The sequence below is a fragment of the Thalassorhabdomicrobium marinisediminis genome (assembly GCF_003072065.1).
Classification (GTDB): domain Bacteria; phylum Pseudomonadota; class Alphaproteobacteria; order Rhodobacterales; family Rhodobacteraceae; genus Octadecabacter; species Octadecabacter marinisediminis.
The window spans coordinates 224,043-313,407 of record NZ_QCYG01000006.1 but is presented as its reverse complement, the minus strand read 5'-3'; the positions used below and the strand labels follow the sequence as shown (position 1 = coordinate 313,407).

Here is an 89,365-nt window from a genome sequence, read left to right as displayed (position 1 = left end):
GTGCAGGAAATGTGCGCCGAAATGGTCCGAGAAGACCTCAAATCCGCCCGCCGCTCCGCCCTCCTCGCCGAACACGGGCTCAGCGTGCCCGTGGCGCTGGAGGGGTGAAACAGGCCGATAGAGACCAATTTGACCATAGGAATATATCAGCGCGCTATTTCGCACGGTAGGGAAACGAGGTAGAGAGCACGATGTTCCACTGTAAAACCTATATTTATGAAGGTTAAGGCGATGTGCGGACGAGACGTGTTAAAACAAGAGATTGGAAGTGAGCATGTGTGGATTTCTATTTGCATTGCAAAGAAAGCCCATCGTCACAAACGAGGCATTCGAAGCGGCGCTGGACTCGCAATCCTGGCGCGGTCCAGATTCAAAACGGACAATTGAATATAACGACGACGGCGTTCTGATCGGCCACAACAGGCTTTCAATTGTCGATCCGTTTGCGCGGTCAAACCAGCCTATGCAGACACAATGCGGTCGCTATACAATCGCCTATAATGGTGAAATCTACAATCAAAATGAAATCCGCAAACAGCTGCAACTTCCATGTCAGACCACGTCCGATACTGAAGTAATCTTGTTGGGATATCAAAAATTAGGGGCAAAGATCACCGAACTGCTCCAGGGCATGTTCGCGTTCGTCATCTATGATAAGTTCAAGAAGGAGTGGTTCGCCGCACGCGATCGGTTCGGAATCAAGCCGCTTTATATATTCGAAACCGACGACTGTACGGTGATGGGTTCTGAACCTGGAGTAATTGCCAGGCTTTTGAAGCTCGACATCGATCAAGAATCTATTGCCGAGTGGCAAATCGCGAGAAGACCGATGCCGGGCTTTAGCTTTTTTAAAGGTCTAAAAGAATTTCCGATTGCGCACTTTCACCAGGGGTCACAAAGAAATCCAGAAAGGTATTACCAATTAACACAAAGTGAGAGCACCTATTGCCAAGAAGAGTTCGAAGAGCTTCTGAAACAAAGTATCGTCGCCCACGAAATGAGCGATGTTTCAAACGTATCGCTACTGAGCGGTGGCATGGACAGTGCCGTTGTCGCCCAACTCTCTTCAGTGCATCGTGCCTACACAATTGGCAGTCGCGAAAATAATGAATTTGCAGGCGCTCAGGACAGTGCGGCCGTCGCTGATATTGATTTGCGACAAATTATTGCAGATAGCGACGGCGTGGAGGACACTTGGCGTCACCTTATCAAACTTCGGGGGGAACCATTGTCGGTTCCGAATGAGGGTCTGATATATAATGTGTGTAAAGCGATGGAGCCCAAAGAAAAAGTTGTTCTCACCGGCGAGGGTGCGGACGAGCTCCTCTTCGGCTATGATGGAATTTTCAGATGGAGCCTCGCTGATCAATGGCAAGGCGCCGCGAGTTTCCTGCGCCGCTATGGCTACTCCGAAGACGTGGCTCCAACAGAACGCTTTATAGAGTATATCGTGCGACTGAAGGCCGGCAAAACAACGAATGAGTTTGTTGAGGACTTCTTCTGGGATTTCCACTTACCTGGACTTCTCCGGCGGATGGATTTTGCATCCATGGCGGCTTCGAAAGAAGCGCGTGTCCCATTCGTTTATAGTTCACTCGCAGATTATCTATACCGACGCCCCGCAGCACTGAAAATATCTGCAACCGAATCAAAAATACCCCTTCGCAAGTATTGCGAAAGACTCGGCCTGCACGGAGCTATTGAGCGGAAGAAAATTGGATTCAGCGCGACATTTGGGGGTGTGAACAAGATAAACGAGTATAAATACTTTCAAAAATTGAACTTAGAGGTACTAGAATGGTAATTGGGTATACAACAGGAGTTTTTGATCTCTTTCATGTCGGACATGTCAGGCTGCTCCGGAACGCGAAGGCAATGTGTGACAAACTTATCGTTGGTGTCTCCACCGACGAGCTCGTTTGGTATAAGAACAAACAGCCTGTCATCACCTTTGAAGATCGAAAAGAAGTTGTTGCGAACTGTAAACACGTAGATCTGGTTGTTCCACAAGAGACAATGGACAAGCTTGACGCGCATGATCGCTACAAGTTCGACATAATGTTTGTAGGTGATGATTGGTACAAAACCGATAAGTGGGACTCGGTCGAGACGCAACTGGCGGATCGGCATGTCAAGGTGATCTATTTCCCATACACAAACAAAACTTCCTCAACGCTGATCAACAAGACGCTTGAAAACTTGAGAACGGAATGAGGTTTTGAGAGACTCAAAATCCAATGACACTCTGAATGTAATAATCATTCAAACGCAGAAATTTTTTGTATTTCCTGCAGCCATCTTGATCTGCGTAAACTTGATTTCTATATCGGACTTTGGGAAATTGTCCCTTGGACTTATTCTGGCTCAGTTTACCCTGATCGCCTCAGAGTTTGGGATAAACCAGAAAATCATCATTGCGAGTTACGGAGCTCGGCCACCGAAGAACCTCGTCATGACGCTCTTGCGCATTAAGATACTTGCTACCATAGGCACTAGTCTGTTGGTGATGGGCGTCATACTACTTTTCTATCCCGAATCCACCTTTGTATTCAGCGTTCTTTGCCTAAGTGCAATAGCGCAGTCATTTTTCCTGTTTATAGCATCTTATTACCGATCCTTCCGAAACTACAAAGTAGAATCTTATGGCGTAACCATCGGCAATGCTTCTCTTCTCCTACTGATAGCCTCGCTATACGCAATTGACCGAGCCAATATAAACACGCTCTCAACTGCGATACTCGTCGCCCGCCTATTTAGCCTATCTTATTCGACTCTATATTTCTTGATGGATAATGGCGTCGGGGATCAAACCGGGCAGCCGGTTGAGCAATTCAGGAGAACTATGCTCGATCTTATCCCAATTTCCGGCGTCACAATTTTTTCCTTTGCCTATCTATATATCGACCTATTTCTTATTCAAATTTACTTGGGCTATGGTGATGTTGGAGAGTATCAGCTTGCATTCCGTATCGTATTACTAACGATGATCGCACCTGAGATATTCAATCATTTAATGCTTCCTCGCATGTCACAACAGTATAAACAGGATCGCACAGGCTATTTGCAAACGTTCCGAAATTCGATGGTCGTTATGCTGTGCCTATCCTTGATATTCGCCGGGATGACATACTTGCTGAGTGGATTCGTTATTGACGTGTTGTTTTCGGGAGACCACACAAACTCAAAGCAGTATGTCGTTCTCCTGTTGCCCTTAATTGTCTTGAGATTCATTGGGGCGCCTATCGGCATTCGCATTCTTCTTGAAGGATTTTTCTTCAAACGTCTCGCTGCGATGGGTGCGGCAATCGTAGTTGGAGTCACAATGAACCTGATTCTTATCCCTCACAAAGGCGTGTATGGCGTTATTTATTCCACGATAACGGTACACATTCTCCTAAATGTCCTCTATTTCGCGATCGCTACGCGAACTAAACCGGTAGGCACCTCACTATGAAATTTACAGAACAACAAGTCTCGCGGTGTTTTCACGGGAACGAACCGTGGTTCAATATCTTCGTGTTGAAGTATGTGACCATCCCGACTACACGATTCGTCGCTAATCATACCAACCTCACACCAAACCACCTAACCATTCTGTCACTGTTCGCCGGCCTTATGTCTGCATGGTCCTATGCAGTTGGTTACATCGTCTTGGGCGCATTGCTTTATTTAATTAGCTATACGCTTGACGCGATTGATGGAAAGCTGGCACGGCTGAAGGGGCTTCGATCAGAATACGGCGCGTGGTTGGATATTGCGGTTGATCGAATAGTGTTCAGTAGCGTTGCGGTCGCATTATGTTATTCACAGCTCAGCAGCGATATCGCAATCTTTGCCGCCTCATTGCTCGTATTTTTATTTCTCTTTGGCTTCGAGAGCCGATATAATATCCAAGTTCATGAAATACAAAATTTTGCAAAGAGCGGCGACATTGAATCGATTCGCAGATGGCACCCTGTACGAGCCACAGATCCTGGTCCAGAGGAAGGCAACCGCTATCAGCAGTGGAGAGCAAGGTATGGCGTCGTTAGCTCACCCGTAACACTCGTTGAGATTCTAATTATATTATTTGTCATCTCTCCCGTACTTGGATTCTTCGCTTACACGGCCGCATTCGCTGTTGTCATGTTGCTCGCCCGTATTGCAATGCAACAACGTTACTGGCTCTCAACGCGATGAAGCTACACGCCCAAGGAATCCTACTTCTTGCATTCTTGATCTCAAGCTCGCTCGTAGGCATGATCTTCCTCTCGTCCAACAATATCTTTATCGTGGACAATTACTCAAAAAGAGTCGGATTTCTTTTCGTTGGCGCCGTCGTCCTTCTCCTTATTGTTTACCGGATCCCAATACGAACATCTGACATCGCGAGGGTCGCGCCCTTCGGTTTCCTCTGTGTTCTACTGTTTCTTTTAGCAATTGTTAACGGCAATAGCGCATCGTTCATTCTTACGGAGGCGATGCAGGCTTTCTTCATTCTACTGGTCTTCATCACTCGACCTCGGCCCGATAGAAGCTCTGAGGTAGTCACGTCATGGCTGTGGCCTGTCGCGATCATTTCAGCAATTACCGTGGCAATCGGTGTTAAGTTACAATTTTCATATGCTGGATTTCTGCTTCTTTTTTTACTTATGTCAGGAGCGATAAGCCGTCGTACTATTGAGAAATCCGCTCTCTATCTCCTGGCAGGGGCGGCGGTGTTTTCGTCGCTTTATGGGAAGAGCGTTTTTCTTTCAGTCATGTTTATTCTGCTCTTCACCCTTAGAATGTCCTTTTTAAGGAAACGTAGTTTTTGGAAGTTCTCTGCACTCACTGCCGCTATTGGCTTGACTGTTTTTCTGTTCGCGCCAGACTTAATTTTTGAAACTGGCTTGTACAGGAAGCTAAACCTATTTTTCTCGCAGTTGAATTGGCAGAGTCGAACATTCGATATGTCGTCCGCTCAACGTATTTTTGAAGCCAATCAAGTCTTGGATCAGATTCGGGAGGGAGGAGTCATATCTGCTCTGTTCGGGTTCGGTTTCGGGGCATCGATCGATATGACATCTTCACTCGACGTTGCAATTTTAAGTACTCATCAATCACTTTCTACGGTACGCTACATTCACTTTTTGTTCTTCTACCTGTTACTTAAAGGAGGGATTCTATTGACCGGGCTCTTTTATCTCGCAGTCATTCGTTACTTGATCATGACTTACCGTTACTTGAGTTCCTATTTTCGTAATGAAGTTCGTGGCTCCGTCGCGATGAATACCTTGATCATGTATAGCTTATTTATTATTTCGGATGCTCAAGTATCGGCGAGCCACATGCTTTCAAATCCTCTTTTCTTTGCAGCGGCATTTACAGTAACAGACTACATTAAATACCAGCGAAGAAATGGCAATTTGTAACTTGTATCGCTACTTCATTTCCCCTCCAGCCTTAGCGCGTCGCGTCAGTGAATGATATATTGCCCGCAAGTATATCGTTTGCGATTTGATTTACTTCTTGCTGCCGCGCTGTACTAACAAATACGCTCTCCATTCCATTCTTGCTGCCGTGTCAGATTGGAATGAAGTGTAGCTTTTGAAATATGCTGGTGGTGGGTTCTCTGTGAGCGCTATCTCGCCCTACGTTGCTGACCTTGGATGCGGACGCGACAGTGAATTTCGTCGCGGAGCAACCTGGCATTCTGTCGAATCAACTCTCGGCCGGGCGTCGAGAGGCCAAGCAAAGCAAACTTGCGCTACTGGCAGCCGCAGTTGACTGACCTGTCTTTGCGCCTCTGGTCGTCTTCAAGTTGCCGAGGAGGGAGCGCAATCGGAGGTCGCATCGCAGGCGGCCCTCTTCCGGATCGTGCGGGGATCTGTCGTGATCGAACGTGCGCATGACATCCCCGTCGCGCGAATGGGGGAGATCGCCTACGCGCTGGAGGCGTTGCTATGCCGATGCCATCGCAGGGCGTGCGTGTCTTGGTGATGACGAAGCCTATCGACTTCCTGAAGGGCTATGATGGTCTCACGGCTCTGGTTTCACTCCGCGCTGGTCAAGGATTCACTCTTCTTACTCCAGGTGGGTATCATCGAACGACCCACGTTAATCGACCCACTCTCGAACGTCGTAGCCCTCTTCGGTGAGCCGTTCCTTTAATATTCGGCGTATCATTTCTGGCCGCGACCAGTCCTTACCAGCTTTGGCAATCATATCGTCCAACCCGTTCAGCGTGTTGGCATGCAGTCGCACCAGGACACCGGTGGTATCTCGTTTGGGGGGCGCCATCTTCATCTTCCTCCGAGCATCAAGCTTCACATGCGTAGCACCCGTCTCTCCCCTTCGCATCCGCATCCAGAAGAAAAATGCACTGCCTTGCAAAATAATGATTGCGATATCGATATCGATATCGCAACAGTGCGGATGGGACGTGAGCGGCAACTCACACCCCACCCTAACCACAGCGATCTATGAAGGAGATCCCTATGACTACCGGTTCCAATATCACGGTGTTGCCGACGGCTCAAACGCGTTCGGCCCGATACGCCAAATCCCTCCCCGGCCAGCGCGACGCCGTTCTGTGCATGATCGAAGCCGCCATCGCCGATCCTTCGTTTCGGGCCTGGCCTCAGCTTCGGGAAACGCTTGACGGGTTCCACCAGACCGCCTTGGCGCAGCATCACTTTTTCGGTGAGCTGGCCTATGCGCTGTATCAGCTGCTCAAGACGGATGAGGCGCAACGGGACCACCATCAGTCCGTCGCCGACACCATGCTGGATATGGCGAGCTGGAGCACGCCCCGGTTTCCTGATTTCTACGAATGGGACCCACGTGCAGAGCAATTCGGCCGGACCGCTGAGCTGATGTATCTGCTTCTCGGCGACACCGCGCGGTTCAGCCCCGCCGGATTCGCGGTCGCGGCAGCCGCGCGGTCGCACTGACCGCGCGAGCGAGCCTGCGCTCCTGCTCTCAGTCGCGGGTTGGCTCCATTGAGTTGCCCGCGGCCCCAGACCCCCCGCATTCCCTCATTGTCCTCGGAGGTCGTCATGACCCATTCCCCCGCGCCTGCGCGCGCCACCGCCTTTGCCCATGTTCTCACCGCACTGGATCTTGCCCTTCAGGCGCAAACGCCTTTGTTCTATCTGACACCGCCTGATGCGCCGCCCGTCTTGTCGGACGAAAGCCTGCTCATCTGGATGCTCGCGGAGCAGCAGGCGTCTCGCTTTGCCCAATCTCATGGAGGTCAGTCTGCTGAGAAACCGGCAGATCCCCGCGCCCAGATGGCGCAGCTGATCTTCACGGTGCTCGATTGGGAGACCTGCACGGTCGACACCATGCTTGAGGTGTTTCGCTTCGCCTGCCGCACGGCTTACGCAGTGCCCGACGGCACGCTGTGCCGCAGCCAGATGATGGAGGCCCTCACCCTGCTCGACACCTTGCTCGAGATCCAGGCCCACCGCTTCGGGGTGCCGCCCGCCAAACCGCTTCACTGACCTGCCCTCGTGACCGGCGGTGTCGGTCACCCCCTTCCTTCCCACAATCTTCCAAAGGAACAGACCATGTCTTCATCCCCTCGCAGCCGCGGGCCCAAGAGTCCTGCCCTCCCCTTACCTTTCCGTAGCCTCCGTCGGGGGGACGCGCCCTGCCCCAAACGGCGCAGTCGCCGTGCCGCGGATCGGGCACCACGCCCTGCGCAAGAGACGTCGCGAGACGACTCCATCCTGCCGCATTGGCACAGGATCGCAAAGCAAAAGGGCTATCGGCTGTTGGGCCGGGGGGCGCGCATCTATCTCTTCCGGATCGAACTGGTGGATCGGCCCGTGCTCAAGCTGGGCCACAGCTCCGATCCCGAGCGGCGGCTGCTCCAGCAGTTGGGGCCCGCCGCGCGCGACACCGGCGAGGTCTTGCGGGCCATCGACATGAAGACCGGGCATGCCGCCTTGGTGGCCGAGAAGCGCGCGCACCGCACCATGCGGACAGAGCACCCGGAGTGGGTCGTGCCACCCGAGGAGTTCGCGGGCCAGATCAATACCAAGTCGGAAATCTACGAGATCGAGGCCCTGGAGTTCCTTCTGTCTCTCATGGACGAGATCGAAGCCGAGGCCAGAAAGGATACGACATCAGATCCTGAAGAACCGGACCTCGAGCCGGACTGATGGCGTCGGCCCCCATCACCTTCACCACACCCTTGCACTGGATGAATGCCCATGACGCCTTCGAACCACTGGTCCCCATCCACCACCTCTGATGATTTCGCCGCAGACGTCCTGCAGCGTGTGATCGCCCGGGCCATCCCGGGTGGGGTCTGCCCCGCGCCGAGGGAGCCGGATCCTCGGCCCCTGCCACCTCCCGACACGGGCAAATCTCCGACGGCAGATATGTCGGTGCCCGCCAATAGGGTGGGTGGCATGCCTGCTGCCACCATTCCAGCAGCAAAAGGCACGTTTCCGAGCTACCTGCCCCTCCCCTCGCTGTTGACAGCGATCGAGCTGTTGCAGGTCTTCACTTCCCCCGACGCCGTCGCGCGCCTCACCGCACCCGGGGCGGTCCATGTCTTAATCATCCCGGAGCCACAGCGGTTGGAGCGGGTCTCGGAGACGTTCATCGATCTGACCGAGGCGCTGCACGCCCTCCCCGCGCTTGCAGGGGTGGGCGTTGACGACCTGCGGGTGATCAGTTCCTCTCCGCCCAGAGGTCGCAGCCGATCTGCTGCCGAGCTGAAGCGCAGCTTCGAGACTGAGGTCAGTCAAGCCATCGCGGACGGAGACAGCGCGCTGCTGCTTTGCGACAGCGCCCAGGCGATCCCGGACATCGCGCGCGCGGTGTTGACAGGTTCGTTTACGCTGTCGCAACTGACCACTGCGATGGTTCTTGATCTCGTGGCATTGACCCACGGCGCAACCGGGCCGGCGGACCGTGACGAGATCGCCCTCCTTCTGCCGCCCGAGGCCGCACTGCGAGCGCTGCCCGAAAGCCTGATCTGCCACGCCTTCCGCGCGGCAAAGCCGCAGGCCGTGGCGCATCGATTGGCGCAACATACAGCGACCTTCGCTACCTCCGATCCGCCCCTGACACTCGATGACGTGAAGGGCCTGCCCGATATCTGCGGGCGTCTGCAGCATATCATCGCAGACCTGTCCGACTGGAAGGCGGGCCGCGTCCGCTGGGAGGACGTCAGCGCCAGCGTCCTGCTGCATGGCCCACCGGGCACGGGCAAGACCATGCTGGCCGAAGCGCTCGCCGGATCGGCGGGGGCGCACTTCATCGCCACGTCCTACACCGACCTGCAAGCGGCAGGCCACCTCGGCGACTACCTGAAGGCGATGGCCGCCGTGGTGGCCGAGGCCGTGACGCGCGCACCTTCGGTGATCTTCTTCGACGAGCTCGACAGCTTCGGCACGCGAACCCGCGATCCGGGTTCGAAGTTGAGCCGCTATATGACAGCGGTGATTAATGACCTTCTGCAAGAGCTCACCCGGCTGAACGCGGCCGAGGGCGTTATTGTCGTGGCCGCAACGAACCACCTGGACCACATCGACCCGGCGATCCTGCGGGAGGGGCGCTTCGATCAGACACTCGCCGTGCCGCTGCCGGACAAGTCCGGTGTCCGAGATATCCTGGCGCATCACCTCGGCCCGGAGTTCGCCATCGAGGCTTCCGCGATCAACGGCCTTCTTGACAAGTCCGGCGCGGACCTCGCCCACATCGCCCGCGACGCAAAGGCCCGCGCGCGACGGGCGCGCACATCCGTGACCGCGGATCACCTGCACCAGACCGTTGCAGACCACGCCCTGCCGGTCTGCGCAAAGCATCTCCGCCGGATCGCTGCCCATGAGGCCGGGCACATCGTGGCCGCCGCTGTCCTCGATATTCCCCTGCCCGTTCGGGCTCGCATCACCCCCACCGGCGGCGAGGTCTTGCGCCCTGCCCAACCGAGCTACACCGCCGATATCATCAAAGCAGAACTCGTCTGCCTCATGGCGGGCCGCGCCGCAGAACTGCTCCTGATCGGCGATATCTCCTCCGGGTCTGGCTCCGGCCAGCAAAGCGACCTGGAACGCGCAACAGCGCTACTGATCGCGCAGGAATATCAGTGGGGACTTGGGGAGAGCAGCCTGATCTACACGCCGATGGCGACGTCCCAATGGCATAGCTTGAGCGAAACGCGGCGGCAGGTGATCAATCATCGTTTGAAGGCGGCGGAAGCACAGGCGCGGAAGTTGCTGGCCGAACACAAAGGCATGTTGGTGCGTCTTTCGGAAGCCTTGCTGGTAAAGCGAGAATTGAACATGATGAGAATCGATGAACTGCTGAACTCGCCTGGCTCACTTCTGGCCTACGAGCAATCCGGCAAATAAATCCAAATGGTACCCCAAAAGGTACCTTGCCGCAGCGAGAGAGAAAACCCTATGACACATCAATCACTTACGGAGAGAAAATGGCGGACCGAGGAGGATTCGAACCCCCGACCCCCTGATTCGTAGTCAGGTACTCTATCCAGCTGAGCTATCGGTCCACTGCGGGCGGATTTATCTGCAGTGCTGCGGCAATGCAAGGGGCAAACTACGAGTTTTGTGAGGAAAGTGTCAGGTCATGTTTCGGCAGGGAAATGCAGAACCGTGTTCCGTCCTCTCCGGTGTGGTCCAGCTCGAGCCGCCCCCCGTGGCCGCGCACCAGTTCTGCGGCGATGGCCAGCCCCAGCCCCGAGCCGCCGCGCGTCGTGCCCCCCTGAAACGCCTCGAACAGATGCTCACGCGCCTTGGCGGGCAGACCCGGACCGGTGTCGGCCACGGCGATGGTCCAGACGCTGTCGTCCTCACTTGCGGAGATCGAAACCTCCCCCCCCTTGCCTGTGGCTGATATCGCCTGCCGCGCGTTGCGCACCAGATTGCCCAGCACGCGGTAAAGCTGCTCTCCGTCCGCACGCAGGGTCATACCGGTGGGGATATCGACGGTCAGGCTGATATCCTCATCCCCGATGGACAGACGCTCTCCGGCGACCACATCGTCAACCACGTCCGACAACAGGATTCGGCTGAGGACCGGCGCAGGCTCATCGACGCGGCCGAAGGCCAGCGTGCTTTCGCACAGGTTCACCGCCCGCGTGATCGAATTCACCAGTTTCGGCGCGAGCCGTCGCACGGCCGGGTCTTTCGAGGTCTCAATCCGGTCGGTGAACAGCACCGCCGAAGTCAGGATATTGCGCAGGTCGTGGCTGATCTTGCTCACGCCGCTGCCGAGCTGGGCCAAGCGCTCTTTCTGTCGGAGCGCCGAGGTGAGCTGCGTCTGCATGCTGGCCAGTGCCTGCTCCGCCTCGCGCAATTCAGTGACGCCTGCGTTGGGGGTGATGATCCGGCGGGCATCCTCGGGGGCCTGTGCATAGGCGCGCATGTGCTCGACGACGCCCTTGATGGGTTTGACGATGACCCGCCGCACCGCAAGAAACAGCAGCAGCGCGGTAATCACCGAGATGACGGCGGACAGCAGAAGAATGCGGATGCCGTAGTCGATCAGGGCCGTGCGCAGGGGTTGGGTGTCCAGCGTGATCTCGATCAGCAAGCCGCCGTCCTGCACCGGATTGCCGATCACCCGGATCACCCGCTGCTCGCGGTCGACCAGCCGCAATAGCGCGTCGCGGATCAGCCTCCAGGCTGAAGGGTCGCGCATGTCGAAGGTCTTGTGGATCGGAGACGGGATCGGCGAGGAAAGGACCAGCTGGCGCACCTCGTCCCGGCGCAGCACGACGTTGAAGACGCCCGCGTTCCAAAGCAACTCCTGCTCAAGCTCAGGCGTGATCATGTCGTCGGCCAGCAGGGTGAGCGATGCGATCTGCGCGCGTTCCAGGCGGTCGAGGAAATAATCCTCTCGAAAGCGCGCGACCGAGGGCACGAAGATCAGCAGCTCCGCGATCAGCACGAAGATCGTGGTGAGCATCAGGAAGCGCCCAGAGAGGGAGTTGATCATTCCGGTCTTTCCTTCAGGGGATCACCCGCTGGACAAAGCCAACCACCCGTTTCACAAGGCTGCTTTCGAACAGCCGTGGGCTAAAATACGCCCCCGCCGCGCGTTTGTTAATCTCAGAAACGGTCGGATAGGGCAAAACCGTGTTGGCGATGGCCGACATTTTCATCTCATTGGCGATGGCCATGGCCCACATCCCGATCAGTTCACCCGCCATGGCGCCAACGATGGACGCGCCGACTGGCTTGCCGCGCACCACCATGACCTTGATGAAGCCTGTCGTCTTGCCTTCGGCGATGGCGCGGTCATTCTCGTCGTAGTGGAATCGCACCACTTCGAGCTTGTCGCCGTGTGTCTCGCGGGCCTGCGCCTCGGTCAGGCCGACCTGGGCGAGTTCGGGATCGGTATAGGTGACCCAGGGGATATGGTCGGTGCGCTGCTTGCTGGGCAGGCCGAACAGGATCGAGCGGATCACGACGCCCGCGTGATAGCCCGCAACATGGGTAAACTGCAGCCCGCCCGCCGCATCGCCCACCGCATAGACGCGGCGATTGCTGACCGAGCGCAGGTCGCGCCCCACCTCAACGCCCTGTTTGCTCCACTTCACATTGGCCTTGTCGAGGGCGAGGTCGCCCACGTTCACGCGGCGCCCCACAGCCATCAGCAGATGCGAGCCAGTGACATCCCCCTTGGCCGTGTGAACCGTGATCCGGTCGCCCTCTCCGCTTATCCGCTCCGCCTCGGCCTGCTCAAGAATCTCGATGCCTTCGGACTTCAATTGCGCCAGAACCACCGCGGTGAGGTCCGGATCGTCCTTGTTCAACGGCGTGCTGCCTTCGATCACCGTGACCTTGCAGCCCAGCCGCACATGCGCCTGCGCCATCTCCATCCCGATGGGACCACCGCCGATGATGATAAGGTGCTCGGGCCGCTCGCGCAGATCGAAGATCGTCTCGTTCGTGTGAACGGTCACGCCGTCGATACCATCGATGGGCGGCACCAGAGGGCTGGAGCCCGAGGCCACGACGAAGCGCCGCGCCTCGATCACCGTGTCGCCGGCCTGCACTTCGGTTGGGCTGATGAAGGTCCCGAAGGCGCGGATCACTTTGACGCCGAGGCTTTCGAAACGCTCTTGACTGTCGACGGGGGCGATGGTGGCGATGACGCGGTCGACGTGATCCTTGGCGGCGGCAAAGTCGACATCCGGATCGACCGGCGCGATGCCAAGGTCGCCCGTGTGCGCCATGGCATGGGCTCGTTTGCCCGCCGCGATCAGCGACTTCGACGGGACGCAGCCGTAATTCAGGCAATCGCCCCCCATCTTGTGCCCTTCGAGCAGCACAACATCGGCCCCCATCTGGGCGGCCCCTGCGGCGACGGACAGCCCGCCCGAGCCGGCGCCGATGATGCAGATATCCGTCTTGATCCGGGACATGAGTTAAAGACCTTTCTTGCCGCGTAAAGTTTTGAGCAGAACAGGTAGGGCAGCCAACAGACAAAGCCCGAGAATCGGCAGCAGAATATGCGGTTCGAAGATCACGCCAAGATCCGGGGTCTCGCCTGCGGCGAAGACCTCGCCCAGCCCTGCCCCCACCGACGTATAGACCACGGCACCGGGAATGATGCCCAGAAAGGTCGAGACCGCGAAGCGGAACAGCGACACGCCCACGACCGACGGGATGAGATTGGCCAGAAAGAACGGCACCGCCGGCACCAGACGGATCAGGAACAGCATCGACCACTGATTCTCGTCGATGCCGTCCTTGATCTTGCGCACCAGCCCGTCCGAGCCTTCAAGCCGTCGGGCCATCTGCGCGCCGAAACCCCAGCGCGCCGCCAGAAAGATCGCAACCGCGCCAAGGGTGGCCGCAACGACGTTGAACAGCGCACCGGGAAAGAGCGAGAACAAGAAGCCCCCGGTCAGGGTCATGATCGTGGCCCCGGGCAGGCTGAAGGCCACGATAACTGCATAAAGCGCCACGAAGCCCAGCGCGGCCAAGAAGTAATGGCTGTCGCGAAAGGCAAGCAATGCCTCGCGATTCTGCGCCAGCGCGTCGAAGCTGAGCGAATCGCGAAAGAAAAACGCGCCCAACACCGCGACGACGCCGATCAGGATGATGGGCAGACGTCTGAGGATTTGGCTGGCATGGGTCGTATCGGTCATCGGGTGCGCCTTTGGCTTTTTGGTGGCTTTGCCAGATGGACGTTGCAGACGCCCGCACGGAACCGTAAATGCGCCAAGCTCACGCTGCATTGATCCGGGGTGAGCGTTTCACGTCAATTGTTGCAGCCCTGCGCGGGCTCTGGCAGGACACAGCGCGGGAAAACCGCCCCCGGGCCGGATTTTCCGCGCCAGTTGCGTTGACAGGCTGGCCCGCCCCCCCTATGAGACGGGCTTCGAGATACAACAAGGCTCGAATCCGTATCGGGTTCGCCATCACAACCGGAGAGACGCCATGAAGCGCACATTCCAGCCATCCAACCGCGTTCGCAAGAACCGTCACGGTTTCCGCGCCCGTATGGCCACCAAAGCCGGCCGCAACATCATCAACGCACGTCGCGCCAAGGGCCGCAAGTCGCTGAGCGCCTGAGCGCGGCGCGGGGTCGCATGACTTCGCACGTTGACAAAGCCGAAACCGCCGGAGCATCGCTCGCGGCGGTTTTTCCGCGTCTTGAGGTGATGCGCAAGCGGGGGGACTTCGTCGCCGCGTCGAAGGCCCGCTATCAGACCGCGCCCGGCCTGATCGTGCAGATGCGCGACCGGGGCGACGGCGATCCGCGTGTGCGCGTGGGCTTCACCTGCTCCAAAAAGGTCGGCAACGCGGTGGCCCGCAACCGTGCCAAACGCCGCCTGCGTGAGGTTGCGCGCCTTGACCTGCCTGCGCTTGCCAAGCCCGGCCATGATTATGTGCTGATCGGTAAGAAAGACGTCACCGCCACGCGCGACTTCGATGCTTTGCGCGCGGATTTTGCCAAGGCGCTTGGCAAGATGCGATGAGCGGGCGCATGACCCCCCTCGCCTTTCTGGCCTCATTGCCGATCCGGTTCTACAGATTGGTGTTCTCGCCCTGGGTCGGCCACGGATGCCGCTTCCATCCGACCTGTTCCGCCTACGCGATGGAAGCTTTGCGCAAACATGGCGGCGTCAAGGGCACGGCGCTGACCGTCCGGCGGGTGCTGCGGTGCAATCCATGGGGCGGCTCGGGCATCGACAACGTGCCCGACTAGCGCTCACCCCCCTCGCCCATCCGGCCGCGCCGGACCGCCGAGCGCCACGAGATCAAGCGCGTGCCCATGTAGCACAGCACCGCCCAGAACGCGCCGCCGAGCCAGCCTGCGGCCACGTCCGTGGGCCAATGCACCCCCAGATAGACGCGGCTGATCCCCACCAATAGCGTCATCAGGATCGCCACGGTCATCACATAGAACCGCATCCGGGCCGAGGGCTGCGCCCGCGCCAGCAAGACGCCCAGCGTCAGGTAACAAACCGCCGCCATCATCGAATGGCCGGACGGAAAACTCGAGGTGTGGACAAGCGAGCCATGGGGCACGAGGTCGGGGCGCGCGCGGTCGAAGAAATTCTTGGCGAAACTCGAAAGAAGGATCCCGCCGCCGACAGCGACCCACAGATAAAGTGCCTGCGCGAAACGCATCCGCAGCGCGAAATAAACGCCGACCACGACCGTCAGAAGGGTCAGCACCGCCACACCACCCAACGCGGTAAGGTCGCGGCCCATCTCTTCCAGCCACCACGGGCCGATCGGGTCGGACAGGTCGCCCGCATTGCGCAACAGCAGCAAGATATCGCGGTCCAGCGCCGTGGTGCTGCCCTCGACCACCTCTTCGACGAGTTCGGCCAGCAGCCAGAACAGGCTGATCGCCAGGCCAAGGATCACGAGCGACGCAATCTCGATATGCGCTCGGATATAGGTCCACAAATCGTGCAGTCGCTGCATCCCGTCCCCCGCGGTTTTCTTCCCCACGACACCTAATGCAACGGGCGCGGGCGGCAAGCGCTTCGGGTCTTGTCCGGTCGCCTGCAGGACTGTATTGCCGCGCCCATGCGAGATGACGCCGACGATATCCACCCGCTGTTCCACGGCGCCCCGAAGACCACCGAGTTCAAGAAACTCCGCAAACGCATCGTGCAAAACACGCGCGAGGCGATTGCGGCCTACGGCATGGTCAACGACGGCCCGCGGCAAAAGTGGCTGGTGTGCCTGTCTGGCGGCAAGGACAGCTACACGCTGCTGGCCGTCCTGCACGAGCTTCAGTGGCGCGGCCTTCTGCCCGTCGATCTGCTGGCCTGCAACCTCGATCAGGGGCAGCCGAACTTCCCGGCGACGGTGCTGCCCGCCTTTCTTGAAGAGATGGGCGTGCCGCATCGAATCGAGTATCAGGACACCTACTCCATCGTCATGGACAAGGTGCCCGCCGGCCGCACCATGTGCGCGCTGTGTTCGCGTCTGCGGCGGGGGAACCTCTACCGTATCGCGCGCGAGGAAGGTTGCTCGGCGGTCGTTCTTGGCCACCACCGTGACGACATCCTCGAAACCTTCATGATGAACCTGTTCCACGGCGCACGGCTTGCGACAATGCCGCCGAAACTGGTCAACGAAGAGGGGGATCTGTTCGTGTATCGCCCGCTGGCCCATGTTGCGGAGGCGGACTGCGAATCTTTTGCGACGGCAATGGGTTACCCGATCATCCCCTGCGACCTTTGCGGTTCTCAGGACGGATTGCAGCGGCAGCAGGTCAAGGCGATCCTGGACGGCTGGGAACGCAACACGCCGGGGCGGCGCAACATCATGTTCCGCGCGCTCATGAATGCCCGGCCCTCGCACCTTTTGGACCCGAAGCTGTTCGATTTCGCAGGCCTGTCCCTGCGCGACACCGACGGGTCCGACGACGCCGCCTGATTGCCCGCCCCGATATCGCCGGGGGCGGACCGCCGCCAGCGCCACGGCGCTGCCGCGCGCGACACTTGTGCAAAACAAGGGAAAACCGCTTGACCTTTGGGGTCGCGACCTATTGAACCAGCCTGATATTTCAATGGCAGTTTCAGGCGGCTCTCAATGGACGACCAGAACAAGAATCTCATCCTCGCAACAGCGCTCAGCTTCCTGGTGATCCTGGCATGGTTCGTTCTGTTCCCGCCGCCCCCGGTTGAGGATGCGGTCGAACCCGACGTCGTGGTCGCTGCCGATGGCACCGTGCTCGAGGTTGAGGCGGACGCCCCCGACGATGTGCCGAACCCGTCGCTTCTGGCCCCCGAAGCCGTCGAGGACGCCATCGGCCAGACCGAGCGCGTCGCCATCGACAGCCCCAGCCTGACCGGTTCTCTTTCGCTCATGGGTGGACGCATCGACGATCTGAGCCTCAAGGGCTACCGCGAAACCCTTGAGCCCGACGCGGACCTTGTCCGCCTGCTGGCCCCTGTCGGCACGGCGGCGCCCTATTACGCGCTGCACGGCTGGGTCCCCTCGGTCGGCGCCACGCGCGAGCAGGTGCCCGGCCCCTCTACGCAATGGACCGTGGAATCCGGTGAGAGCCTGTCGCCCGGCTCGGACGTCACGCTGGCTTGGGACAATGGCGCGGGTCTGACCTTCCGCAAGACCTTCTCGGTCGATGACGAGTTCCTGTTCACGGTCACACAATCGGTCGAGAACACCACCGGCAGCGAAGTCGCCCTGCGCCCCTACGGCATCGTCGCCCGCCACGGAGAGCCGGATCAGATCGGCTTCTTCATCCAGCACGAAGGTGTCGTGCGGATGTCCGATGGCTCGATGGAAGAAATCGACTACGACGACATGCCAGACCTGACCACCGAGGAAGGCCGCGTCGAAGTCGCCGAGAACGGCTGGATCGGCTTTTCCGACCAGTATTGGATGACCGCGCTGATCCCCACCCCGGGGCGCGAGTTCCGCTCGACCGCGAAGTCGGTCAATGACATCTACCAGATCGAGACCGTCTATCCGATGATGACGGTTCCCGCCGGTGAGACGCTGGCCGCAAGCTCGGCGTTCTTCGCCGGTGCGCAGGAATGGGAAGTGATCCGCAGCTACCAGAACGATCTGGGCATCGACCGTTTCCTCGACAGCATCGACTGGGGCTGGTTCTTCTTCCTGACCAAGCCGATCTTCGCCGTTCTGCACTGGCTCAACGGGCTGATCGGCAACATGGGCTGGTCGATCATCGCGCTGACCTTCCTGATCAAAGCGCTGCTGTTGCCGCTGGCCTACAAATCCTACGTCTCGATGGCCAAGATGCGTGAGCTTCAGCCCGAGATGCAAAAGCTCAAGGAAAGCGCCGGTGACGACCGCGAGAAGCTGCAAAAGGGCATGATGGCGCTTTACAAGGACAACAAGGTCAACCCGGCCTCGGGCTGTCTGCCGATCCTGATGCAGATTCCGATCTTCTTCTCGCTCTACAAGGTGATCTTCGTCACCATCGAGTTGCGCCACGCGCCCTGGATCGGCTGGATCAACGACCTGAGCGCACCGGACCCGTCGTCGCTGTTCAACCTGTTCGGGCTGCTGCCCTGGGATGCGCCTGCGCCCGAAAGCTTCCTGTCGCTGGTCTTCATCGGGGTGATGCCGATTGTGCTCGGGGTCTCCATGTGGCTGCAGCAAAAGCTGAACCCGGCCCCCACGGACCCGACGCAGAAGATGATCTTTGCCTGGATGCCATGGGTGTTCATGTTCATGCTGGGCAGCTTCGCCAGCGGGCTTGTGCTCTACTGGATCGCGAACAACACGATCACCTTCATGCAGCAGTACGCAATCATGCGGTCGCAGGGGTTCAAACCGGACCTGTTCGGCAACATCACCGGACGCCGGAAGCCGGACGCCGAGTGATGGGGACCGTCGCGCAGATCTGGCGACACCCGATCAAAAGCCACGGGCGCGAAGCGATTGACGCGACCCATCTCGCGGCGGGCAAGTGCCTGCCGTGGGACCGGCATTGGGCGGTGGTGCACGAGCGCACGAAGTTCGACGGTGAAAACTGGGCCATGTGCCGGAACTTCATGATCGGCACGCTGACGCCCACGCTGGCGGGCATCTGGGCCGAACTGGACGAAGCCACCGGCCGGCTGACCCTGCGGCACCAAGACATCGGGTCGGTGACTTTCGATCCCGACACCGAAGAACACCTGTTCCTTGACTGGGTGACGCCGCTTTGCCCGCCCGAGCGCGACATGCCTGCCGCCATCGTCAAGGCCGAGGGGCGCGGTATGACCGACAGCGCTTTCCCTTCGATCTCGCTCATGAACCGCACCAGTCACGCCGCCGTGGAGCAGGCCCATGGCGCGCCGCTTGAACAGGAACGCTGGCGCGGCAACATCTGGCTGGACGGGCTTGCCCCCTGGGCAGAAGAGCAGTGGATCGGCAAGACGATCCGCATCGGCGGTGCCACGCTTGAAGTGCGCGAACCGATCCGGCGCTGTCTGCACACGGCGGCCAACCCGGCGTCCGGCGATCGCGACGTTGACACCATCAGCGTGTTGAAAACCGGCTTCGGACATCAGAATTTCGGTGTATATGCGGTGGTGACACAGGACGGCCCCGTGGCCGTCGGCGATGCAGCAGAGGTGCTTTGAATGCAACTTCCCTTCCCTGAGGCCGCAGCGCCTGATGACGAGATGCGCGAAGCGGGGCGCAAGATGTTCGCCGGCGAGACCGAGTTCGTCAAAGGCGTCGTCGCCATGGACGGCCTGCCCGACCCCGACCGCCCCGAGGTCTGCTTTGCCGGACGGTCCAACGTGGGCAAATCCAGCCTGATCAATGCCCTGACAGGCCGCAAAGGGCTGGCGCGCGCGTCGAACACGCCGGGGCGCACGCAGGAAATCAACTATTTCACCGTGGGTGAGAGCCACTACCTCGTCGATCTGCCGGGCTACGGCTATGCCAATGCGCCGCTTGCGGTGGTGGAGAAATGGCAACGGCTGCTCAAGAACTACCTGCGCGGGCGCGTCACCCTGCGCCGCGCCTTCGTGCTGGTCGACGCCCGCCACGGGATCAAGCCCGTCGACGAAGAGATCATGTCGCTGCTGGCTTCGGCTGCGGTGACGTTCCAGTGTGTCATGACCAAGACCGACAAGCTGAAGAAAGGCGAGTTGGACAAGGTCCTCGAACAGGTGCGCGGCAAGCTGCAACAGTTCCCCTCGGCCTATCCCGAGCTGGTCCTGACATCCTCGGAAAAGGGCGACGGCATCGAGACGTTGCGCGCGATCATCGCGGGGATAGACTAGCCCCTTCGCCGCCCCCGGAATCAGGCATGAGAGAGCAAGACATGAACCGCGACTGGATCGCCACCGCCGCCACGCTCAGCGCGGCCCTGCCCTATCTTCAGCGCTACAACGACGCGATTGTTGTCATCAAGTTGGGCGGTCACGCCATGTCTTCCGACGCCGCGATGGAGAATTTCGCCCGTGACGTGGTGCTGATGCAGCAGGTTGGCGTGAACCCCGTCATCGTTCACGGCGGCGGGCCGATGATCAATGAGATGCTTGAGAAGCTGGAGATCACCTCGGACTTCGTGAACGGCAAACGGGTGACGGACGAGGCGACCGTCGAAGTAGTAGAAATGGTGCTGTCGGGTCGCGTCAACAAATGGATCGTCAACGCGATCAACCGTCAGGGCGGCCGCGCCGTGGGGCTGTCGGGCAAGGATGCGAGCCTGATGACCTGCGTTCAGGACGCGCCCGAACTGGGTCTGGTGGGCACGCCGGCCGAGGTCGACACCAGCGTTCTGCGCACCTTGTTCGACGCCAACGCCATCCCGGTCATCGCGCCCCTTGGCGCGGGCCGGAACGGCGAGACCCTGAACGTCAACGGCGACACGGCCGCGGGCGCGATTGCGGCGGCGCTGACGGCGGACCGTTTGCTGTTGCTGACCGATGTGCCCGGTGTGATGGACGCCGAGAAGACGGTGCTCACAGATCTGACAAGCGATCAGGTGATCGAACTGACGGCGGCAGGGGTGATTGCGGGGGGGATGATCCCGAAGACGCAGACCTGTCTGGAGGCCCTGCGCGGCGGCGTCCGTGCGGCGGTCATTCTCGATGGTCGCGCGCCCAATGCCTGCCTGCTTGAGCTGTTCACCGACCACGGCGCGGGCACGATCATCCGCGCGGCAAAGTGACACTGGCCGAGGTTGCGACGGCCGCCGCCGCCGTCCACCTGACGCCGCTGGGCGGGCTTCATGACGAAGGCGGCACGACGATTCTTCTTGGCCCGCTAGAGCCCGGGTTCTGGGGTTTCGTGACCCGCCAGCCAGCTTTTTACGGCCCCGATCCGCTCGACCATTGGTCCGACGTGACGATCACCGCCCTTGCCGACGAATTGGACGCGCAGGCATGTTTTCCATTTGGCGGTCCGCCCTACCATCCCTTCATCACTTGGGCCCTGCGCAGTGGTGAGGCCTGGCAAAGCCCCGTGGGTCTGCTCGTGCACAAGGACGCAGGGTTGCTGGTGTCCTATCGCGGCGCGCTTCGTTTTGAGCGCAGGCTGGACCTGCCCGCCGCTTCCGCGCGCCCCTGTGACACCTGTGCGGGGCAGCCCTGCCGCACCGCTTGCCCGGTCGGCGCCCTTGGACCCGGCGGCTATGATGTGCCACTGTGCAAGACACATATCGGCACCGATCCCGTCTGCCGGGCTGCCTGCCGTGTGCGCATGGCCTGCCCCGTCAGTCAGCGCTATGGTCGGGATCAGGCGCAGACCGCGTATCATATGGAGGTTTTCCACCCGTCATGCCCAAACGACTGATTCTGATGCGTCATGCCAAAGCCGGCTGGGACGGACCGCACCTCTCCGATATCGAACGGCCTCTGAACGCGCGCGGGCGCGCCGATGCGGCGCGAATTGGCGCGTGGCTGCGGCAAGAGGGGTATTTGCCCGACGCGGTGCTGTGCTCTGCGGCCACCCGCACGCGCGAAACCCTGTCGCGGCTGGGGGTTGAGGCCGAGACGGAGTTCCTGCAGTCGCTCTATCTTGCGCCAGAGCAAGTGATGCTCAAGGCGTTGAAGGCCGCGCGGGCTGATACGGTTCTGATGTTGGGGCACAATCCCGGCATCGGCCTGTTCGCGCAGGATGTGGTCGCCGAAGCCCCGTCGCATCCGAAATTCCGACGTTACCCGACGGCGGCGACACTGGTCTGCGACCTGCCCGTAAACGATTGGGCCGACGCGGTTCCCCGGTCGGCCCAAGTGGTTGATTTCATCGTCCCGAGGGACCTGCCCTAGTGGCCGAGGATCTGGCTCAGGAACAGCTTCGTCCGCTCTGACTGCGGGTTGTTGAAGAACTCTTCGGGCTCGTTCTGCTCAACGATCTGACCCGCATCCATAAAGATCACGCGGTTGGCCACCTGACGGGCGAAGCCCATTTCGTGGGTGACGCAGATCATCGTCATCCCCTCTTCCGCAAGCTCGATCATCGTGTCGAGAACCTCCTTGATCATCTCGGGGTCAAGCGCCGACGTCGGCTCATCGAACAACATGATCCGTGGCCGCATGCAGAGTGACCGCGCGATGGCGACCCGCTGTTGCTGACCGCCGGAAAGCTGACCGGGGTATTTGTCGGCCTGCTCGGGGATCTTCACCTTCTCGAGGAAATGCATCGCGGTTTCTTCAGCTTCACGCTTGGGCGTCTTGCGCACCCAGATCGGGGCCAGCGTGCAGTTCTCGAGGATCGTCAGGTGTGGGAACAGGTTGAAGTGCTGGAAGCACATGCCAACCTCGGAGCGGATCTTGTCGATGTTCTTGAGGTCCGAGGACAATTCTGTCCCGTCCACCACGATCGAGCCTGCCTGATGCTCTTCCAGGCGGTTGATGCAGCGGATCAAGGTCGATTTGCCGGACCCGGACGGCCCGCAGACTACGATCCGTTCCCCGCGGTTCACGGTCAGGTTGATGTCGCGCAGAACGTGGAACGTGCCGTACCACTTGTTCATATCGGTGATCTGGATCGCGACCTCGTCAGAGACCGTCATGGCGTCGCGATTGATCACGCGGTTGGTTGCAGTGTCAGACATTTAACGTCTCCTTAACGGTGTTCGCGCTGGAGTTTTTTCTCCAGATAAAGTGAATAGCGGCCCATGCTGTAGCAGGCGATGAAGAACATCAGACCGATGAAGACGAACAGCTCCCAATAGATGCCGTTCCATTCGGTCGAGGCGCGGATCGCGCCGGCGATGCCCAACGGATCGAAAAGGCCGATGAAGACCACCAACGTGGTGTCCTTGAACAGGCCGATGAAGGTGTTCACGATCCCGGGGATCGAGATCTTCAACGCCTGCGGCAGGATGATCAGCCGCATGGACTGCCAGTAATCCAGACCGAGTGAATCCGCGCCCTCATACTGGCCCTTCGGCAGCGCGGCGAGGCCCCCGCGCACCACCTCGGCGATATAGGCCGAGGAGAAGAGCGTCACCATGATGATCACGCGCAACGTCAGATCGAAGTTGGTGCCGCGCGGCAGGAAGTAGTTCAACAGCAGTTGCGCGGTGAACAGCCAGACGATCAGCGGCACGCCGCGGATCACCTCGATAAAGACAACGGCCGAAGTCTTGATGATGAACAGGTTCGACTGCCGTGCGAGCGCCAGCAGGATGCCCAGTGGCAGCGACAGGATGATCGCCGAAAGGCCGATCACCACTGACAACATGAACCCGCCGAAGGCCCGGCTCTGAACCTCTTCGATGCGCAGGGGGATCACATCCGCCATCGCGGCGGCCAAAGGTCCGGCGAGAAAGATCCAATAGAGGATCGGCAAGACGATCGCCGCGATGATCCCCGCCAGCGGGCTCAGCGCCTTGCCGACAAGGACCATGGCCAGATAGCCCAGCACGAAGCCCAGCGCGATCATCACCGGAAACCAGACCGATCCACCCCAGAGCAGCCAGAAGCAGACAAAGGGCACCGCCGCCGAGACCAGCAACATCTGCCGCGGCAGGTTGGCGAAGAGCACGGGCGCGATGCCCACAAGGAACAGCGCCAGTGCGAGGATCGGCCGCCAGTAGAGTTCGGACGGGTAATAGCCGAAGACAAGCTGGTGCCAGCGCGCGGTGAGGACCGCCCCGCAGGCGCCGTCATGGCTCGACAGCCCTTGCGCCGCAAGGATTTCGCGGCATTCGGTCAGCGACTCCGCGTCCCAGACCGAATTGAGGAGCCACGGAATGATGGCCGACAGGACCACGAAGATGATGTAGAGCGAGACGATGGTGAGGATCGCGTTGATCCAGCTTGAGAACAGGTTCTCGCGCATCCACTTGATGACGCCCGTCTCGGCCAGGGGCGGCTCGCGCTCGGGCAGCATCGTCTCGCGGACGTAGCGAACGGTTTGTGCATGGGTATCCGACATCCTATCGCTCCATCAGCTTTGTGCGGTTGTTGTAGTAGTTCATCACCGCAGAGATGATCAGCGACAGACTGAGGTAGAACCCGCCCAGCAGCAGCATGCCCTCAAGCTCGCGCCCGGTCTGGTTGATGGTGATCCCGCCCAGCGTGGCGCGCACGTCCATGTAACCCACGGCAATCGCCAGCGACGAGTTCTTCGTCAGGTTGAGATATTGCGAGATCAGCGGCGGCACGATGACACGCATCGCCTGCGGCAGGATCACGAGGTTCATGGTCCGGTTCGGACGCAGCCCCAGCGCAAAAGCGGCCTCGGACTGGCCCTTGCTGACGGCGAGGATACCGGCGCGGACGATCTCTGCGATGAAGGCGCCGGTATAAAGCGACAGGGCCAGCCAGAGCGCGATGAGAGAGTTCCGCAGGAAAATCCCTTCGGTGAAGTTGAACCCGCGCAGATACGGCTGCGAGATGGTCGCCCCCAGCAGCAGCAGAACAATGCCCAACGGCACGAAGAAGATCGCGACGTTGGGCCAGAGCGTGTTCGGACGCTCACCGGTGGCCTGCTGGATGCGGTTGGCGCGGGCGGAGACGTAGCGCATGGCGATGATCGAGGCGATGACGACGCCGATGATCACCAGCCAGTCGACCAAGCCGGAGGCCAGCGGAGGCATCCCCTCTTGCGGGGCGACGGCTTCGTTGCCGCTCAGGCTGTTGGTGAAGCCCACGCGCGGGATATAGGTGCCGCGTCCGGTGATCGCCACGCTGTCGAAGACGGACATCGAAGCTGCGGGATCCTCACCCCGGAAGTCGCGCGGTTGTGGCAATCCTTCCGACAGGAACGCGAAGATCAAAACGATCCAGAGCAGCAGCGGGATGTTGCGGAAGCCTTCGACATAGACCGCCATCAGACGGCTGATCACCCAGTTCTTGGACAGACGCAGCACCCCGACGAAGACGCCGATGATGGTCGCGGCCACGCAGCCCAGAAAGGCCACCAGCAAGGTGTTCAGGATGCCGACCAGCGCCGCGCGTCCGTGGCTCATCTGGTTGTCGTATTCGATCAACATCTGGTTGATGTCGTAGCCGGCGGGCTGGCCCAGGAAGGCAAAGCTGAAGGTCTTGCCGGATTCTTCGAGGTTCTCGACCGTGTTGTTCACCAGCCAGGTGAGCGCCGCAACGATCAGGACCAGGGCAACGACCTGGATCGTGATCGAGCGATAGCGTGTGTCGTAGATAAGTTGACTGAACCGAAAGCGATCTTTCGGTGGATCGGTGAGCGTTGTCATCCGCATACTCCCTCGCCCTTGTCGGGCTACTGTAAGACATCTTCGGGTCGGTTGATCCGGCCGCTCGTGTCTTTACGATATTATTTTCTTACGTCTTTAGGGCGAAAGGGCGCGATCTTGGATCGCGCCCCTTGCAGTGATATTTAGCGGAACGGCGGTGCGTAAATCAGGCCACCGTCCGTCCACTGGGCGTTCAGACCCCGTGCAAGACCGATCGGCGTGCTTTCACCGATGTTCTTTTCGAACAGCTCACCGTAGTTGCCGCCCGCCATGATGGCGCGCTTGGCCCAGTCCGAATCGAGCCCGATCATCGCGCCAAGCTCACCTTCGGTGCCCAGCAGGCGGTTGATCTCGGGGTTGTCGGTGCCGGCGGACAGCTCTTCGATATTGGCTGAGGTGATGCCGAGCTCTTCGGCGGCGATCAGCGCGTTGAGCGTCCAGCGGGCGATATCACCCCATTCGTTGTCACCGTGACGGACCAGCGGGCCCAGCGGCTCTTTCGAGATGATCTCGGGCAGCAGAACGTGATCGCCGGGGTTCTCGAAGGTCGCACGGGTCGCGGCGAGGCCCGAGGCGTCGGTGGTGTAGACGTCACAGGCACCGGCCAGATACTGCTGCTGGGCTTCTGCGTTCGTTTCGATCGGCACAGGCTCATACGAGATGTTGTTGGACCGGAAGAAATCCGCAAGGTTCAGCTCGGTCGTGGTGCCGGTCTGGATGCAGACCGTCGCGCCGTCGAGGTCCTTGGCCGAGGAGACGCCCAGTTCACGCGGGGCCATGAAGCCCTGACCGTCGTAGTAGTTCACGCCGACGAATTCGAACTTAAGGTCGTTGTCGCGCGAGAAGGTCCAGGTGGTGTTCCGGGCCAGCAGGTCGATCTCACCCGAGGCGAGGGCCGTGAAACGGGTCTGGCCGGTCGTCGGCACGAATTCCACCGCCATCGGATCGTCGAGAACCGCAGCCGCAACCGCGCGGCACACGGCCACGTCGAAGCCCTGCCATTCGCCGTTCGCGTCGGGGGTCGAGAACCCGGCGAGACCAGTCGAAACGCCGCAGTTCAGGGTGCCACGCGCTTTGACGTCGTCGAGTGTGCCGGCAGCAGCCGCACCGGCAGCAAGACCTGCAACGGTCAGCGCGCCGAGGAATACTGATTTTTTCATTAAGATACCTTCCTGAGTTCACCCGCGTATGTCGCGGGTATATTATTGTCCGACCCGTCAGGGTCGGGGCGATGAACGCAAGTCTCCTTGCGCAACGGCTATGAGTGTGAGGATTAACAGGCCTACGTCAAGAGGCCGAACCCTTGAAACGCCATAAAAAAGCAGGCCAAAAGGCCCGCTTTCCAGCTCGTACCAGGCATTTGGCCCGCGCGCGTCAGTCGGCAATCATCCCGTGCAGGGCGGCCGCATGATGAAAGGCCCTTTGTTTTACTTCGGCCATCTGCGCTGCGGTCTCATCCTCGCCCCATTGTTCGATCTGCCAATCCTCATCCACGCGCGAGAGGTCCCACGCCTCGGCGGCGGTCAGACGACGTTGCGTCACGGCCAGAGCCAGAACGAGAGAGCCGGACAGAGCCACCAGATCGTGCAACGCGGTTAGCTCGAAAGCATCGGCGGCATAGAGCGGTGCTGCGAGGTTTTTCACTGCCTGCGGGGATTGCTCCACCGGCATGACGCCCGTGGTGATCTGCAGGCGCGCGTCATAGGTGTCAGAAGCCCAGTCGAGCAGCGGGTCCCATTGCGCGGCCTGCCGGGCGACCAGCGCCTCGGGGCTTTCGGCGCGGTAGCACAGAAGGTCGCTTTCGCCGTAGGCCGCGAGCATCGCCGCCACCTCGTCGAACTGCGGCGTCACCTTGTCATGAGCCGAATTCGCCGCGCGGGTGAACGGCATCACCTCGGGGTTGATCGCCCCCTCCACTGCGCGCCATTCCTCGGCCACGGCATCGGCAACGCGCCGGTTGGGCAGCACCAGCAACGTCTTGGCCGGCGTCTTGACCGGACGCCCGTCCAGATGGACCGCAAAGCCGCCATCGACCGGTTCGACGGAAACCTCGGTCCAGAATCGTTTGGCGGCCCATTCACTCATAGCAGTCCCTCAAACGGGCTGTCCGGCGCGTGGCTTTCCTTCCAGCCGAAGAAGTCCCACGAATGCTGCATATGCGGCGGCAGCGCGGCCTTGATCCACAGCTCCTTGCCGGTTTCGGGATGTTCGATCCGCAGCGACCGCGCATGCAGGTGCAGCTTGCGGCCGATCTCCTCGCCCATGCCAGCGCCCCATCCGTCGCCCAGGTTTTCCTGTGCGACCGAACCATATTTGGCATCCCCGACAATCGGATGGCCGATCTCGGCCATATGGGCGCGCAGCTGGTGGGTCCGTCCGGTCACCGGCGTCAGCGCAACCCATGCGGTGCGGTCAGCCAGCGAGGTCAGCACCGTGTAATCGGTATGGGCGCGTTTGGCCCCTTCGACCTTGTCGACGTCGCGCGGATGCAGACACTGCATCTTTTCGTTGTCACCGCGTTTGCCCGCGCCGCCCTGTTTGACCAGCGCGTATTTCACCGAGCCAAGCTTGGGGATCGGCACGCCCGCGACCAGCGCCCAGTAGATCTTTTCGGTGTTGCGATGGCGGAACGCCTCGGTCAGGGCCTTTGCCGCCATGCGCGTGCGGGCAAGGATCAGCACCCCCGAGGTGTCCTTGTCCAGCCGGTGGACCAAGCGCGGCTTCTCGTCATAGTCGAACTTCAACGCCTCGGCGAAGCCGTCCACGTGGCGGGTCTGCTTGCTGCCGCCCTGCGTCGGCAATCCGGCGGGCTTGTTCAGCGCGATGACGTGGTCGTCCTTGTAGATCACGCAGCCCTGGATCAGCTTGATGTCGGCGGCGGACATGTCGCGCGGGCGGTTGTCCACCTCGTTCGGATCGGGCAGTGGCGGGATCCGCACCTGCTGGCCCACTTCGACCCGCGTGCTGGACTTCACCCGCCCGCCGTCGACGCGGATTTCCCCCTTGCGGCACATCTTTTCGATCCGCCCCTGCTGCAGGTGCGGAAAGCGCCGTTTGATCCAGCGATCAAGGCGCTGGTCGCCCTCATCAGGGCCGACGTGAAGGGTTTGAACGCGGCTCATGCCAGCACTCCTCGCATGATGAAAGCTCCCGCGACAAGCGCGGCGATGGACAGAACGACGGACAACACGACATACAGCGCGGCCTGCCCGACCGCGCCCCGTTCGAACAGCATAAACGCCTCAAGCGAGAATGCCGAGAAGGTCGTGAACCCGCCCAGAACCCCCGCGATCAGGAAGGGGTGAAACTGCGTCAGGAGCTTTTCCCCCAGATAGACCGTAATCAGCCCCATCAGGAAAGACCCGGCGATGTTCACCGCGAGCACGCCCAGTGGAAAGGCCCCTGCGGGACGCGTCAATGCCAGGCCCACGCCGTAGCGGGCCGCAGCACCAAGGGCGCCGCCAAGGGCCACATGAAAAACAGTCGGTATCATAGGCGCGTCATATGCCGCTGGCCTGTGGAGTCAACCGTTGCGCTTGTCGCGCAGCTTGGCGAAATAGGCGACGCGCTTCTTCAGCTCCCGTTCGAACCCGCGGTCGACCGGATTGTAAAAGACGCTGCGCTTCATGCCGTCGGGGAAATAATTCGCCCCGCTGAAGGCGTCCTCGGCGTCGTGGTCATAGGCGTAGCCCTCGCCGTAGCCGATGTCCTTCATCAGCGCGGTCGGCGCGTTGAGTATGTGTTTCGGGGGCGGCTCACTGCCGGTTTTGCGCGCCGCCGCCATGGCGTTCTTGTAAGCCGCATAGACCGCGTTGGATTTCGGCGCGAGCGCGAGGTAGGCCACCGCGTTGGCCAGCGCCAGCTCGCCCTCGGGGCTGCCGAGCCGTTCGTAGGTCTGCCAGGCCTGCAGGCAGATGTTCTGGGCCTGCGGGTCCGCCAGCCCGATATCCTCGACCGCCATGCGAGTCAGGCGACGCGCCAAAAAGCGCGGGTCTTCCCCGCCGCTGAGCATCCGCGCGAACCAATAGAGCGCCGCATCGGGATCCGAACCGCGGATCGACTTATGCAAAGCACTAATCAGGTTGTAATGCTCGTCACCGCTCTTGTCGTAGTTCACCGCCCGCCGCATCAGCCGCGTCGCAAGCGCGTCGGTGTCGAGCTTGCCGTCAACCTTCCAGGCGGCGACTTGTTCGATGAGGTTGAGCACCGCGCGCCCGTCGCCGTCGGCCATCTCGAGCAGCGCTTCCCGCGCAGGGCCTGTAAGTGGCAGTTTGCGACCCAACTCGCGCTCGGCCCGCTGGGTCAATCGTTCCAGATCGGCCAACGAAAGACGTTCCAACACAAGCACTTGCGAGCGTGACAGCACAGCGGCGTTCAGCTCAAAGCTCGGGTTTTCTGTGGTGGCGCCCACCAGCAGGATGGTGCCGTCCTCCATATGGGGTAGAAAGCCGTCCTGTTGCGCCTTGTTGAACCGGTGGATCTCGTCCACGAAAAGCAAGGTGCCGCGCCCGTTCTGTCGCCGCATCTTCGCAGCATCGAACACTTTGCGCAGGTCCGGCACACCGGTGAAAATGGCGCTGATCTGGACGAAATGCAGGTCCGTCTCATCAGCAAGCAGCCGCGCGATGGTGGTTTTGCCCACGCCCGGCGGCCCCCAGAAAATCAACGATGACAGCGAGCCTGAGGCCAGCATGGTGCCCAATGGCGCGTCGGGCCCAAGGATATGTTGCTGGCCGATCACCTCGGCCAGCGACGTCGGGCGCAACCGGTCCGCGAGCGGACGCGGGCCGGAGCCTTTGGGCGTATCTTGCGCTGCTGCGCCGGTGTCGAAGAGGTCAGCCATAGAGCGCGAAACTACCCCCGACGCGGCACGAAGGCTAGTGCAACTGGCTGCCGAAATCGATCCAGACGGCCTGATAATCAATGCCGCCCATGTTCATGTTGCGCCCTGCCGCGTCCATGTCCAACTTGCAGCGCGCGGCCCAGCGGTGCCAGTTGGACGGCAAGAGCGCGATCATCCGGCCGATCCCCTCAACGCGCGAGGTGCGCAGCATCTCCATCACCAGACGCATCCGCACCTTCTGGCGCAGGGCGGCGGGCAGATCGGCGACGATGAACCCGCGCGTCACTTCCCACGTGGCTTCATCCACCGGCGCGGGCGCATAAAGCAGGTCCTGCGGGATCGAATCGAGATACCCGTTCTGCGCGTCGCGGATCATGTAGCTGTAGATGCCGCAACGGGCGGTCGTGGGGGTCAGGCGCACCCCGGCATAGACCCGCCCCGCATCATGTACGGCCAGCCAACGGGACTGCGGCGTGTCGTATTGATCGTACTCCATGCCCATGGTTTCCGGCAGTTCCCAGCGATTATTGAGAATAAAAGCCTCACGGCGGGCGCGAAGTATGTTGGCAAATAGCTCGCCATGGTTGTGGAGATTGGCGAAAGAAAGGGCAGCAGACTTCATGGGTCCTCCAGGTATTGTGACCAGATGGTCGTGAGAGAAAGGAGGTCAGATGAGCCGGTATTCTTTCGCCCGCTGGACAGCCTCGGCAGTGGTGCGCGCAAGAAGCGTGGCCCGCGCAGAAGCGAGCCGTGCCTTGAACGCACTTTCCGAGATGTTCAGCTTGGCGGCAGCGGCAGCATACCGATCTCCGTTGGCAACGGATGTCAAAGCCTCAGCCTGAGCACGGGTGAGGGATGTGGGTGGTTCTGTATTGTTGTGAAGGTCGTTCACCAAAGCGGCGAAGGCGGTAATTTCGGGGCCGGTGAACTCTCGGTCGTGGCGAGCGGCCGAGGCGATCGTGCGCGATTGCATCGGCCCCACCGACACCGCCAGCCCGTAGTTCATGCCGTAAGCCCGCGCCTGTGGCAGGATGTCGAGCGGATCGAGCAGCGTGATCTCGCTCCAGCGGGTGGTTCCCGTCTGGCTGAAGCCCCAGGCGATGATCGGATCGCGCAAGGCATAGGCCTGCGACGTATAGGTCTCGATCCAGCCTTTAGGATAGCTTTGGTAATGCAGCAGCGGCAAAGCAAACCGGATATGAAGGGCGTAAAAGAACCCCTCGGGTGCCAGCCTAGTCATTCGCGCGGTTTGCAGGTCGATACGTTGACGGACTGACATAAGGTCTTATTTTTTCCACATTTTCGCCTTAATCATTCCGTGGGTCTTTTGATTCTACAATACCTTTAAAACGCAAAAAGGCCCGCCGGTTCCGGCGGGCCTTTTGCAGTCAATAAAATAAGGGGTGCTTATTCGGCAGCATCCTCAGCGGCGAGGCGTTCTTTGTCTGCCTTGCCCTTGGCATCGACGTCGCGGTCGACAAATTCGATGATCGCCATGGGCGCCATGTCGCCGTAGCGGAAGCCAGCGCGCAGGACGCGGACGTAGCCGCCCTGACGGTCCTTGTAGCGGGGGCCGAGCACGTCGAAGAGCTTCGCGACATACTGATCCTGCTTGAGCTGCGACGCAGCCTGACGGCGGGCGTGCAGATCGCCGCGTTTCGCCAGCGTGATCATCTTCTCGATGATCGGGCGCAGTTCTTTTGCCTTGGGCAGAGTCGTCTTGATCTGCTCATGTTCGATGAGCGAGCCGGCCATGTTCGCCCAGAGTGCCTTGCGGTGCTCGTGGGTGCGGTTCAGGCGGCGGTAACCTCGTGCGTGACGCATGTGATAGTCTCCATTTTGTTTTAGGGTGGGCCGTTGCGATGCGTGTCGCAGGCTCCGTTTGTGGGGCGGAATTGCCCGGGGTCGAACGCGGGGGGCCACATGGCCCCCCAGCGGGGATTAGAACGAGTCTTCGAATTTCTTCGCAAGATCCTCGATGTTGTCTGGTGGCCAGTCCTCGACGTCCATGCCAAGGTGCAGACCCATGCCCGACAGCACTTCCTTGATCTCATTGAGCGACTTGCGGCCGAAGTTCGGCGTGCGCAGCATCTCGGCTTCGGTTTTCTGGATCAGATCCCCGATGTAGACGATGTTGTCGTTCTTGAGGCAGTTGGCGGAGCGGACGGAGAGCTCGAGCTCGTCAACCTTCTTCAGCAGAAGCGGGTTGAATTCCAGACCGTCGTCGTCGGACGATGCCTGCGCGGACTCGGGCTCGTCGAAGTTGACGAAGATGGACAGCTGGTCCTGCAGGATACGCGCGGCGAAGGCCACGGCGTCATCCGGCGTGATGGAGCCGTCTGTTTCCACTTTCATGGTCAGCTTGTCATAATCCAGAACCTGCCCTTCACGGGTTGGCTGCACGTCGTAGGACACGCGCTTGACCGGCGAATAGATCGCGTCGATCGCCATCATGCCGATGGGCGCATCTTCGGGCTTGTTCTTGTCCGCGGCGACATAGCCCTTTCCGGTGTTGACGGTCAGTTCCATGTAGAGATCGGCACCCTCGTCGAGGTGGCAGATCACGTGGTCCTTGTTGAGGATCTCGATGCCAGCGGATTCCGAGATGTCACCGGCGGTGACGATGCCGGGGCCCTTGGCCTGAACCTGCAAACGCTTGGGGCCTTCGACTTCCATGCGGATGGCGACGCCCTTGAGGTTGAGAACAACATCGGTGACGTCTTCGCGCACGCCGGAGATGCTGGAGAATTCGTGCAGAACGTTGTCGATCTGAACGGCGGTGATCGCCGCGCCTTGCAGCGACGACATCAAAACGCGGCGCAGGGCGTTGCCCAGCGTCAGGCCGAAGCCCCGCTCAAGCGGTTCGGCAACCACGGTTGCCTGACGCAGCGGGTCATTGCCCGGCTTCACGTCCAGTTGCGTCGGCTTGATCAGTTCAGCCCAGTTCTTGTGGATCATGTGTCCCTCCATTCCAGTTTGCCGTTCATGTCCAAATGGCAAACGCCCGAGGTTAAAATGACGGATTGGGGCCGCAGACGGACTGCGGGCCCCAAGGCGTTTTGGATAATTTAGACGCGGCGACGCTTAGGAGGGCGAACACCGTTATGGGCCATTGGCGTCACGTCACGGATCGACGTGATGTTGAAGCCGACGGCAGCCAAAGCGCGCAGCGCGGATTCACGACCGGAACCGGGGCCCTGCACTTCGACTTCCAGCGTTTTCACGCCGTGGTCCTGGGCCTTCTTGCCGGCATCTTCCGCAGCCATCTGGGCGGCGTAAGGTGTCGACTTGCGGGAGCCCTTGAAGCCCATGGTGCCAGCAGACGACCACGAGATCGCGTTGCCCTGCACGTCGGAGATCAGGATTTTCGTGTTGTTAAACGAAGAATTCACGTGAGCAACGCCAGCGGCGATGTTCTTGGAGACCTTCTTCTTGGTGCGTTTAGGATCGCGTGCCATTGATCAAGCCCCCCTTATTTCTTCTTACCGGCAATGGCCTTTGCGGGGCCTTTGCGGGTGCGTGCGTTGGTGGATGTGCGCTGACCGCGAACGGGCAGGTTGCGGCGGTGACGCAGGCCACGGTAGGAGCCGAGGTCCATCATGCGCTTGACGTTCATCTGAACTTCACGACGCAGGTCGCCTTCAACGGTGTAGTTCTCGTCGATGTGCTCGCGAATTTTCAGGACTTCGGCGTCGGACAGCTCATTCACGCGACGGGTCTGATCGATGCCAACGGCTTCGCAGATGTCCTTGGCGGAGGTGTTACCGATTCCGGTGATGTAGGTGAGGGCGATTGGAACCCGCTTTGCAGTCGGGATGTTTACGCCGGCAATACGTGCCACGTTATATCTTCCTTTTCGTTGCGGGTCCGTAGCGCCAGACCCTTTTTTCACAACGTAAGCGCGGACCATCAGGGTGCCGCGCCTAAGTCATATCGAGGTGGTCGAACCGAGACCGACTCGGTGCTGTTCCGGTCAGGAACGGCGCTGTTTAGGAGGGATCGACGCAGCCGTCAACCCCCTGCCCCGTCCCGCGGGCCTAGTCCAGAATTCCGGCGATTTCAGCGGCGACTTCGTCCATCGTGCCCAAGGCATTGATCGCGGTCAGATCGCCCTTGCAGTAGTAGTAGCCGATCAGCGGCGAAGTCTGTTTGTAATAGGCCAGCAGCCGGGTCTTCAACGCCTCTTCGGTGTCGTCGGCGCGCCGGGTCTGTTCGGTGCTGCCGCAGTTGGCGCATTTGCCGTCCGCGGGCCAGGGCTTGGTCTGGTCGTTGTAAACCTCACCACAGTTGCCACAGGTCGAGCGCGCGGTGATCCGGGCGACAAGCGCCTCATCGTCGACCGCCATTTCGATCACGTGATCAAGGCTTTGCCCCATGTCCGCCAGCAATTCCCCCAGCGCATCGGCCTGCGCCAGTGTGCGTGGGAAGCCGTCGAAGATGAACCCGCCCGCGTGGCTGGTGTCTTCCAGCTGTTCGCGGATCAGACCGATAACGATCTCGTCCGTGACCAACTGCCCCGCGTCCATCACAGCCGCGACCTTCTTGCCCATTTCGGTGCCCGAGGTGCGGGCGGCGCGCAGCATGTCCCCGGTGCTCAACTGCACCATATCACGCTCATCAACGAGTTTGCGGGCCTGTGTGCCTTTGCCGGCTCCGGGCGGTCCGAGAAGGATAATATTGGTCATCGGCGGGAAGGACTCCGTTTCTTGCCGCCACGCTTGCCGCGCAGCTGGGATTTCTCGATCAGCCCCTCATACTGATGGGCCAGCAGGTGGGACTGGATTTGCTGGATCGTGTCCATGCCGACGCTCACGATGATCAACACCGAGGTGCCGCCGAAATAGAACGGGATCGCAAGCTGGCTGCGCAGAATCTCCGGCAGCAGGACGACAAGCGCAAGATAGGCGGAGCCGAGAACCAGAATGCGGGTCACGACGTAATCCAGATATTCCTGCGTGCGCTTGCCGGGGCGGATGCCGGGCACGAAGCCGTTCTGGTTCTTCAGGTTGTCGGCGACCTCATCGGTCTTGAAGGCCACTTCCTTGGTGTAGAAGAAGGTGAAGAACACCACCATCGCGGTCATGAACAGCAGGTAGAGCGGCTGACCGGGGCCGAAATAGGCGAGGATCGTGGACATCACCGGCCCGGTCTGCGTGCTGCCCGAGAAGGTGGCCAGCGTGGTCGGCAGAAGCAACAACGCCGACGCGAAGATCGCCGGGATCACGCCCGCAGGGTTGACCTTGATCGGCAGGTGGCTGGAGCCCCCATCATAGACCTTCATGCCGACCTGACGGCGTGGATACTGGATGTGGATCTTGCGCAGGGACCGCTCCATGAAGACCACGAAGGCAAAGACCGCGATCACCATAGCAAAGACGCCAAGCACGAGGCCCCAGTTATTCGTCTCACGCCCCTGGGCCAGGAACCCGGCGAGGGCCGCGGGAACTTCGGCGATGATGCCCACGAAAATGATAAGCGAGATGCCGTTGCCGATGCCGCGGGCGGTGATCTGTTCGCCCAGCCACATCAGGAACATGGTGCCGCCGACCAGCGTGATGACCGCTGCCGCCTTAAACGTCAGTCCGGGATCAGTGACCAGACCGCCCGCCTCAAGCCCTGCGGCCATGCCGTAAGCCTGGAAGGTGGCCAGAACCACGGTGCCGTAGCGGGTGTATTGATTGAGCTTCTTGCGCCCCTGCTCACCCTCTTTCTTGAGCTGCTTCAAAGGCTCCCACATGGCGCCCAGAAGCTGCACGATGATCGAGGCGGAAATGTAGGGCATGATGCCCAGGGCGAAGATGCCCATGCGGCCCAACGCGCCGCCGGTGAACATCGACAGGATGCCGCCGATGCCGCTGGCCGCTTCCTCCATAAAGGCGCGAAGCTGATCCGCGTCGATGCCCGGCACGGGAATGTAGGTGCCGACGCGATAGACGATCAACAGGCCGAGGGTGAAAAAGATCCGCTGCCGGAGTTCCTTGGCCTGGCCAAACGCGCTCCAACTGGTGTTCGCGGCCATTTGCTCTGCTGCTGATGCCATGGGGTGGGTGCCTATCTATGATCGGTTCTTATGTGCAAACGCCGCCAGCCTTGGGGGTCCAAAGCGGCGGCGTCTTTGTCCGTGTAACGATGTAAGGGGCATATCCACCCCTCACAAGGTCTTATTCAGCCGCTGGAGCGTCTTGCGCCGGAGCCGTGACCGTCAGCGTGCCGCCTGCCTTTTCGACAGCTTCGATGGCACCCTTGGACGCGCCCGTCACTTCGATCGTGGCCTTGGCGGTCAGTTCGCCCTTGCCCAGCACGCGGATGCCGTCAAGCTTGCGCCGCACGAGGCCGGAAGACACCAGCGTGTCTTCGTTGATCTTGCCGGCATCCAGCTTCTTGTCGTCGATGAACTTCTGGATCAGGCCGAGGTTCACAACGGCGTATTTCTTGGCGTTCGGCTTGTTGAAGCCGCGCTTTGGCAAGCGCTGGTAGAGCGGCATCTGGCCGCCTTCGAAGCCCTTGATCGCCACGCCGGAACGGGATTTCTGACCCTTGATCCCGCGACCACCCATTTTACCCATGCCCGAACCGGGGCCACGGCCCACGCGCTTCTTGGGCTTGTTCGCACCGGGATTGTCACGAAGTTCGTTCAGTTTAACCATGTCGCTGTCTCCTTGCCGGAAGACCTGACCCAGCGAAGATCAGGCACGCGGCGTTTGTTTGATTCGTATTCATCTCGCGGCCGGGAAGAAGGCCACCGGCGGCGTATAGGACAACGTCGCGCATGGGGCAAGAGCCAGATATAGCTTGGGTCTAACGTGAACGCTGTTGATACCCGAACGTGTCGAAGTCCGGCTTATACAAACGGTTGATGATTTCAATGGAAAGCGGATCAAGTTCGACGTTTGCTGCGGTCTTGTTAACGTTTTTTCGTGGAAGCTGGATGGGTCCCAAGCCGAGGTCTTCGCAAAGTTGCGCGAAATCGTCGTTTAACGTTTCAAGTCTTAGAACGCGGTCGGCAGCCAATCGGCCGTCTAAAGTGAGGAAGTCAAACTGGGACGGTATCGTGGCAAAACGTAGATTTTTGTTTTCTATCCAAGAGATTGGTTTTGCTGATTTTTCCCTCCACGCGAGGAACTGCGCTAGGGTCATGTTTAGCGTTTGGTCCGCGTAGCGTCGGTTCCGATTTCGCGTACGCATGTGCCGAAAATGCGAGACGGCGTGGTCATACGGGTTTCGGACGACGGCAAATGTGAACATATTGACCCCCGAGGCCACGGTGTGAACGGTTTGCAGATCATCGTGTCTGCGGAAACGGGCCTCTTGCCATGGCAGACGCCTGCCTAATATCCGGGCGGCACGGCTTTTGAGTGTTTTGGGTTCTCTTGTATCCAGATGTTCAAGGCTGCTTCTGACAGATGTGCCGCCTGTTTTGGGGATGTGGATGAACAAAAAGGTGTCATTGATGATCATCGCCGCGCGCGCCTTCGCGTTGTTTATGGTCGTTTAGAGTGTGCGGCTTAGAACGTAAACGCAAGGCGTGGTCCTTCGCTATTTGCGCCGTCAAACTCCGCTATCTGATCGCACGCTAAAGCCCTGACTTCTTAGCGCCCCGACAATCATCTCCACATGCCCCAAGTCCCGCGCTTCGATCACGACGTCGAGTTCCGCCTGTTTCAGGCTCACCGATTGCATCATCCGTTGGTGGATGACCTCCACCACGTTTGCACCCGCTTCCCCGATGATCCGTGAAATATCAGCGAGTTGCCCCGGCGTGTCACTGATCTCGAACGTAAGCCGCGTGATGCGGCCATCGCGGACGAGGCCGCGCAGGATCAGGGTCGAGAGCAGGCGGCTGTCGATGTTGCCGCCGCAGACCACCAGCCCGACCTTCTTGCCCGCATAGGCTGCGAGATTGTTCTTGATCACCGCGAGCCCTGCCCCGGGCGCGCCTTCGGCCACGAGTTTCTCCGCCGAGAGCAGGTCGAAGACCGCGTCCTCGATTTCCGCCTCGGTCGCGCTGTCGATCCGGGTGACGTGTTGTTTGATCACGGCGAGGTTGGCCGCCGAGGGTTCCTTGACCGCGATCCCCTCTGCCAGCGTCGCGCCGTCGAAATTCGTGGGCGCCCCGTCGAACTGTGCCTTGGCGGCGTCAAAAAGCTGCGCCTGTGCGCCGATGAATTCGATTTCGGGCTTGATCGCTTTGGCGGCCACGGCCATGCCGGCGATCAACCCGCCGCCGCCGATGGGCACGACGATGCAATCGAGGTCCGGGGCCTGTTCCAACATCTCCAGCGCGACCGTCCCCTGCCCCGCCGCGATCACCGGATCGTCGAAGGGATGCAGGAAGGTCAGCCCGTCCCGCGCCGCCAGATCCAGCGTAAACTGCACGGAACTGTCGAAGCCCGTGCCATGCAAGATCACGGTCGCGCCGAAATCCTCGGTCCGTTTGACTTTGTTGAAGGGCGTCCCCTCGGGCATGACGATGGTGCTGGCGATACCCAGACGGGTCGCGTGATAGGCCACGCCTTGCGCGTGATTGCCCGCGCTGCAGGCGATCACTCCGGCCCGTTTCTGCGCCTCCGTAAGCGTCAGCAGCTTCGCCAGCGCGCCGCGCGCTTTGAAGGCATTGGTATGCTGCAGGTTTTCCAGCTTCAGGTGCAGGTCGATGCCAAGATGCAGGGACAGGCGGGTGGCCGGCACCAGCGGTGTGCGGATCGTAGCGTCACGGATCGCGTCATAGGTGTTGCGGATCAGGTCGGGGGTCAGATGTGTCATGACAGGCACCGTGGCAAGGAGAGGAAGGGGCTGCAACGAAAAACGCCCCGCAGCGGACTGCGGGGCGTTGATCGGGTTGAAGGGCGCAGCGCTTAGTCGCGCTCTTCGATGATCTCGACCATGTGCGGGATCTTGGCGATCATGCCGCGCACCGAAGGCGTGTCTTCCAGCTCACGGGTCTTGTGCATCTTGTTGAGGCCCAGACCGATCAGCGTGGCACGCTGTTCCTGTGGGCGACGGATCGGCGAACCGATCTGCTTGATGACGATTGTCTTGGCCATGGGTCAGGCTCCTTTAGGCGTCAGCGGCGGCAGAGGCGACGGGCGCGTTATGCGCGACGTCCGACTGCTCGTCGATGGGGTTGGTTTTCGGCAGAATGTCGGCCACCTTCTTGCCGCGACGCTGGGCCACGGAGCGGGGGCTCGATTCTTTCTGCAGGCCGTCCAGAGTGGCGCGGATCATGTTGTAGGGGTTCTGCGACCCAATGGACTTGGCCACCACGTCCTGAACGCCAAGCATCTCGAACACGGCACGCATCGGACCACCGGCGATGATACCGGTACCCTGTGGCGCGGTGCGCATGACGACCTTGCCGGCACCCCAACGACCGTTCATGTCGTGGTGCAGCGTGCGACCTTCGCGCAGCGGCACGCGGATCATCTGACGCTTGGCCTGCTCGGTGGCCTTGCGGATCGCCTCGGGGACTTCCTTGGCTTTCCCCTTGCCAAAGCCGACGCGGCCCTTCTGGTCGCCCACGACGACGAGGGCGGCGAAGCCGAAGCGCTTACCACCCTTGACGGTCTTGGACACACGGTTGATCGCGACAAGGCGATCGGCGAATTCTGGTGTTTCTTCACGACGGTTACCGCCGCGCTGGTTATCACGAGCCATGTGGCCCTCCTTAAGAATGGTGCGCATCTGCGCTTTGTCTCAATCCTGGTGGGCGTCCTGCGGACCCCCCGGATCATCGGAAGGGCCCCGGCGGGGCCCTTCACAGTGTCTTAGATCTTCAGACCGCCTTCACGGGCAGCTTCGGCCAGAGCCTTCACCTTGCCGTGGAAGAGGAAACCGCCACGGTCGAAATAGGCTTCGGTCACACCGGCCTTTTTCGCACGTTCCGCGATGGCCGCACCGACCTTGGAGGCGGCTTCGACGTTGTTCTTGCCGACCACGCCGAGATCCTTCTCGAGCGAGGAGGCAGAGGCGACGGTCACGCCGTTCACATCGTCGATCAGCTGAACGCTGATGTTCTTGTTGGAGCGGTGCACGGACAGACGCGGACGGCCTGCGTTCACTTTGCGGAGCTTGTTCCGAACGCGCAGACGGCGTTTGATGAACAATTGACGCTTGGAGTTTGCCATCGTTCTTACCTCTTGCCTTCTTTGCGGAAGATATACTCGTCCTTGTACTTGATACCCTTGCCTTTGTAGGGCTCGGGCTTGCGCCACTCACGGATGTTCGCCGCGACCTGACCAACCTGCTGCTGGTCCTGGCCTTCGACGATCACGATGGTCGGCTTGGGGGCGGTGACGGTGACGCCTTCCGGAACCTCAAAGTCGACATCGTGCGAGTAACCGAGGTTCAGCTTCAGGGTGTTGCCCTGCATCTGAGCACGGTAACCAACGCCGTTGATCTCAAGCTCTTTCGTGAAGCCGGTGGTGACACCGGTGACGAGGTTTTGCACCTGCGTGCGGGTCATGCCCCACTGCTGGCGGGCCCGCTTGGACTTGCCACGGGGTTCCACCTTGACGGCGTCGTCCGCGACAGTCAGCGTGACATCGTCGGTTGCGGTAAAGCTGCGGGTGCCTTTCGGCCCCTTCACTTCAACGGTCTGGCCGGACACGTTGGCGGTAACGCCATCGGGCAGGCTGACCGGTTTCTTACCAATACGAGACATCGTTTTCTCCTTAGAATACGGTGCAGAGCACTTCGCCGCCAACGTTCTGGCTGCGGGCGTTTGCATCCGACATCACACCCTTGGGGGTGGAGACAATCGACACGCCAAGGCCCTGACGGACCGCAGGAATGTCATTCACGCTTGCATAGACGCGACGACCGGGCTTGGAGACCCGCTTGACTTCGCGAATGACGGGCGTGCCTTCGTAGTACTTGAGGCTGATCTCGAACGCGGGGTGGCCGCGCTCGTCCTTGCTCTCTTCGTAGCCGCGAATGTAGCCTTCGTCTGCCAGCACATCGAGAACCCAACCGCGCAGTTTGGAAGCCGGCGTCGCCACTGTGGACTTGCCGCGCATCTGGCCGTTGCGGATACGGGTCAGCATATCACCGATAGGATCGTTCATCATCGTCTCTCCTTACCAGCTGGACTTCGTGAGGCCGGGGATCTCGCCGTTGGACCCGAGGTCCCGCAGCGCAATACGGCTCATTTTCAGCTTGCGGTAGTACGCGTGCGGACGACCGGTCAGCTGGCAACGGTTGTGCAGACGAACGGGTGCCGAGTTGCGTGGCAGCTTCGCAAGCTTCAGGCGCGCTTTGAAACGCTCTTCCATGGGCTTGCTTTCGTCGTTTGCGATTTCTTTGAGTTCGGCGCGTTTGGCTGCGTACTTTTCGACGAGCTTCTGACGCTTCACTTCGCGGGCGATCATGGATTTTTTAGCCATATCAATCTTCCCCTTAGCTGTTGAACGGCATGTTGAAATGCTTCAACAGCGCTTTTGCTTCTGCATCGTTGTCTGCAGTCGTGCAGATGACGATATCCATACCCCAGGCAACGTCGATCTTGTCGAAGTTGATTTCGGGGAAGACGAGGTGTTCCTTGATGCCCATGGCATAGTTGCCACGCCCATCGAATGCCTTGCCCGAGACGCCGCGGAAGTCGCGGATACGGGGCATTGCGATGTTGATCAGACGGTCAAGGAATTCAAACATGCGGTCGCCACGCAGGGTGACTTTGGCGCCCAGAGGCATGTCTTCACGCACCCGGAAACCCGCGATGGATTTCTTGGCTTTCGTGATGACGGCCATCTGACCGGCAATCGCAGAGAGATCTTCCTGAGCCGACTTGGCTTTCTTGGAATCGTTCACAGCTTCAGAGCCGCAGCCAATATTCAGAACGATTTTTTCCAGACCGGGGATCTGCATGTCGTTCTTGTAGCCGAACTCTTCTTTCATCGCCGGTTTGATCGTCGATGCGTAGACGTCCTTCAGACGCGGGGTGTAGTTTGCGGTATCAAGCATCAGATCACATCCCCTGTTGTCTTGGCGAAGCGGACTTTCTTGTCGCCGTCCATCTTGAAGCCAACGCGCGTCGCTTTGCCGTTCTTGTCCACAATCGCGAGATTGGAGAGGTCGATGGGCATCGCCTTGGGTGTGCGACCACCCTGCGTTGTCTGGGACTGTTTCACGTGGCGGATGGCGATGTTGATGCCATCCACGACAGCTTTGCCGGCCTTGGGGTCGACGGACGAGATTTCGCCGGTTTTGCCCTTGTCCTTGCCAGCCAGCACGATGACCTTGTCACCTTTGCGAAGTTTAGCAGCCATTGTTACAGCACCTCCGGAGCAAGCGAGATGATCTTCATGAAGTTCTTCGCGCGCAGTTCGCGAACCACGGGCCCGAAGATCCGGGTGCCCACAGGCTCGTTGCTGTTGTTGAGGATCACGGCCGCGTTGCGGTCGAAGCGAATGGCCGTGCCGTCTTCACGACGAACTTCCTTGGCGGTGCGCACGACGACGGCCTTGCGGACGTCACCCTTTTTCACGCGACCACGTGGGATGGCCTCTTTCACCGATACGACGATGATATCGCCGACCGATGCGTAACGACGGTGGGAACCGCCGAGCACCTTGATGCACTGAACACGGCGTGCGCCGCTGTTGTCAGCCACATCTAGGTTGGTCTGCATCTGGATCATTTAGATTACTCCCGACCTATAGGGTCAGTCCCGATTCTGACCGGGCCCCTAGGGTTTCGTTAATCTGGTCCGTGATCGCGCCTTAGGCGTTGATCACTTCCCAGCGTTTGGTTTTCGACTTTGGTGCACATTCCTGGATGCGAACGGTATCGCCGACCTTGAATGTGTTGTGCTCATCGTGGGCCCGGTATTTCTTGGACTTCCGAATGGTTTTTTCCATCAACGGGTGCTTGAAGCGACGCTCCACGGACACGGAAATGGTCTGATCGTTCTGGTTGGAGGTGACAACACCGGTCAGAATACGCTTGGGCATTGATTAGGCCTCCGACTTGGCGGCGTCTGCCGCTTTTTCGTTCAGGATGGTTTTGACACGGGCCGCGTCACGCTTGACGCTGCGCATGCGGGCTGTGTTTTCCAGCGATCCGGTCGCCTGCTGGAAACGCAGGTTGAAGGATTCTTTTTTCAGGTTGGCCAGCTCATCACGAAGCTGGTCAGGGGTCTTGCCCCGAAGTTCATTGGCGTCCATCGGACGGCTCCTTATGTCAACATCACCGGCGGGCCGTGATTTTGCGCGCTTGTCCGATTGAACCTGCACACGCCACGTGACCCGATTCTCCGATGGAGTGGGTAGAAGTGCGCCGTATAGGGCGGTTGGCCCCGTCTGGCAACACCCCTGTGCGGTTTTCTGCGGTCAGAGCGGGCGCGCACCGGACCGGAGCCATTCGGCGAAGGCCGGCTCGGTCATGGCGTCGCGGGCGAGGTCTTCGATGGCGGTAACAGTTGCATCGGTATCATGACGAACGTGTCGGCCATTGGCGAAAAGAAAAGACAGTGCGGAGACCAGCGCCGTGCGCTTGTTTCCGTCAACAAAAGCCTGTGCCTTGGCGATATCGAAGGCATAGGCTGCAGCCAGATCGAAAAGGTCTGTCACGCCGTATTGCCATTTGTTGAGGGGGCGGGCGATTGCGCCTTCAAGCAGACCGCGATCGCGAAGCCCCGCCGCCCCACCGTGGCGCGAGATTTGCCGATCATGAATGGCAATAGCGGCCGTGACCGAGACCCAAGTCGGTTCGGTCATGCGAGCTTTTGCAGAGCTTCGCGGTTTTCGTCCATGACGATCTCCGCCGCCTCCAGTATCTCGGCAAGGGACTGATCGCGGGCCATGATGCGCAGATCCCCATTATCCCCACGCACAACGAACAGACTGTCACCCTCTTTCGCGTCCAGCAGGGCAAGCATCTCAGTGGTCAGTGTCATCACGGCGGAATTGCCGACGCGGCGGATTTTGGTTTCGATCATGGCGTTGCCCTTTCGTGTGTCCGAATGTATATACGCCCCAGCCCCATCATTTCAAGTCAGGATCGCCCGTGCCCAACATCCGCTCCCTTTTCGCCACCCGCCTTTACCACGCGCCGCTTGGTGACATCGACACCGACGAATTGCGGGCGTCGTGCTATTCCATTGCGGAGGATGACGAGGCCGGGCAGGAGTGGTGCGAGGCGAACGAATTTCCCGGCTACACCTCTTATGCTTCTCTCACGGATTTGCCGTGGCGGTTTCCGATCTTTCAGGCCGTGGTCGACGCCTTGGACAAACACGTGGCGGCCTTTGCCGAAGACCTCGCGTTCGACCTCGACGGGCGTGATCTGGTGCTTGAGGACATCTGGATCAACATCCTGCCCGAAGGCGGCATTCACACCAGCCATATCCATCCCCACTCGGTGATCTCGGGCACGACCTACGTGAAGATGCCCGAAGGGGCCTCAGCCCTCAAGCTCGAAGACCCGCGCAGCCAGATGATGATGGCCGCTCCGCCCCGCAAGAAGGACGCCCGCGAGGAAATGCGCGGCTTTATCTACGTGCAGCCGGAACCGGGGGATGTGCTCTTGTGGGAAAGCTGGCTGCGCCACGAGGTGCCGATGAACCTGTCCGAGGAAGACCGGATTTCTGTCAGCTTTAATTACAAATGGAGCTAAATTGACCGGCGGGTGAAACCCTCCGTCAAGACTTGATCCCCATACCCGCCCCGAACTCAGAAGGGGTGGAACCGTATGAAGCGGATTGCGATGATGATGGTGCTGGCTAGTAGCCCCGCCATGGGCGAGATGAATTCCCTGTTTGCCAGCGGGCAGGCCCGTTCGGGGGGGGAAGAGCAGATCGTCACCGCCTCGGCCAGACCCTCAAGCCTGTTTGCCGGATCGTCGGGCCTGTTCGCCCCCCGGCCGGACCGGGCCGTTCCCGCTGTCGTGCGGGCGCCACTGGCGGGCACCGGGGATGCGCCGGTGGACCGCCTCCTCAGCCTCATCGCGCAAGCCGAAGCCGGGTCCGCCGGCTATGACGCCGTCCAGCACGGCGCGCGGGTGCGGCCGGGCCGCCCGCCGACGCAGATGACGCTGGGCGAGATTTTCGACTGGATCGCCGCAACGCCGGGCCAGCCCCATGCCATCGGACGGTATCAATTCATCCCGTCGACCCTGCGGCGGGTGGCGCAGGTGCGCGGCTTCGGCCCCGAGACACGTTTCACCGCCGGGGTGCAGGATGCGCTGGCGCTGGTCCTGCTTGAGGATGCGGGCCTGACGCGGTTCGAGGCCGGCACGCTGGGCCGGCGCCAATTCATGCACAATCTCGCACGGATCTGGGCCGGCCTCCCCCTGCCCAACGGGCGCTCCTATTACGAAGGCCACGCGGGCAATTCCGCGACCATGAGCTGGACCGCGTTCGAAGGGGGCATGGTGCGGATCTGGCCCGCAGCAGGCTAGGCGGACAGGCTGGGGAAGTAATCCTCGCACGTCCCTTCGCGATAGACGTCCGCCGTGCAGCAATGCAGCCCGCCGCCAAACGCATAGGCGTCGCGCAGCTCGACCTCGACCACCTCCATGCCGAGCTTGTCCATCTGTTCGGCCTGATAGACCTCGGACTTCTCGACGCAGACGGTTTTCGGATCAAGCACAAGCACGTTCATGCTCAGCCACGTCGAAGAATAGCACAGCGGCGGCGGCGTGTTGTGCGCGGGCTGGGCCGCGTCAACGATCTGCCAGTCGTTGTCTTCATACATCTTGCGCTGGTCGTCGGGCAGACGGCGCTGGGGGTTGTTGAGGATCAGACCGGGCCGCAAGGGCGTGAACGTCGCGTCGATGTGGATCGGATAGGGATCGCCTGGGAAATTCACCGTGTGGACGCGGTGATCCGGGAAGTGGCGGCGCAGCCATTCGATGCCTTTAAGGTTCGTGGTGAACCCGTGCTGCACCACAAGGTCGCGACCAAAACGCAGGACGTCAGCGGCGTCGAAAAGCGGCTCTTCCTCGGTCGTGACGAAGAACTTTTCCTCGGCCCATTGCAGCCGCTTGGCCACGCCGATTTCCTCAGACAGGTAATCGGGATGGTAGTCCGCATCCGTCAGACGCGGCTTCGGCGCGGATTCGTGGCGGAAGTTCGGATCCTCGTCGAAATATCGCTGCATCAACGGGCGATAGTTGAGGTATTCAAACCAGCGGCAGCGATAGGACATCGTGGCTTCGAGCATCTCGGAGCCCACGGTCAACAACACATCGCGGGGCGGCATACAGCCGAACTGGCTTTCGGTGTGGAAGTCCGGCGTGGTGACCGGCTTGGAATGGTCGATCGGCGTCGGACGGTCGACCCGCACGCCGCGTTTTTCCAGAAGGCTGGCGAAGTTGTCGAGCAATTCGTTGGCGCGGTCGATCGTTTCCTGCGGGCGGCGCCCCCACTCCCCGCGCATGTCGCTGTCCTCGGGCACCTTCGCATCCAGCGCCGGCTCCTCGGGCGGGATATGTCCGTCATCAGCGCGCCCTACGATCACATGGCGCAACGGATCCCATTCATTCCAGGAGTTGACGATGGTCTTGGTCATGGCGGGTTCTCCGTGGTTGCTTGACGACAGCGTTTGGTAGGCGGGAAACGCTAGCGCGGCAAGAGGGAAACAAACATGACGTCACCCTGCGGCACTGGCTCAGACACGGCCCCAATCAAAGAAAAACCCCCGCCGCATGTGCGACGGGGGTTTTTGTATTTTTACCGTGTGCGGCAACATTTGACTGCGTCAAACGTTCACCCGCATGTCGCAAACTTGCCCGTTGGGCAAATATCGCGAGTTACCAGTCTTCGCGGACCACGGTGCGGGTCTTGATCGGCAGCTTCATCGCGGCAAGGCGCAAGGCCTCACGTGCGACGCTTTCGTCAACACCGTCGATCTCAAACATGACGCGGCCGGGCTTGACCTTGCAGGCCCAACGGTCGACCGAACCCTTACCTTTACCCATACGGACTTCGATGGGCTTGGCGGTGATCGGCGTGTCCGGGAAGATGCGGATCCAGACGCGACCCTGACGTTTCATGTGACGTGTCATCGCGCGGCGGGCCGCTTCGATCTGACGGGCGGTCACACGCTCAGGTTCAGTCGCCTTGAGGCCATAGGTGCCGAAGTTCAGGTCGGAGCCGCCTTTGGCTTCGCCCTTGATGCGGCCCTTGTGCATCTTGCGGAATTTAGTGCGTTTTGGCTGAAGCATTGTTTAATCCTTTCAGCGGTCACGGCCACCAGGACGTGCGCCGCGCGGGGCGGGACCATCCTGAAGCTCTTGCAGTTTACGGTCATGCGCAGACGGATCGTGCTCCATGATGTCACCTTTGTAGATCCAGGTCTTGATCCCGATGATACCATAAGCCGTCTGTGCTTCGACGTGCGCGTAATCGATGTCGGCCCGCAGGGTGTGGAGTGGCACGCGGCCCTCACGATACCATTCGGTCCGCGCGATCTCGGCACCGCCAAGACGGCCCGCAAGGTTCACGCGGATGCCAAGGGCACCCATACGCATGGCGTTCTGCACGGCGCGCTTCATGGCGCGGCGGAACGAGACACGACGCTCAAGCTGCTGCGCGATGCTCTCACCGACGAGAACGGCGTCCAGTTCCGGCTTGCGGACTTCGACGATGTTCAGGTGCAGCTCCGACTTGGTCATGGCGGCAAGCTTCTGGCGCAGGGTTTCGATGTCTGCACCTTTCTTGCCGATGATGACGCCAGGGCGCGCGGTGTGAACGGTCACGCGGCACTTTTTGTGCGGACGTTCGATGATGACACGGCTGACGCCGGCCTGCTTGCACTCTTTCTTGATGAAGTCCTTGATCTTCAGGTCTTCGAGCAGCAGATCGCCATAGTCTTTGGTGTCGGCATACCAACGGCTGTCCCAGGTGCGGTTGACCTGAAGGCGCATGCCGATTGGATTAACTTTGTTACCCATTATGCTTGCTCCTCAACTTGGCGCACTTTGATGGTCAGCTCCGCGAACGGCTTGATGATCTTGCCGAAGCGACCACGGGCCCGAGGGCGTCCGCGCTTCATCGTCAAGTTCTTGCCCACATAAGCCTCGGCGACGATGAGCTCATCAACGTCCAGGTTGTGGTTGTTCTCGGCGTTGGCGATCGCGGACTGAAGGCATTTCTTCACGTCCTGCGCGATCCGCTTCTTGGAGAACGTGAGGTCCGTAAGGGCCTTGTCCACCGATTTGCCACGGATCATGCCGGCAACGAGGTTCAGTTTCTGCGGGGACGTGCGAAGCATGCGGGTTTTCGCCATTGCTTCGTTGTCAGCCACGCGGCGGGGATTCTTATCCTTGCTCATGACTTATTTCCGCTTCGCTTTTTTATCAGCCGCGTGACCATAATAGGTGCGTGTTGGCGAATACTCACCAAACTTCTGACCGATCATGTCTTCGGTGATGTTCACAGGGATGTGCTTCCGGCCGTTGTAGACGCCGAACGTCAGACCAACGAACTGAGGCAGGATAGTCGAACGACGGGACCAGATCTTGATGACGTCGTTGCGGCCGGATTCTTTCGCAGCTTCGGCTTTCTTGAGCACGTAGCTGTCGACGAACGGGCCTTTCCATACGGAACGAGACATTGCTTAACGCCCCTTCTTCTTGGCGTGCCGCGAGCGGATGATCAGCTTGCTGGACGCTTTGTTCTTGTTGCGGGTTTTCGCACCCTTCGTGGGCTTGCCCCAAGGTGTCACAGGGTGGCGACCACCCGACGTACGACCTTCACCACCACCGTGCGGGTGATCGATCGGGTTCATGACAACACCACGGACCGACGGACGCTTGCCAAGGTGGCGCATGCGACCGGCTTTACCCATGTTCTGGTTCGAGTTGTCAGGGTTGGACACGGCACCGACGGTGGCCATGCATTCCTGCCGCACGAGGCGCAGCTCGCCCGAGCTCAGACGGATCTGGGCGTAGCCACCATCACGGCCGACGAACTGGGCATAGGTGCCAGCTGCACGAGCGATCTGACCACCCTTGCCGGGCTTCATTTCGATGTTGTGAACGATTGTCCCGATGGGCATGCCGGCGAACGGCATGGCGTTGCCCGGCTTGATGTCGGCCTTGGCCGAAGAGACGATCTTGTCACCGACAGCCAGACGCTGTGGTGCGATGATATAGGCCTGCTCACCATCGGTGTATTGGATAAGTGCGATGAATGCAGTCCGGTTCGGGTCATATTCGATGCGCGCGACAACTGCTTCCATATCGAGCTTGTTGCGCTTGAAATCCACGATCCGATAGAGACGCTTTGCGCCCCCGCCACGACGACGTGATGTGATCCGTCCGGTGTTGTTCCGTCCGCCCGACTTGGTCAAACCCTCGGTGAGGGCCTTGACTGGGCGTCCTTTCCAAAGCTCCGAACGGTCGATCAGCACCAGCCCACGCTGGCCCGGCGTCGTCGGCTTATACGACTTGAGTGCCATGTTAGCTTCTTCCGTTTGCTTGGCGGACCGAAGGCATGCGCCCCGATCCTGATGTGATAGGCCCCCGTAGGTGCCCGGTTGAAATGCAGGTTCCCCCACAAAAGACGAGCCCCGGACGAATCCGAGGCTGGTCGATGGGCGGTGTTTAGGGGGGATGGCTGTGGCGGTCAAGGGCCAAGCGCCGGTGCTTTCGCCGTAGCTAGGTGGCGCGCCCTGTCCCACCGCCGCTGCACACGTGAAAAGGGGCGCCGTGGGGGCGCCCCTTCTACTCGTTACTCGCTCACTCGTTTAGTCGAGGCCGATCCACTCGGCGAGGCGCATGTTGTCTTCCATCAGACGCACCTCGGATTCGTTGAACTCGGGCATCTCTTCCAGACGTTCCTCGGTGTAGCCGGGAACGATGACTTCGTCCTCACGCAGGATCAGCTTTTCCAGCGGGATGGCGACTTCGTTCTCGCCCATGCCGAGGAACCCGCCGACGCCAACGATAGCGACAAGGGTGTCACCGCGGCGACCGATGAAGTCGATTTCGCCCACGTCCTCACCGCGCTCGGTGGCAACCGAACGGCCGACAAGGTCGTCACGGTTCAGGTTGAAGATCGGCAGAACCGAGGTTTCGGTGCGGTAGCGGTCGCGGTCTTCCTCGGACATGACCCCCATCTCATCGGCGTTATAGTCCTCAGTCACGATCCGGGCCTGCTCCTGCTCAACGTTGACCTCGGCGCCATCGGCACGGGTCACATTCACCTCGGGCTCGGCTTCCTCAACTGTAACGTCGGCGCCTTCACCCTGTTCGATGTTCACGTCAGCCTCGGCCTGATTGATGTCGACCAGAGCGTTCTCGGCTTCCTGAACGTTCACGTCAGCTTCAGCCTGTTCGATGTTCACCCGAGGCTCGGATTCCTCGATGGTGATCTTCGGCTCGGGGCGCACGAAGCGGACAACAGGCTCGGGCTGCTCAAGGTCGATGATCGGCTCACCGGTGTCGACGTCAACCTCGGGCTGGGGCACCTGAACGGTGACGGTCGGCTCGGGGATGCGCACGGTCACCTGCGGCTGAGCCTGCTCGATCGTGATGATCGGAGCCTGCTGCTGCACGCGCACGGTGGGTTCGGGCACGGTCACGGTGATTTCGGGCTGTGGCTGGTCCACGGTCACGACGGGGGCGCCCTGCGTGACGTTCACGTCGGGATCGGGGACCTCAACGTCCACGGTTGCGTCCTGCTGCTCGACAACAACCTGACCGCCCATCACGTCGGCTGTCGCGGCTGCATCGTCATCGACTTCTTGCGCGAACGCCGGTGCAGCTACAGCAAGCGCCGCAGCGGATACGCCAGCCAGGAATGTGGTTTTGCGGGTCGTTTTCATACTAGTCCTCCAACATTAACATCGACCAACCCGCCGTTGCAGCGGGCGATCCTATGCTGGAAGAACGTCCCGACCCCCGCCCTGCGTTCCACAAACTTCGCCGCAAAGTTTATGGAACAATACTGCCGGCGCGGCGTTTGCGGTGCCACCTCCCCTGCCCCACCCCGAGCAAAGGGATTTCAGGCCTTCCATCGCCAGCCCCCCCACACACGAAAAAGGCCCCTGCGCGCACGCAGGGGCCTTTCGTGTTCTAGTTCGACAGGCAGGTCCTTACAGACCGGTGCTCACGTCGATGGTGTTGCCTTCCTCAAGCGTCACATAGGCTTTCTTGACATCCTTACGGGTGCCGAGCTGGCCGCGGAACCGCTTGACCTTGCCTTTGGTGATCGAGGTGTTGACCGCTTTGACCTTCACACCAAAAAGAGCTTCAACAGCTTCTTTGATCTGGGGTTTGTTGCTATCGATCGCCACTTCGAAGACGACGGCATTGGCTTCGGAAGCCATGGTCGCCTTTTCGGTGATGACCGGCTTGCGGATCACGTCGTAGTGTTCTGCTTTCGCGCTCATGACAAACGAGCCTCCAGTGCTTCGACGCCAGCCTTGGTCAACACAAGCGTGTCGGACTTCAGGATGTCGTAGACGTTGGCACCCACAGAGGGCAGCACGTCGATGGTTGCAATGTTGCGCGCGGCAACGGCGAAGTTTTCGGACACCTGAGCGTCGATCACAAGGGCGCGCTTCCAACCGAGATCCTTGACCTGCTTGGCCAGAACCGAGGTTTTCGCGTCCTTCATGTCAACCGAGTCCACGATGACCAGCTCACCCGCTGCGGCTTTCGCAGACAACGCATGACGCAGGCCGAGCTTGCGGAACTTCTTGGTCAGCTCGTGACCGTGGCTGCGTGGGGTCGGACCCTTGTAGATACCGCCACCGCGGAAGATCGGAGCCGAACGTGCGCCGTGGCGTGCGCCGCCGGTGCCCTTCTGGCGATAGATCTTCTTGGTCGAGTATTTCACTTCGGACCGGGTCTTCACCTTGTGGGTGCCCTGCTGCGCGTTGTTGCGCTGCCAGCGGACCACACGGTGGAGGATGTCCACGCGCGGCTCAAGACCGAAGATTTCGTCGTTCAGATCGACGGAACCGGCCTGTGCGCCATCCAGTTTGATTGCATCAGCTTTCATCGGACTTGTCTCCTTCCGCTGCGCCACCTTCGTCAGCACGATCGGCTTCGATGGAGGCTTCGGCATCCTTCAGAGCAGCAGCTTCCTGTGCGGCTTGCTCTTCTGCGGCGGCCTTTGCTGCGGCTTCTTCTTCTGCGGCAGCCTGTGCAGCAGCTTCATCAGCCAGACGCTGGGCTTCACGGGCGGCAGAGGCCAGAGCAGCAGGATAGATCACGTTTTCAGGGATCGGCTTCTTCACCGCATCCTTGATGGTGACCCAGTTGCCCTTGGACCCGGGAACAGCGCCCTTGACCATGATCAGGCCACGCTCACTATCGGTCTTGACGACCTGAAGGTTCTGCGTGGTGATCTTGGCCGCACCCATATGACCGGCCATTTTCTTGCCCTTGAACACCTTGCCGGGGTCCTGACACTGACCAGTCGAGCCGTGCGAACGGTGCGAGATGGACACACCGTGCGTCGCGCGCAGACCGCCGAAGTTCCAACGCTTCATCGCACCCGCAAACCCTTTACCGATGGATGTGCCGGAGACGTCGACGAATTGGCCTTCGAAGTAGTGCGAGGCGATGATCTCTTCCCCGACGGGGATGAGATTTTCCTCGGCGACGCGGAATTCCGCGACCTTCCGCTTGGGCTCAACGTTTGCCTTGGCAAAGTGACCGCGCATCGCGGCAGAGGTCCGCTTTGCCTTGGCCGTGCCGGCACCAAGTTGAACAGCCGTGTAGCCGTCTTTGTCAGCGGTCCGCTGAGCAACGACCTGCAGGTTGTCCAGTTGAAGAACGGTCACAGGGATCTGCTTCCCGTCCTCTTGAAAAAGGCGGGTCATGCCGACCTTCTTCGCGATTACACCAGAGCGCAACATACCATGCCCTCCTTAAACCTTGATCTCGACGTCGACGCCAGCAGCGAGGTCGAGCTTCATCAGCGCGTCCACGGTCTGTGGTGTCGGGTCGACGATGTCCAGCAGCCGTTTGTGCGTGCGCATTTCAAACTGGTCGCGGGATTTCTTGTCGATGTGCGGTCCACGCAGAACGGTGAACTTTTCGATCTTGTTTGGAAGCGGGATCGGGCCCCGTACCGAAGCACCTGTCCGCTTGGCCGTGTTGACGATCTCTTGTGTGGAGGCATCCAGCACACGATAGTCAAAGGCCTTCAGACGGATGCGGATATTCTGGCTTGCTGCCATGTCATCACCCATGTCTCGGGTCTCAACGGAGAGGAAGATGGCGGCTCATCCGGCACCCTCATCGCGTCTTCATCTCCAACGGAAGAGGGGCACGCGGTCGGCGCACCCCTGTTGGATAGCGGGCGTATAGAGGGAGTCGGCTGCCCTGTCCAGACCTTCTGTTCGGACATCCGCACTTTATCCGGCGAGAAGAATATCATGGCGCGGAGCACGGCAATTGCCCCCCCCCTGCCTCCATGCAAAAGGCCGCCCCGGGGTGGGGCGGCCTTCGTTGGGGTCCGGTGGTGGTCCGGCGGGGTCGGATCAGTCGATGATCTTGGAGACCACGCCAGCGCCGACCGTGCGGCCGCCTTCACGGATGGCGAAGCGCAGGCCTTCTTCCATCGCGATGGGGGCGATCAGCTCAACGCCGAACTTCAGGTTGTCGCCGGGCATCACCATTTCGGTGCCCGAAGGCAGCTCAACGGTGCCGGTAACGTCCGTGGTGCGGAAGTAGAACTGCGGACGGTAGTTCGCGAAGAACGGCGTGTGACGACCACCTTCGTCCTTGGTCAGAATATAGGCTTCTGCCTCGAACTTGGTGTGCGGCTTCACGGAGCCGGGCTTGCACAGAACCTGACCACGCTCAACGCCGTCACGGTCCACGCCGCGCAGCAGCGCGCCGATGTTGTCGCCAGCTTCACCGCGGTCCAGCAGCTTGCGGAACATTTCAACGCCGGTACAGGTCGTCTTCTTGGTGTCGCGGATGCCGACGATTTCGATTTCGTCGCCCACGTTGATCACGCCACGCTCGACACGGCCGGTCACAACCGTACCACGGCCGGAGATCGAGAACACGTCCTCAACCGGCATCAGGAAGGGCTGGTCCACGGCGCGCGCAGGCGTCGGGATGTACTCGTCAACGGCCTTCATCAGGGCAACGATGGAGTCCTTGCCGATGTTGTCGTCACGCTCTTCCATGGCGGCCAGAGCCGAACCCTGGATCACAGGAATGTCGTCGCCGGGGTACTCGTAAGAGGACAGCAGCTCACGGATTTCCATTTCAACGAGCTCGAGAAGCTCTTCGTCGTCCACCTGGTCGACCTTGTTCATGTAGACGACCATGTAGGGGATGCCCACCTGACGGCCGAGCAGGATGTGCTCGCGCGTTTGGGGCATCGGGCCGTCGGCGGCGTTCACGACCAGGATCGCGCCGTCCATCTGGGCGGCACCGGTGATCATGTTCTTGACGTAGTCGGCGTGGCCGGGGCAGTCGACGTGGGCGTAGTGACGGTCTTCGGTCTCATACTCGACGTGCGCGGTCGAGATGGTGATGCCGCGGGCCTTCTCTTCGGGCGCGCCGTCGATCTGGTCATATGCCTGGAAATCACCGAAATACTTGGTGATCGCTGCGGTCAGGGTCGTCTTGCCGTGGTCAACGTGGCCGATCGTGCCGATGTTAACGTGTGGTTTCGTACGTTCAAACTTTTCCTTAGCCATGATGGCCTCCTTGAATAATCGTGTTGTGGGACCCCCGGCGCGGCGGCCGGGGGAAGCCTAAGCCGCTGACGGCTTAAGCGAATTTTTCCTGGATCTCTTGAGAGATGTTGCTTGGCACCGGATCGTAGTGGTCGAACTGCATGGTGAAGTTCGCACGGCCCGACGACATGGAGCGCAGGTTGTTGATGTAGCCGAACATGTTGGCCAGTGGCACGAAGGCGTCGATCGCGATGGCGTTGCCGCGCGTATCCTGACCCTGCACCTGACCCCGACGGGACGTCAGGTCACCGATGATGCCGCCTGTGTATTCCTCAGGCGTGATCACTTCGACCTTCATGATCGGTTCCAGCAGCTTCGCGCCGGCCTTTTTCATGCCTTCACGCATACACATCCGTGCTGCGATCTCGAAGGCGAGGACCGAGGAGTCAACGTCGTGGAACTTACCGTCCAGCAACTGCACCTTGAAGTCGATGACCGGGAAGCCTGCCAGCGGACCGGAGTCCATGACGGACTGGATGCCCTTTTCGACGCCCGGGATGTATTCCTTGGGCACCGCACCACCAACGATGAGCGACTCGAAGGAGTAACCTTCGCCCGGCTCTGTCGGCATGATGTTGAGCTTGACCTCACCGAACTGACCCGAACCACCCGACTGCTTCTTGTGGGTGTAGGTGTGCTCGACCGCGTGACCGATGGTCTCACGATAGGCCACCTGAGGCGCACCGATGTTCGCTTCGACCTTGAACTCGCGCTTGAGGCGGTCGATCAGGATGTCGAGGTGAAGTTCGCCCATGCCTTTCATGATGGTTTGACCGGACTCGAGGTCGGTCTCAACACGGAAGGATGGGTCTTCGGCTGCAAGGCGCTGCAGACCCATGGACATCTTTTCCTGGTCGGCCTTGGTCTTGGGCTCGACTGCGATCTCGATCACCGGATCGGGGAAGGACATCGTTTCCAGAACCACCTGCTGCTTTTCGTCAGACAGGGTGTCACCGGTCGTGGTGTTCTTCAGACCCGCAAGCGCGATGATGTCACCGGCGTAGGCCTCGGTGATCTCTTCTTGCTTGTTGGAGTGCATCATCACCATACGGCCGATGCGTTCCTTGTTGCCCTTGGTGGTGTTCATCAACGTGTCACCCTTTTCCAGCGTACCGGAATAGATGCGGGTGAAGGTCAATGTGCCCATGTAGGGGTCGTTCATGATCTTGAACGCGAGGCCCGAGAACGGCATGTCGTCATCTGCACGACGTGCGATGTTACGGACTTCCTCTTCGTCGCCGGGGGCAAAGCCCATGTAGTCGACAACGTCTTTCGGGCTTGGCAGGTAGTCGACAACCGCGTTGAGCAAAGGCTGCATGCCTTTGTTCTTGAACGCAGAGCCGCCCAGAACGGGAACGAACTTCAGGTCAAGACAGCCCTTGCGGATCAACTTGCGCAACGTGGGAACGTCGGGCTCGTTGCCGTCAAGGTATTCCATCATCGCGTCGTCGTCCATTTCGACGGCGGCCTCGATCAGCTTGCTGCGCCATTCATCGGCGAGGTCCTGCATTTCGGCCCGGATCGGGGCCTTCTCCCAGGAGGCGCCCAGGTCGTCGCCGTGCCACAGCCATTCTTCCATGGTCACCAGATCAACGATGCCTTCCAGAGCGGACTCGGAGCCGATCGGCAGGTTGATTGGAACCGCGGTCGCGCCCGTGCGGTCTTCGATCATGCGAACGCAGTTCAGATAATCCGCGCCGATCTTGTCCATCTTGTTGACGAACACAACGCGCGGCACTTTGTAGCGGTCGGCCTGACGCCAGACGGTTTCGGTCTGCGGCTCAACACCGGCGTTGCCGTCCAGCACAGTCACGGCACCGTCGAGCACGGCCAGCGAACGCTCGACCTCAATGGTGAAGTCAACGTGTCCGGGGGTGTCGATGATGTTCATCCGGTGCTTGGGGCTGTCGGGCTCCTTGCCGTTCTCGGTGCGCTCCCAGAAGGTGGTCGTCGCAGCCGAGGTGATGGTGATCCCGCGTTCCTGCTCCTGCTCCATCCAGTCCATGGTGCCGGCGCCGTCGTGGGTTTCACCCATGACGTGGTTCTTGCCGGTGTAGAACAGGATCCGTTCGGAACAGGTCGTCTTACCGGCGTCGATGTGCGCGATAATACCGAAGTTGCGGTAAAGTTCGATTGGATAGTCGCGTGCCATAATGGTTGCTTCCCCTTACCAGCGGTAGTGGCTGAATGCTTTGTTCGCATCGGCCATCTTGTGGGTGTCTTCGCGCTTCTTGACGGCGGTGCCACGGCCCTGGACCGCGTCGACCAGCTCACCGGCGAGGCGCTCTTCCATGGTCTTTTCGTTGCGGTTCTTCGCAGCAGCGATCAACCAGCGGATGGCCAGAGCCTCACGGCGTTCGGGGCGCACTTCGACGGGCACCTGATAGGTGGCACCACCGACGCGGCGCGAGCGCACTTCGAGGTTCGGCTTGATGTTGTCGAGGGCTTCGTGGAACACTTCCACGGGTGCCTTCTTGAGCTTGTCCTCAACGCGGTCGAAGGCGTTGTAGACGATGCGCTCGGCAACGGATTTCTTCCCGTCGATCATGAGGTTGTTCATGAACTTGGACAGGACCTTATCGCCAAACTTTGCGTCTGGCAGGATTTCGCGTTTTTCAGCGGCGTGACGACGTGACATGCTATCTCTTCCTTACTTCGGACGCTTCGCGCCGTACTTCGAACGGCGTTGCTTACGGTCTTTGACGCCCTGGGTATCCAGAACACCGCGCACGATGTGGTAACGGACACCGGGAAGGTCTTTCACACGGCCGCCACGGATCAGGACAACAGAGTGTTCCTGAAGGTTGTGGCTTTCACCGCCGATGTAGCTGATGACTTCGAAACCGTTGGTCAGGCGCACCTTGGCGACCTTACGCATGGCCGAGTTCGGCTTTTTCGGTGTCGTCGTATAGACACGGGTGCAGACGCCGCGCTTTTGCGGGTTGCCCTCAAGGTGCATGGACTTCGAGCGTTTGACTTTGGGCTGACGGGGATTCCGGATCAGCTGTTGAATTGTTGGCATTGGGCTTTTTTCCCTACTTCCTACACATGTGTAGCGGCATGATCGCCGCAGATTTCAATTTCACGGGCTTCCTGCGTCCAAAAAGCACGAACAACCCGCTGTCGTAGCCTTACCGGGTGCTACGGAGCGGTTGGGTATTCAGAGGATCGGACCAGCAGTAGGTCGGATCTTGACCACGACGATAATGATGCCTGACCAAGGACGGACCCGTGGCCAAGTTGCGCGCTTCATAGGTCGACTCGCGCGGGCTGTCAACACGGGTGTTCCGCGGGCCTAGCGGATGCGCAGGCCTTTCGGCGGGATGCCGGTCGAGGCGGTTGCCGTGCGGCGTTCGCGGAACAACGTGAACAAACCGGTCGCCACGACGATGCCCGCCCCCAGCAGGGTCAGCGCGTCGGGGAATTCGTCGAACAGCACCCGTCCGAGGATCAACGCCACCAGAAGTGAGGTGTAGCGGAAAGGGGCCACGAAGCCAACTTCCCCAAGGCGCATTCCCGCCACCGCCGAGATATAGCCCACCATCAGGCAAACGGCGGCCCCCGCCATGAGCAGGGCCGCGCCCGTGTCGGGCATGACCCAGCGTTCCCCCATGATGAGCGAAGCTGCGGCGGACATCACCGTCACGCCGATCGCGGCGGACAGGGCCACGCGGATGGACGGGATCTCGGCCGAGAGCTTGCGTGCCGTGAGGTCGCGCAAGGTGATCGCGCAAACGGCGGCCACGCCATACAGGGAATAGACCGAGAACCCCTCGAACCCGGGGCGGATGATAATCGCGACCCCGATGAACCCGACGAGGATAGCCAGCAGCCGGCGCCAGCCCACCGGCTCGCCCAGAAACACCGCCGCAGCAAGGGTGACGGTCAACGGCAGCGCCTGCAGGATCGCGGACAGGTTTGCGATGGGCATGCTGAAGAGCGCGGTCAGGAAGATCACGGTGCCCACGGTCTCGGTCAGCGTGCGCAACAGGGTCAGCGCCCGATCCCTGCGCGATGGACGGAAGCTGAGCTGCCCCAATGCCCAGGCCAGACCGGTCAACCCGAGCGTGATCAGAACACCGCGCAGGAATATCTGCTCGAAGAACGGCACGCCTGGCGAGGCGAGCTTCATGAAAGCGTCGTTGATCGTGAACGCCGCCATGGAAACCACGATCAAAAGCGCCGCGCGCATGTTGTCTGAACGTATCATGCGAGATGTGTGGCACGACTGGGAGGGGGAGGCCAGCGGCATCGGCTTTTGCGGATGAACGGGGCCAGTCCGGCTAGGCCAACGGAAGACACAGGCGTCCGGCCTTCTTGAAGCCGAACCAGCAATCCTGGGTACGTGCCATGCACATGCTGTGGGTGCCCTCAATACAAACAAAAAGCCCCGCCATTTCTGACGGGGCTTTGGACTTTCTTATGTGCGCCGCTTATTCGTCGCGGCTTTCGGGGGTGTCGGTGATGATCGTGTCGAACTCATCCCCGCCCACGATGTCATCGGCCGCAGGCTCAGGTGCGGCAAGGGCCGCCGCCTGTTCCGCTTCTTCCCGGCGGGCCTGAATGACCACGTTGTCGCGTTCCTGGGCGATGCGGGTGACGCGCTGGGTGGCGCCCCCCGTCCCGGCCGGGATCAGACGTCCGACGATCACGTTCTCTTTCAGGCCGACCAGCTTGTCCCGCTTGCCCTGAACCGAAGCCTCGGTCAGCACGCGCGTGGTTTCCTGGAAGGACGCGGCAGAGATGAACGACCGGGTCTGCAGCGACGCCTTGGTGATGCCGAGCAGGATCGGTTCACCCTGTGCAGGGCGGCCACCACGGGCAACCGCCTTGGCGTTGGCTTCATCGAACTCGGCCTTGTCGACGTTCTCGCCCTTGAGCAAGGTCGTCTCACCGCTGTCGGAAATCTCCCACTTCTGGAGCATCTGACGAACGATCACCTCGATGTGCTTGTCGTTGATCTTCACACCCTGCAGGCGATAGACGTCCTGCACCTCGGCGATCATGTAATCCGCAAGCGCTTCCACACCCATAATGGCGAGGATGTCATGGGGCGCTGGATTGCCGTCCATGATATAATCGCCCTTCTGCACGAAGTCGCCTTCGTGAACCGGGATGTGTTTGCCCTTGGGCACCATGTATTCCACCTTGGTGTCCGGATCGTCCGCAGCCTCAATCGCGATGCGACGCTTGTTCTTGTAGTCCTTGCCAAAGCGCACGTAGCCATCGATTTCGGCGATGATCGCGTGATCCTTTGGACGACGGGCTTCGAACAGTTCCGCAACCCGTGGCAGACCACCGGTGATGTCCTTGGTCTTGGCGCCTTCACGCGGGATACGCGCAACCACGTCACCGGCCTTGATCTCTTGTCCTTCTTCCGCGGAGAGAACCGCATCGACGGACATCGGATAGGTGACTGGGTTGCCCGCATCGTTGCGCACAGGCTCACCGTCTTCGCCGACGATCAGGATTTCCGGCTTGAGCTCGTTGCCCTTGGGCGCAGAACGCCAGTCGGTCACGATCTTCTGGGTCATGCCGGTCGCGTCATCGGTGTCTTCGCGCACGGCGATCCCGTTGACGAGGTCGACGAACTTAACCGTACCGCCCTTCTCGGCGATGATCGGCAGGGTGTAGGGATCCCATTCGAACATCTTGTCGCCGCGCTTGATCTCGGCCCCGTCCTTGACGAACACCTTGGAGCCATAGCCGACCTTGTGGTTGGCCCGCTCTTCACCGTTCTCGCCGACGATTGCCAGAACCATGTTGCGGCCCATGACGATCTGCTCGCCCATGTCGTTCTCGAGGATGTTGGCGTTGCGGAACTCCACCTTGCCGTCCACGGACGCCTCGAGGAAGGACTGCTGGCCACCCTGCGCAACACCGCCGATGTGGAAGGTCCGCATCGTCAGCTGCGTGCCGGGCTCACCGATGGACTGCGCGGCGATGATGCCGACAGCTTCGCCGATGTTCACCCGCGTGCCGCGTGCAAGGTCACGACCGTAACACATGGCGCAGACGCCGTCCTCGGCCTCGCATGTCAGCGGGCTGCGGATGCGCATCTTCTGCACGCCAGCGGTTTCGATCGCGTCGGCCATCCGCTCGTCGATCAGATCGCCGGCCTTCACCAACACCTCTTCTGACCCCGGTGCGATGACATCATCCGCCGACACCCGACCCAGAACACGCTCGGAGATCGACGCCACGACTTCACCGTCGTTGACCGCCGCTTCCGCGGTAATCGCGGTTTCGGTGCCGCAGTCGACTTCGCGCACGATGCAGTCTTGCGCCACGTCCACCAGACGACGGGTCAGATAGCCTGAGTTCGCGGTCTTCAACGCCGTATCCGACAGACCCTTCCGGGCCCCGTGGGTCGAGTTGAAGTACTCAAGAACGGTCAGACCTTCTTTGAAGTTCGAGATGATCGGCGTTTCGATGATCTCTCCGTTCGGCTTGGCCATCAGGCCGCGCATGCCGCCCAGCTGCTTCATCTGCGTGACCGAGCCACGGGCACCGGAGTGGGCCATCATGTAAACGCTGTTCGGCTCGGACTCGGACCCGTCCTCGGCGCGGGCCGTGGTCGAGATCGTCGTCATCATCGCGTCGGTGACCTTGTCGTTGGCCTTCGACCAGGCGTCGACAACCTTGTTATACTTCTCGCCCTGAGTGATCAGGCCGTCCATATACTGCTGTTCGAAGTCTTTCACCTGCTCGCGCGTGTCGTCGACCAGTGTCCACTTGTTGTCGGGGATCACCATGTCGTCCTTGCCGAACGAGATGCCGGCCTTGAACGCCTCCCGGAAGCCCATGGTCATGATCTGGTCACAGAAAATGACCGACTCTTTCTGGCCACAGTAGCGATAGACCGTGTCGATGACCTGCTGCACTTCTTTCTTGCGGAGCAGACGGTTCACCAGTTCGAACGGCGCCTTGGTGTTGAGCGGCAGAAGCGCGCCCAGACGCACGCGGCCCGGCGTGGTTTCGAAGCGTTTGATCACTTCGTTGCCGTCCTCGTCGACCTGCGGAATGCGGGCCTGGATCTTGGCGTGCAGGTGCACTTCACCAGCGGCGAGCGCGTGCTCGACCTCTTCGATGGAGCCGAAGGCCATGCCTTCGCCCTTCATGCCTTCGCGTTCGATGGTCGTGTAGTAAAGACCAAGGATCATATCCTGCGACGGCACGATAATCGGCGCACCGTTGGCAGGCGACAGCACGTTGTTCGTGGACATCATCAGCACACGCGCTTCCAGCTGGGCTTCCAGCGAGAGCGGCACGTGAACGGCCATCTGGTCCCCGTCGAAGTCGGCGTTGAACGCGGAACACACGAGCGGGTGCAGCTGGATCGCCTTGCCTTCGATCAGAACCGGCTCAAACGCCTGAATGCCAAGACGGTGCAGCGTGGGCGCACGGTTCAGCATAACGGGGTGTTCGCGGATCACTTCGTCAAGGATGTCCCAGACTTCAGGACGCTCTTTTTCAACGAGCTTCTTGGCCTGCTTGACGGTGGACGACAGGCCCTTCGCCTCAAGCCGCGAGTAGATGAACGGCTTGAACAGCTCCAGCGCCATCTTCTTCGGCAAGCCGCACTGGTGCAGTTTGAGTTCCGGCCCCGTCACGATGACCGAACGGCCCGAGAAGTCGACCCGCTTGCCGAGAAGGTTCTGACGGAAGCGACCCTGCTTACCTTTCAGCATGTCCGACAGCGACTTCAGCGGGCGCTTGTTGGCACCGGTGATGACGCGGCCACGGCGGCCGTTATCGAACAGCGCATCGACGGATTCCTGCAACATCCGCTTTTCGTTGCGGACGATGATGTCCGGCGCGCGCAGCTCGATCAGCCGCTTGAGGCGGTTGTTCCGGTTGATCACGCGGCGATACAGGTCGTTGAGGTCGGAGGTCGCGAAACGGCCACCATCCAGCGGCACCAGCGGGCGCAGCTCTGGCGGGATCACGGGCACGACCGTGAGGATCATCCATTCCGGACGGTTGCCGGATTCGATGAAGCTTTCAACGATCTTCAGACGCTTGATGATCTTCTTGGGCTTGAGCTCACCGGTGGCGACCTTGAGGTCCTCGCGCAGCTGCTCCGCTTCGCCTTCCAGATCGATCGCGGCCAGCATTTCGCGGATCGCTTCAGCGCCGATGTTGGCGGTGAAGGCGTCCATGCCGTAGGCGTCCTGCGCGTCGAGGTATTCTTCCTCGGTCATCAGGGCACCGTATTGCAGGTCCGTCAGGCCGGGTTCGATCACGACGTAGTTTTCGAAATACAGGATGCGTTCCAGATCGCGCAGTGTCATGTCCAGCATCAGGCCGATGCGGGATGGCAGCGACTTGAGGAACCAGATGTGCGCGACGGGGGCGGCCAGCTCGATGTGGCCCATACGCTCACGGCGGACCTTCTGAAGCGTGACTTCGACACCGCATTTCTCGCAGACAACACCGCGATACTTCATGCGCTTATATTTGCCGCACAGACATTCGTAGTCTTTGATCGGGCCAAAGATGCGCGCGCAGAACAGGCCGTCACGCTCGGGCTTGAACGTGCGGTAGTTGATGGTTTCGGGCTTCTTGATCTCACCGAAGGACCACGAGAGGATCCGCTCGGGCGAGGCAAGGCTCACTTTGATTTCGTCAAACGTCTTCGCCGGGGTGAGCGGGTTGAACGGGTTGTTTGTCAGTTCCTGGTTCATATCGATACCTTTTCAGTATGGCGGGAGGATGGAGCGGGCCGGAGTTTCACCGGCCCCTGAGCTGAGGCGGTTTGCGCCTTACTCGTCATCCTCCGCATCCAGGAGTTCCATGTTGAGGCCGAGGCCCCGGACTTCTTTCACGAGGACGTTGAACGATTCCGGCACGCCGGCTTCGAAGTTGTCCTCGCCCTTGACGATGCTTTCATAGACCTTCGTCCGGCCTGCCACGTCGTCCGACTTCACCGTCAGCATTTCCTGCAGGGTGTAGGCGGCGCCGTAGGCTTCAAGCGCCCAGACTTCCATCTCACCGAAGCGCTGACCACCGAACTGCGCCTTACCACCCAGCGGCTGCTGCGTGACGAGCGAGTACGGCCCCGTCGAACGGGCGTGGATCTTGTCGTCGACCAGGTGGTGCAGTTTCAGAAGATACTTCACACCGACCGTGACCTTGCGGCTGAACTGCTCACCAGTGCGCCCATCGAACAAGAGCGACTGGCCCGAGGTGTCGAACCCGGCCCGCTTCAGGCTGTCGTTGACGTCCGCTTCCTTCGCGCCGTCAAAAACAGGTGTCGCGATGGGCACGCCACGGGTGACGTTGCCGGCCGCTTCGATCAGCTCATCGTCGGTCATGTCGGTGATGCCTTCGTCGTAGACATCATCGCCATAGGCAATCTTCATCGCTTCCTTCACCGGGGTCAGGTCGCCATTGCGGCGGTATTCACCCAGCGCTTCGTCGATTTCGATGCCCAGACCGCGTGCGGCCCAGCCCATGTGCGTCTCGAGGATCTGACCGACGTTCATGCGCGATGGCACGCCCAGCGGGTTCAGACAGAAGTCCACCGGGGTTCCGTCTTCCAGGAACGGCATGTCTTCCATCGGCACGACCTTCGAGATCACACCCTTGTTCCCGTGACGACCGGCCATCTTGTCGCCGGGCTGCAGCTTGCGCTTCACAGCCACGAAGACCTTGACCATCTTCATCACGCCGGGTGGCAGGTCGTCGCCGCGGCGCACCTTCTCGACCTTGTCCTCGAACCGTGCGTCGAGCAGTTTCTTCTGCGCTTCGTACTGTTCGTTGAGGGCCTCGACGATCTGTGCGTCGCCTTCCTCTTTCAGGGCCAGCTGCCACCAGTGGCTGCGGGGCATATCGTCCAGCATGGCCGCGTCGATGGTGCTGCCTGCCTTGATGCCGCGTGGGCCTTTGGCGACGGTCTTGCCTTCGATCATGTCGCGCAGACGGGCGTAGATGTTGCGATCTAGGATCGCCATCTCGTCGTCGCGGTCACGGGCCAGGCGTTCCACCTCTTCCCGCTCGATCTGCAACGCACGTTCGTCCTTTTCGACGCCGTGGCGGTTGAAGACACGCACCTCAACCACGGTGCCGAAGTCACCGGGTTTTACGCGGAGCGAGGTATCGCGCACGTCTGAAGCCTTCTCACCGAAGATGGCGCGGAGGAGTTTCTCTTCCGGCGTCATCGGGCTTTCGCCCTTCGGTGTGATCTTACCCACGAGGATGTCGCCGGGCTCAACTTCAGCACCGATATACACGATGCCCGCTTCGTCGAGGTTGCGCAGGGCTTCCTCACCGACGTTGGGAATGTCGCGGGTGATTTCCTCAGGCCCAAGCTTGGTGTCACGGGCGGCGACTTCGAATTCCTCAATGTGGATCGAGGTGAAAACGTCATCGCGCACGATCCGCTCGGAAATCAGGATCGAGTCTTCGTAGTTGTAGCCGTTCCACGGCATGAAGGCGACGACGACGTTCTTGCCGAGCGCCAGTTCACCGATGTCGGTGGACGGACCGTCCGCGATCACTTCGCCCTTGCGCACCGTGTCACCCACCTTCACCAGCGGACGCTGGTTGATGCAGGTGTTCTGGTTGGACCGCTGGAACTTGCGCATCCGGTAGATGTCAACGCCGGGGTCACCCACCTCAAGATCCGAGGTGGCGCGCACAACGATACGGGTCGCATCGACCTGGTCGATGATACCGCCGCGTTTCGCCATGATCGCAGCACCGGAATCCCGGGCCACAACCTCTTCGATGCCGGTGCCCACGAGGGGTGCTTCGGCCTGCAAGAGAGGCACGGCTTGACGCATCATGTTCGAGCCCATCAGCGCGCGGTTGGCGTCGTCATTCTCGAGGAACGGAATGAGCGAGGCTGCGACCGAGACCAGCTGCTTGGGCGACACGTCGATCAGGTCCACGTGGCCGTTGGGGGCCAGCGTGTATTCGCCGTTCTGACGGGTCGAGACCAGATCGTTGATGAACTTCATGTCGTCATCAAGGTTCGCGTTCGCCTGTGCCACGGTGTGACGCATTTCCTCGGTCGCGGACATGTAGTGGACTTCGTCCGTCACCTGTCCGTCCTTGACCACGCGATAGGGCGTTTCGATGAAGCCGTATTTGTTCACGCGGGCAAAAGTCGCCAGCGAGTTGATCAGACCGATGTTCGGGCCTTCCGGCGTCTCAATCGGGCACATGCGGCCGTAGTGGGTCGGGTGCACGTCGCGCACCTCAAAGCCGGCACGCTCACGGGTCAGACCGCCTGGCCCAAGCGCGGACAGACGACGCTTGTGCGTGACTTCCGACAACGGGTTGGTCTGGTCCATAAACTGCGACAGCTGCGAGGAGCCGAAGAATTCGCGCACGGCGGCGGCGGCGGGTTTCGCGTTGATCAGATCCTGCGGCATGACCGTGTCGATCTCGACGCTGGACATACGTTCCTTGATCGCGCGCTCCATGCGGAGCAGCCCGACGCGATACTGGTTTTCCATCAGCTCGCCCACGGACCGCACACGACGGTTGCCGAGGTGGTCGATGTCGTCCACGTCGCCCTTGCCGTCGCGCAGCTCCACCAGCGCCTTGATACAGGCGACGATGTCTTCGCGGCGCAGAGTGCGGATCGTGTCCTCGGCGTCAAGCGCCAGACGCATGTTCATTTTCACGCGACCCACGGCAGAGAGGTCATAACGCTCGGCGTCGAAGAACAGGCTGTCGAACAGGGTCTGTGCGGCGTCCACGGTGGGCGGCTCGCCCGGACGCATGACGCGGTAGATGTCCATGAGCGCGGTTTCACGGCCCATGTTCTTGTCAGCCGCCATGGTGTTGCGCATGTAGGGGCCGACGGTGATGTTGTCGATGTCGAGCACGGGAATCGTGGTCACGCCGGCGTCCATCAACTCCTTGAGGGTGCCGCCGATGACCGTGCCGTCCTTGTCCATCTCGAGCGTCAGCTCATCGCCCGCCTCGACATAGATCGCGCCGGTCTCTTCGTTGATGATGTCGCGAGCGGCGAACTTGCCGACAATCTGCTCATAGGGAACCAGCAGGTCCTGCACTTCGCCCGCATCGATCAGCGCCTTCACGGCACGCGGGGTCATCTTCTTGCCGGCCTCGCCGATGATCTCACCGGTTTTGGCGTCCACCAGATCGAAGGTCGGACGGGTGCCGCGCACGCGCTCGGGGAAGAACTTGGTCTTCCACGCCTTGGCTTCCGCGTCGAAGGTGTAATCCACGGTGTCGTAATAGGCGTTCATGATCCCTTCTTGATCAAGGCCCAGAGCGTAGAGCAGCGTGGTCACCGGCAGCTTGCGGCGGCGGTCGATGCGCGCGAACACAAGGTCCTTGGCGTCGAACTCGAAGTCCAGCCAGGAGCCGCGATAGGGGATGATCCGACAGGCGAACAGCAGCTTGCCCGAGCTGTGCGTCTTGCCCTTGTCGTGGTCGAAGAACACACCGGGGGAGCGGTGCATCTGGGAGACGATCACGCGCTCGGTGCCGTTCACGACAAAGGTGCCGTTCGGCGTCATCAGGGGCATGTCGCCCATGAACACGTCTTGTTCCTTAATGTCCTTGACGGACTTCGCGCCGGTGTCCTCGTCCACATCGAACACGATCAGACGCAGCGTCACCTTGAGCGGCGCGGCATAGGTCATGTCGCGCTGCTGGCACTCTTCCACGTCGTATTTCGGCTTCTCCAGCTCGTATTTCACGAACTCGAGAACAGAGGTTTCGTTGAAGTCCTTGATCGGGAAGACCGACTGGAAGACCCCCTTGATGCCTTCGCCGTCCAGCGGCGTGTCGCTGTCGCCGGAGCGCAGGAACAGATCGTAAGAGGATTTCTGAACCTCGATAAGGTTCGGCATATCAAGGACTTCGCGGATTTTACCGTAGTATTTGCGAAGACGTTTCTGGCCAAGGAATGTTTGCGCCATGTGTCTGGACACCTTTCAATTCTCACCGGCGCACGGGCAGTTGGGCGACTGCACGGGCGACCATACGAGACGACAATGAGACCGGTCCATTCTCGCCACGCGACCCATTGCGCAGCTCTCGACCGGGGTCCTGCCTTGGAAAACCCCCGGACTCCGGGGCCTTACCAAGAAAGGTCTGCACACAACACTTTGCCTTACCCTTGAAAACGTATGGTTTTTCAGGGGTGGGGGCGGCTCCATATTGCAAGACAGAAACAGCGGCCCCGAATCAATCGAAGCCGCATGAAGCTGCTAAATAGAATGTGAATAAGCGGAACGCAAGGGGCAGCTGTCCACCCCAGCCGGAAACGCGCCGGCGTCCACCGGATCGATCATCGAACAAACGCCCCGCGGCGTCAAGCGTTCCAAGGCCGCGGGGGCGTCCTTTCGAAAACCCCTGCCCCGCCAATGTCTTCACGGGGCAGGGTCACGGGCTTTTCACTGCACATTGATCACCGCGCGGCCCAGAAGCACGCCGCCGGAGATGTCGAGGAACCGGATCTCATAGACGCCAGCCTCGTCCGGGACGGTGATCTGCGCCGACGTGCCCTCGCCCACCGGTTGCACGGAAATCCAGCTGAAGTCCGGCTGATCCTTGCGGGCCAAGGCAACGCGCCGGTCCGAGCCGTCGTTCTCCAGCGTCCAGCTGACCGTCACCACCTCTCCGGGGGCGGCGGTTTCCGGCACGCTCAAGCCTGCACCGGAGTCGAGCGGCGCATCGGCGCCCACCACCTCAAGCGGCGCACTGGCCAACGTGCGGCGCCCCTCTTCGAGCACATAGCGCAGCTCATACATGCCGGCATCCTCGGGCGCGGTAAGCCGCCCTTCGGTGTTGCCGCGCGTGCGGATGTGGGCGCCGACAGCGCCCTCATCCGCCCCCATGGGAACGATGGTCACGAAATCCACGTCATTGACACTGCTGGACCATGTGACGTCCACCGCAGTGCCCGCGCGGACCGTGCCCGGGCCGGAGATCCCGATCTCGGCCTCGACGACCTCGATCCGGGCGCTTGCCAAGGTATTGCGCCCCTCCTCCTGGACATAGCGCAGCTCATAAAAGCCGGGCGTACCGGGCGCGGTCAGCCGCCCCGCGGAGGCTTCGCGCGCGCGGATGTGGTTGCCGACGGTCCCCGCATCCGCGCCCTTGGGCACGATGGTCAGGAAATCCAGCGGGTTGATCGTTTCGCTCCACCCGATATCGAAGACCGCGCCGGTGGTGACCTGCGCCGGTGCGGTGACCGTGACCTCGGCTGCGACCACTTCGATCTGGACGCTCGCCTGCGTGTTGCGCCCCTCTTCGAGCACGTAGCGCAGCTCATAGAGACCGGGGGTGCCGGGGGCGGTCAGCCGCCCTTCGGAGGCGTCCCGTGCACGGATGTGATTGCCGACGGTGCCTGCATCGGACCCCATGGGCACGATGGTGAGGAAATCGAGCGGGTTGATCGTATTGCTCCACGTGATGTCGAAAGTCGCGCCGGTGGTGACCTGCGCGGGCGCGGTGAGTGTCACCTCCGTCTCGGACACTTCGATCTGGACGCTGGCCACCGTGCGGCGCCCCTCTTCGAGCACGTAGCGGAGCTCATAAAGACCGGGGGTGCCGGGGGCGGTCAGCTGCCCTTCGGAGGCGTCCCGCGCACGGATATGATTGCCGACGGTGCCCGCATCGGACCCCATGGGCACGATGGTGAGAAAATCGAGCGGGTTGATCGTATTGCTCCACCCGATGTCGAAAGTCGCCCCGGTGGTGACCTGCGCGGGGGCGGTCAGCGTAACCTCGGCCTCGATCACTTCGATCTGGACGCTGGCCAGCGTCTCGCGGCTGTCCTCGGGGACGTAGCGCAACTCGTAAAGACCGGGGGTGCCCGGTGCGGTCAGCTGCCCTTCGGTCGCCTCACGGGCGCGGATGTGGTTGCCTACGGTGCCCCGGTCCGCGCCCATGGGCACGATGGTGAGGAAATCGAGCGCGTCGAGCGTCTCGGACCATGCAATGTCGAAGACCGCGCCGTTCACCACCTGTGCGGGGGCCGTCAGGGTGACGGGCGGTGCGGCGGGGGTTTCAGGTTCCGGTTCCGGCTCGGGAGGCTGCACCATAGCCTCTTGCACCTGCGCCAACGCGTCGGTCAACTCGGCTGCGTTGCTGGCGGGGACGAACATGCCGCCGGTGTTGTCGGCGATACAGGCAAGGCTGGCGTTCGCCGCGTCGTCCAGATCGAAGCCCACCACATGGGCGGTGAAGGCCACGCCTTCCTGCTCAAGCTGCGCGGCCAAGGCGCAAGGGTCGGCGTTGCAGGTCTCCACCCCGTCAGAGATCAGCACCACGGTCGCCGGTGCGTCGCGATAGGACAAAAGGTCGGCCGCGTGGCGGACCGAAGCGGTGATCGGCGTCTTGCCGACCGGATTGATGGCGTTGACCGTCGCGATGAAGGAGTCGCGATCCACCGGGCCGGGCGCGATCATGGTTTCGATATCGGTGCAATCGCCTTCGGTGCGATGTCCGTAGGCCACCAGCCCCAAATGCGCGCCATCGTCCCAGCCGGTCACGAGGTCCGCGAGAACCTCGCGCGCGATTTCCACCTTGCTGGTGCCGTCGATCTGGCCCCACATGGAGCCCGAGCCATCATAGACGATGACAACATTTTCCTGCGCTTGCGCGGCCAACCCACAACCGAGCCCCCCGACAAGGGTGGCTGCGTGGATGATTGAGGTTCTCGGTCTCATGTGAATGCTCCTGCGGAAATGGTCGCCGTGATAATATGCACGCCATGATTGACGCGAAGTCACACAAAAGCAAACAAGTGTTTCCCGGACCGAAAAGCAGCCGCGCGCAGACACCCCCGCCCCCAACAGACATCCGCGCAAACAAAAACGGCGGCCCCGAAGGACCGCCGTTTCCGTAACCGGAAAACCGGACGTGGCTTAAGCCAGCTCGACCTCGGCGCCAGCTGCTTCCAGCTTGGCTTTGACGTCTTCGGCTTCGGCTTTGTCGACGCCTTCTTTGATCTTGCCACCGGACTCGACCAGATCTTTGGCTTCTTTCAGGCCAAGACCCGTGATGCCGCGGACTTCTTTGATGACGTTGATTTTGGACGCGCCAGCGTTCTTGAGAACGACGTCGAATTCCGTCTTCTCTTCTTCAGCGCCACCAGCGTCGCCACCGGGGCCAGCCATCATGACTGCGCCGCCAGCTGCGGGCTCGATGCCATACTCGTCCTTGAGGATGGTTTTCAGTTCTTGTGCTTCGAGAAGGGTCAGACCAACGATCTCTTCAGCAAGTTTTTTCAGATCAGCCATTTGCTTTTCCATTCCTAGGTTTGTGTTCCAACGTGCGGGGCTTTCCCTACGTTGGCCTTGCAGTTTGCTTTAGGCAGCTTTCTCTTCGATGGTCGAAAGAACGCTTGCGATGTTCGAAGCAGGCGCGCCAATGGCGCCGGCGATGTTCGCGGCAGGTGCGCCGATGCAGCCAGCGATCGAGCTGATAAGCTCTTCGCGGGACGGCATTTCGGACACTGCTTTGACACCAGCGACGTCAAGCGCCGTTTCACCCATTGCACCGCCGAGGATCACGAGCTTGTCGTTGTCCTTGGCAAAGCCCTGAGCAACCTTGGCCGCAGCCACAGGATCCTCGGAGTAGGTGAGAACGGTCATGCCCGAGAGGTGATCGGCGATGCTTGCGCAAGGCTTCCCCTCAAGGGCGATTTTGGCGAGCTTGTTCTTGGCAACGCGAACTGCACCACCGGCCTCACGGGCACGGGCACGCAGATCTTGCATTTCAGCAACTGTCAGGCCTTCGTAGTGGGCAACCACAACGACGCCAGAGCTTTCGAAGATTTGGCCGAGCTCTTCGACCAATTTTTCTTTTTGGGCTCTATCCACAGTTTCACTCCAATAATGGGGCAGGATTTTCCGGCCCCGGCTCAAGTTTGCTCACCCGTTGCGGGGTGAACGTAGAAGTCCTCGAAATAACGGGGTTGAGCCGATCAGGAGGAAGCCCGTAGAGAGCGCCAACAAATCTCGGTCTTTCCCGTCTCGGGCAGGATTTATGGCCAGTGCGATTGCGGGGCCACCCACCGTCTCGGACGAATGCAGACACCGCACGACGAATCGCGCATCGGTCTGCGAGGTCTCAGTAAGCCCGATCCGCCGATCACGCAAGGGGTGTGTCCCTTGAAACCCGGTGCAGGGATGTCCTAATGAAAGGGCGTGAGGACGACCTCCCCAAACTGGACAATTTTTCGGGACGACCCGAAGCCTAAAATTATGAGGGTGCCATGCGTTCAGGACTTGATCGTCTTCGCCATGCTCTGATGTTTGAAATACTTGCCTTGGCGATCGTCATTCCGATCGGCGCGATGATCTTCGGCGTGCCGATGACCGATTTCGGGGTGGTCGGCGTGGTGAGTGCCACCATCGCGATGGCGTGGAACTACGTCTATAATCTGGGGTTTGATCTGATCCTGAAGCGGCGTCGCGGCACAACGCTGAAGACCAAACCGATTCGCGTGGTCCATGCGGTGCTGTTCGAGGTCGGCCTTTTGTTCGCGTTGATCCCCTTTATCGCGTGGTATCTGCAAATCGGCCTCTGGACCGCGTTCGTTATGGATATCGCGATTGCCGGGTTCTACTTGGTCTATGCGCTGGTTTTCAACTGGACCTACGATGTCGTCTTTCCACTACCGGAATGGCGCGAGGATGCGTCCAAGACGGCCTAGGCAGACGATAGAAAGGCGGACGCTAGAAAACCCTACATCCGCCTTTTTTCTTCAGGATTTGCGGCTCTGATCCGTCGGATTGGGGCTTCCGGCGGGGCCCTCGTCCATCGTGTCCGTCGTGTTTTTCCAATGGTCCTTCATGTCCTCACGCGGCTTTTTGTCGTCGTCCTTGGCCACGTCGGGGCGCTTGTCCTTGTCGTCGCTCATCTCGGTCTCCTTTGCGGGTGGGTTCACAGGATCAACCCGCAAGCGCCGCGCGCGGTTCCCGAACGCAAAAGGGCGGACCCGAAGGCCCGCCCTTTCAACAATCAGATTTGAACGCGATCAGGCGTTGCCGGTCGCGCTGTCCACGGCGACGGTCACGCCGGGGCCCATGGTCGAGGTCAGCGAGACCTTTTTCATGTAGGTGCCCTTGGCGCCCGCAGGCTTGGCTTTCTGAACGGCGTCCACGAAGGCCAGCACGTTCTCTTCCAGCTTCTTGGCATCGAAAGAGGCCTTGCCCACACCGGCGTGAACCACGCCCGCTTTTTCGACCTTGAACTGCACTTCGCCGCCTTTGGCCGCTTCGACAGCTTCCTTGACGTCCATCGTCACCGTGCCGACCTTGGGGTTCGGCATCAGGTTGCGGGGGCCAAGAACCTTACCCAGACGGCCAACGATGGGCATCATGTCGGGCGTGGCGATGCAGCGATCGAACTCGATCTTGCCGCTTTGCACGGTTTCCATCAGGTCTTCGGCGCCAACGATGTCAGCTCCGGCGGCCTTGGCTTCGTCGGCCTTGTCGCCACGGGCGAAGACGGCGACGCGCATGGTCTTGCCGGTGCCGTTGGGCAGGGCGACCTTGCCGCGGACCATCTGGTCGGCGTGGCGGGGATCGACGCCAAGAACAACGGCGACTTCGACGGTTTCGTCGAATTTCGCGGTGGCGTTGCCCTTGACCAGTTCAACAGCCTCGGAGACCGAGACGTCGTGCTTGCCGGCGACTGCTTCGCGGGCGGCGGTTGTGCGTTTTCCGAGCTTTGCCATCTTACTTCACCTCAATGCCCATGGACCGGGCGGACCCGAGGATAATCTTCATCGCACCTTCAACGTCGTTCGCGTTGAGGTCCTTCATCTTGGCTTCCGCAATTTCACGCACCTGCTTGGTGGTGACGGTGCCGACGGTCTGGCGCGACGGGGTCGCGGCGCCGGATTTCACGCTGGCAGCCTTCTTGAGGTAATACGCCGCAGGTGGCGTCTTGATGTCCATCGAGAAGGATTTGTCCTGATAGTAGGTGATCACGGTCGGGCATGGGGCGCCGGGCTCCATGTCTGCGGTCTTGGCGTTGAACGCCTTGCAGAATTCCATGATGTTGATGCCGCGCTGACCCAGTGCGGGGCCGACGGGCGGAGAGGGGTTGGCTTGGCCAGCTGCAACTTGCAGCTTCATGGTGCCAGCGACTTTTTTAGCCATTGGTCGTTTCCTTTTGTAAGCGCCCATGGCCGCGTGCCATGGGTCAGGTTGCTTTGTGGTCCGGTGCGCCCACGCGTGGCCGCCGCCTTCCACATTTGCCGCAAGATGCGACTGCCGCCCCTTAGCGGAGGATTCCCTTGGGCGCAAGGGGTGTGCCCCCGGCATCCGGGTTTTGACCCGTGGGCGGTTGCGTGGCAATCTTGACGGGGGAAGAGGATTGGCGATGACGACAGAGAAAGACGACACGGGCCGCAAGGCGCTCGACAGTGCCGAGATCGGCGCGCTGGCGCATCTCTACCGGGCCGAGGTTTACCGCTCGACCATCTGGCGCACCCGGCTGGACACCACGACGAACTGGGCCGTGGTCACGCTCGGAATTGCCCTGTCGATCACCTTTGCCTCGCCCGACGCCTCGGCCCTGCCCTTGGTGCTGGTCGGTGTGTTGCTGATGTTCTTTCTGCTGGTCGAAGCGCGGCGCTACCGGTTCTTCAATGTCTGGCGCGCGCGGTGCCGCTGGATGGAAACCCATTTCTACGCGCCGATGCTGCACGACGGCGACCTGCATCTGGAAGAGAACTGGCAAAAGACGCTGGCCGAGGATTACTGGCACCCGAAGTATCATGTCAGCCTGCTGATCTCGGTCGGGCGGCGGATTCGCAGCACCTATCTTTGGATCTTGCTGATTCAGGCGCTGGCTTATCTAAGCAAGCTGGTGGTGCATCCGGTGGCGGCCACCTCGGTTTCTGATGTGTTCGAGCGGGCGAACGTCGGGCCGGTGCCCGGCTGGGTCATGGTGACTCTGGGCGTGCTCTACATCGCCGTATCCCTCGTCGTGGCGGGGTGGAGCATCGCCTACGACCGGGAGAGGGCCGCGCGGGGCCGGCGGGCCAGCGGCAGCGGCATGGGGTGACCGGACACGTAAACGCCGCCCCAACCGGGGCGGCGTCATTAAACAATCGTAAGCGGCTCAGGCCTGTTTGGTGACCTGCGTGAACTCCAACTCGACCGGCGTGGCGCGGCCAAAGATAGACACGGTGACCTTGAGGCGCTGGTTCTCTTCGTCGACCTCTTCCACGGTGCCGTCGAAATCCTCGAACGGGCCGTCGTTGACCTTCACCTTCTCGCCGATCTCGAAGTTGATCAGCGTGCGCGGCGCTTCCTGACCTTCCTCGACCCGACCAAGGATCTGCTGCACTTCCGCATCGCGCATGGGCATCGGGCGGCCTTGCGGACCCAGGAACCCGGTGACGCGGTTGATCGAGTTGATCAGGTGATAGCCTTCGTCCGACATCTCCATATGCACCAGCACATAGCCGGGCATGAAGCGACGCTCGGCGGTGACCTTCTTGCCGCGCCGCACCTCGATCACTTCCTCGGTCGGGACCAGCACTTCGTCGATCTGCTCCTCGAGGCCCTGCTCTTCCACGGACGCGCGGATCGTCTCGGCGATTTTCTTTTCGAAGTTCGACAGGACCGATACGGAATACCAACGTTTTGCCATTGCTCTTTGACACCTTTTTGACGCGCGGGCCGACCGCGGATGCGGAGTCCCGGAAATAAAAGCGGCGTGCAACTCATCCGTTGCACGCCATCCAAACTTGCAGATTCTCTACCGCGCCTGCCGGTTCTGTTCAAGGGGTTTCGGTTGATTTCACCGAAAGCCACCCCCTAGAACGACGTCAGCACGCCTTCCAGACCGAAGCGGATCACCAGATCGATCAGGGTGAAGAACAACGCCATGACGGTGGTCATGATCAGCACCATGATCGTCGTCAGGGTCACTTCGCGGCGGGATGGCCACACGACCTTGCCGACTTCGGCGCGGACCTGCTGGATAAACTGAACGGGGTTGGTTCTGGCCATGATCTGTCCTTTGGGGCGGAAACAAGCAGCACGTAGCCGTCTTTTGGCTTCGGTTCAACCCTTCTGCGCCGTCTGCGGCGGGTGCAGCACCGTCACGCCCTCGATCTTTTCGATGCGGGCAAGCTGTTCGTCGTAGCGGGCCTGTGACAACTCAAGCGTCTGGGGCGTATAGAGCGCGAAAGGGCGGCGGTCCGGGCCGACCGGATGGGCCGCGCGGGCGTCGCGGGCCAGCGGTCCGGTCCGCCCCTCCTCCGCCCAGGACAGGGTCTGCTTCACCGCCGCTTCGGACAGACCTTCGTGCACGCGGTGATCCACCGTTTCGATCTGCGCGCCGACCCGCCAGCGCAGCATTCTGCGCAGCACCAATCGGTGGCACTGGGCGTAATCTTCCTGCCGCCAGACGAAAAGCTCGCCCAGCCCCGGCGTTGCGCGCAGGGCCGCGACATAATCGGCCCAATCGACCTTGCGCCAGTCGTTGCGGGCACGGAACGCGCGGGGCGTTGTATAGACGCCGCCCAGCAGGCATTGCGAATAGGCCGAGGTCAGATAGGTCGCTGGATTGCGCACCGCGATAAAAAGATGGGTGTCCACGGGCGCAAACTTCGCCACCAGCTCGGCCACCCGCGCGGCACCCGTGGGATAGACCGGCAGGGGCACGTTGCCGCGGCTGTCATAAAGGCTGCCGACGAAATTCTCTTCCGAGAAAACGATCCGCCGCCGCCCCTTGGCCAGAAACGCGAGCTGCTTGCGCGGATCGCGCCGCGGGGCCGGACTTTCGGACCAGGATAGGCCGAACATCGCCGCAAGGTTGCGCCCCTTGAGCCGCAGATAGCCGGGCCCATAGACGCGAATCCCCTCGTCCGCGAGCATCGCGCGGTTGCGATAGAGCATGTGTTGCAGGTGGGACGAAGCGGTCTTGTGCGCGCCGATATGCAGGGCGATGGACTGCGGCAGGGGGGGCACGGAATTCTCCCGGTCGGGCGTTGCTTGTCGGTTGGGGGAGTGGCTTGGCAGGGGCTGAGGGACTCGAACCCACGACCCTCGGTTTTGGAGACCGATGCTCTACCAACTGAGCTAAACCCCTAAGCCGAGAGTGGGTCTAGCGAGGCCGCCGCCGCTTGGCAACAGCAAACCGCGTCATTTGTCCGCCGACCGCTGCCGAAACACGGATTTCGCCGCCGCGTCCAGCGCGGCAAGGTCGCGGTTACAGATTGCGGCCTCGTGCGCGGTGATCGTCTCGATGGGCCAGTCCCACCACGCAATCTCCAGAAGACGGTCGATGGTGGCTTCGTCGAACCGGCGGCGCAGGGGGCGCGCGGGGTTTCCCGCCAGCACCGTGTAGGGCGGGATCGTGCCGCGCACCACGGACCGCGCACCGATGATGCAGCCGCTGCCGATCCGCGCCCCGGGCAGGATCGTCGCCCCCTGCCCAATCCAGACATCGTGGCCCAGCACCGTGTCCGGATACTTCTCAACGCCCTGGGGGATCGAGGGCCGGTCGCGGTCCATGTCGAGGAAGATCGCAAACGGAAAGCTCGAGAATCCGTCGTGCCGGTGATTGGCCGAAGCGGTGATGAAGGTCACCCCGTCGGCGATCTGGCAGAACTTCCCCAGCGTGAGACGTTCCGGCGCACCGGGGTAAAGGTAGGGCGCAAGGCGGGCGGCCCAATCGTCGGGCGGCTCTTGGGCGCTGGCATAGGTATAGTCGCCAACGCTGATGTTGGGATGGTCGATCACCGGCTTCAGAAACACGGTGCCGTCGTGCACCGAGCCGTCGGGCAGGGTCACGGGGTTGCGGGTGTCGGGCTGCGGAAAGGCAGGGGTCGTCAGTGGGGGCATGGATCACCTCCTTCAATCAATGGACATGGGTCACGGATCAAAGGTGTGAAATCATCGAAGCCTCCTGCGGTGCTGGGTCCTCATAGCGCAAATCGGGCGCGGAACAAAGCCCCCCTCCCCCACGCAAAAGGCCGCCCCGGGGTGGGGCGGCCTTCGTTGGTGTCCGGTGGTGGTCCGGCGGGTCGGATCAGTCGATGATCTTGGAGACCACGCCAGCGCCGACCGTGCGGCCGCCTTCACGGATGGCGAAGCGCAGGCCTTCTTCCATCGCGATGGGGGCGATCAGCTCAACGCCGAACTTCAGGTTGTCGCCGGGCATCACCATTTCGGTGCCCGAAGGCAGCTCGACGGTGCCGGTGACGTCCGTGGTGCGGAAGTAGAACTGCGGACGGTAGTTCGCGAAGAACGGCGTGTGACGGCCACCTTCGTCCTTGGTCAGAATATAGGCTTCTGCCTCGAACTTGGTGTGTGGCTTCACGGAGCCGGGCTTGCACAGAACCTGACCACGCTCAACGCCGTCACGGTCCACGCCGCGCAGCAGCGCGCCGATGTTGTCGCCGGCTTCACCGCGGTCCAGCAGCTTGCGGAACATTTCAACGCCGGTACAGGTCGTCTTCTTGGTGTCGCGGATGCCGACGATTTCGATTTCGTCGCCCACGTTGATCACGCCACGCTCGACACGGCCGGTCACAACCGTACCACGGCCGGAGATCGAGAACACGTCCTCAACCGGCATCAGGAAGGGCTGGTCCACGGCGCGCGCAGGCGTCGGGATGTACTCGTCAACGGCCTTCATCAGGGCAACGATGGAGTCCTTGCCGATGTTGTCGTCACGCTCTTCCATGGCGGCCAGAGCCGAACCCTGGATCACGGGAATGTCGTCGCCGGGGTACTCGTAGGAGGACAGCAGCTCACGGATTTCCATTTCAACGAGCTCGAGAAGCTCTTCGTCGTCCACCTGGTCGACCTTGTTCATGTAGACGACCATGTAGGGGATGCCCACCTGACGGCCGAGCAGGATGTGCTCGCGCGTTTGGGGCATCGGGCCGTCGGCCGCGTTCACAACCAGGATCGCGCCGTCCATCTGGGCGGCACCGGTGATCATGTTCTTGACGTAGTCGGCGTGGCCGGGGCAGTCGACGTGGGCGTAGTGACGGTCTTCGGTCTCATACTCGACGTGCGCGGTCGAGATGGTGATGCCGCGGGCCTTCTCTTCGGGCGCGCCGTCAATCTGGTCGTACGCCTGGAAGTCACCGAAATACTTGGTGATCGCTGCGGTCAGGGTCGTCTTGCCGTGGTCAACGTGGCCGATCGTGCCGATGTTAACGTGTGGTTTCGTACGTTCAAACTTTTCCTTAGCCATGCTTGGGCGCCTTGTTTTTCGGGGGCCGATACATCGTGCCCAGTTCAACATCGCGGGCGATGTAATCCGGAATCACGGCGGAATCAAGCAATCGTTTGGCGGATCAGTTGGTCGCGGGCTGTTGCTGGTCGGGTGCGACAAGTTCGGGGTTGTCGCGCAGCACGTTGCCGGTGCGGATCGTGGCATCCTCGGCCAGAACCTCAGGCGTACCACCGAACCAATGGGCATTCTCGCGCATGGTGCGTTCGATCGCGCGGGCGGCGTTGAACGCCAACCCTTCCATCTGTTCTTCGGCGCTGCGGGTGAAGCCGCTGCCGATCAGCGGGACCGTGCAGCACGGCTCGAACACGGTGAGCTGAATCGCCTCATCGTTGAGCTTGGTCTGGGTCGAATCCTCGAAGAAATTGACCGAAAAGATCAGCACCGATTTGGGCGAATAAACCAGCGGCACGCCGGGATAGCCCAGCACGTAGCCTTCGACCGCGACGCCGATGTGGAAATACTTGTCGCCGAAGAACCGCGCGTTGCCCAGACGGTCGTCGACCGCCTTGACCATGGCCGCCTGCCACGCGGCATCATCGACCGTGCGCGAGAACGGGCCCTGCACGGGTTCGTTCACAACGGCGATGTTATGGCCCAGCCGGAAACTGCCAATCGGGTCGGGGTCCTGCGTGATGTCGTCGCGGATGCCGCCACATGCGGTCAGGACCGCCAGTCCGATCAGTGCTGTCCAAACCCGCATATCTTTTCCTTCCCGTGTTGCCCCTGCCTAGACCAGCGTCGGGGCGCCGGCAAACCCTCAGGTGAATCTATTGTCGCGCGGGAAGCCCCGCGGGGCCATGCGTCCGGCGCTGGCCCGTTTCGACAGCCACTCCGCAAGATCGGTTTCCGTGCGCGTCCGACCCGCCGGATCGCGCCAGCTCAGCCCATTTTCCAGCTTGAACGTCGTCGCGTCGGACAGCCCGCCGTCTTTGTATTTCTGCAAGCGCACGCCCTTGCCGCGGCCCATCTCGGGCAGCTCGGACAGCGGGAACACCAGCACCTTGCGGTTCTCGCCCACGCAGGCCACGTGATCGCCCTCAACCGGGACGCAGACCTTGGCGCGGGTGTCGCCGCGCACGTTGAGCACCTGTTTGCCCGAACGGGTCTGGGCGACAACGTCGTTTTCCGGCACCACGAACCCATCCCCCGCCGACGACGCAAGCAGCAGCTTTTCACCGGGCCGGTGGATGAACAGCGCGGTGATCTGCGCCTCATTCGGGAGGTCCACCATCAGGCGCAAAGGCTCACCCATGCCGCGCCCGCCGGGCAGGGTTGAGGCACCGAGCGTGTAGAATCGCCCGTTGCTGCCGAACACCAGCAGGCGGTCGGTGGTCTGGGCGTGGAAAATGAACAGCCCTTCGTCACCATCCTTGAACTTCAGCTCGCGGTTCAGGTCGATATGGCCGGTCATGGCGCGGATCCAGCCCATCTTCGAGCAGACGACAGTGATCGGCTCTTTGTCGATCATCGCCTCCAGCGGCACCTCCTCGACCTCGCCCGCTTCGGCAAAGGTGGTGCGGCGTGCGCCGCCTTCGGTGTTAGCCCCGAACAGCTTGCGTGTCTCGCGCAGCTCTTCGGCGATGCGCTTCCATTGCACGTCTTCACTGTCGAGCAGATCCTCAAGCGCCACGCGTTCCATCATCAGGGCGTCGCGTTCCTTGACCAACGCCTCTTCCTCGAGCCGGCGCAACGACCGCAGGCGCATGTTCAGGATCGCTTCGGCCTGCACATCCGACAGACCATTCTCGCGACCGGCATAGGAGGACGGCACCTTACGCTCGCTGTCGTCCATCCAGCCGGGGGCGGTGGCGGCCTCATCCACGATCAGCGACAGGCTGGCTACGTCCACGCCCGCGAGAGGCGAGACATAATCCGCCTCTGAGGTGGCGCGGGTCAGGCCGGACTGGTGCGGAGTGCTCCAATCCTCATACATGAGCGCAGCCTTGGGGTCGTCGTCGTAACGGATGATGTCGATCACGCGGTCGAGGTTCAGAAAGGCGGTGATCAGACCGGCCAGCACTTCAAGCCGGTTGTCGATCTTGTCCATCCGGTGGCGCGACCGGCGGATCAGCACATCGCGGCGGTGATCGAGGAACGCGCGCAGCACTTCCTTGAGGCTGCAGACCTTGGGCGTGAGCCCGTCAATCAGCACGTTCATGTTCAGGCTGAACCGCGTTTCCAGCTCGGAATTGCGATACAGCATCCCCATCAGAACCTCAGGGTCGACGTTCTTCGACTTCGGCTCAAGCACGATGCGGATGTCGTCGGCGCTCTCGTCGCGCACATCGGCAAGGATCGGGACCTTCTTGGTCTGGATCACCTCGGCCAGCTTCTCGATCAGCTTGGACTTCTGCACCTGATAGGGGATCTCGGTGACGATGATCTGCCACTGGCCGCGCGGCAACTCCTCGACCTCGTACCGGCAGCGCAGACGGAAGCCGCCCTTGCCGGTGCGGTAGGCCTCGGCGATATTCTCTTTCGGCTCAACAATGACACCGCCAGTGGGGAAATCCGGGCCGGGGATGTAGTCAAGCAAGGTCTCGTCGCGGGCGTTGGGCGATTTGATCAGATGCAGGCAGGCGCCGATAAGCTCTTCAAGGTTGTGCGGCGGAATGTTCGTGGCCATCCCGACGGCGATGCCCGACGACCCGTTGGCCAGCAGGTTCGGAAAGGCCGCCGGCAGCACCACAGGCTCGGTCAGCGTGCCATCGTAATTTTCGCGAAAATCGACGGCGTTCTCGGTCAGACCTTCGAGCAAGGCTTCGGCCGCGGCGGTCATGCGGGCTTCGGTGTAGCGGGCGGCGGCGGGGTTGTCGCCGTCGATGTTCCCGAAGTTCCCCTGCCCGTCCACCAGCGGATAGCGGACGTTGAAATCCTGCGCCAGACGCGCCATCGCATCATAGATCGCGGCGTCGCCGTGGGGGTGGTAGTTCCCCATCACATCGCCGGAAATCTTCGCCGACTTGCGGAATCCGCCCGTGGGCGACAGCCGCAATTGCCGCATCGCATACAGGATGCGCCGGTGCACCGGCTTCAATCCGTCCCGCGCATCGGGCAGCGCGCGGTGCATGATCGTCGACAGCGCATAGGTCAGATACCGATCCCCCAGCGCACGGCGGAGCGGTTCGGTCAGGTTCATGTCGGGGTCGAGGGTCTCATCACTCATGGGTCGTATCTATCCAACGCGCATTTGCACGACAACGGGGAAAGTGGCGTCCCCTTGCGGCAGGCCTGTTTTCCGGCTGCGCGCTTTTTCGCTTAGGGAACCATCGCCCACTTGATACGTTGGAAGGGCGAAGACGCAAACGAATCTCTGGGGGATTCTCGATATGAAAAGCTATGTGTGGTTGACGTTCGGGTTCATGGGCTGGGCTTTTTACGAAGCGTCCGGCGGGGCCGACTTCGTGCCCGAGCAGCGCAGGGTCGCTGACGCCGAAATCCAGCAAGAGGCGCCCGAGATGGTCACGCGGGCCGATACGACGACCCTTTTGTCAGTCTCGGCTTCAAACATCGTCGCCTCCCCGCCCGCGCCTGATGCCACGCAGATCGCAGCGGTTGCGCAAAAGCCCGCCACCCCGGCGGATGCGATGGTCGTGAAGGCCGCAGCCCCCGCCGCCGCTCCGCAGATTGACCTGCGTGAGGTTGCCGGATCACGGGTGAACATGCGCATCGGGCCGGGCACCAACCACGACGTCATCACCACGTTGGACGGCGGCACCGAGCTTGAGGTGTTGGAGGTTAACGCCGATGGCTGGGCCAATGTCACCACCACCGATCATGTTTACGAAGGCTGGATGGCCGCGCGGCTGCTGAGCGATCCGCAAATCTGATTGCGCGCCGCGCGCATTCGCGGCATCTGCCTTGCATGACAAAATCCATTCTGATCACGGGCTGCTCATCCGGCATCGGCCATGACGCAGCCCTTGGTTTGCGCGCTGCCGGCTGGCGGGTCTTCGCATCTTGCCGGCAAGAGGCCGACTGCACGCGGATGCGCGCGCTGGGGTTCGAAGCACCGCGCATCGACTATGCGGATCCCGCGACAATCGAGAGCGGTTTGGCCGAAGTCCTGACCGCGTCGGGCGGTACGCTGGACGCGCTGTTCAACAACGGGGCCTATGCGATCCCGGGCGCAGCCGAGGACCTGCCCCGCGACGCCCTGCGCGCGATATTCGAGGCGAATGTTTTCGGGGTCCACGACCTTACCTTACGCGTTCTGCCGGTGATGCGGGCGCAGGGGCACGGACGCATCGTTAACAATTCCAGTGTGCTGGGGCTGGTCGCCTTGCGTTGGCGGGCCGCTTATGTGACGACGAAATTCGCGCTTGAAGGGCTCACCGACACCCTGCGGCTCGAGTTGGCAGACACGGGCATCCACGTGATCACCATCGAACCGGGCCCTGTCACCTCGGACATCCGCAAGAACTCGATCCCGCACTTCGAACGCTGGATCGATTGGCGTGCCTCGCCCCGCCGTGCCCAGTATGAAAAGAGCCTGCTCAAGCGCCTTTATGACGGCGGCGGGCCGGACCGCTTCGAATTGCCCGCTTCGGCGGTGACCAAAAAGCTGCTCACGGCGCTGACCCACCCCAAGCCGAAGCCGCGGTATTACGTCACAACCCCGACCTATTTCATGGGGCTGATGCGGCGGATCCTGCCCACGCGGGCGCTGGACTGGATCGCGCGACAGGTCTGACCCTTCCTTTTTGCGACGATCCTGTTACCTGTTGCGCATTGCGACAAAGGACGAATCCATGGCCGACGATCCCCTCTTTCTCATCATAGTAGTTGCCTGCCTCGTGGTGGCGGGCATTCTGGTCTGGGGGATCAGCGTCTTTGGCTCGGGCGGGGACAGCAAGAAGTCCAACAAGCTCATGCAACTGCGGATCGCGGCGCAATTCGTGGCGGTGGTCCTGATCGTGGCCTTCGCTTGGTTCCGGATGGGGGGCAACTGATGGTCGTTCTCAACAAGATCTACACCCGCACCGGCGACGCTGGCGAAACGGCTTTGGGCAACGGCACACGGGTGGCCAAACACGACGCGCGGGTGAATGCCTATGGTACGGTGGACGAGACAAACGCCACCGTCGGGCTGGCGCGCCTGCATGCCAAGGGTGACATGGACGCCCAGCTGTCGATGATCCAGAACGACCTGTTCGATCTGGGCGCGGACCTGTGCCGGCCGGACATGGAAAAGGACGCCGAGGCGGACTATGCCTCGCTGCGCATGACAGACGCACAGGTGGCGCGATTGGAAACCGAGATCGACGCCATGAACGCGGCCCTTGCGCCGCTGCGGTCGTTCATCCTGCCCGGTGGCTCGGCGCTTGCGGCGCATCTGCACCTGTGCCGGACCGTTTCGCGCCGGGCGGAGCGGCTGGCCGTTGAACTGGCCGCGGTCGAGGCGGTGAACGACGCGGCGGTCAAATACCTCAACCGCCTGTCGGACTGGTTTTTCGTCGCCGCACGCATTGCCAACGACAATGGCGCGGACGACGTTCTCTGGGTTCCGGGCGCGAACCGCTAAAGACCGTCCGGATCTAATCCATTCGGACCTTGACTTGCTGAAAAATTTAAGGGTTTTTTCACAAACGCGACGTCAGGATCCGACGCCTTGTCGATTCTGACCTGTTCCGGCGGGCCGCGCTGCGGTATCCGGAACAGGAACTTGAAACCAGTGCGCCCTGCGCTGACCAACTGGAGATACCGCCGATGAAGGTCCTCGTACCCGTCAAACGCGTGATCGATTACAACGTGAAAGTCCGCGTCAAAGCGGACGGCAGCGGTGTTGATCTCGCCAACGTCAAGATGTCCATGAACCCGTTCGACGAAATCGCCGTCGAAGAGGCGATCCGCCTGAAAGAGGCGGGCAAGGTCGAAGAGGTCGTGGCCGTGTCCATCGGCGTCAAGCAAAGCCAGGAAACCCTGCGCACGGCGCTGGCCATGGGGGCGGACCGCGCCATTCTGGTCGTGGCCTCGGACGACGTTCACAACGATATCGAACCGCTGGCGGTGGCCAAGATCCTCAAGGCGATCATCGACGAAGAGCAGCCCGGGCTGGTTCTGGCCGGCAAACAGGCGATCGACAACGACATGAACGCCACGGGCCAGATGCTGGCCGCGCTGACCGGCTGGTCCCAGGGCACCTTTGCCTCCGAGGTCGACCTCGACGGTGAGCACGCCACCATCACCCGCGAAGTGGACGGCGGTCTGCAGACGATCAAGATCAAGATGCCCGCCATCGTGACCGTCGATCTGCGCCTCAACGAGCCGCGCTATGCTTCGCTGCCCAACATCATGAAGGCGAAAAAGAAGCCGCTGGATGAGAAGACGCCCGAGGATTACGGCGTCGACGTGTCGAACCGGCTCGAGATCGTGAAGACGGCCGAGCCTGAGGCCCGCGCCGCCGGCATCATGGTTGGATCGGTCGATGAGCTGGTCGAGAAACTCAAAGAAGCGGGGGCTGTGTAATGGCTGTTCTACTGTTTGCCGAAGTCAGCGACGGTGCGCTGAACATGGATGCGACCGCCAAGGCGATGACCGCGGCGAAGATGCTGGGCGAGGTGACGATCCTCTGCACCGGTGCCACCGCCAAGGACGCCGCCGATGAGGCCGCGACGTTGGGCGCGGCCAAGGTGCTGCTGGCCGAGGATGACACGCTGGGCCACCGGCTTGCGGAATCCACGGCCGATCTGATCGTCTCGCTTGCTGGCGATTACGAACACATCGTCGCCCCGGCGACCACCGACGCCAAGAACGTGATGCCGCGGGTCGCGGCCCTGTTGGACGTGATGGTGATCTCTGACGCCTCGGCCGTGGTCGACGGCGACACCTTCGAGCGTCCGATCTACGCGGGCAACGCGATCCAGACGGTGAAATCGAAGGACGCCAAGAAGGTTATCACTTTCCGCACCTCGACTTTCGATCCGGCGGAGACGGGCGGCACCTCCCCCGTCGAGACCGTCGATGTACCCGCAGGCTCGGGCCTGTCGGAATGGGTCGAGGACAAGGTGGCCGAAAGCGACCGGCCCGAGCTCACCTCTGCCGGGGTGGTCGTCTCGGGCGGGCGCGGCGTCGGCTCCGAGGACGATTTTGCGTTGATCGAGAAGCTGGCCGACAAGCTGGGCGCCGCTGTTGGCGCGTCGCGCGCGGCGGTCGATTCGGGCTATGCGCCGAACGACTGGCAGGTGGGCCAGACCGGCAAGGTCGTGGCACCGGACCTGTATATCGCTGTCGGCATCTCCGGCGCGATCCAGCACCTCGCCGGGATGAAGGACAGCAAGGTCATCGTGGCGATCAACAAGGACGAAGAAGCGCCGATCTTCCAGGTCGCGGACTACGGACTGGTCGCAGACCTCTTCGAAGCCGTGCCGGAGCTGACCGAGAAGCTTTAAGCCACAGGGTCCGCACATACAGAAGGCCCGCCGATCCGGCGGGCCTTTTTCGTTTCGGGTCTGCCCCTGCCCTAGAACAAAAGCGCGCAGAGCGGCCCCCGCAGGGCCTTGGCAATGTCGCCATGGGCCGCAGGCCCGAGCATCCGCATCGCGCTGACGCGTTCGAGCGGCGCAAAAGCCATCCCGTCAAGCTCGCCCGGCGCGGCCGTCACCTGCACGGCTGCGGCGGCACGCTGCTCTACCTTGGCCACCATCCCGGGCGTCACCAAGGCCGGCGCGACCTGCGGCAGCCACAACAGGATTACGGGGCCCGCCGACTGGCCGATCAGCACCTTCGTCCGCCGGACCCACGTCTGCTGCAGGTGCTGTCGCACCACGTCGAACCGGTCCGCATCGGCGGCGCGAAGCGCTTCGATCAGATGGCCGGTGAAGGCGATCTCGGCGAAATCCACCTCGGGAAACAGCGCCACGAGCTTGTCCGTCGGCGCGATGAACCGGTCGTTGCGGCGCGGATGGACCTTGTAGAAGGTGTTCGACAGGTTCACCGCGCCGGTCAACTCAAGCACGGTGGCCACCGCGTCATGGCACAGCGATTGCACCGCCGTGTCGCGCAAGAAGACATCCGGCCCCGCCGCCTGACAGCCAAGATTGACGCAGACCTCGCCCACTGCGGTTTCCAGCAGGTCGGGATAGGGCGTGTGGACGAACTTCGCAAAGGTCTCGGAGCCTCCGAGGCAGGCGATGAACCGCCCGTCCGTGGGGCGCAATGGCCCCCGGAACGGAAGATTCGACAGGCCATAGCGGCAGGGGGTCAGGCGCACTGCGCCTATCGGTTTTGTATCGGTTTTCATGGGTCCCACCCTTCTAAATTTACACTCACCACCGCCCCTTTTCTGCCGATTCCCTTGCCATCCGCTTAAAGTGTTAATTTGAGTCAAACGTCGCCCGCGGGGATTGAGGGCCACGGCGTGGACCCGTAAGGTGCGCGCAACAAAAGGATGGATATATGGCGATTGAACGGATCGGCGTCGTGGGCGCAGGGCAGATGGGCAACGGCATTGCCCATGTCTGCGCGCTGGCGGGATATGATGTTTTGATGACCGACATCAGCGAAGACGCGATGCAGGCGGCGATGCAGACGATCTCGGAAAACATGGACCGTCAGGTGGCCAAGGGGCTGATCACCGCGGACGAACAGGCGGAGGGGCTGCGCCGCATCAACACCACCCCGACGCTGACCGATCTGGGGCCGACGGACCTTGTCATCGAAGCCGCGACCGAACGTGAGACGGTCAAACACGCGATCTTCGAGGACCTGCTGCCGCATCTGAAGCCGGACACGATCCTGACCTCGAACACCTCCTCGATCTCGATCACCCGGCTGGCGTCGCGCACGGACCGGCCCGAGAAGTTCATGGGGTTCCATTTCATGAACCCCGTCCCCATCATGCAACTGGTCGAACTTATCCGCGGCATCGCCACGGACGCGGAAACCTTCGATGCCTGCAAGGGCGTGGTGGACCGGCTGGGCAAGACCTCGGCCACGGCCGAGGATTTCCCCGCCTTCATCGTCAACCGCATTCTGATGCCGATGATCAACGAAGCCGTCTATGCGCTTTACGAAGGCGTGGGCAACGTGCAGTCGATCGACACCTCGCTGAAACTGGGGGCGAACCATCCCATGGGGCCGCTCGAGCTTGCGGATTTCATCGGGCTGGACACCTGTCTGGCGATCATGAACGTGCTGCACGACGGACTGGCCGATACCAAATACCGCCCCTGCCCGCTGCTCACGAAATACGTCGAAGCCGGATGGCTGGGCCGCAAATCCGGGCGTGGCTTTTACGACTACCGGGGCGAAACGCCGGTGCCGACGCGCTAATCCTCTTTGAGGGAAAGCGTCCGCTCGCGCAGCCACGCCATGAAGGCGCGGGGGTCCTTGCCGCGCTCGGCCGCCTCTTCCGGCGGGATCGGCGCACCGATCACCGGCTTTTGCGGCTTGTCGAAGGCGTGGGCCACCTCATGCAAGAGCAGCCCTTGCCGCAGGGTCGGGCTGATCTGGTTGGCGATCTGATACCAGCGTGAATTGTTGCCCGGGAAATAACAGGGCACCACGGTCGCCCCGGACCGCTTGATCATCTTCGCGGTGAAGACGTTCCACTCGGCCTCGATCACCGGGCCGAACATGGTCTCAGAGGTGGCCACCACACCGGAGGGGAACAGCGCGATCAGCCCGCCCTTGCCCAGATGCTCCATCGCCTTGGCGCGCATTTCGATCATCTTGCGTTGGGCGTCCGCGTCATGGGGGAACGGCACGGGGATCATGTAGCTGCCCGCGGATTCGTCGATCCCGGTGAGCAAGCTGCGGGTCAGGATGCGGTAGTCGTTGCGGCGGCGCCCGATCAGGTCCGCGAGGATCATCCCGTCGACCATTCCGTGGGGATGGTTGGCGACAAAGACCACCGGCCCGGTTTGTGGGATATTGTCCAACTGCGCCCGCGGGGTCTGAACCTCGATCCCCATGGCGCGCATCGTCGCGGGCCAGAACGCCTGCCCCTTGTGGGTGCCCATCCGCTCAAACCGGCGCACACGGCGGATCACCTTGGCCTTGCCGGTCAGCCACTCAAGCGCGACGATGAACCAGCGTTTCACCGGGCTGTCGAAGGTCTCGGAATAGGTCAGCGACCGGCGGTCGT

The 89,365-nt window shown here is 61.1% G+C and carries 100 protein-coding genes and 2 tRNA genes (1 of these 102 running past the window's edge); 30 read left to right on the top strand and 72 right to left on the bottom strand.

Features of this window, described 5'->3' with window-relative positions; translation table 11 throughout:
• Positions 1 to 274: 274 nt before the first annotated feature.
• Genes asnB through DC363_RS11310 form a run of 5 tightly spaced genes read left to right on the top strand, consistent with a single transcriptional unit; the run spans position 275 to position 5,393 of the window.
• The gene (asnB, locus tag DC363_RS11330; protein ID WP_108641260.1) at positions 275 to 1,804 is read left to right on the top strand and encodes an asparagine synthase (glutamine-hydrolyzing); all 1,530 of its coding nucleotides are present in this window, start codon (positions 275 to 277) and stop codon (positions 1,802 to 1,804) included.
• Entirely contained in the window at positions 1,798 to 2,214 is a 417-nt protein-coding gene (locus DC363_RS11325; RefSeq protein ID WP_108641259.1) for an FAD synthase family protein, read from the top strand. Before asnB ends, DC363_RS11325 begins: the two co-directional genes overlap by 7 nt.
• Positions 2,215 to 2,218: 4 nt before the next feature.
• Positions 2,219 to 3,454, top strand: coding sequence for an MATE family efflux transporter (locus DC363_RS11320; RefSeq protein WP_108641258.1), 1,236 nt, complete (start codon positions 2,219 to 2,221; stop codon positions 3,452 to 3,454).
• Positions 3,451 to 4,179 (top strand): CDP-alcohol phosphatidyltransferase family protein, encoded by a 729-nt coding sequence (locus tag DC363_RS11315; protein ID WP_108641257.1) that lies wholly within the window; start codon positions 3,451 to 3,453, stop codon positions 4,177 to 4,179. Before DC363_RS11320 ends, DC363_RS11315 begins: the two co-directional genes overlap by 4 nt.
• A 59-nt stretch (positions 4,180 to 4,238) precedes the next feature.
• Positions 4,239 to 5,393 carry a hypothetical protein gene (locus DC363_RS11310; protein ID WP_146180781.1) on the top strand — a complete coding sequence of 385 codons (1,155 nt, stop codon included), beginning with the start codon at positions 4,239 to 4,241 and terminating at the stop codon, positions 5,391 to 5,393.
• 685 nt (positions 5,394 to 6,078) lie between these two features.
• Here DC363_RS11310 and DC363_RS17160 read toward each other — a convergent pair.
• On the bottom strand, positions 6,079 to 6,414 hold the full coding sequence (locus DC363_RS17160; protein ID WP_241962979.1) for a hypothetical protein: 336 nt from the start codon (positions 6,412 to 6,414) through the stop codon (positions 6,079 to 6,081).
• A gap of 44 nt (positions 6,415 to 6,458) precedes the next feature.
• Between DC363_RS17160 and DC363_RS11300 the strand changes: the two genes are divergently transcribed.
• The 4 genes from DC363_RS11300 (at position 6,459) to DC363_RS11285 (ending at position 10,331) form a co-directional block, all read left to right on the top strand.
• Positions 6,459 to 6,914 carry a hypothetical protein gene (locus DC363_RS11300; protein WP_108641255.1) on the top strand — a complete coding sequence of 152 codons (456 nt, stop codon included), beginning with the start codon at positions 6,459 to 6,461 and terminating at the stop codon, positions 6,912 to 6,914.
• 105 nt (positions 6,915 to 7,019) lie between these two features.
• Complete coding sequence (locus DC363_RS11295; RefSeq protein WP_108641254.1) at positions 7,020 to 7,466, top strand: hypothetical protein; 447 nt, start codon at positions 7,020 to 7,022, stop codon at positions 7,464 to 7,466.
• A gap of 273 nt (positions 7,467 to 7,739) precedes the next feature.
• Entirely contained in the window at positions 7,740 to 8,129 is a 390-nt protein-coding gene (locus tag DC363_RS11290) for a hypothetical protein (protein ID WP_108641253.1), read from the top strand.
• Between the two features lie 222 nt (positions 8,130 to 8,351).
• Complete coding sequence (locus DC363_RS11285; RefSeq protein WP_158270870.1) at positions 8,352 to 10,331, top strand: AAA family ATPase; 1,980 nt, start codon at positions 8,352 to 8,354, stop codon at positions 10,329 to 10,331.
• Between the two features lie 81 nt (positions 10,332 to 10,412).
• Here the strand turns inward: DC363_RS11285 and DC363_RS11280 are convergent.
• From DC363_RS11280 to DC363_RS11265, 4 genes are all read right to left on the bottom strand, one after another.
• Positions 10,413 to 10,489 (bottom strand) — tRNA-Arg (locus tag DC363_RS11280).
• A 47-nt stretch (positions 10,490 to 10,536) separates the two neighbouring features.
• A complete protein-coding gene (locus DC363_RS11275; protein WP_108641251.1) occupies positions 10,537 to 11,937 on the bottom strand; it encodes a sensor histidine kinase in 1,401 nt (466 codons plus the stop codon).
• A gap of 13 nt (positions 11,938 to 11,950) precedes the next feature.
• Complete coding sequence (locus DC363_RS11270; RefSeq protein WP_108641250.1) at positions 11,951 to 13,369, bottom strand: dihydrolipoyl dehydrogenase family protein; 1,419 nt, start codon at positions 13,367 to 13,369, stop codon at positions 11,951 to 11,953.
• 3 nt (positions 13,370 to 13,372) lie between these two features.
• A complete protein-coding gene (locus DC363_RS11265; RefSeq protein WP_108641249.1) occupies positions 13,373 to 14,098 on the bottom strand; it encodes a TVP38/TMEM64 family protein in 726 nt (241 codons plus the stop codon).
• A 292-nt stretch (positions 14,099 to 14,390) separates the two neighbouring features.
• On the opposite strand from DC363_RS11265, the gene rpmH reads away from it, so the two are divergent.
• From rpmH to yidD, 3 genes are read left to right on the top strand one after another with little or no spacing between them, the layout of a single operon-like run.
• Positions 14,391 to 14,525, top strand: coding sequence for a 50S ribosomal protein L34 (gene rpmH / locus DC363_RS11260; protein ID WP_108641248.1), 135 nt, complete (start codon positions 14,391 to 14,393; stop codon positions 14,523 to 14,525).
• 17 nt (positions 14,526 to 14,542) lie between these two features.
• Complete coding sequence (gene rnpA, locus DC363_RS11255) at positions 14,543 to 14,932, top strand: ribonuclease P protein component (protein ID WP_108641247.1); 390 nt, start codon at positions 14,543 to 14,545, stop codon at positions 14,930 to 14,932.
• An 8-nt stretch (positions 14,933 to 14,940) separates the two neighbouring features.
• Positions 14,941 to 15,162 (top strand): membrane protein insertion efficiency factor YidD, encoded by a 222-nt coding sequence (yidD, locus tag DC363_RS11250; RefSeq protein ID WP_108641280.1) that lies wholly within the window; start codon positions 14,941 to 14,943, stop codon positions 15,160 to 15,162.
• Here the strand turns inward: yidD and DC363_RS11245 are convergent.
• Positions 15,159 to 15,890: a phosphatase PAP2 family protein gene (locus tag DC363_RS11245; RefSeq protein WP_108641279.1), complete on the bottom strand. Its 732-nt coding sequence runs from the start codon at positions 15,888 to 15,890 to the stop codon at positions 15,159 to 15,161. The genes yidD and DC363_RS11245 overlap by 4 nt on opposite strands.
• 105 nt (positions 15,891 to 15,995) lie before the next feature.
• Between DC363_RS11245 and ttcA the strand changes: the two genes are divergently transcribed.
• The 7 genes from ttcA (at position 15,996) to DC363_RS11210 (ending at position 22,177) form a co-directional block, all read left to right on the top strand.
• Positions 15,996 to 16,853 (top strand): tRNA 2-thiocytidine(32) synthetase TtcA, encoded by an 858-nt coding sequence (gene ttcA, locus DC363_RS11240; protein ID WP_108641246.1) that lies wholly within the window; start codon positions 15,996 to 15,998, stop codon positions 16,851 to 16,853.
• 156 nt (positions 16,854 to 17,009) lie between these two features.
• On the top strand, positions 17,010 to 18,791 hold the full coding sequence (gene yidC, locus DC363_RS11235; protein WP_108641245.1) for a membrane protein insertase YidC: 1,782 nt from the start codon (positions 17,010 to 17,012) through the stop codon (positions 18,789 to 18,791).
• Positions 18,791 to 19,534, top strand: a complete 744-nt coding sequence (locus DC363_RS11230; RefSeq protein WP_108641244.1) for an MOSC domain-containing protein — start codon at positions 18,791 to 18,793, stop codon at positions 19,532 to 19,534. The genes yidC and DC363_RS11230 overlap by 1 nt, the downstream gene beginning before the upstream one ends.
• Complete coding sequence (yihA, locus tag DC363_RS11225) at positions 19,535 to 20,185, top strand: ribosome biogenesis GTP-binding protein YihA/YsxC (protein ID WP_108641243.1); 651 nt, start codon at positions 19,535 to 19,537, stop codon at positions 20,183 to 20,185. It abuts the gene before it with no gap.
• 26 nt (positions 20,186 to 20,211) lie between these two features.
• On the top strand, positions 20,212 to 21,078 hold the full coding sequence (gene argB, locus DC363_RS11220; protein ID WP_108641242.1) for an acetylglutamate kinase: 867 nt from the start codon (positions 20,212 to 20,214) through the stop codon (positions 21,076 to 21,078).
• Positions 21,075 to 21,701 carry a ferredoxin gene (locus tag DC363_RS11215; RefSeq protein WP_108641241.1) on the top strand — a complete coding sequence of 209 codons (627 nt, stop codon included), beginning with the start codon at positions 21,075 to 21,077 and terminating at the stop codon, positions 21,699 to 21,701. The genes argB and DC363_RS11215 overlap by 4 nt, the downstream gene beginning before the upstream one ends.
• The gene (locus DC363_RS11210) at positions 21,686 to 22,177 is read left to right on the top strand and encodes a SixA phosphatase family protein (protein ID WP_108641240.1); all 492 of its coding nucleotides are present in this window, start codon (positions 21,686 to 21,688) and stop codon (positions 22,175 to 22,177) included. The genes DC363_RS11215 and DC363_RS11210 overlap by 16 nt, the downstream gene beginning before the upstream one ends.
• On the opposite strand, the gene DC363_RS11205 is transcribed toward DC363_RS11210, so the two are convergent.
• The 32 genes from DC363_RS11205 to DC363_RS11050 form a co-directional block, all read right to left on the bottom strand.
• Positions 22,174 to 22,965: an amino acid ABC transporter ATP-binding protein gene (locus DC363_RS11205; RefSeq protein ID WP_108641239.1), complete on the bottom strand. Its 792-nt coding sequence runs from the start codon at positions 22,963 to 22,965 to the stop codon at positions 22,174 to 22,176. The two genes, DC363_RS11210 and DC363_RS11205, sit on opposite strands and share 4 nt — an antisense overlap.
• Positions 22,966 to 22,976: 11 nt before the next feature.
• The gene (locus DC363_RS11200; RefSeq protein ID WP_108641238.1) at positions 22,977 to 24,293 is read right to left on the bottom strand and encodes an amino acid ABC transporter permease; all 1,317 of its coding nucleotides are present in this window, start codon (positions 24,291 to 24,293) and stop codon (positions 22,977 to 22,979) included.
• Position 24,294: 1 nt separating this feature from the next.
• Complete coding sequence (locus DC363_RS11195) at positions 24,295 to 25,572, bottom strand: amino acid ABC transporter permease (protein WP_108641278.1); 1,278 nt, start codon at positions 25,570 to 25,572, stop codon at positions 24,295 to 24,297.
• 143 nt (positions 25,573 to 25,715) lie between these two features.
• The gene (locus DC363_RS11190) at positions 25,716 to 26,732 is read right to left on the bottom strand and encodes an amino acid ABC transporter substrate-binding protein (RefSeq protein ID WP_108641237.1); all 1,017 of its coding nucleotides are present in this window, start codon (positions 26,730 to 26,732) and stop codon (positions 25,716 to 25,718) included.
• Between the two features lie 214 nt (positions 26,733 to 26,946).
• Positions 26,947 to 27,657 (bottom strand): ATP12 family chaperone protein, encoded by a 711-nt coding sequence (locus tag DC363_RS11185; protein WP_108641236.1) that lies wholly within the window; start codon positions 27,655 to 27,657, stop codon positions 26,947 to 26,949.
• Entirely contained in the window at positions 27,654 to 28,694 is a 1,041-nt protein-coding gene (locus DC363_RS11180; protein WP_108641235.1) for an RluA family pseudouridine synthase, read from the bottom strand. Before DC363_RS11180 ends, DC363_RS11185 begins: the two co-directional genes overlap by 4 nt.
• Positions 28,691 to 29,065, bottom strand: a complete 375-nt coding sequence (crcB, locus tag DC363_RS11175) for a fluoride efflux transporter CrcB (RefSeq protein ID WP_108641234.1) — start codon at positions 29,063 to 29,065, stop codon at positions 28,691 to 28,693. Before crcB ends, DC363_RS11180 begins: the two co-directional genes overlap by 4 nt.
• 30 nt (positions 29,066 to 29,095) lie before the next feature.
• Entirely contained in the window at positions 29,096 to 30,415 is a 1,320-nt protein-coding gene (locus tag DC363_RS11170) for a replication-associated recombination protein A (protein WP_108641233.1), read from the bottom strand.
• Between the two features lie 34 nt (positions 30,416 to 30,449).
• A complete protein-coding gene (locus DC363_RS11165; RefSeq protein ID WP_108641232.1) occupies positions 30,450 to 31,037 on the bottom strand; it encodes an acyl-homoserine-lactone synthase in 588 nt (195 codons plus the stop codon).
• A 45-nt stretch (positions 31,038 to 31,082) separates the two neighbouring features.
• Positions 31,083 to 31,694, bottom strand: coding sequence for a helix-turn-helix transcriptional regulator (locus DC363_RS11160; RefSeq protein WP_108641231.1), 612 nt, complete (start codon positions 31,692 to 31,694; stop codon positions 31,083 to 31,085).
• Positions 31,695 to 31,822: 128 nt separating this feature from the next.
• Entirely contained in the window at positions 31,823 to 32,239 is a 417-nt protein-coding gene (gene rplQ / locus DC363_RS11155) for a 50S ribosomal protein L17 (RefSeq protein WP_108641230.1), read from the bottom strand.
• Positions 32,240 to 32,356: 117 nt separating this feature from the next.
• Entirely contained in the window at positions 32,357 to 33,373 is a 1,017-nt protein-coding gene (locus tag DC363_RS11150) for a DNA-directed RNA polymerase subunit alpha (RefSeq protein WP_108641277.1), read from the bottom strand.
• Positions 33,374 to 33,483: 110 nt separating this feature from the next.
• Complete coding sequence (gene rpsK / locus DC363_RS11145) at positions 33,484 to 33,873, bottom strand: 30S ribosomal protein S11 (protein WP_108641229.1); 390 nt, start codon at positions 33,871 to 33,873, stop codon at positions 33,484 to 33,486.
• 14 nt (positions 33,874 to 33,887) lie between these two features.
• The gene (gene rpsM / locus DC363_RS11140; protein WP_108641228.1) at positions 33,888 to 34,256 is read right to left on the bottom strand and encodes a 30S ribosomal protein S13; all 369 of its coding nucleotides are present in this window, start codon (positions 34,254 to 34,256) and stop codon (positions 33,888 to 33,890) included.
• 196 nt (positions 34,257 to 34,452) lie between these two features.
• Complete coding sequence (locus DC363_RS11135) at positions 34,453 to 35,100, bottom strand: adenylate kinase (protein ID WP_108641227.1); 648 nt, start codon at positions 35,098 to 35,100, stop codon at positions 34,453 to 34,455.
• A complete protein-coding gene (gene secY, locus DC363_RS11130; protein ID WP_108641226.1) occupies positions 35,097 to 36,455 on the bottom strand; it encodes a preprotein translocase subunit SecY in 1,359 nt (452 codons plus the stop codon). The genes DC363_RS11135 and secY overlap by 4 nt, the downstream gene beginning before the upstream one ends.
• Before the next feature lie 121 nt (positions 36,456 to 36,576).
• Entirely contained in the window at positions 36,577 to 37,062 is a 486-nt protein-coding gene (gene rplO / locus DC363_RS11125; protein ID WP_108641225.1) for a 50S ribosomal protein L15, read from the bottom strand.
• A 151-nt stretch (positions 37,063 to 37,213) separates the two neighbouring features.
• A complete protein-coding gene (locus tag DC363_RS11120) occupies positions 37,214 to 37,873 on the bottom strand; it encodes a sulfotransferase family 2 domain-containing protein (protein ID WP_108641224.1) in 660 nt (219 codons plus the stop codon).
• A 90-nt stretch (positions 37,874 to 37,963) separates the two neighbouring features.
• A complete protein-coding gene (locus DC363_RS11115; RefSeq protein WP_108641223.1) occupies positions 37,964 to 39,178 on the bottom strand; it encodes a threonine ammonia-lyase in 1,215 nt (404 codons plus the stop codon).
• 92 nt (positions 39,179 to 39,270) lie between these two features.
• Positions 39,271 to 39,459, bottom strand: coding sequence for a 50S ribosomal protein L30 (rpmD, locus tag DC363_RS11110; protein WP_108641222.1), 189 nt, complete (start codon positions 39,457 to 39,459; stop codon positions 39,271 to 39,273).
• Positions 39,460 to 39,472: 13 nt separating this feature from the next.
• Positions 39,473 to 40,069 (bottom strand): 30S ribosomal protein S5, encoded by a 597-nt coding sequence (gene rpsE, locus DC363_RS11105; RefSeq protein ID WP_108641221.1) that lies wholly within the window; start codon positions 40,067 to 40,069, stop codon positions 39,473 to 39,475.
• Positions 40,070 to 40,179: 110 nt separating this feature from the next.
• A complete protein-coding gene (gene rplR, locus DC363_RS11100) occupies positions 40,180 to 40,539 on the bottom strand; it encodes a 50S ribosomal protein L18 (protein WP_108641220.1) in 360 nt (119 codons plus the stop codon).
• Positions 40,540 to 40,544: 5 nt separating this feature from the next.
• A complete protein-coding gene (gene rplF / locus DC363_RS11095; protein WP_108641219.1) occupies positions 40,545 to 41,075 on the bottom strand; it encodes a 50S ribosomal protein L6 in 531 nt (176 codons plus the stop codon).
• Between the two features lie 10 nt (positions 41,076 to 41,085).
• Positions 41,086 to 41,478: a 30S ribosomal protein S8 gene (gene rpsH / locus DC363_RS11090; RefSeq protein ID WP_108641276.1), complete on the bottom strand. Its 393-nt coding sequence runs from the start codon at positions 41,476 to 41,478 to the stop codon at positions 41,086 to 41,088.
• A 12-nt stretch (positions 41,479 to 41,490) separates the two neighbouring features.
• On the bottom strand, positions 41,491 to 41,796 hold the full coding sequence (gene rpsN, locus DC363_RS11085; protein ID WP_108641218.1) for a 30S ribosomal protein S14: 306 nt from the start codon (positions 41,794 to 41,796) through the stop codon (positions 41,491 to 41,493).
• Between the two features lie 13 nt (positions 41,797 to 41,809).
• Positions 41,810 to 42,373 carry a 50S ribosomal protein L5 gene (rplE, locus tag DC363_RS11080; protein WP_108641217.1) on the bottom strand — a complete coding sequence of 188 codons (564 nt, stop codon included), beginning with the start codon at positions 42,371 to 42,373 and terminating at the stop codon, positions 41,810 to 41,812.
• On the bottom strand, positions 42,373 to 42,678 hold the full coding sequence (gene rplX, locus DC363_RS11075) for a 50S ribosomal protein L24 (protein WP_108641216.1): 306 nt from the start codon (positions 42,676 to 42,678) through the stop codon (positions 42,373 to 42,375). The genes rplE and rplX overlap by 1 nt, the downstream gene beginning before the upstream one ends.
• A gap of 2 nt (positions 42,679 to 42,680) precedes the next feature.
• A complete protein-coding gene (gene rplN / locus DC363_RS11070) occupies positions 42,681 to 43,049 on the bottom strand; it encodes a 50S ribosomal protein L14 (protein WP_090269417.1) in 369 nt (122 codons plus the stop codon).
• Between the two features lie 82 nt (positions 43,050 to 43,131).
• On the bottom strand, positions 43,132 to 43,362 hold the full coding sequence (rpsQ, locus tag DC363_RS11065; RefSeq protein WP_108641215.1) for a 30S ribosomal protein S17: 231 nt from the start codon (positions 43,360 to 43,362) through the stop codon (positions 43,132 to 43,134).
• Positions 43,363 to 43,365: 3 nt separating this feature from the next.
• On the bottom strand, positions 43,366 to 43,575 hold the full coding sequence (gene rpmC, locus DC363_RS11060; protein ID WP_108641214.1) for a 50S ribosomal protein L29: 210 nt from the start codon (positions 43,573 to 43,575) through the stop codon (positions 43,366 to 43,368).
• Positions 43,576 to 43,740: 165 nt separating this feature from the next.
• A complete protein-coding gene (locus DC363_RS11055) occupies positions 43,741 to 44,127 on the bottom strand; it encodes a type II toxin-antitoxin system death-on-curing family toxin (protein WP_108641213.1) in 387 nt (128 codons plus the stop codon).
• On the bottom strand, positions 44,124 to 44,348 hold the full coding sequence (locus tag DC363_RS11050; RefSeq protein ID WP_108641212.1) for an AbrB/MazE/SpoVT family DNA-binding domain-containing protein: 225 nt from the start codon (positions 44,346 to 44,348) through the stop codon (positions 44,124 to 44,126). The genes DC363_RS11055 and DC363_RS11050 overlap by 4 nt, the downstream gene beginning before the upstream one ends.
• A gap of 68 nt (positions 44,349 to 44,416) precedes the next feature.
• Here DC363_RS11050 and DC363_RS11045 point away from each other — a divergent pair, with 68 nt between their 5' ends.
• The gene (locus DC363_RS11045) at positions 44,417 to 45,025 is read left to right on the top strand and encodes a 2OG-Fe(II) oxygenase family protein (RefSeq protein WP_108641211.1); all 609 of its coding nucleotides are present in this window, start codon (positions 44,417 to 44,419) and stop codon (positions 45,023 to 45,025) included.
• A 75-nt stretch (positions 45,026 to 45,100) separates the two neighbouring features.
• A complete protein-coding gene (locus tag DC363_RS11040) occupies positions 45,101 to 45,808 on the top strand; it encodes a lysozyme family protein (protein ID WP_108641210.1) in 708 nt (235 codons plus the stop codon).
• On the opposite strand, the gene DC363_RS11035 is transcribed toward DC363_RS11040, so the two are convergent.
• The 21 genes from DC363_RS11035 to rplJ all read right to left on the bottom strand — a co-directional run bounded on the left by DC363_RS11035 (position 45,805) and on the right by rplJ (position 71,882).
• Complete coding sequence (locus DC363_RS11035) at positions 45,805 to 46,920, bottom strand: serine/threonine protein kinase (protein ID WP_108641209.1); 1,116 nt, start codon at positions 46,918 to 46,920, stop codon at positions 45,805 to 45,807. The genes DC363_RS11040 and DC363_RS11035 overlap by 4 nt on opposite strands.
• A 241-nt stretch (positions 46,921 to 47,161) precedes the next feature.
• A complete protein-coding gene (rplP, locus tag DC363_RS11030) occupies positions 47,162 to 47,575 on the bottom strand; it encodes a 50S ribosomal protein L16 (RefSeq protein ID WP_108641208.1) in 414 nt (137 codons plus the stop codon).
• 12 nt (positions 47,576 to 47,587) lie between these two features.
• Complete coding sequence (rpsC, locus tag DC363_RS11025) at positions 47,588 to 48,304, bottom strand: 30S ribosomal protein S3 (RefSeq protein WP_108641207.1); 717 nt, start codon at positions 48,302 to 48,304, stop codon at positions 47,588 to 47,590.
• Positions 48,304 to 48,684 carry a 50S ribosomal protein L22 gene (gene rplV / locus DC363_RS11020; protein WP_108641206.1) on the bottom strand — a complete coding sequence of 127 codons (381 nt, stop codon included), beginning with the start codon at positions 48,682 to 48,684 and terminating at the stop codon, positions 48,304 to 48,306. The genes rpsC and rplV overlap by 1 nt, the downstream gene beginning before the upstream one ends.
• A 3-nt stretch (positions 48,685 to 48,687) precedes the next feature.
• Positions 48,688 to 48,966 carry a 30S ribosomal protein S19 gene (rpsS, locus tag DC363_RS11015; protein ID WP_108641205.1) on the bottom strand — a complete coding sequence of 93 codons (279 nt, stop codon included), beginning with the start codon at positions 48,964 to 48,966 and terminating at the stop codon, positions 48,688 to 48,690.
• A 3-nt stretch (positions 48,967 to 48,969) separates the two neighbouring features.
• Positions 48,970 to 49,812, bottom strand: coding sequence for a 50S ribosomal protein L2 (gene rplB / locus DC363_RS11010; RefSeq protein ID WP_108641204.1), 843 nt, complete (start codon positions 49,810 to 49,812; stop codon positions 48,970 to 48,972).
• A 288-nt stretch (positions 49,813 to 50,100) separates the two neighbouring features.
• Positions 50,101 to 51,180, bottom strand: coding sequence for a PRC-barrel domain-containing protein (locus tag DC363_RS11005; protein ID WP_108641203.1), 1,080 nt, complete (start codon positions 51,178 to 51,180; stop codon positions 50,101 to 50,103).
• A 270-nt stretch (positions 51,181 to 51,450) separates the two neighbouring features.
• Positions 51,451 to 51,747: a 50S ribosomal protein L23 gene (locus tag DC363_RS11000; RefSeq protein ID WP_108641202.1), complete on the bottom strand. Its 297-nt coding sequence runs from the start codon at positions 51,745 to 51,747 to the stop codon at positions 51,451 to 51,453.
• A complete protein-coding gene (rplD, locus tag DC363_RS10995; protein ID WP_108641201.1) occupies positions 51,744 to 52,361 on the bottom strand; it encodes a 50S ribosomal protein L4 in 618 nt (205 codons plus the stop codon). Before rplD ends, DC363_RS11000 begins: the two co-directional genes overlap by 4 nt.
• Positions 52,351 to 53,223, bottom strand: a complete 873-nt coding sequence (rplC, locus tag DC363_RS10990; RefSeq protein WP_108641200.1) for a 50S ribosomal protein L3 — start codon at positions 53,221 to 53,223, stop codon at positions 52,351 to 52,353. Before rplC ends, rplD begins: the two co-directional genes overlap by 11 nt.
• A gap of 12 nt (positions 53,224 to 53,235) precedes the next feature.
• The gene (gene rpsJ, locus DC363_RS10985; protein WP_108641199.1) at positions 53,236 to 53,547 is read right to left on the bottom strand and encodes a 30S ribosomal protein S10; all 312 of its coding nucleotides are present in this window, start codon (positions 53,545 to 53,547) and stop codon (positions 53,236 to 53,238) included.
• A 303-nt stretch (positions 53,548 to 53,850) separates the two neighbouring features.
• The gene (gene tuf / locus DC363_RS10980; RefSeq protein ID WP_108641182.1) at positions 53,851 to 55,026 is read right to left on the bottom strand and encodes an elongation factor Tu; all 1,176 of its coding nucleotides are present in this window, start codon (positions 55,024 to 55,026) and stop codon (positions 53,851 to 53,853) included.
• A gap of 73 nt (positions 55,027 to 55,099) precedes the next feature.
• Entirely contained in the window at positions 55,100 to 57,217 is a 2,118-nt protein-coding gene (gene fusA / locus DC363_RS10975; protein ID WP_108641198.1) for an elongation factor G, read from the bottom strand.
• Between the two features lie 15 nt (positions 57,218 to 57,232).
• Positions 57,233 to 57,703 carry a 30S ribosomal protein S7 gene (gene rpsG, locus DC363_RS10970; protein ID WP_108641197.1) on the bottom strand — a complete coding sequence of 157 codons (471 nt, stop codon included), beginning with the start codon at positions 57,701 to 57,703 and terminating at the stop codon, positions 57,233 to 57,235.
• 12 nt (positions 57,704 to 57,715) lie between these two features.
• Positions 57,716 to 58,087, bottom strand: a complete 372-nt coding sequence (gene rpsL / locus DC363_RS10965; RefSeq protein WP_108641196.1) for a 30S ribosomal protein S12 — start codon at positions 58,085 to 58,087, stop codon at positions 57,716 to 57,718.
• Positions 58,088 to 58,360: 273 nt separating this feature from the next.
• On the bottom strand, positions 58,361 to 59,275 hold the full coding sequence (locus DC363_RS10960; protein ID WP_108641195.1) for a DMT family transporter: 915 nt from the start codon (positions 59,273 to 59,275) through the stop codon (positions 58,361 to 58,363).
• 223 nt (positions 59,276 to 59,498) lie between these two features.
• Positions 59,499 to 63,752, bottom strand: coding sequence for a DNA-directed RNA polymerase subunit beta' (rpoC, locus tag DC363_RS10955; RefSeq protein ID WP_108641194.1), 4,254 nt, complete (start codon positions 63,750 to 63,752; stop codon positions 59,499 to 59,501).
• 78 nt (positions 63,753 to 63,830) lie between these two features.
• Positions 63,831 to 67,970 (bottom strand): DNA-directed RNA polymerase subunit beta, encoded by a 4,140-nt coding sequence (gene rpoB / locus DC363_RS10950; RefSeq protein ID WP_108641193.1) that lies wholly within the window; start codon positions 67,968 to 67,970, stop codon positions 63,831 to 63,833.
• Between the two features lie 477 nt (positions 67,971 to 68,447).
• A complete protein-coding gene (locus DC363_RS10945) occupies positions 68,448 to 70,727 on the bottom strand; it encodes a VWA domain-containing protein (RefSeq protein ID WP_108641192.1) in 2,280 nt (759 codons plus the stop codon).
• A 198-nt stretch (positions 70,728 to 70,925) separates the two neighbouring features.
• Positions 70,926 to 71,300 carry a 50S ribosomal protein L7/L12 gene (gene rplL, locus DC363_RS10940; RefSeq protein ID WP_108641275.1) on the bottom strand — a complete coding sequence of 125 codons (375 nt, stop codon included), beginning with the start codon at positions 71,298 to 71,300 and terminating at the stop codon, positions 70,926 to 70,928.
• A 69-nt stretch (positions 71,301 to 71,369) separates the two neighbouring features.
• On the bottom strand, positions 71,370 to 71,882 hold the full coding sequence (gene rplJ / locus DC363_RS10935) for a 50S ribosomal protein L10 (RefSeq protein WP_108641191.1): 513 nt from the start codon (positions 71,880 to 71,882) through the stop codon (positions 71,370 to 71,372).
• A gap of 395 nt (positions 71,883 to 72,277) precedes the next feature.
• Between rplJ and DC363_RS10930 the strand changes: the two genes are divergently transcribed.
• On the top strand, positions 72,278 to 72,718 hold the full coding sequence (locus DC363_RS10930) for a PACE efflux transporter (protein ID WP_108641190.1): 441 nt from the start codon (positions 72,278 to 72,280) through the stop codon (positions 72,716 to 72,718).
• A gap of 51 nt (positions 72,719 to 72,769) precedes the next feature.
• On the opposite strand, the gene DC363_RS16855 is transcribed toward DC363_RS10930, so the two are convergent.
• From DC363_RS16855 to rplK, 3 genes are all read right to left on the bottom strand, one after another.
• On the bottom strand, positions 72,770 to 72,925 hold the full coding sequence (locus tag DC363_RS16855) for a hypothetical protein (RefSeq protein ID WP_158270869.1): 156 nt from the start codon (positions 72,923 to 72,925) through the stop codon (positions 72,770 to 72,772).
• Between the two features lie 117 nt (positions 72,926 to 73,042).
• A complete protein-coding gene (gene rplA / locus DC363_RS10925; protein WP_108641189.1) occupies positions 73,043 to 73,744 on the bottom strand; it encodes a 50S ribosomal protein L1 in 702 nt (233 codons plus the stop codon).
• 1 nt (position 73,745) lies between these two features.
• On the bottom strand, positions 73,746 to 74,171 hold the full coding sequence (gene rplK, locus DC363_RS10920) for a 50S ribosomal protein L11 (RefSeq protein WP_108641188.1): 426 nt from the start codon (positions 74,169 to 74,171) through the stop codon (positions 73,746 to 73,748).
• Between the two features lie 223 nt (positions 74,172 to 74,394).
• Here rplK and DC363_RS10915 point away from each other — a divergent pair, with 223 nt between their 5' ends.
• Complete coding sequence (locus DC363_RS10915) at positions 74,395 to 75,081, top strand: DUF2270 domain-containing protein (protein WP_108641187.1); 687 nt, start codon at positions 74,395 to 74,397, stop codon at positions 75,079 to 75,081.
• A gap of 57 nt (positions 75,082 to 75,138) precedes the next feature.
• Here DC363_RS10915 and nusG read toward each other — a convergent pair whose 3' ends face one another.
• The 8 genes from nusG to DC363_RS10875 all read right to left on the bottom strand — a co-directional run bounded on the left by nusG (position 75,139) and on the right by DC363_RS10875 (position 82,444).
• On the bottom strand, positions 75,139 to 75,672 hold the full coding sequence (gene nusG / locus DC363_RS10910) for a transcription termination/antitermination protein NusG (protein WP_108641186.1): 534 nt from the start codon (positions 75,670 to 75,672) through the stop codon (positions 75,139 to 75,141).
• 167 nt (positions 75,673 to 75,839) lie between these two features.
• Positions 75,840 to 76,034, bottom strand: coding sequence for a preprotein translocase subunit SecE (secE, locus tag DC363_RS10905; protein WP_108641185.1), 195 nt, complete (start codon positions 76,032 to 76,034; stop codon positions 75,840 to 75,842).
• A gap of 54 nt (positions 76,035 to 76,088) precedes the next feature.
• Entirely contained in the window at positions 76,089 to 76,997 is a 909-nt protein-coding gene (locus DC363_RS10900) for a hypothetical protein (RefSeq protein WP_108641184.1), read from the bottom strand.
• Between the two features lie 45 nt (positions 76,998 to 77,042).
• Positions 77,043 to 77,118 (bottom strand) — tRNA-Trp (locus DC363_RS10895).
• A 53-nt stretch (positions 77,119 to 77,171) separates the two neighbouring features.
• Positions 77,172 to 77,873 carry a CatB-related O-acetyltransferase gene (locus DC363_RS10890; protein ID WP_108641183.1) on the bottom strand — a complete coding sequence of 234 codons (702 nt, stop codon included), beginning with the start codon at positions 77,871 to 77,873 and terminating at the stop codon, positions 77,172 to 77,174.
• 187 nt (positions 77,874 to 78,060) lie between these two features.
• Positions 78,061 to 79,236, bottom strand: a complete 1,176-nt coding sequence (tuf, locus tag DC363_RS10885) for an elongation factor Tu (RefSeq protein WP_108641182.1) — start codon at positions 79,234 to 79,236, stop codon at positions 78,061 to 78,063.
• A gap of 103 nt (positions 79,237 to 79,339) precedes the next feature.
• Positions 79,340 to 79,978, bottom strand: a complete 639-nt coding sequence (locus tag DC363_RS10880; protein WP_108641181.1) for a hypothetical protein — start codon at positions 79,976 to 79,978, stop codon at positions 79,340 to 79,342.
• A gap of 57 nt (positions 79,979 to 80,035) precedes the next feature.
• Positions 80,036 to 82,444 (bottom strand): DNA topoisomerase IV subunit A, encoded by a 2,409-nt coding sequence (locus tag DC363_RS10875; RefSeq protein WP_108641180.1) that lies wholly within the window; start codon positions 82,442 to 82,444, stop codon positions 80,036 to 80,038.
• A gap of 163 nt (positions 82,445 to 82,607) precedes the next feature.
• On the opposite strand from DC363_RS10875, the gene DC363_RS10870 reads away from it, so the two are divergent.
• The 6 genes from DC363_RS10870 (at position 82,608) to DC363_RS10845 (ending at position 86,669) form a co-directional block, all read left to right on the top strand.
• Positions 82,608 to 83,108: an SH3 domain-containing protein gene (locus tag DC363_RS10870; protein WP_108641179.1), complete on the top strand. Its 501-nt coding sequence runs from the start codon at positions 82,608 to 82,610 to the stop codon at positions 83,106 to 83,108.
• Between the two features lie 35 nt (positions 83,109 to 83,143).
• On the top strand, positions 83,144 to 83,971 hold the full coding sequence (locus tag DC363_RS10865) for an SDR family NAD(P)-dependent oxidoreductase (RefSeq protein WP_108641178.1): 828 nt from the start codon (positions 83,144 to 83,146) through the stop codon (positions 83,969 to 83,971).
• Between the two features lie 58 nt (positions 83,972 to 84,029).
• Entirely contained in the window at positions 84,030 to 84,230 is a 201-nt protein-coding gene (locus tag DC363_RS10860) for a twin transmembrane helix small protein (protein WP_108641177.1), read from the top strand.
• Positions 84,230 to 84,802, top strand: a complete 573-nt coding sequence (locus DC363_RS10855; protein ID WP_108641176.1) for a cob(I)yrinic acid a,c-diamide adenosyltransferase — start codon at positions 84,230 to 84,232, stop codon at positions 84,800 to 84,802. Before DC363_RS10860 ends, DC363_RS10855 begins: the two co-directional genes overlap by 1 nt.
• A gap of 185 nt (positions 84,803 to 84,987) precedes the next feature.
• Positions 84,988 to 85,746 (top strand): electron transfer flavoprotein subunit beta/FixA family protein, encoded by a 759-nt coding sequence (locus DC363_RS10850; RefSeq protein ID WP_108641175.1) that lies wholly within the window; start codon positions 84,988 to 84,990, stop codon positions 85,744 to 85,746.
• Positions 85,746 to 86,669: an electron transfer flavoprotein subunit alpha/FixB family protein gene (locus DC363_RS10845; RefSeq protein WP_108641174.1), complete on the top strand. Its 924-nt coding sequence runs from the start codon at positions 85,746 to 85,748 to the stop codon at positions 86,667 to 86,669. Before DC363_RS10850 ends, DC363_RS10845 begins: the two co-directional genes overlap by 1 nt.
• Positions 86,670 to 86,740: 71 nt before the next feature.
• On the opposite strand, the gene DC363_RS10840 is transcribed toward DC363_RS10845, so the two are convergent.
• Positions 86,741 to 87,520, bottom strand: a complete 780-nt coding sequence (locus tag DC363_RS10840; protein WP_108641173.1) for a DUF6473 family protein — start codon at positions 87,518 to 87,520, stop codon at positions 86,741 to 86,743.
• 155 nt (positions 87,521 to 87,675) lie between these two features.
• On the opposite strand from DC363_RS10840, the gene DC363_RS10835 reads away from it, so the two are divergent.
• Complete coding sequence (locus DC363_RS10835) at positions 87,676 to 88,551, top strand: 3-hydroxybutyryl-CoA dehydrogenase (RefSeq protein ID WP_108641172.1); 876 nt, start codon at positions 87,676 to 87,678, stop codon at positions 88,549 to 88,551.
• Here DC363_RS10835 and DC363_RS10830 read toward each other — a convergent pair.
• A protein-coding gene (locus DC363_RS10830) for a lysophospholipid acyltransferase family protein (protein ID WP_108641171.1) crosses the window boundary here: on the bottom strand, positions 88,548 to 89,365 show its 3' portion. The gene runs 61 nt beyond the window's last position; the window shows 818 of its 879 coding nt (coding positions 62–879); its start codon lies off the right edge, out of view; its stop codon occupies positions 88,548 to 88,550. The genes DC363_RS10835 and DC363_RS10830 overlap by 4 nt on opposite strands.

Bases quoted from the DNA above. Each gene is read 5' to 3' on its own strand.
- asnB (WP_108641260.1), top strand. From the start codon at position 275: ATGTGTGGATTTCTATTTGCATTGCAAAGAAAGCCCATCGTCACAAAC.
- DC363_RS11325 (WP_108641259.1), top strand. From the start codon at position 1,798: ATGGTAATTGGGTATACAACAGGAGTTTTTGATCTCTTTCATGTCGGA.
- DC363_RS11315 (WP_108641257.1), top strand. From the start codon at position 3,451: ATGAAATTTACAGAACAACAAGTCTCGCGGTGTTTTCACGGGAACGAA.
- DC363_RS11310 (WP_146180781.1), top strand. From the start codon at position 4,239: ATGATCTTCCTCTCGTCCAACAATATCTTTATCGTGGACAATTACTCA.
- DC363_RS11300 (WP_108641255.1), top strand. From the start codon at position 6,459: ATGACTACCGGTTCCAATATCACGGTGTTGCCGACGGCTCAAACGCGT.
- DC363_RS11295 (WP_108641254.1), top strand. From the start codon at position 7,020: ATGACCCATTCCCCCGCGCCTGCGCGCGCCACCGCCTTTGCCCATGTT.
- DC363_RS11285 (WP_158270870.1), top strand. From the start codon at position 8,352: ATGTCGGTGCCCGCCAATAGGGTGGGTGGCATGCCTGCTGCCACCATT.
- DC363_RS11275 (WP_108641251.1), bottom strand. From the start codon at position 11,937: ATGATCAACTCCCTCTCTGGGCGCTTCCTGATGCTCACCACGATCTTC.
- DC363_RS11270 (WP_108641250.1), bottom strand. From the start codon at position 13,369: ATGTCCCGGATCAAGACGGATATCTGCATCATCGGCGCCGGCTCGGGC.
- DC363_RS11265 (WP_108641249.1), bottom strand. From the start codon at position 14,098: ATGACCGATACGACCCATGCCAGCCAAATCCTCAGACGTCTGCCCATC.
- rpmH (WP_108641248.1), top strand. From the start codon at position 14,391: ATGAAGCGCACATTCCAGCCATCCAACCGCGTTCGCAAGAACCGTCAC.
- rnpA (WP_108641247.1), top strand. From the start codon at position 14,543: ATGACTTCGCACGTTGACAAAGCCGAAACCGCCGGAGCATCGCTCGCG.
- yidD (WP_108641280.1), top strand. From the start codon at position 14,941: ATGACCCCCCTCGCCTTTCTGGCCTCATTGCCGATCCGGTTCTACAGA.
- DC363_RS11245 (WP_108641279.1), bottom strand. From the start codon at position 15,890: ATGCAGCGACTGCACGATTTGTGGACCTATATCCGAGCGCATATCGAG.
- ttcA (WP_108641246.1), top strand. From the start codon at position 15,996: ATGCGAGATGACGCCGACGATATCCACCCGCTGTTCCACGGCGCCCCG.
- yidC (WP_108641245.1), top strand. From the start codon at position 17,010: ATGGACGACCAGAACAAGAATCTCATCCTCGCAACAGCGCTCAGCTTC.
- DC363_RS11230 (WP_108641244.1), top strand. From the start codon at position 18,791: ATGGGGACCGTCGCGCAGATCTGGCGACACCCGATCAAAAGCCACGGG.
- yihA (WP_108641243.1), top strand. From the start codon at position 19,535: ATGCAACTTCCCTTCCCTGAGGCCGCAGCGCCTGATGACGAGATGCGC.
- argB (WP_108641242.1), top strand. From the start codon at position 20,212: ATGAGAGAGCAAGACATGAACCGCGACTGGATCGCCACCGCCGCCACG.
- DC363_RS11210 (WP_108641240.1), top strand. From the start codon at position 21,686: ATGCCCAAACGACTGATTCTGATGCGTCATGCCAAAGCCGGCTGGGAC.
- DC363_RS11205 (WP_108641239.1), bottom strand. From the start codon at position 22,965: ATGTCTGACACTGCAACCAACCGCGTGATCAATCGCGACGCCATGACG.
- DC363_RS11200 (WP_108641238.1), bottom strand. From the start codon at position 24,293: ATGTCGGATACCCATGCACAAACCGTTCGCTACGTCCGCGAGACGATG.
- DC363_RS11195 (WP_108641278.1), bottom strand. From the start codon at position 25,572: ATGACAACGCTCACCGATCCACCGAAAGATCGCTTTCGGTTCAGTCAA.
- DC363_RS11190 (WP_108641237.1), bottom strand. From the start codon at position 26,732: ATGAAAAAATCAGTATTCCTCGGCGCGCTGACCGTTGCAGGTCTTGCT.
- DC363_RS11185 (WP_108641236.1), bottom strand. From the start codon at position 27,657: ATGAGTGAATGGGCCGCCAAACGATTCTGGACCGAGGTTTCCGTCGAA.
- DC363_RS11180 (WP_108641235.1), bottom strand. From the start codon at position 28,694: ATGAGCCGCGTTCAAACCCTTCACGTCGGCCCTGATGAGGGCGACCAG.
- crcB (WP_108641234.1), bottom strand. From the start codon at position 29,065: ATGATACCGACTGTTTTTCATGTGGCCCTTGGCGGCGCCCTTGGTGCT.
- DC363_RS11170 (WP_108641233.1), bottom strand. From the start codon at position 30,415: ATGGCTGACCTCTTCGACACCGGCGCAGCAGCGCAAGATACGCCCAAA.
- DC363_RS11165 (WP_108641232.1), bottom strand. From the start codon at position 31,037: ATGAAGTCTGCTGCCCTTTCTTTCGCCAATCTCCACAACCATGGCGAG.
- DC363_RS11160 (WP_108641231.1), bottom strand. From the start codon at position 31,694: ATGTCAGTCCGTCAACGTATCGACCTGCAAACCGCGCGAATGACTAGG.
- rplQ (WP_108641230.1), bottom strand. From the start codon at position 32,239: ATGCGTCACGCACGAGGTTACCGCCGCCTGAACCGCACCCACGAGCAC.
- DC363_RS11150 (WP_108641277.1), bottom strand. From the start codon at position 33,373: ATGATCCACAAGAACTGGGCTGAACTGATCAAGCCGACGCAACTGGAC.
- rpsK (WP_108641229.1), bottom strand. From the start codon at position 33,873: ATGGCACGCGATCCTAAACGCACCAAGAAGAAGGTCTCCAAGAACATC.
- DC363_RS11135 (WP_108641227.1), bottom strand. From the start codon at position 35,100: ATGACCAATATTATCCTTCTCGGACCGCCCGGAGCCGGCAAAGGCACA.
- secY (WP_108641226.1), bottom strand. From the start codon at position 36,455: ATGGCATCAGCAGCAGAGCAAATGGCCGCGAACACCAGTTGGAGCGCG.
- rplO (WP_108641225.1), bottom strand. From the start codon at position 37,062: ATGGTTAAACTGAACGAACTTCGTGACAATCCCGGTGCGAACAAGCCC.
- DC363_RS11120 (WP_108641224.1), bottom strand. From the start codon at position 37,873: ATGATCATCAATGACACCTTTTTGTTCATCCACATCCCCAAAACAGGC.
- DC363_RS11115 (WP_108641223.1), bottom strand. From the start codon at position 39,178: ATGACACATCTGACCCCCGACCTGATCCGCAACACCTATGACGCGATC.
- rpmD (WP_108641222.1), bottom strand. From the start codon at position 39,459: ATGGCCAAGACAATCGTCATCAAGCAGATCGGTTCGCCGATCCGTCGC.
- rpsE (WP_108641221.1), bottom strand. From the start codon at position 40,069: ATGGCTCGTGATAACCAGCGCGGCGGTAACCGTCGTGAAGAAACACCA.
- rplR (WP_108641220.1), bottom strand. From the start codon at position 40,539: ATGGCAAACTCCAAGCGTCAATTGTTCATCAAACGCCGTCTGCGCGTT.
- rplF (WP_108641219.1), bottom strand. From the start codon at position 41,075: ATGTCTCGTATTGGTAAGAAACCGGTCAGCCTGCCCGATGGCGTTACC.
- rpsH (WP_108641276.1), bottom strand. From the start codon at position 41,478: ATGAACGATCCTATCGGTGATATGCTGACCCGTATCCGCAACGGCCAG.
- rpsN (WP_108641218.1), bottom strand. From the start codon at position 41,796: ATGGCTAAAAAATCCATGATCGCCCGCGAAGTGAAGCGTCAGAAGCTC.
- rplE (WP_108641217.1), bottom strand. From the start codon at position 42,373: ATGCTTGATACCGCAAACTACACCCCGCGTCTGAAGGACGTCTACGCA.
- rplX (WP_108641216.1), bottom strand. From the start codon at position 42,678: ATGGCTGCTAAACTTCGCAAAGGTGACAAGGTCATCGTGCTGGCTGGC.
- rplN (WP_090269417.1), bottom strand. From the start codon at position 43,049: ATGATCCAGATGCAGACCAACCTAGATGTGGCTGACAACAGCGGCGCA.
- rpsQ (WP_108641215.1), bottom strand. From the start codon at position 43,362: ATGCCCAAGCGTATTCTGACCGGTGTTGTCACCTCCAACCAGAACGAT.
- rpmC (WP_108641214.1), bottom strand. From the start codon at position 43,575: ATGGACGCCAATGAACTTCGGGGCAAGACCCCTGACCAGCTTCGTGAT.
- DC363_RS11055 (WP_108641213.1), bottom strand. From the start codon at position 44,127: ATGACCGAACCGACTTGGGTCTCGGTCACGGCCGCTATTGCCATTCAT.
- DC363_RS11050 (WP_108641212.1), bottom strand. From the start codon at position 44,348: ATGATCGAAACCAAAATCCGCCGCGTCGGCAATTCCGCCGTGATGACA.
- DC363_RS11040 (WP_108641210.1), top strand. From the start codon at position 45,101: ATGAAGCGGATTGCGATGATGATGGTGCTGGCTAGTAGCCCCGCCATG.
- DC363_RS11035 (WP_108641209.1), bottom strand. From the start codon at position 46,920: ATGACCAAGACCATCGTCAACTCCTGGAATGAATGGGATCCGTTGCGC.
- rplP (WP_108641208.1), bottom strand. From the start codon at position 47,575: ATGCTTCAGCCAAAACGCACTAAATTCCGCAAGATGCACAAGGGCCGC.
- rpsC (WP_108641207.1), bottom strand. From the start codon at position 48,304: ATGGGTAACAAAGTTAATCCAATCGGCATGCGCCTTCAGGTCAACCGC.
- rplV (WP_108641206.1), bottom strand. From the start codon at position 48,684: ATGAGCAAGGATAAGAATCCCCGCCGCGTGGCTGACAACGAAGCAATG.
- rpsS (WP_108641205.1), bottom strand. From the start codon at position 48,966: ATGTCTCGTTCCGTATGGAAAGGCCCGTTCGTCGACAGCTACGTGCTC.
- rplB (WP_108641204.1), bottom strand. From the start codon at position 49,812: ATGGCACTCAAGTCGTATAAGCCGACGACGCCGGGCCAGCGTGGGCTG.
- DC363_RS11005 (WP_108641203.1), bottom strand. From the start codon at position 51,180: ATGAAAACGACCCGCAAAACCACATTCCTGGCTGGCGTATCCGCTGCG.
- DC363_RS11000 (WP_108641202.1), bottom strand. From the start codon at position 51,747: ATGAGCGCGAAAGCAGAACACTACGACGTGATCCGCAAGCCGGTCATC.
- rplD (WP_108641201.1), bottom strand. From the start codon at position 52,361: ATGAAAGCTGATGCAATCAAACTGGATGGCGCACAGGCCGGTTCCGTC.
- rplC (WP_108641200.1), bottom strand. From the start codon at position 53,223: ATGTTGCGCTCTGGTGTAATCGCGAAGAAGGTCGGCATGACCCGCCTT.
- rpsJ (WP_108641199.1), bottom strand. From the start codon at position 53,547: ATGGCAGCAAGCCAGAATATCCGCATCCGTCTGAAGGCCTTTGACTAT.
- tuf (WP_108641182.1), bottom strand. From the start codon at position 55,026: ATGGCTAAGGAAAAGTTTGAACGTACGAAACCACACGTTAACATCGGC.
- fusA (WP_108641198.1), bottom strand. From the start codon at position 57,217: ATGGCACGCGACTATCCAATCGAACTTTACCGCAACTTCGGTATTATC.
- rpsG (WP_108641197.1), bottom strand. From the start codon at position 57,703: ATGTCACGTCGTCACGCCGCTGAAAAACGCGAAATCCTGCCAGACGCA.
- rpsL (WP_108641196.1), bottom strand. From the start codon at position 58,087: ATGCCAACAATTCAACAGCTGATCCGGAATCCCCGTCAGCCCAAAGTC.
- DC363_RS10960 (WP_108641195.1), bottom strand. From the start codon at position 59,275: ATGATACGTTCAGACAACATGCGCGCGGCGCTTTTGATCGTGGTTTCC.
- rpoC (WP_108641194.1), bottom strand. From the start codon at position 63,752: ATGAACCAGGAACTGACAAACAACCCGTTCAACCCGCTCACCCCGGCG.
- rpoB (WP_108641193.1), bottom strand. From the start codon at position 67,970: ATGGCGCAAACATTCCTTGGCCAGAAACGTCTTCGCAAATACTACGGT.
- DC363_RS10945 (WP_108641192.1), bottom strand. From the start codon at position 70,727: ATGAGACCGAGAACCTCAATCATCCACGCAGCCACCCTTGTCGGGGGG.
- rplL (WP_108641275.1), bottom strand. From the start codon at position 71,300: ATGGCTGATCTGAAAAAACTTGCTGAAGAGATCGTTGGTCTGACCCTT.
- DC363_RS10930 (WP_108641190.1), top strand. From the start codon at position 72,278: ATGCGTTCAGGACTTGATCGTCTTCGCCATGCTCTGATGTTTGAAATA.
- DC363_RS16855 (WP_158270869.1), bottom strand. From the start codon at position 72,925: ATGAGCGACGACAAGGACAAGCGCCCCGACGTGGCCAAGGACGACGAC.
- rplA (WP_108641189.1), bottom strand. From the start codon at position 73,744: ATGGCAAAGCTCGGAAAACGCACAACCGCCGCCCGCGAAGCAGTCGCC.
- rplK (WP_108641188.1), bottom strand. From the start codon at position 74,171: ATGGCTAAAAAAGTCGCTGGCACCATGAAGCTGCAAGTTGCAGCTGGC.
- DC363_RS10915 (WP_108641187.1), top strand. From the start codon at position 74,395: ATGACGACAGAGAAAGACGACACGGGCCGCAAGGCGCTCGACAGTGCC.
- nusG (WP_108641186.1), bottom strand. From the start codon at position 75,672: ATGGCAAAACGTTGGTATTCCGTATCGGTCCTGTCGAACTTCGAAAAG.
- secE (WP_108641185.1), bottom strand. From the start codon at position 76,034: ATGGCCAGAACCAACCCCGTTCAGTTTATCCAGCAGGTCCGCGCCGAA.
- DC363_RS10890 (WP_108641183.1), bottom strand. From the start codon at position 77,873: ATGCCCCCACTGACGACCCCTGCCTTTCCGCAGCCCGACACCCGCAAC.
- tuf (WP_108641182.1), bottom strand. From the start codon at position 79,236: ATGGCTAAGGAAAAGTTTGAACGTACGAAACCACACGTTAACATCGGC.
- DC363_RS10880 (WP_108641181.1), bottom strand. From the start codon at position 79,978: ATGCGGGTTTGGACAGCACTGATCGGACTGGCGGTCCTGACCGCATGT.
- DC363_RS10875 (WP_108641180.1), bottom strand. From the start codon at position 82,444: ATGAGTGATGAGACCCTCGACCCCGACATGAACCTGACCGAACCGCTC.
- DC363_RS10870 (WP_108641179.1), top strand. From the start codon at position 82,608: ATGAAAAGCTATGTGTGGTTGACGTTCGGGTTCATGGGCTGGGCTTTT.
- DC363_RS10865 (WP_108641178.1), top strand. From the start codon at position 83,144: ATGACAAAATCCATTCTGATCACGGGCTGCTCATCCGGCATCGGCCAT.
- DC363_RS10860 (WP_108641177.1), top strand. From the start codon at position 84,030: ATGGCCGACGATCCCCTCTTTCTCATCATAGTAGTTGCCTGCCTCGTG.
- DC363_RS10855 (WP_108641176.1), top strand. From the start codon at position 84,230: ATGGTCGTTCTCAACAAGATCTACACCCGCACCGGCGACGCTGGCGAA.
- DC363_RS10850 (WP_108641175.1), top strand. From the start codon at position 84,988: ATGAAGGTCCTCGTACCCGTCAAACGCGTGATCGATTACAACGTGAAA.
- DC363_RS10845 (WP_108641174.1), top strand. From the start codon at position 85,746: ATGGCTGTTCTACTGTTTGCCGAAGTCAGCGACGGTGCGCTGAACATG.
- DC363_RS10840 (WP_108641173.1), bottom strand. From the start codon at position 87,520: ATGAAAACCGATACAAAACCGATAGGCGCAGTGCGCCTGACCCCCTGC.
- DC363_RS10835 (WP_108641172.1), top strand. From the start codon at position 87,676: ATGGCGATTGAACGGATCGGCGTCGTGGGCGCAGGGCAGATGGGCAAC.